97 protein-coding genes and 1 pseudogene (1 of these 98 running past the window's edge) are annotated in these 115,343 nt (G+C 36.4%); 64 read left to right on the top strand and 34 right to left on the bottom strand.

Annotated elements, in window-relative coordinates:
* The 15 genes from HHL23_RS06315 to rimP form a co-directional block, all read right to left on the bottom strand.
* Positions 1-485: the 5' portion of a GYDIA family GHMP kinase gene (locus HHL23_RS06315; RefSeq protein ID WP_169233966.1), read on the bottom strand. It extends 421 nt beyond the left edge of the window; 485 of the gene's 906 nt are visible here — the first part of the coding sequence; its start codon is at positions 483-485; the stop codon falls past the left edge of the window.
* 10 nt (positions 486-495) lie between these two features.
* Positions 496-1,371 (bottom strand): ACP S-malonyltransferase, encoded by an 876-nt coding sequence (gene fabD, locus HHL23_RS06310; RefSeq protein ID WP_169233965.1) that lies wholly within the window; start codon positions 1,369-1,371, stop codon positions 496-498.
* Positions 1,372-1,441: 70 nt separating this feature from the next.
* Complete coding sequence (locus HHL23_RS06305) at positions 1,442-3,382, bottom strand: amino acid ABC transporter substrate-binding protein (RefSeq protein WP_169233964.1); 1,941 nt, start codon at positions 3,380-3,382, stop codon at positions 1,442-1,444.
* Positions 3,383-3,420: 38 nt separating this feature from the next.
* Complete coding sequence (gene bshC, locus HHL23_RS06300; RefSeq protein ID WP_169233963.1) at positions 3,421-5,007, bottom strand: bacillithiol biosynthesis cysteine-adding enzyme BshC; 1,587 nt, start codon at positions 5,005-5,007, stop codon at positions 3,421-3,423.
* A gap of 12 nt (positions 5,008-5,019) precedes the next feature.
* Positions 5,020-6,957 carry a putative porin gene (locus HHL23_RS06295; RefSeq protein ID WP_169233962.1) on the bottom strand — a complete coding sequence of 646 codons (1,938 nt, stop codon included), beginning with the start codon at positions 6,955-6,957 and terminating at the stop codon, positions 5,020-5,022.
* A gap of 128 nt (positions 6,958-7,085) precedes the next feature.
* On the bottom strand, positions 7,086-7,760 hold the full coding sequence (locus tag HHL23_RS06290) for a hypothetical protein (protein ID WP_169233961.1): 675 nt from the start codon (positions 7,758-7,760) through the stop codon (positions 7,086-7,088).
* An 84-nt stretch (positions 7,761-7,844) separates the two neighbouring features.
* The gene (locus HHL23_RS06285; protein WP_169233960.1) at positions 7,845-9,245 is read right to left on the bottom strand and encodes a RagB/SusD family nutrient uptake outer membrane protein; all 1,401 of its coding nucleotides are present in this window, start codon (positions 9,243-9,245) and stop codon (positions 7,845-7,847) included.
* A gap of 12 nt (positions 9,246-9,257) precedes the next feature.
* Positions 9,258-12,140, bottom strand: a complete 2,883-nt coding sequence (locus tag HHL23_RS06280; protein WP_169233959.1) for a SusC/RagA family TonB-linked outer membrane protein — start codon at positions 12,138-12,140, stop codon at positions 9,258-9,260.
* A gap of 384 nt (positions 12,141-12,524) precedes the next feature.
* Positions 12,525-13,172, bottom strand: coding sequence for a hypothetical protein (locus tag HHL23_RS06275; protein WP_169233958.1), 648 nt, complete (start codon positions 13,170-13,172; stop codon positions 12,525-12,527).
* Positions 13,173-13,190: 18 nt separating this feature from the next.
* Positions 13,191-13,964, bottom strand: a complete 774-nt coding sequence (locus tag HHL23_RS06270; protein WP_169233957.1) for a hypothetical protein — start codon at positions 13,962-13,964, stop codon at positions 13,191-13,193.
* Between the two features lie 19 nt (positions 13,965-13,983).
* Positions 13,984-15,600, bottom strand: a complete 1,617-nt coding sequence (locus tag HHL23_RS06265; RefSeq protein WP_169233956.1) for a RagB/SusD family nutrient uptake outer membrane protein — start codon at positions 15,598-15,600, stop codon at positions 13,984-13,986.
* Positions 15,601-15,623: 23 nt separating this feature from the next.
* Positions 15,624-18,485 (bottom strand): SusC/RagA family TonB-linked outer membrane protein, encoded by a 2,862-nt coding sequence (locus HHL23_RS06260; protein WP_169233955.1) that lies wholly within the window; start codon positions 18,483-18,485, stop codon positions 15,624-15,626.
* Between the two features lie 597 nt (positions 18,486-19,082).
* Positions 19,083-22,049, bottom strand: coding sequence for a translation initiation factor IF-2 (gene infB, locus HHL23_RS06255; protein WP_169233954.1), 2,967 nt, complete (start codon positions 22,047-22,049; stop codon positions 19,083-19,085).
* A gap of 80 nt (positions 22,050-22,129) precedes the next feature.
* Positions 22,130-23,365, bottom strand: a complete 1,236-nt coding sequence (nusA, locus tag HHL23_RS06250; protein WP_169233953.1) for a transcription termination factor NusA — start codon at positions 23,363-23,365, stop codon at positions 22,130-22,132.
* A 15-nt stretch (positions 23,366-23,380) separates the two neighbouring features.
* Positions 23,381-23,848, bottom strand: coding sequence for a ribosome assembly cofactor RimP (gene rimP / locus HHL23_RS06245; RefSeq protein WP_169233952.1), 468 nt, complete (start codon positions 23,846-23,848; stop codon positions 23,381-23,383).
* A gap of 217 nt (positions 23,849-24,065) precedes the next feature.
* Between rimP and HHL23_RS06240 the strand changes: the two genes are divergently transcribed.
* The 29 genes from HHL23_RS06240 to HHL23_RS06100 all read left to right on the top strand — a co-directional run bounded on the left by HHL23_RS06240 (position 24,066) and on the right by HHL23_RS06100 (position 52,507).
* Positions 24,066-25,382, top strand: coding sequence for a UDP-glucose dehydrogenase family protein (locus tag HHL23_RS06240; RefSeq protein ID WP_169233951.1), 1,317 nt, complete (start codon positions 24,066-24,068; stop codon positions 25,380-25,382).
* Complete coding sequence (gene rfbB / locus HHL23_RS06235) at positions 25,383-26,462, top strand: dTDP-glucose 4,6-dehydratase (protein ID WP_169233950.1); 1,080 nt, start codon at positions 25,383-25,385, stop codon at positions 26,460-26,462.
* 7 nt (positions 26,463-26,469) lie between these two features.
* Positions 26,470-26,922 (top strand): hypothetical protein, encoded by a 453-nt coding sequence (locus HHL23_RS06230; protein WP_169233949.1) that lies wholly within the window; start codon positions 26,470-26,472, stop codon positions 26,920-26,922.
* A 3-nt stretch (positions 26,923-26,925) separates the two neighbouring features.
* Complete coding sequence (rfbA, locus tag HHL23_RS06225) at positions 26,926-27,789, top strand: glucose-1-phosphate thymidylyltransferase RfbA (protein WP_169233948.1); 864 nt, start codon at positions 26,926-26,928, stop codon at positions 27,787-27,789.
* A gap of 198 nt (positions 27,790-27,987) precedes the next feature.
* On the top strand, positions 27,988-28,404 hold the full coding sequence (locus HHL23_RS06220) for a sugar 3,4-ketoisomerase (protein WP_169233947.1): 417 nt from the start codon (positions 27,988-27,990) through the stop codon (positions 28,402-28,404).
* 6 nt (positions 28,405-28,410) lie between these two features.
* A complete protein-coding gene (locus tag HHL23_RS06215) occupies positions 28,411-28,938 on the top strand; it encodes a GNAT family N-acetyltransferase (RefSeq protein WP_169233946.1) in 528 nt (175 codons plus the stop codon).
* A 4-nt stretch (positions 28,939-28,942) separates the two neighbouring features.
* Complete coding sequence (locus HHL23_RS06210; protein ID WP_169233945.1) at positions 28,943-29,173, top strand: acyl carrier protein; 231 nt, start codon at positions 28,943-28,945, stop codon at positions 29,171-29,173.
* 128 nt (positions 29,174-29,301) lie between these two features.
* Positions 29,302-29,532 (top strand): acyl carrier protein, encoded by a 231-nt coding sequence (locus HHL23_RS06205; RefSeq protein WP_169233944.1) that lies wholly within the window; start codon positions 29,302-29,304, stop codon positions 29,530-29,532.
* Positions 29,533-29,542: 10 nt separating this feature from the next.
* On the top strand, positions 29,543-30,511 hold the full coding sequence (locus HHL23_RS06200; RefSeq protein WP_169233943.1) for a ketoacyl-ACP synthase III: 969 nt from the start codon (positions 29,543-29,545) through the stop codon (positions 30,509-30,511).
* A gap of 22 nt (positions 30,512-30,533) precedes the next feature.
* On the top strand, positions 30,534-31,634 hold the full coding sequence (locus tag HHL23_RS06195; protein ID WP_169233942.1) for a DegT/DnrJ/EryC1/StrS family aminotransferase: 1,101 nt from the start codon (positions 30,534-30,536) through the stop codon (positions 31,632-31,634).
* A 242-nt stretch (positions 31,635-31,876) separates the two neighbouring features.
* A complete protein-coding gene (locus HHL23_RS06190; protein WP_169233941.1) occupies positions 31,877-32,725 on the top strand; it encodes an ABC transporter permease in 849 nt (282 codons plus the stop codon).
* A gap of 23 nt (positions 32,726-32,748) precedes the next feature.
* Positions 32,749-34,023: an ABC transporter ATP-binding protein gene (locus HHL23_RS06185; protein WP_169233940.1), complete on the top strand. Its 1,275-nt coding sequence runs from the start codon at positions 32,749-32,751 to the stop codon at positions 34,021-34,023.
* 18 nt (positions 34,024-34,041) lie between these two features.
* On the top strand, positions 34,042-35,058 hold the full coding sequence (locus HHL23_RS06180; RefSeq protein ID WP_169233939.1) for an acyltransferase family protein: 1,017 nt from the start codon (positions 34,042-34,044) through the stop codon (positions 35,056-35,058).
* The gene (locus HHL23_RS06175) at positions 35,058-36,725 is read left to right on the top strand and encodes a glycosyltransferase family 2 protein (protein WP_169233938.1); all 1,668 of its coding nucleotides are present in this window, start codon (positions 35,058-35,060) and stop codon (positions 36,723-36,725) included. The genes HHL23_RS06180 and HHL23_RS06175 overlap by 1 nt, the downstream gene beginning before the upstream one ends.
* Before the next feature lie 12 nt (positions 36,726-36,737).
* A complete protein-coding gene (locus tag HHL23_RS06170) occupies positions 36,738-37,673 on the top strand; it encodes a glycosyltransferase (protein WP_169233937.1) in 936 nt (311 codons plus the stop codon).
* A gap of 7 nt (positions 37,674-37,680) precedes the next feature.
* Positions 37,681-38,613, top strand: a complete 933-nt coding sequence (locus HHL23_RS06165; RefSeq protein WP_169233936.1) for a glycosyltransferase family 2 protein — start codon at positions 37,681-37,683, stop codon at positions 38,611-38,613.
* Between the two features lie 18 nt (positions 38,614-38,631).
* The gene (locus tag HHL23_RS06160) at positions 38,632-39,300 is read left to right on the top strand and encodes an NAD-dependent epimerase/dehydratase family protein (RefSeq protein ID WP_169233935.1); all 669 of its coding nucleotides are present in this window, start codon (positions 38,632-38,634) and stop codon (positions 39,298-39,300) included.
* Positions 39,301-40,221 carry a glycosyltransferase family 2 protein gene (locus HHL23_RS06155; RefSeq protein WP_169233934.1) on the top strand — a complete coding sequence of 307 codons (921 nt, stop codon included), beginning with the start codon at positions 39,301-39,303 and terminating at the stop codon, positions 40,219-40,221. It begins immediately after the preceding gene.
* 86 nt (positions 40,222-40,307) lie between these two features.
* Entirely contained in the window at positions 40,308-41,225 is a 918-nt protein-coding gene (locus tag HHL23_RS06150) for a glycosyltransferase family 2 protein (RefSeq protein WP_169233933.1), read from the top strand.
* Positions 41,215-41,904, top strand: a complete 690-nt coding sequence (locus HHL23_RS06145) for a GNAT family N-acetyltransferase (protein WP_169233932.1) — start codon at positions 41,215-41,217, stop codon at positions 41,902-41,904. The genes HHL23_RS06150 and HHL23_RS06145 overlap by 11 nt, the downstream gene beginning before the upstream one ends.
* Complete coding sequence (rffA, locus tag HHL23_RS06140) at positions 41,891-43,015, top strand: dTDP-4-amino-4,6-dideoxygalactose transaminase (RefSeq protein ID WP_169233931.1); 1,125 nt, start codon at positions 41,891-41,893, stop codon at positions 43,013-43,015. The genes HHL23_RS06145 and rffA overlap by 14 nt, the downstream gene beginning before the upstream one ends.
* Before the next feature lie 33 nt (positions 43,016-43,048).
* Positions 43,049-43,834 (top strand): class I SAM-dependent methyltransferase, encoded by a 786-nt coding sequence (locus HHL23_RS06135; protein WP_169233930.1) that lies wholly within the window; start codon positions 43,049-43,051, stop codon positions 43,832-43,834.
* A 3-nt stretch (positions 43,835-43,837) separates the two neighbouring features.
* A complete protein-coding gene (locus tag HHL23_RS06130) occupies positions 43,838-45,433 on the top strand; it encodes a hypothetical protein (protein ID WP_169233929.1) in 1,596 nt (531 codons plus the stop codon).
* Complete coding sequence (gene asnB, locus HHL23_RS06125) at positions 45,421-47,217, top strand: asparagine synthase (glutamine-hydrolyzing) (RefSeq protein WP_169233928.1); 1,797 nt, start codon at positions 45,421-45,423, stop codon at positions 47,215-47,217. The genes HHL23_RS06130 and asnB overlap by 13 nt, the downstream gene beginning before the upstream one ends.
* Positions 47,217-48,155, top strand: coding sequence for a glycosyltransferase family 2 protein (locus tag HHL23_RS06120; protein WP_169233927.1), 939 nt, complete (start codon positions 47,217-47,219; stop codon positions 48,153-48,155). Before asnB ends, HHL23_RS06120 begins: the two co-directional genes overlap by 1 nt.
* Complete coding sequence (locus HHL23_RS06115) at positions 48,152-49,150, top strand: acyltransferase family protein (RefSeq protein WP_169233926.1); 999 nt, start codon at positions 48,152-48,154, stop codon at positions 49,148-49,150. Before HHL23_RS06120 ends, HHL23_RS06115 begins: the two co-directional genes overlap by 4 nt.
* A 57-nt stretch (positions 49,151-49,207) precedes the next feature.
* Positions 49,208-50,152 (top strand): glycosyltransferase family 2 protein, encoded by a 945-nt coding sequence (locus HHL23_RS06110; RefSeq protein ID WP_169233925.1) that lies wholly within the window; start codon positions 49,208-49,210, stop codon positions 50,150-50,152.
* Positions 50,153-50,240: 88 nt separating this feature from the next.
* Positions 50,241-51,182 carry a glycosyltransferase family 2 protein gene (locus HHL23_RS06105; protein WP_169233924.1) on the top strand — a complete coding sequence of 314 codons (942 nt, stop codon included), beginning with the start codon at positions 50,241-50,243 and terminating at the stop codon, positions 51,180-51,182.
* Complete coding sequence (locus HHL23_RS06100) at positions 51,179-52,507, top strand: hypothetical protein (protein WP_169233923.1); 1,329 nt, start codon at positions 51,179-51,181, stop codon at positions 52,505-52,507. Before HHL23_RS06105 ends, HHL23_RS06100 begins: the two co-directional genes overlap by 4 nt.
* 45 nt (positions 52,508-52,552) lie before the next feature.
* Here HHL23_RS06100 and HHL23_RS06095 read toward each other — a convergent pair whose 3' ends face one another.
* On the bottom strand, positions 52,553-53,581 hold the full coding sequence (locus HHL23_RS06095) for an acyltransferase family protein (RefSeq protein ID WP_169233922.1): 1,029 nt from the start codon (positions 53,579-53,581) through the stop codon (positions 52,553-52,555).
* A 47-nt stretch (positions 53,582-53,628) separates the two neighbouring features.
* The gene (locus HHL23_RS22805) at positions 53,629-54,399 is read right to left on the bottom strand and encodes a class I SAM-dependent methyltransferase (RefSeq protein ID WP_169233921.1); all 771 of its coding nucleotides are present in this window, start codon (positions 54,397-54,399) and stop codon (positions 53,629-53,631) included.
* Positions 54,400-54,505: 106 nt separating this feature from the next.
* Here HHL23_RS22805 and HHL23_RS06085 point away from each other — a divergent pair, with 106 nt between their 5' ends.
* From HHL23_RS06085 to HHL23_RS06070, 4 genes are read left to right on the top strand one after another with little or no spacing between them, the layout of a single operon-like run.
* Positions 54,506-55,048: an acyltransferase gene (locus HHL23_RS06085; RefSeq protein WP_169233920.1), complete on the top strand. Its 543-nt coding sequence runs from the start codon at positions 54,506-54,508 to the stop codon at positions 55,046-55,048.
* Between the two features lie 6 nt (positions 55,049-55,054).
* Positions 55,055-55,903 carry a glycosyltransferase family 2 protein gene (locus HHL23_RS06080; protein WP_169233919.1) on the top strand — a complete coding sequence of 283 codons (849 nt, stop codon included), beginning with the start codon at positions 55,055-55,057 and terminating at the stop codon, positions 55,901-55,903.
* A 14-nt stretch (positions 55,904-55,917) separates the two neighbouring features.
* Positions 55,918-56,793, top strand: a complete 876-nt coding sequence (locus HHL23_RS06075; RefSeq protein ID WP_169233918.1) for a glycosyltransferase family 2 protein — start codon at positions 55,918-55,920, stop codon at positions 56,791-56,793.
* 46 nt (positions 56,794-56,839) lie between these two features.
* Positions 56,840-57,985, top strand: a complete 1,146-nt coding sequence (locus tag HHL23_RS06070; protein WP_169233917.1) for a glycosyltransferase — start codon at positions 56,840-56,842, stop codon at positions 57,983-57,985.
* 122 nt (positions 57,986-58,107) lie between these two features.
* Here the strand turns inward: HHL23_RS06070 and HHL23_RS06065 are convergent, their stop codons facing one another.
* From HHL23_RS06065 to HHL23_RS06050, 4 genes are read right to left on the bottom strand one after another with little or no spacing between them, the layout of a single operon-like run.
* A complete protein-coding gene (locus HHL23_RS06065) occupies positions 58,108-58,692 on the bottom strand; it encodes an acyltransferase (RefSeq protein WP_169233916.1) in 585 nt (194 codons plus the stop codon).
* Between the two features lie 15 nt (positions 58,693-58,707).
* Positions 58,708-60,039, bottom strand: coding sequence for an ANL family adenylate-forming protein (locus tag HHL23_RS06060; RefSeq protein ID WP_169233915.1), 1,332 nt, complete (start codon positions 60,037-60,039; stop codon positions 58,708-58,710).
* Positions 60,036-60,731: an SDR family NAD(P)-dependent oxidoreductase gene (locus HHL23_RS06055; RefSeq protein WP_169233914.1), complete on the bottom strand. Its 696-nt coding sequence runs from the start codon at positions 60,729-60,731 to the stop codon at positions 60,036-60,038. The genes HHL23_RS06060 and HHL23_RS06055 overlap by 4 nt, the downstream gene beginning before the upstream one ends.
* Positions 60,721-61,014 carry a hypothetical protein gene (locus HHL23_RS06050; RefSeq protein ID WP_169233913.1) on the bottom strand — a complete coding sequence of 98 codons (294 nt, stop codon included), beginning with the start codon at positions 61,012-61,014 and terminating at the stop codon, positions 60,721-60,723. Before HHL23_RS06050 ends, HHL23_RS06055 begins: the two co-directional genes overlap by 11 nt.
* 144 nt (positions 61,015-61,158) lie before the next feature.
* On the opposite strand from HHL23_RS06050, the gene HHL23_RS06045 reads away from it, so the two are divergent.
* The 3 genes from HHL23_RS06045 to HHL23_RS06035 all read left to right on the top strand — a co-directional run bounded on the left by HHL23_RS06045 (position 61,159) and on the right by HHL23_RS06035 (position 64,104).
* Positions 61,159-62,301 (top strand): glycosyltransferase, encoded by a 1,143-nt coding sequence (locus HHL23_RS06045; RefSeq protein WP_169233912.1) that lies wholly within the window; start codon positions 61,159-61,161, stop codon positions 62,299-62,301.
* Between the two features lie 88 nt (positions 62,302-62,389).
* Positions 62,390-63,541: a glycosyltransferase gene (locus HHL23_RS06040; RefSeq protein WP_169233911.1), complete on the top strand. Its 1,152-nt coding sequence runs from the start codon at positions 62,390-62,392 to the stop codon at positions 63,539-63,541.
* 11 nt (positions 63,542-63,552) lie between these two features.
* Positions 63,553-64,104, top strand: a complete 552-nt coding sequence (locus HHL23_RS06035) for a serine O-acetyltransferase (protein ID WP_169233910.1) — start codon at positions 63,553-63,555, stop codon at positions 64,102-64,104.
* Between the two features lie 632 nt (positions 64,105-64,736).
* Here HHL23_RS06035 and HHL23_RS06030 read toward each other — a convergent pair.
* A complete protein-coding gene (locus HHL23_RS06030; protein WP_169233909.1) occupies positions 64,737-66,425 on the bottom strand; it encodes a helix-turn-helix domain-containing protein in 1,689 nt (562 codons plus the stop codon).
* A 689-nt stretch (positions 66,426-67,114) separates the two neighbouring features.
* Between HHL23_RS06030 and HHL23_RS06025 the strand changes: the two genes are divergently transcribed.
* The 5 genes from HHL23_RS06025 to HHL23_RS06005 all read left to right on the top strand — a co-directional run bounded on the left by HHL23_RS06025 (position 67,115) and on the right by HHL23_RS06005 (position 75,836).
* Positions 67,115-72,082 carry a T9SS type A sorting domain-containing protein gene (locus HHL23_RS06025; protein ID WP_169233908.1) on the top strand — a complete coding sequence of 1,656 codons (4,968 nt, stop codon included), beginning with the start codon at positions 67,115-67,117 and terminating at the stop codon, positions 72,080-72,082.
* Between the two features lie 348 nt (positions 72,083-72,430).
* Positions 72,431-73,099 (top strand): carbonic anhydrase, encoded by a 669-nt coding sequence (locus HHL23_RS06020; protein WP_169233907.1) that lies wholly within the window; start codon positions 72,431-72,433, stop codon positions 73,097-73,099.
* Between the two features lie 22 nt (positions 73,100-73,121).
* Positions 73,122-73,421, top strand: coding sequence for a hypothetical protein (locus tag HHL23_RS06015; RefSeq protein WP_076507244.1), 300 nt, complete (start codon positions 73,122-73,124; stop codon positions 73,419-73,421).
* Positions 73,422-73,565: 144 nt separating this feature from the next.
* Positions 73,566-75,158: a SulP family inorganic anion transporter gene (locus HHL23_RS06010; protein ID WP_169233906.1), complete on the top strand. Its 1,593-nt coding sequence runs from the start codon at positions 73,566-73,568 to the stop codon at positions 75,156-75,158.
* A 42-nt stretch (positions 75,159-75,200) separates the two neighbouring features.
* On the top strand, positions 75,201-75,836 hold the full coding sequence (locus tag HHL23_RS06005; protein ID WP_169233905.1) for a carbonic anhydrase: 636 nt from the start codon (positions 75,201-75,203) through the stop codon (positions 75,834-75,836).
* A gap of 278 nt (positions 75,837-76,114) precedes the next feature.
* Here the strand turns inward: HHL23_RS06005 and pth are convergent, their stop codons facing one another.
* The 8 genes from pth to mfd form a co-directional block, all read right to left on the bottom strand.
* Positions 76,115-76,678: an aminoacyl-tRNA hydrolase gene (gene pth / locus HHL23_RS06000; protein WP_169233904.1), complete on the bottom strand. Its 564-nt coding sequence runs from the start codon at positions 76,676-76,678 to the stop codon at positions 76,115-76,117.
* Positions 76,679-76,764: 86 nt separating this feature from the next.
* On the bottom strand, positions 76,765-77,631 hold the full coding sequence (locus HHL23_RS05995) for a hypothetical protein (protein ID WP_228464647.1): 867 nt from the start codon (positions 77,629-77,631) through the stop codon (positions 76,765-76,767).
* 164 nt (positions 77,632-77,795) lie between these two features.
* Positions 77,796-78,671, bottom strand: a complete 876-nt coding sequence (locus HHL23_RS05990; RefSeq protein ID WP_169233902.1) for a hypothetical protein — start codon at positions 78,669-78,671, stop codon at positions 77,796-77,798.
* 150 nt (positions 78,672-78,821) lie between these two features.
* A complete protein-coding gene (locus HHL23_RS05985; protein ID WP_169233901.1) occupies positions 78,822-79,565 on the bottom strand; it encodes a hypothetical protein in 744 nt (247 codons plus the stop codon).
* 3 nt (positions 79,566-79,568) lie between these two features.
* The gene (locus tag HHL23_RS05980; RefSeq protein ID WP_169233900.1) at positions 79,569-80,384 is read right to left on the bottom strand and encodes a hypothetical protein; all 816 of its coding nucleotides are present in this window, start codon (positions 80,382-80,384) and stop codon (positions 79,569-79,571) included.
* A 3-nt stretch (positions 80,385-80,387) separates the two neighbouring features.
* Positions 80,388-81,209 (bottom strand): hypothetical protein, encoded by an 822-nt coding sequence (locus HHL23_RS05975; protein WP_169233899.1) that lies wholly within the window; start codon positions 81,207-81,209, stop codon positions 80,388-80,390.
* Positions 81,210-81,298: 89 nt separating this feature from the next.
* On the bottom strand, positions 81,299-81,532 hold the full coding sequence (locus tag HHL23_RS05970) for a hypothetical protein (protein ID WP_169233898.1): 234 nt from the start codon (positions 81,530-81,532) through the stop codon (positions 81,299-81,301).
* A gap of 30 nt (positions 81,533-81,562) precedes the next feature.
* A complete protein-coding gene (gene mfd / locus HHL23_RS05965; protein WP_169234027.1) occupies positions 81,563-84,931 on the bottom strand; it encodes a transcription-repair coupling factor in 3,369 nt (1,122 codons plus the stop codon).
* Positions 84,932-85,185: 254 nt separating this feature from the next.
* Here mfd and HHL23_RS05960 point away from each other — a divergent pair, with 254 nt between their 5' ends.
* The 18 genes from HHL23_RS05960 to HHL23_RS05875 all read left to right on the top strand — a co-directional run bounded on the left by HHL23_RS05960 (position 85,186) and on the right by HHL23_RS05875 (position 109,869).
* Positions 85,186-85,578: a hypothetical protein gene (locus HHL23_RS05960; RefSeq protein ID WP_169233897.1), complete on the top strand. Its 393-nt coding sequence runs from the start codon at positions 85,186-85,188 to the stop codon at positions 85,576-85,578.
* Between the two features lie 182 nt (positions 85,579-85,760).
* Positions 85,761-86,006 carry a hypothetical protein gene (locus tag HHL23_RS05955; RefSeq protein WP_169233896.1) on the top strand — a complete coding sequence of 82 codons (246 nt, stop codon included), beginning with the start codon at positions 85,761-85,763 and terminating at the stop codon, positions 86,004-86,006.
* A gap of 129 nt (positions 86,007-86,135) precedes the next feature.
* Positions 86,136-87,635, top strand: coding sequence for a GH3 auxin-responsive promoter family protein (locus HHL23_RS05950; protein ID WP_169233895.1), 1,500 nt, complete (start codon positions 86,136-86,138; stop codon positions 87,633-87,635).
* A gap of 69 nt (positions 87,636-87,704) precedes the next feature.
* Positions 87,705-88,067 (top strand): hypothetical protein, encoded by a 363-nt coding sequence (locus HHL23_RS05945; RefSeq protein WP_169233894.1) that lies wholly within the window; start codon positions 87,705-87,707, stop codon positions 88,065-88,067.
* Positions 88,068-88,159: 92 nt separating this feature from the next.
* Positions 88,160-89,395, top strand: coding sequence for an MFS transporter (locus HHL23_RS05940; protein ID WP_169233893.1), 1,236 nt, complete (start codon positions 88,160-88,162; stop codon positions 89,393-89,395).
* A gap of 91 nt (positions 89,396-89,486) precedes the next feature.
* A complete protein-coding gene (locus HHL23_RS05935) occupies positions 89,487-91,625 on the top strand; it encodes a T9SS type B sorting domain-containing protein (RefSeq protein ID WP_169233892.1) in 2,139 nt (712 codons plus the stop codon).
* A 106-nt stretch (positions 91,626-91,731) separates the two neighbouring features.
* Positions 91,732-93,852, top strand: a complete 2,121-nt coding sequence (locus HHL23_RS05930; protein WP_169233891.1) for a T9SS type B sorting domain-containing protein — start codon at positions 91,732-91,734, stop codon at positions 93,850-93,852.
* A 276-nt stretch (positions 93,853-94,128) separates the two neighbouring features.
* The gene (gene dnaB / locus HHL23_RS05925) at positions 94,129-95,718 is read left to right on the top strand and encodes a replicative DNA helicase (RefSeq protein WP_169233890.1); all 1,590 of its coding nucleotides are present in this window, start codon (positions 94,129-94,131) and stop codon (positions 95,716-95,718) included.
* Between the two features lie 86 nt (positions 95,719-95,804).
* Entirely contained in the window at positions 95,805-96,281 is a 477-nt protein-coding gene (gene rnhA, locus HHL23_RS05920) for a ribonuclease HI (RefSeq protein ID WP_169233889.1), read from the top strand.
* A gap of 159 nt (positions 96,282-96,440) precedes the next feature.
* Positions 96,441-98,693 carry a T9SS type B sorting domain-containing protein gene (locus HHL23_RS05915; protein WP_169233888.1) on the top strand — a complete coding sequence of 751 codons (2,253 nt, stop codon included), beginning with the start codon at positions 96,441-96,443 and terminating at the stop codon, positions 98,691-98,693.
* Positions 98,694-98,931: 238 nt separating this feature from the next.
* Positions 98,932-101,193, top strand: coding sequence for a T9SS type B sorting domain-containing protein (locus tag HHL23_RS05910; protein ID WP_169233887.1), 2,262 nt, complete (start codon positions 98,932-98,934; stop codon positions 101,191-101,193).
* Positions 101,194-101,322: 129 nt separating this feature from the next.
* Positions 101,323-101,949, top strand: a complete 627-nt coding sequence (locus HHL23_RS05905) for an NAD(P)H-dependent oxidoreductase (protein WP_169233886.1) — start codon at positions 101,323-101,325, stop codon at positions 101,947-101,949.
* 30 nt (positions 101,950-101,979) lie between these two features.
* Positions 101,980-103,551: an L-aspartate oxidase gene (gene nadB, locus HHL23_RS05900; RefSeq protein WP_169233885.1), complete on the top strand. Its 1,572-nt coding sequence runs from the start codon at positions 101,980-101,982 to the stop codon at positions 103,549-103,551.
* 11 nt (positions 103,552-103,562) lie between these two features.
* Complete coding sequence (gene nadC / locus HHL23_RS05895) at positions 103,563-104,423, top strand: carboxylating nicotinate-nucleotide diphosphorylase (protein ID WP_169233884.1); 861 nt, start codon at positions 103,563-103,565, stop codon at positions 104,421-104,423.
* Between the two features lie 208 nt (positions 104,424-104,631).
* Positions 104,632-107,220 carry a TonB-dependent receptor gene (locus HHL23_RS05890; protein ID WP_169233883.1) on the top strand — a complete coding sequence of 863 codons (2,589 nt, stop codon included), beginning with the start codon at positions 104,632-104,634 and terminating at the stop codon, positions 107,218-107,220.
* Between the two features lie 94 nt (positions 107,221-107,314).
* Positions 107,315-107,746, top strand: coding sequence for a hypothetical protein (locus tag HHL23_RS05885; protein WP_169233882.1), 432 nt, complete (start codon positions 107,315-107,317; stop codon positions 107,744-107,746).
* Between the two features lie 75 nt (positions 107,747-107,821).
* Positions 107,822-108,814 carry an aspartate-semialdehyde dehydrogenase gene (locus HHL23_RS05880; RefSeq protein ID WP_169233881.1) on the top strand — a complete coding sequence of 331 codons (993 nt, stop codon included), beginning with the start codon at positions 107,822-107,824 and terminating at the stop codon, positions 108,812-108,814.
* 53 nt (positions 108,815-108,867) lie between these two features.
* A complete protein-coding gene (locus HHL23_RS05875; RefSeq protein ID WP_169233880.1) occupies positions 108,868-109,869 on the top strand; it encodes a cation diffusion facilitator family transporter in 1,002 nt (333 codons plus the stop codon).
* Positions 109,870-109,893: 24 nt separating this feature from the next.
* Here the strand turns inward: HHL23_RS05875 and HHL23_RS05870 are convergent, their stop codons facing one another.
* Both HHL23_RS05870 and xrtF read right to left on the bottom strand, forming a co-directional pair.
* Positions 109,894-110,322 carry an exosortase F system-associated membrane protein gene (locus HHL23_RS05870; protein ID WP_169233879.1) on the bottom strand — a complete coding sequence of 143 codons (429 nt, stop codon included), beginning with the start codon at positions 110,320-110,322 and terminating at the stop codon, positions 109,894-109,896.
* Positions 110,309-110,839 (bottom strand): exosortase family protein XrtF, encoded by a 531-nt coding sequence (gene xrtF, locus HHL23_RS05865; protein WP_169233878.1) that lies wholly within the window; start codon positions 110,837-110,839, stop codon positions 110,309-110,311. The genes HHL23_RS05870 and xrtF overlap by 14 nt, the downstream gene beginning before the upstream one ends.
* A 255-nt stretch (positions 110,840-111,094) precedes the next feature.
* Between xrtF and HHL23_RS05860 the strand changes: the two genes are divergently transcribed.
* The 5 genes from HHL23_RS05860 to HHL23_RS05840 all read left to right on the top strand — a co-directional run bounded on the left by HHL23_RS05860 (position 111,095) and on the right by HHL23_RS05840 (position 114,770).
* Entirely contained in the window at positions 111,095-112,114 is a 1,020-nt protein-coding gene (locus HHL23_RS05860; protein ID WP_169233877.1) for an aminoglycoside phosphotransferase family protein, read from the top strand.
* A 132-nt stretch (positions 112,115-112,246) separates the two neighbouring features.
* Positions 112,247-112,654, top strand: coding sequence for a RapZ C-terminal domain-containing protein (locus HHL23_RS05855; RefSeq protein ID WP_169233876.1), 408 nt, complete (start codon positions 112,247-112,249; stop codon positions 112,652-112,654).
* 111 nt (positions 112,655-112,765) lie between these two features.
* The gene (locus HHL23_RS05850; protein WP_169233875.1) at positions 112,766-113,479 is read left to right on the top strand and encodes a nucleotidyltransferase family protein; all 714 of its coding nucleotides are present in this window, start codon (positions 112,766-112,768) and stop codon (positions 113,477-113,479) included.
* 9 nt (positions 113,480-113,488) lie between these two features.
* Positions 113,489-114,241: an LOG family protein gene (locus HHL23_RS05845; RefSeq protein ID WP_083563964.1), complete on the top strand. Its 753-nt coding sequence runs from the start codon at positions 113,489-113,491 to the stop codon at positions 114,239-114,241.
* A 58-nt stretch (positions 114,242-114,299) separates the two neighbouring features.
* On the top strand, positions 114,300-114,770 hold the full coding sequence (locus tag HHL23_RS05840) for a DUF6702 family protein (protein WP_228464645.1): 471 nt from the start codon (positions 114,300-114,302) through the stop codon (positions 114,768-114,770).
* A gap of 99 nt (positions 114,771-114,869) precedes the next feature.
* Here the strand turns inward: HHL23_RS05840 and HHL23_RS05835 are convergent, their stop codons facing one another.
* Together HHL23_RS05835 and HHL23_RS05830 are read right to left on the bottom strand one after the other, a co-directional pair.
* A complete protein-coding gene (locus tag HHL23_RS05835) occupies positions 114,870-115,217 on the bottom strand; it encodes a hypothetical protein (RefSeq protein ID WP_169233873.1) in 348 nt (115 codons plus the stop codon).
* Positions 115,214-115,343, bottom strand: a pseudogene (locus HHL23_RS05830) (ISAs1-like element ISPto5 family transposase); the annotation flags it as partial. The gene HHL23_RS05835 and the pseudogene HHL23_RS05830, both read right to left, overlap by 4 nt.

The raw sequence follows: 115,343 nt of genomic DNA, 5'->3' as shown, positions 1-115,343 counted from the left end.
CGAAAAAGAATCGCAGATTTCTCTTTGGCAACGGCGATATCATAGCCACTCCCCCCCAAACTGATGCTGTTGAGGTGAAAAGGATCGACAGCTGCCCACTCCGCAAGATTGTTCATTAAGGTAGAACTGCTTCCGAGTCCGTAATCAGAAGGAAACTGAAGGTTGGTCTTCAGATGGTAGGTAAAATTATTTTTGAATTTAATTTGAGAAAGCTGCTGAACATTTTTTAAGGTTTTAAGAATAAATTCAGCGCCTGAAGGGATATTGGTCTCTAAGACCTGCCAGTTTTGATAGTCAATGACAGCCTCGAGCCAAAGTTTGTTCTGATGATAAGCTTTCCAAAAGATCAGGGATTTTTCATCATCATTTTCTTCAAAGAAAAACTCTTGTCCAAGCTTGGTAGGTACCGCCAGGACAAGAGCTCCGTCTATCGCGAAATATTCTGAAGTCAGCATAAGCTTTCCCGGTGAAAATATTCCGCTCATATTTTTTTAATTAGATTGCTGAAGCCACATCTACCGAACCGTCAATTTTCTTGATCAGTCCCTGAAGCGTTTTTCCAGGACCTACTTCTACAAAGTTGGATGCTCCGTCTTTGATCATGTTCTGAACAGACTGCGTCCACTTTACAGGACCTGTAAGCTGAGCGATCAGATTTTGTTTGATCTCTTCAGGATTGGTCACTGCTGTAGTGGTGATATTCTGGTATACAGGAATCGTTGCTTTTCTGAATTTTGTTTTTTCGATGGCTGCTGCCAATCTCTCTTGTGCCGGCTGCATCAATGGTGAATGGAACGCTCCGTTTACCGGAAGTAATAACGCTCTTTTAGCACCTGCCTCTTTAAGTTTTATACAAGCTTCTTCTACTGCAGAAGTTTCCCCTGAAATAACCAATTGACCGGGACAGTTGTAGTTAGCTGGCACTACAATACCGCTGATCTGTGTACAGATCTCTTCAACTTTAGCGTCTTCAAGACCTAAAATTGCGGCCATAGAGCTTGGATTGGCATCGCAGGCTTCCTGCATTGCTTTTGCTCTTTCAGAAACTAATTTCAGACCGTCGTCAAAAGATAAAACGCCATTGGCAACTAAAGCTGAAAATTCACCTAAAGAATGTCCTGCAACCATTTCTGCTCCAAGACCGTTAATTGCTTTTAGGGCTGCTACTGAATGTATAAAGATGGAAGGCTGGGTAACCTCTGTTTTCTTAAGGTCTTCATCTGTACCGTTGAACATCAACGTAAGAATATCGAAACCTAAAATTTCATTGGCAAATTCCATTAAGTCCTTAATGTCTTTTCTAGAATCGTACAATTCTTTTCCCATTCCTACGAACTGAGAACCCTGCCCAGGAAATACAAGTGCTTTCATGTAATGAATTAAATATTATGCAAATATAAAGATAATGTTAAAAATATTCCTTTAAAAAGGCATAAATCGGTTAAGGAACTAATCTAATCACGCGATATCCTGTGTTTACATACGCTCCGTTTGCTTTAGATTTTACAAACTCAAATTTTGTAGCAAGCTGAGTCTGAACTTTATTCATCTGCTTAAAGATCTCTCCTTTTTTATTTTCTCTCGTCAGCATGTCATTAACAACGTCAAAACCAACGATCGCATATTTTGGAGGGGTCTTGCAGTATTTACTTTTATAGGCCGCTAGGATCTCTTTTTCAAAATTTCCATCTGCATTGATCTTTCTGTCCATAAGGTATACAAGGCTCGCCTGGCTCAGGTCATCTACTTTTTTCTCAAAAACAGGAGAATAGTACATGCTGAAACCTTTAACCCCCTGCACTTCTTTCGACAGAGCGATGATTTTATTCGCAAATGCTTCTCCGGCAGCATCATTATCACTGGCTAATATAGCAATAACAGGAGCAGATTGTCCTGTCATCATATTCTTGTCCAGTTGTATTTCAGCAGGTGAGTTTACGATGATTATATTTGGATTTTTAACTGCTTTTTCCAGACCTCCTTTAATATAGTTGGCAATATCTTTTTTGCTGTCTGCTACTACATATATTTTCTGATCTGAGTATACCGCTCTTACTTCTTCTACGATTTTATCTGCGTAGGTCTGGTCATTGGTTTCAACAATGATCAGGTTGCTGTAATTGTACAGTTCCGGAGAGTTCGCAAATGGAGCTACCACAGGGATTTTCTGATTTTTTGTAAAATCAAGAACGTCAATTACGTTTGATTTGAAGAATGGGCCAATGATTAAATCTGTATTATCCGGATTGATCTGAGCCATTGAATTTTTAAATGAAGCTTCGTTTCCAGAATCTACAATTTTGACATCAAGCTTCTGTCCGCCTCTCGCGTTTCTTTCGATAGCAAGCTTAGCTCCGGTAAGGAAGTCTAATGCCATTCCTCTGTACTGAGTTTCGTTGGTACTGTATCCGAAAGGAAGCATTAAAACAACGCTCAGTGCATCACCATTTTTCTTCACATAAGCCGGATCCTGCTTTTTGATCTTCAGGACCATTCCGGTTTTCAGTCCGTTTGAAAGATCGGGATTCAAAGCGATTAATTCATCGATTGAAACTCCGAATTTATTAACAATGGAGAAGACTGTGTCTCCCTGCTGAACGGTATAGGTTACGTAATCATCAGCTGATATACCAGTATTTGCAGCAGCGGCAGATTTTTCGCTTCCTAAATCTATTTTTGTTTTCGGATTCACCGGCTCAGAAACTGAAGCGGCATCCGTTTTTATTTTTTTTATTTTGATGGTTTCACCTGGCTTCAGCCCTTTTTCTTCCAGTCCTGGATTTAAGGCATAAAGCTCCTGCTGGCTGATTCCAAATTGTTTTGTAATTCTGTAATAATTATCTTTTGCCTGGATCACATAAGATTCTCCTTCTGCTGTTACCGGCACCGATGTTTCAACATGAGTTTCCACCTGCTTAGGAGTTACAGCTACTACAGGAGTCGTCTGCTGCTCGCCCCCATATTTTTTAATGCTGTCCAGCGGCAAAGTGATTTCATCCCCTATTTTCATATGGGAATCAAGTTCAGGGTTCAGTTTTCTGAGATCTGCTTCAGAAATACGGTATTGTTTTGTAATTCCGTAAACGGTCTGTTTAGGCTGAAGAATAATTTTTCCGACCTGAGCATTTGATTTTGCTTTTTCAGCAACTGCAGGTTTGGAAACCGGAGCGGTATGTTTCTCAGCTTTCACCGTTACAACATCTCCTATTGCCAGCTTACCGTCTTTGAATTTTGGATTCAGCTTTAACAATTCATCTACAGTTATCCCGTATTTTTTTGCAATATTGTAAGGATTATCTCCTTTTACAACGGTGTGTGAGTTTTGGGCAGATACCCCCAAAACCATACATAAACTGGACAAAATAAAAAACCTCTTTATCATACTCGATAATTATAATTTACAAAAATACTTCTTTAAAATTAAATGGCAACAATTATTAATTTGGATTCTTGAACCACCATTTCTTCCCAACAATTTTCAAGCCATGAATAACCATAGTCTGAAAAGAACACACTAAAGTTATACACCCGTTCCTGCCAGGTTTTTGAAGGATGGACATCTAAAAACAGATTTTCCAACCTTTCGAGCAGCTCGCTCTGTTTTATTTTTTCTGCATGAAGCAAACGTTTTTTCATTCTCGTGAATGATTTCAGCTGTCTTACTTCTTCTGCTTTTACCATATTCCCGAAAGAACGTTCTGTGGTTTCTGCTATAGCTTTCAGTTCAGAGAAGCTTTTCTCCAAAAGTATTTCTTTTTCTTCAAGCAATGATAATACGCTGCTGTCTTTTAAAATTTTCTGGTTGGTAATGGCCGTGAAGCTTCCAAAGAAGTCTTCTATATTCAAATCAAGCTTTTCAATTTTCCCAACAGTTTTTTCTTTAATGAAAAGCATAGAATTCCTTGGGATCAAAACAGGAAAAGGGATCTGGACTGCTGTAAAATAATCTTTGAGTTCCAGCCAATACATAATTTCCGCGTTCCCTCCAATGTACGCCAAATTAGGAAGTACTTTTTCCTGATAAACGGGACGCATTAAGGCATTGGGACTGAATCTTTCGGGATAATTTTCCAGCTCCTGAAGGAGTTCTTCCTTGGTAAATCTCTTATGGGTATCTACTACATTATATTTTTCACCATCAAAGTCTATCCTGTCTCTGGTTTCGGAAAGATAGAAAAGATTGATCTCCCGCGGATTCACCTGGACTTTTCCATATTTCTCCGTCAGAAAATCTACTTTTTCTTTTGAGTTCTTCTGTAAACTGAAATTCAACAATTCGTCTTTGAAGATCTCTCTGACCTGTTCTTTAAGCTCTTTGGAATCACCATCCATGATCAATAGCCCGAATTCAGAGAAAAGGCGGTTCACTAAGATTTTAATAGCTTTCGTCAGCGTATTTCCTACTTTATAGGCTTCTTTCATCATCAGAATCAGTTCTGTCCCGAATACGGAATCTTTAAATTCTTTTTCAAATTCTGAAATAAAGAAAGTATCACTGACCTCGATTCTGCCTACAGGACCCCCTGACTTTTCATTGATCTCATAATAATTATTTTCAGTCTTAAAATGATTGATCTCTGCAAAATCATGATCCTCTGAAGCCATCCAGTACACGGGAACAAAATTAAAATCCGGAAAATTCTCCTTCAGATACGTGCAGGTTTTAATGGTCTGTAAAATTTTGTAGACAAAGAAAACAGGACCTGAGAAAAGATTCAGCTGATGTCCGGTGGTAATGGTAAATGTATTCGGCCGCTTCAGGTTTTCCAGATTTTCTTTCTGCTTTGATGAAAGCATAAGACCTGAAAGCTGCTTTTCCAATACATCAGATAAGATCTGTCTCTGATCTGATGTAAAAGCATTTTGTTTGAGATGGATCTGATCTTTAAAGTGATCTAAAGAAAAGGTGTTGTTTTCAAAGCCCTCAATTTTTTGGTTCAAAAAATCTTTTACCAATTGAGGAATGCTTTGTATATCGTTAAATGAAATTTTATTTATTGTTTTCAACTTGTTTAGCTTTTAGTTGAACAAATACCACACAATTCCTATGTTTAATCTAAAATCATACACCGGATAATGTGGAAATGCATAGGCTTTGTTGTTGGAGATAAAGGTTCCTATCTGCTGTCCTTCTACATAGAAGAACATTTTTTTCACCTTCATATTGATATAAAGATCGGCAATAGGCTGTCCTCCGATAGAGAAGGAATCTGCCCTGGGCAAAATATATTCGTTGAGAATCGGGAAGTAATCTCTGGATGCAAATTTTGAGAAATAGTAGATCTTTACACCCATTTGAACTTCTGCAGCGTTTTTAAAGGCCATGCTTTGGAAGAAGAAATTGGCTCTTCCGATGAAACTTGGCATTGGAAGAAGTTCTTTATTCGTGAGTGCATTCTGGAAGTGAAGTCTTGTATTAAGATGGAATTTTCCGAAACTGAACGTAGCATCTCCCCCGATCTGAGAAATATTCAGCGAGCTGCTGCTCTGTTGCGGTGCTCCGTCTGCATTGAAGTAGGTATAGTTATCGATTCTGAAATAATTGGCGAAAATTTCGGTCTTGAACCATTTTAGATTAACACTTCCTCCGATCTCCGTTACCGTTTGGTTTTTGGCATCTTCCAGATAATAATTGTATTTGTTATAAACAGAAGTATTTAAAAGGTAATTAAATGATGGATAAGCACTTTGGAAGTTTACTTTTGCATTAACGAAATAATCTTTTATAGGTTCGAACTTGACATTGTTTGTGGTTCTAAGATAGCTTCCGAACTGACTTCCATTTGAAAATTCAAGGAATGATTTTAACTGAAACTTGTCCCAAAGTTTTACCTGAAGATTTCCAACGGCTCCAATTCTGTTTTCTTTAAATTCACCGGGAAGAGCCACTCCGTTAACCGTAGCGATATCTCTCACACCAAATTTCAGCATCTGATAACGTACTCCCCCATCAAGCTTGAATTTCTCATTGTTAAAGACAAGACTTACTGTATTGCTGAAGTTATCAGAATATTTTTTTGTGGTAAGTGGGAAACCGTTCGTTAATTCTGAAACGTTATCATACCAGTAAGATTCCGCCCCACTCTGATTATAAAAATATTTATTCCCTTGATGAGATAGGGTATGTCTTATGCTAAAAGGAAACTTTTGTGAATTGAACGGTGTAAACTGATGGGTCAGATAATATCTTCTGTAAGAATACTGAGAACTCGATGAAGCCAGATTAACCTGGGCATTTTGCCTGTTTTTATAATTGCTGTCACCGTTCTGAAAAAGATCATCTTCTGTGATCCCTCCACTTTCCTGATTGTTTACATTCTGGTGAAGGTAGTGGGTAAAGAGTTCATAATTTCCACTCTTGGAAACATATTGCCCTGAAAATAGAGTATTGTTATTGGATGCCAATGAATTTCTGTAGAACCCCTGGGAACGCAGTCCCATATATTCAAGGGCGAAATTGAATCTTTTCCCGATATTCTGTGTATAGGTAGATTTCAGTGCAGCCCCATTCTTCATGGCTGTATGATAGATAAAAGTGGCCGTAGGAGTTTTTACGTCATAATACTTTACATCGTTTGCAGCAATGATCATATAGGCTTTGTTGGAAGGTAATAAAGAAAGATTCTGTTCGGGATTTACTTCGTAAACCAGTGGATTGAATCCTGCCCCTATATTTGCAACCTGGGCTTTTCCAAAGTTGTCTGTATTGTTATATTGCGAAAAAATATGAGTCTTCTCAAACGTCATCACGGTATCAAAAATCTTCTTTTCAGAAAACTGGGTCTGATACAGATAGTCATTGATAGTAGGTCTGAAAATTTTCAGGGAATCTTTTTTACCAGTATCTATAACAAGGGTATCTTCTTCTTTCTGTGTATTTTTAATGTCTGTTTTATTAACGACCTGAGCCTTCGAGACAAAACCGAAGAAGATGATTATAAAAAGGATGTACTTCATGCGTTTATTTATATTGTTCAAAAATGACAGGGAACCTAAAAGATTTCATTGTTCATTTTTGTACAGCAAAAATAAGAAATAAAAGGAAATAAAAAACCCTGCAAAAAGCAAGGGTTGATATATGGTGTTTACTTGTTTATAAATTCTACCAGTTTTGTCATATCTGGTTCTCTATTTAAATTGATTTTATTGGATTTCACAAAGCTTTCCAGTTCTTTTTTATCTATTGAAAAGAGTTCTGCTGCTTCTGATGTGTTTTTTGGAAATTTGGAGAATTTTTTGTCTCTGGAAATTAAATAAATGTCTTTTTCCTTCGCATAGTAATCATTAGCATCTTTTGAATATGCATTCGGGCTTTTTTCACCTTTTAATAGTTCCATTTTTTCTCTTTTGTAAAGGGAAAACTTAGGGTTATCCAGCAACAATACCAGATATCCTGATTTTGTTTTACCGTCGTAAGTATACGTCAGCGATTCATAAGTTTTGTTAAGCTCCGGAAACTGGATTTTAACATTATCCGCTTTATTGGCATAAAAAAGTTCTTCTCCTTTTTTAAATTCCATTTCATCTTCATAGGCATTGTAACGAAGATCCTGGACATCTTTGCTAAACCCTTTAATAATTACTTTATTGAACTTATCTCCGGTAGTATAAGGGCTACCATCTATGACATATTCTTTAGTTGTAGGCCTGTTTGCCCGCATAAAGATATTTTCTGTAGAGTATGATACATTTTCACTACCGGCCTGAGCCTCTACTACGGAAATTGTGAAACCAAATAAAATTAAAAGCACCTTTTTCATAGCAACATTTTTAACAAAAGTAACAAAATAAAAGCCACTTCTTTATGAAGTGGCTGATATATTTAATAATTATCTAATTAATTATTAGTTGTCATACCCTGGATTTGATTTAACCGGTGTTCCTGCTAAGTCAGTTTCCTGTCTTGGGATAGGGAATGCATTAAGATCAACATTAGTACTTGCTCCAGTTGGTCTAGGAACAGCCGTACCCCATCTTCTTAAGTCCCATTGTCTGATACCTTCTCCTAGAAGCTCTTTCATTCTCTCTAACTTCAGTTTTGTCATATCAACAGATACTGCCGCTGCCAAACCTCTATTTGTAAGGATCTGATTATAATAAGTAAGAGCTTTAGCTGGATCTCCACCATTTAATTCCGCTTCAACACCATTTAATAAAATCTCCTCATAACGAAGCATTTTAATGTTATCAGCACCTACTCCCTGTGTATATTTTCCAATACCATTAGCATTAGAACTAAATGATAGGAATCTTTGTCCTCCACTTAGTGTAATAAATGTTCTTCTTATATCATTTGCATCATAAGCGGCCTGAGTACTTGCATTTACAACAAGGTTTGCATAACCATTCGGGTTAAGTCTCTGTCTGTAAGATCCTGTAGATAAAGATGAATTGATTCCTACTGCTAATTCAAAAATAGAGTTAGGAGCAGCACCGTTCATCGTAAATCTAAAAGTTTCCTGTAATAAAGCAGCAGAGGCTACAGAATATTTATTGAAAATATCATTAGTAAGTGATCTTACTTTTGCATAATCTCCTTTATAAAGGTAGAATCTTGACATTAATCCTTTTACAGAATACACTGTCAATTCGGTTTTATTAGTACTAAGAGCATTTCCATTAGCAGTCATTAGTTCGATCGCCTTTGTAAAGTCGGCATCAATCTGCGCTTCTGTCTGTGCAATAGTCGCTCTAGGCATACGAGCTGTAGGATCATATTTCAAAGGTAAAACTATACCTAAAGACTCACCTCCAGAAATATACTTTTGTCCATATAATCTTAAACCATCAAAAAAACCAATCGCTCTCAATGCATAAGCCTGACCTTGAGCATATCTTGAATTTTTTCTATCAGTGTCTGTTCCTTGTATGGTAGCCATATCAGTATTGATAACAACATTTGCTTTAGCAACCAACTCGTAAATTCTATTATATGTATTTACTGCGTATGGATCATTAGAAAGCATTGTATAGTTCATAACGTTTTGATAATAACCCCCTGAAAGATTACTGATCATCTCATCTGATCTCACTTCTCCATATGCTAAAAAGTCTGCACCATAATATTCTGTGTTACGCATCGTTGCATAACCTCCCCTTACAAATGCCTGAACTTCATTGTCAGTTTTTAGAGGAGCCTGCTGTACATCCTGATAAAACTCTCTCTCTACAAAGTCCTCGGAACAAGATATGCTGGTAACAGCAACTCCGATTGACAACAATCCTATTTTTATTATTTTATTCATTTTTTCTTTTTTTTAGAAGCTAATATTAACACCAAATAGATAAGACTTTAATATTGGTAAACTTAAATTAGTATACCCTGAAATGTTAGTCTCTGGATCAAATTTCAATCTATCATCAAACCTGTGAGTCCAAGCATTATTAGCCATTACATAAACCTGTAAAGAATTAAGACCTGAGCCTTTTAAGAAATCACCTGTAAATGTGTAACCAAACCTTGCATTGCTCAATCTGATATAGTCTGCATCATACAAGAATCTTGTAGAAGCTCTGTTAGAAAGCTTGTTACCTCCAGCCATTGGCTTAGGATTAGATGCCCCTGTATTTTGAGGCGTCCAATAATCTCCCATAACGTCTCCGTATCCAGGATAATTTAAAGAATATTGTCCATCACTGTAGGTATAAGATGCCCAGTCATCATAGATCTTACCTCCAAATCCATAAGTAAACTGAAGATCTAAAGCAAAGCCTTTGTATGAAATACTAGTATTAGCTCCACCAAATACTTTAGCTAAGAATGACCCTTGTACAGCTTGTTGTGCTTTGTTATAATCATTGGTAGTTTCACCATCAACTCCATTAAGATACCATAATGGATCTCCGTTAGATGAATCTACACCGGCCCATTTTCTAAGGTAGAAAGTACGAGCTCCCTCTCCTACTCTAAGTGTTGTAGTTCCTGTGTTAACAGTCCCTCCGTATAACTCTGTAACCTCATTTTTAAGAGTAGACAAGTTGGCACCAATAGACCAATTCACTTGATTTCTATCTCCTTTAAAGATATCAGCATTTACATTGAATTCAAAACCTTGGTTAACAAGAGTTCCAACATTATCAAGCATTACACCGTATCTTATAGTTCCGTTATCATTAAGAATTCCACCTTGGGATGGAGATAATGGAACGTTATAAATAAGATCATTAGTTTTCTTATTATAGTATTCAGCTGTAACGGTGATTCTGTTTCTTAGGAACCCTAGATCTAATCCAACGTTGAATGGATTGACAGTTTCCCATGATAAGTTAGGATTATAGATGTTATAATATCTAGCTCCAGCATAATCATTGTAGTTGATATCATATGCATATAATGCATATGGGTTAGCTGTAACCTGGTTACCTAATTTACCGTAAGATGCTCTGAACTTTGCCATAGAAATAGAGTTCATATCTTTAACAAAATCCAATCTCGCTAAATCAAAACCAGCTCCAACAGACCAGAAATTTCCAGCCTTACTTCCAGGTGTAAATTGAGAAAGAACGTCTCTACGGTAAGAAGCATCTAATAAGATTAATTTGTCATAGTCATAATGTCCTGTCGCTGCATATCCATATCTTGATGTAACTGTTTGAGTTCCATCATAACCATAAGGAACTACAAAATTCCTTAAAGTTTCAAGCTCTGGTGTACCCACTGTAATACCTGTAGCCATTAAGAATCTTCTATTAGTCTTATAAGCTTCCTGAATTAATGATGCCCCAATATTATGTTTTCCAAATTTCTGAGAATAATCTAGGATATTTTGTACGTTAAAATTAAAATATCTGTTAGCTGAAGTTCTCTGATATCCCCCATATGTATAACCGTCACCATGTAAAGGATTCCAATAGGTGTCCTCTTCAACATTTACATATTCCGGAGAAAATACAAATCTATATGTTAAATTCTTTAAGATCTTATATTCAACATTAAGGTTAGCAAAAGCTCTAAATGTTCCAGCTTGGATATAGTTATTGTCTAACAAATATCCTGGATTAAATTGGTTATTACTTAATCTGCTATTTGCAGGATTTCCCAAATACCAAGAACCATCAGCATTTCTTGCCGGATCGGTTGGCCTGTTGAAATACTGTGCTAACATTGGATTAGAGAATGCACCTCCATCACTTAAAGTTCTTGTCTTACTATGTGAAATTTGGAAATCTGTACTAACTTTTAGTTTATCTGTTGCCTGATAACTTAATTTTGTTGTATAAGATAATCTTTTGAAGAAAGAGTTTCTAATGATACTATTCTGGTCAAACATATTAGCCGCTGCGTAATACGTAAATTTGTCATTACCACCTGACATACTGAAATCAGCATTCTGTTGGTACCCATCCTTTCTGACAATATCTAACCAGTTTGTATCATATGGAGAAGACATAATACTCATTACTTGTGCATTTGAAGAAGCTGAGATCAGTCCATTTAATGATCCACCCGCCATCTGCTCAATAGAATAATTTGAATTCAATGAATTATTATACATATCCCTTAGATAAGTTTTATACTCACCTGCGGAATAGTTTCTTGCCATATCAACAGCCTGCTGGTTAAAACCACTGTTAAATGATAAATTAAATCTTGGCTTTCCTTTCTTACCAGATTTAGTGGTAATTACAATTACCCCCGCACCTGCATCTGCACCATAAACAGCCGTAGAAACAGCGTCCTTCAATACAGTAATACTTTCAACATCATCAGGACTTAAGTTAGCAAGGATGTTTGTAAGTGAAGATGTTCCATTAGCAGTTCCTAAACTTCCGTTTGCAACTCTAACACCATCAACAATGTAAATTGGAGACGTTACTCCATTAATAGAAGATATACCTCTTACTCTTACATTGGCAAAACCTCCTGGCTGACCAGACGCGCTACCCGTCTGAACTCCCGTAACTCTACCTTGCAACATTTTATCAACAGAAGCAACAGGAAGGTCTTCAATAGACTTTGCAGTCATAGTACTTGCTGACCCTGTAATTTCCTGCACAGTCTTCTTCTGCCCGAATCCAACCATTACTACCTCTTCAATCTGCGTAGTAGATGCTGTGTCCTTTTTAGTTTTTTGCGCAAAAGCAACCTGCCCCAAAAAGAACAGTGCTCCAGCACTCAATACACGTAGTTTAACATTCATATTAACAAATTTTAATATATTTAATTGGCAAATATGTTAATAAATATTAATATGAACAAATCTCAAAAGTATAGAAGCGTCAGCATTCTTTGCTTATTGTTTTTAACTAATCTATGAACTCATACAAATTAAACAATAACACCCAGTTTTTATTTGTATAAATATTTTTTTTTCACACTTGTTATTTTTTTTAACTAATTATTACTAGTACAATAAATATTATTTAGAATAGTTATAAATTGCGTTTTTGTAAAAAAATACAATTCGTAACTAAATATTACTAAAAAAAGTAAAATGTTTACTTATATGATATTATAACGGTATTTCATACTTCACAATAAAAACAAAGAATACTGAAATATCCTTTGTTTTTATTGTGAAATGTTAGTTTACAATCAGCTCAAGCAGGGCATTATAATCCTCTGTTTTTTTCAATTTATTTTTCTTAAAAAAAATATCTAAATCACCTTCCTTAGAGGGAATAGCTTTTTTAAGATCTTCAGCTTTTACAGGAATCAGAGTGTTATTTTCAATATTATACACGAAATACTCTGGCTTTAAAGCTGTAAATTTCGCAGGTTGATTCTGCCCATAAGCATTCTCTGAAATCTTAGCTTCTGTAAATTTTATAGTTTCTTTTCTTACAATCATGTAGTTACCTTTCTCTGAAGAAGATTGAATATAGTATCTTCCATTTATCAAAATGACAACATACTTATTATTTATATTAAAATAATTCAATTTTTCTTTAGGGATTCTGAAGTATTTATCGCCATTTTTCAAAATAATATCATCATTATAAATATTATACCTTAAAAGATAAGTCCCATTTTCACCTTTTATGACAGATGGCAGAAACTGAGTCTCAAGAAATGGAGATCCCACAAATTCATTATCAGCCAACTCACCAACTCCAATTTTATTAACTGTCTGTGACATCAATCTATTATTATTAAGATTATGCAAAACAGTGCTCTGGGAAAAATAAAAGCCCATTAAAAACAGAGATAAAACAACACCTATCTTTTTCATAACATTATAATAATGATATTAATTACCAACAATATTATCGACTACAGCAGCGAAATTACCTGCAGTTACGAACGGCTGATAGCTTAAAACAACTTTCCTAGTACAGAAATTAACAGTTGAAGCTGTTGCAGCCACCTGCCTGATACTAACCATTCCGTATGTAGGATGCATATACCCTGTCTGTTGAGTCGGAATCGTGATAGCACCAGTAGATGGATCATATTTTAATTTAATATCATATCCATTTGCATAATAATCCTTTAACAACAAAGTATCAGTATCAGCTCCTGCAGCAATGACAGTATCATATGTTCCGCCAAAAAATGGCATTGTTGCTTTAAAATTACCCGCCAAGAAATACGACAGCGGACACTTAAGCGCCACAGTCATTGTATGCACCTGCGTAATAACACCATTCTGAATAGTTGGCGAGGTTAATCTGAATACCGCATTTTTACCTTCAGGACTGGCACCGGCCTCCAATAGTTTGATTGATATTTTCCCATCAAAATTACCAGATGGATTACTTGGTCCCATCAACTGAAAATCAATCCCTTCTTTTAATTGAGATGTCGGATCAACTACCAGACTCACTTCTGCACTCGGAACCTTTACAAGCGTACCATACTGTAATTCTACAATTTTTGAACCACTTCCCTGATCAACCAATTGCTGAGAACTGGCCGTGATAAAATTTAAGTAAGGATCATCCTCATAGTGAATTTCCTCATTAGAGCAGGAAAATGCTGTTGCAGAGAATAGTATTATAAATAAATAATTAAATGTTTTCATTTTCTAATTTTTAAAAAAATTAATACCCTGGGTTTTGTTGAATAGCCGGGTTCCCTTGAGTCTCAGCTCTAGGAATCGGTAAAGATTTCATACGGTAATCATCAATAGGAATTGTAACAGGAATTGATTTAAGATCATCTGTAGGATCCCTGTCAATAGCCACCCCAGCGATAGCTCCAAGTCTTTTTAAATCCAAATATCTGTGTCCCTCCAGGTAAAGATCTTTTCTTCTTTCAAGAAGAATATCTGCATAAGCAATCGGCTTACCTGAATAAATAGGCAGAGTAACCGGACCAACATAATTCCTTGCGTCTCTGACATTTTTAATATACCCCGCCGCAACACCATAATTACCCTCTTCAACTGCACATTCAGCCAGAATAAAATACATTTCAGACAATCTGAATACTGGAAGATCATTTCTTAACGGAGCCTGAGAACCTACTTTTTCTCTGTAAATATCCGTAGAGATAGGATCTGGCAAAAGTTTAGGTCTTCCGGGATATTTATCGATAACCAGAACATCTGCATCTCTATATGTAGAAATAGTAGCATATCCTGCATCAATTTTTGCAGTTGGATCAATATATGCATATCGTCTGATATCTCCATTTATCTGAGCTAACAAATTAAATGTTCTTCGTCCCATATCATACAAAATAGAACCGTTCAAAGTAGAGGTATTTGAAGCAAGCACACTACCAATATTCCCCCAAGCCCCCACTATAGGTCTGTTCAATGCAAAAATCATCTCGCCCTGATTGGTATTATTAAGCATCTTTGCATATGGATTTCTGGTTAGATAATCATTTAATGTTTTGTGTGCTGTATTATTTTGCGCCAAACTACCCGCACTGGAACCAGGAATAGCAGGATTAACCAAAGGAGCCAACACTAATCCAGAAGAGCTCAATACAGCCTGTGCAGCAGTTTTAGCCTGGGGATACATCCCTCTATATAGGTAGTATCTCGCTTTAAAAGCATTTAAAAAGTTAGCTCCAATTCGGTAATAATCACCATTATTAGCAGCTAAGTTTGTCTCAGCATAAGCTATATCAGTGTCAATAAAAGAGAAGATCGCCGAGTTATTAACTCTTAGCGTAGTCTCTGACTGACCAGGAACATGATCGATCAACATGACACCTAAAGCATTAGGATCCTTCATATTGGTAGAAAAATAAGATTCCAGCGTAAAATAAGAGAAAGCTCTGATCAATCGTGCCTGAGCCACTATATTCTTATACTTCGCCTGATCTGCAGCAGCTGGTGTTATTTTAGCTGCTCCTTCCAACAACCTGTTTACTCTGTTAATTGTTGTATAATTCCCCAGCCATATATTAGCTACTAATCCATTGGTAACATCTAAATAAAACTGATGTGCGCTTAATGCCAATTCACTATTCTGTGGACCTATACCTAATTCATCTGTCATCTGCCCGGAGAAAAACAAACCATTTGTTATATCCAACCCTGAATAAATAGTTCCATTAAGGTACTTATTCATGTCTTCGGTATTTACAAAAGTATTCTCCGCATTCAATTCTCCATCCTGAATAATATCCAAAGCATCATTACACGAAGATAATCCTACGGAAACAAATGCGGATAAAATTGCTATTTTAAATATATTTTTCATATTGAAATTAATTAGTAGTAAAATTAAAATTCTAAGTTAACCCCTAGCGAGTAGGTTCTCGGGTTAGGATAAATACTTAAAGGAAAAGTCCCCAGCCCTTCAGGATCATAGCCTCTCCATTTTGTCCATGTTGCAATGTTCTCACCCTGAACAAATACTCTAGCAGATTTAATCACTGAATTTGAATTAAAGAACTGTTTTGGAACATTATATCCTAATGTTACATTCTTAAGCCTTAAAAAAGATGCATCAAATAACATCCTATCAGTAATACCTGAAATTGGAGCATTTAAAGAAGGAATATCTGTTTCACGATTATCAGGCGTCCAAGCATTAAGTAGATCTGATGATACGTTGTACCCAGCCTTCATATAAGCAGGATTCAATGCCCAAGATAACTGATTATCTGATCTCCAGAATTTAGCCTGGAAAGAGAACAGTGCATCAAGGAAGAATCCCTTATACTCACTATTAAAACCAAAACCACCAGTATATTTAGGGAAATAGTTTTTACCTGTCTTTCTTCTATCTTTATCCAGAGCCTGCTCGGAAACAGCCCCGTTAGAATCCATATAAAGTTCATTTCCTGTATTAGGATTTACTCCCAGATAAGGCACCAGATTCCATTCATTAATAGTTCCACCTTCTTCCAACAATAATGAACCCGTAGTTACAGGAACCTGAAGTTTAGTAATTTTATTTTCATTATAGGAAGCATTTGCAAAAAAAGTAAGCTTGTAATCCTTGTTCATTAGGACATTATACCTTAATACAAGTTCTACCCCTTCATTTTTTAAACTACCATAATTCCCTCTATAATTATACTGTCCAGTAATTGCAGAAGACGGAATATTGTAATATAACATGTCTGTATTTTTTCTGTAAACATCCACATTCCCTTCGAGTCTGTTTTTAAGTAACTTAAAATCCAAACCTATATTACCCTGCTTGATTTCCTCCCATTGTACAATAGGATTAGGAATAGAATTCAAAAAATAACCGGGTGTATTTCCGTACCCATTTCCTACAACATTAATCTCTCTACTGATTCCTGTAGCTAATAACATTGGATTGGTATCATCCGCAGCAGCAATTACGTTGGCATTACCCTGCGTTCCGTAAGATGCTCTTAATTTCAGCATATCAAAGAACGATCCGTCCATAAATCCTTCTTTATCAATATTCCAACGACCACCCACAGACCAGAAAGTACCCCACTTATTACCTGGAGCAAATCTGTAGTTACCATCTCTTCTGATAGTCCCACTAAAGCCATATTTATCTTTATAATCATAATCTACCGTAGCAAAATATGAAAGCGCTCCGGCAGTAATTTTATTAGCTGACACCGCAGGCACATAAATATCTTTGTCCGGATCAAAAGGAATATATCCCGTACCCGCACCAATAGCAAAATTTTTAGGATCCAATCCGTTCTGAACCTGAGTACTGTTATAGAAGTGAACTTTATTATACTCCATATAAATACCTGCCCCAACAGTATGGTCGCCAAAAACTTTATTATAGTTAGCACTAGTTACGGTAGTAAAGTTCAATTCTCTGGAATTAACAATCGTTTCACTTCCACCATACTCAATTCCCGAGGTTGAAGCCACAACAATGGACAGATAACCCTTAGGGTTTCTTCCTGAAAAAGAATTACCAATTTTCAGATCTGCTCCAGTCCTGTTGTTTAAAGTAATATCATCCGTTAGTTTATAGGAAGTCGTTGCACTGGTAAAAATAGAAGTCTCATTAAACTTTCCAAATACAGATTGATCTCCCTTCATCACATCTTCCAAAACATATGCAAAATTTCCGTTTGCTGAAGATGCGGTACCTATAGCATTAAATAAATCCCTACCTGTTGAATACTGTCCAGATTTAATATAAGGCAATGCTATAAAAGATCCCAGCAACGGATTCTGAACGACATTTCCGTTCACTCCGGAATTATTTTCCTGATTCAACTGGCTTCTTTTGGAATATCCTAAACCAACAATGGCCGTATAGTTAAATCTTTTATCTTCGGACCTTCCGGTAATATTATTTCTAAATGTAAATCGTTGAAACTTTGTATTGGGCACCAACCCTCCCTGTTCCAAATACCCTAAAGAAGAATACACAGATGTATTTTCACCTCCAAAAGTAGCAGAAATGTTGTGTTGCTGTGTAACATCAGCTTTAAAGAAAACTTTCTCCCAATCCGTATTCACTTCATAGTCTGCAATTTGCTGATCAGTCAAGGTACTACCTAGCAGAGAGGTTCCACCATTCTTTTGAATTTTAAGCAGCTCATGGGAATCAGCGATATTATATTTGTTTTTAGGCATTATACTCACCCCTGTCATAGCAGAATAGCTTAATTTAAGCTTGGAATTAAATTTTCCACCTTTAGTTCTTACAAGTAATACTCCATTTGCTCCTCTATTTCCATAAATGGAAGTAGCGGCAGCATCCCTAAGAATAGAGATTGACTCTATATCTTCAGAATTTAAATTTCTGAACTGGTTAGTACCGGTAGGAACACCATCAATGATTACCAACGGTTCAGTATCTGCCGAAAGAGAAGAAATACCCCTAATAACAAGATCTATCTTTGCAGATCCCGGAGAACCGGAATTTGACGCAATCGTTACACCTGGCGCAGACCCTTGTAGTGAATTCAGGAAACTCACGTTTGGTCTGTTTTCCATAACTTCAGCACTGATCGTGGTATTCGCACTTACATCTTTAGGCTTTGTCAGGGTTCTATTATAACCAAGGATCACAACCTCTTCAATATCTTTTGCCTTAGTTGTGTCGATTTTAGTTTTTTGTGCATTATACACTCCGTTTATGAAAAACAGAACGCCAACACTCAATACACGTATTTTAACATTCATATTAACAAATTTTAATATTCATCCAGCAAATATGTTAATAAATACTAATATTTACAAATAAAATGCACAAACAACTAATAAAACAGATACAAATGCAACAATTATCCCAAAACAATGAATAATTATTAAATAATTATTCAAGTAATAATCAATCAATAAAATAAATAAAATAAAAATTAAACACTTATTTTACATTTAATTTAATTACCAAAACAATAATTTAGAATAATTCTAAATTTAACACAATACATAAAAATACTATTTTATAAAAATTTGATTTACACACATTTACGATTTCAAACATAATACAAACCATAGATTTAATGGCTAATTCGAACTACTATAATACTTATTCAAAACCTAATCATATCTAATATTTAAAACCATACTTTCATTTATAATCAACATAATAATACTTTATGTTATTTTCAATTTCCAAGATTATTAAAATTCGTACTAATACATTAACATATCTTCCTGCTATACTTTTTAATATTCATACAATCGTATCCCCATCAATTATTAACACAAATAACAATCAAACACAAAAAAGCCACTTTATAAAAAGTGGCTTTCATATTTATATTAAAAAAACTATTATTTCAGTTTTTTCTTAACGGCTACTTGTTCGTAGACTTCAAGAATATCTCCGGTCTCAATATCGTTGTACCCTTTCAGGTTCAGACCACATTCGTAACCTTTGGTTACTTCTCTTACGTCGTCTTTAAAACGCTTCAAGCTTTCCAGTTCTCCGTCAAATTTAACGATACCGTCTCTAAGTACTCTTACTTTCGAGCTTCTCGTTACTTTTCCTGAAAGAACCATACATCCTGCAATGGTACCCACTTTAGAGATTTTGAATACTTCTCTGATCTCAACATTACCCATCACCTGTTCTTTGATCTCAGGAGAAAGCATGCCTTCCATAGCTTCTTTAACCTCATCAATCGCAGCATAAATTACTGAATATGTTCTGATCTCGATCTCTTCTTTATCCGCTAATTCTTTAGCATTAGCACCCGCTCTTACGTTAAATCCGATGATAATCGCATCAGAAGCTGTAGCTAAGTTAACATCAGATTCGGTAATCTGTCCAACTCCTTTATGTAGGATATTCACATTGATCTCTGCTGTAGATAATCTCTGTAACTGATCAGATAATGCTTCTACGGAACCATCTACGTCACCTTTCAGGATAATATTCAATTCCTTGAACTCACCTAATGCGATTCTTCTTCCAAGTTCTTCAAGCGTAGTATGCTTTTTAGTTCTTATTGAAAGTTCTCTCTGTAGTTGTTCTCTCTTATTAGCAATGGTTTTAGCTTCACTTTCGTCTGCATATACCTTAAACTTATCACCAGCTGTCGGTGCTCCATCTAAACCTAAGATGGTAACAGGAATTGACGGCCCAGCTTCTTTAAGGTTTCTACCTCTTTCATCAAGCATTGCTTTTACTTTACCGTGGTTTTTACCAGCGACTACGTAATCACCAACCTTTAAGGTACCGGCCTGTACTAACATTGTAGCAACATATCCTCTCCCTTTATCTAATGAAGCTTCAATAACAACACCTTGAGCTGCTCTATCCGGATTAGCTTTCAGATCAAGCATTTCTGCCTGAAGTAATACTTTCTCCAATAGAACGTCCATATTGTTACCAAACTTCGCGGAAATTTCCTGTGCCTGAACATTTCCTCCCCATTCTTCCACTAAGATGTTCATTCCAGAAAGCTGCTGACGGATATTATCAGGATTAGCGCTTGGTCTATCCACTTTGTTCAATGCAATGATCATTGGTACTCCTGCTGCCTGTGCGTGAGAAATTGCTTCTCTCGTTTGTGGCATCACATCATCATCAGCTGCAATTACAATAATTGCAATATCGGTGATCTGAGCACCTCTGGCTCTCATCGCGGTAAACGCTTCGTGACCCGGTGTATCTAAGAATGTAATTCTTTGCCCGTTTTCTAATTTTACGTTGTATGCTCCAATGTGCTGTGTAATACCTCCTGATTCACCAGCAATAACATTTGTTTTTCTGATGTAGTCAAGTAGAGATGTTTTACCGTGGTCAACGTGCCCCATTACCGTTACAATTGGTGCTCTAGAGGAAAGATCCTCTTCAGTATCCATATCTTCTTCAGATTCTACTTCTTCCAGATCAGCATCTGAGAACTCAATTTTAAATCCAAATTCATCGGCAACCAATAATAAGGTATCTGCTTCAAGTCTTTGGTTCATGGTTACCATTACCCCTAGTGAGAAACAAGCAGAAATAACTTCTGTAGGAGAAACATTCATTAAACTAGCCAGTTCACCTACTGTGATGAATTCAGTTACCTTTAATGTTCTGTCCTGAGCGTCAATTTCTTGCTGACGTTCGTCCTGTTCTCTACGGTATGTTCTCTTGTCTTTTCTGTGTTTTGCAGATTTAGACTTACCTCCTTTGTTGGTAAGTTTTTCAAGGGTTTCCTTGATCTGGTTTTTAACCTGCTCATCAGTAAGCTCAACAGGCATCGTTCTTTGACCAGGTCTGTTGTTAGTATTGTTTCCGCCTGGACCTTTTTTGAATCCTCCTCCTTGACCCGGCGGACGATTTCCCTGGTTGTTTCCAAAACGGTTACCTCCTGGACCTCCCTGTCCTGGTGGACGGTTTCCTCCCGGACCTCCTGGACCTGGTGGACGGTTACCTCCTGGGCCTCCCTGACCTTGCGGACGGTTTTGACCTCCTTGGTTATTGTTATTGTTTCCAGAGTTTTGATTATTCCCTTGGCCCGGTTGGTTTGGACCGCCTGGTTTTTCAATTCTCTTTCTTTTCTTTTTAGCGCCTGAACCAGGTTTTGGTGCAAATTGCGTTAAGTCTATCTTTTCCCCTACGATCTTAGGACCGTCAAGTTTCTGATAAACAGTTTCAATTTTCTGAGATTCAGGCTCAGCTGGTTTTTGAGGCTCTGCCTTCGTTTCAGCAACAGGTTCTGGCTGTTTTGGAGTTTCTTTCACAGGTTCTGCCGGTTTTTCCTCTTCTTTTTTCTCCTCCATTTTGGGTTTATCTTTTTTTACAGGTCTATTTCTAGATTCTATTTGGGACAGATCTATTTTGTCCAGAACTTTGAATTCCTGTTTTTCAGGAGTTGCTTTAACTTCCGGTTCAGCCACAACTTCTTCTTTCTTCTCTTCAACCGGTGCAGCTACGGGTACAGGCGCTTGTACTGGTGCTGCAGGCGCAGGTGCTTCTTCAACTTCAGGTCCTTTAGATTCAAGATCTATTTTACCTAAAATCTTAGTTTCTGGTTTATTTGCTTTAGCTCTTATTACTTCAGGGGTTTTCTTTTCTTCAATTTCCAGTTTTTCTTCCGGAACTTTCGTGATTACCACCTCATGGGAAGCTTTTCGTTGTTCACCGTCTTTGGCAAACTCAGCCTCCAATGCAGAATATGCCGCTTCTTCTAATTGAGCGTTAGGATTGTTTTCAACTTCGAAATCTTTTGACTGTAAAAACTCTACCAATCTAGACATCGAAATGTTGAATTCCTTAACCGCTTTATTTAATCTTATTTTTGGCATCTATATTATTTACTATTTTTTTTAATTCTTAAAATTAAAGTATTTCTTTTTTACTGTTTTATTAAAATTTATTAAAAATCTTAATCTTCAAATTCTTCTTTTAGAATACGCTTTACATCTTCGATAGTTTCCTCTTCAAGATCTACCATATTTAAAAGACTTTCAGTATCCTTATCTAATACTGATTTCGCAGTAGTAAGACCTACTTTCTTAAATTCATCCAAAATCCACTGCTCGATATCGTCATTAAATTCTCTCAAATCAACATCGTCATCCTCGCTAGCTTCTCTAAATACATCAATTTCATATCCTGTCAACCAAGAAGCCAGTCTGATATTCTGCCCTTGTTTTCCAATTACTTTAGAAATCTCTTCAACCGGCGTATAAACTAAAGCATAGTTTGAATCCTCGTTGATATCAATTTTGTTGATGGTAACATTTCCTAAAGCTCTCTTTACCAAAATTTCAGGGTTTTTAGACCACTGAATAACATCGATGTTTTCATTTCTCAACTCTCTTACCACACCATGAATTCTTGATCCTTTCACCCCCACACAGGCGCCTACAGGATCTATTCTGTCATCGTAAGCATCTACTGCGATCTTCGCCTTCTCACCAGGAATTCTCACTACTTTTTTAAGCATAATGGTTCCGTCCTGGATCTCAGGAATTTCCAGCTCTAATAATTTCTCTAGGAATTTAGGTGCAGTTCTGGAAATAATAATTTGCGGTTTTGAACCTTTAAAATCTACTGTTTCAACAATAGCTCTGATATTTTCACCCTTTTTAAAGAAGTCGGACGGGATCTGGTTTTCTTTTGGCAAAATGAATTCGTTCTCCTCATCATCCAATAAGATCACATGTTTGTGACGGATGTGGTGAATTTCTCCAATAACAATTTCCCCGATTTTATCTCTGAACTGCTCATAAAGCATTGCATTATTATGCTCCTGAAGTTTTGTCGCCAGGATCTGCTTTAAAGTAAGGATATTTCTTCTTCCCAATTGGGCAACAGGAATTTCCATCGTAAAATCTTCACCTACTTCAAAAGTAGGGTCAATCTTTTTAGCTTCAGAAAGTTCAATTTCCAGATCATCATCTTCGGACATCTCGTCCTCTACAATCGTTTTATTTAAAAATATCTGAAAATCTCCTTTATCAGGATTCACAATTACATCAAAATGATCATCTGAATCAAATCTTTTTCTCAAAAGAGTCTTCAGTGAATCTTCAATAATCGCCATAAGATCAATCTTACTGATCCCCTTTTCGTCTTTAAAATCACCAAAGGATTCAATCAACGCTATATTATCCATCTATTCTTTTTTCTTTTAAAATTTAATTACTACTAACGCCTTTTTTATCTCAGAGTAAGGAATTTCTTTTTCCTCCTCCACATCCACTTTCCCTTTTCCGATATCTTTCGGTTTTCGGTAGCGTAAAATAAGTGTGATCTTTTCATCATCCACTTTAGCCAACTCGCCTTCAATCTTGGAAGAATCATTCAGCATTACTTCAATCTCTCTTCCGAAATTTTTCTTGAACTGTCTGGGAGCCGATAGTGGCTCGCTCAATCCTGCAGACATTACCTGAAGGCTGAAGTCATGCTCTTCACGATCCATATTAAACTCTATAGCGCGGCTTGCATCTAGGCAGTCCTGAAGAGTCACCCCATTATCACCGTCTAAGATTGCCGTAATATCATCTCCTGCAGAAATCTTTAGATCAACAAGAAACAAATCCTCTCTAGTCTCAAGGAATTCGTTTAATAATTCTTCAATTCTTTTTCTAAACTCCATACATTAATTATCTTGATTTACCAGTACGAAAAAAGGCTTTCTTCCGAAGCCTTTTCATTTTTTCCTGTAAATCCTCTGCAAATATACGCATTTTTTCTAAAAAAGCAAAATCTAGTTAGTTATCAACTAAATACATTAAAATTTTCATTAAGGCAAATTAAAGAAGCATGTGAAAGTATTTTTATTATTTTTGTGCTAAAATTTAAAAACATACATTTTGAATATAACAATTGTAGGAACAGGTTATGTAGGGCTGGTTACAGGTACTACCCTGGCAGAACTTGGCAATTCAGTATACTGTGTTGATATTGATGAAAAGAAAGTAGAAGGTTTGAAAAACGGCATTGTTCCCATCTATGAGCCAAACCTTGAAGAAATGTTTTTAAGAAACATTCAATCTGAAAGATTATTTTTCACAACCAACCTTAAGGAGGCTTTGGACAAAAGCGAAGTCATTTATCTCGCATTGCCGACACCCCCGGGTGAGGACGGCTCTGCAGATCTTTCGTATGTCATTCAGGTAGCCAATAACATTGGAGAAATGATGACCGAATATAAGGTCATCGTTAATAAAAGCACCGTTCCGGTAGGAACCGCAGACAGAGTGAGAGAAGTGATTGCTGCCAAAACTAATATTCCTTTTGATGTAGTTTCAAACCCTGAATTCTTAAGAGAAGGTTTTGCCGTGGAAGATTCTATGAATCCTTCAAGAGTTGTGGTGGGCGCAAGCTCTGAAAAAGCCAAAAATATCATGGCTCAAATTTACCAGCCATTTACTAATACAGGAATTCCGATCATCTTTATGGATGAGAAATCATCGGAACTTACAAAATACGCTGCCAATTCGTTCTTAGCTGTAAAGATCACGTTCATGAACGAGATCGCCAATTACTGCGAAAAAGTAGGAGCAGACGTTGATAAAGTAAGACTGGGAATGGGAAGTGATGACAGAATTGGCCACAGATTTCTTTTCCCGGGAATTGGATACGGCGGAAGCTGTTTTCCTAAAGATGTTAAAGCCCTTATTAAATCCGGAATACAGGAAGATTTCAATTTCCAGATTCTTGAAGCCACAGAAAGAGTCAATACGACTCAGAAAGTAATTCTGGTTTCAGAAATTGAGAAATATTTCGGAGGAAACATCAGAGGAAAGAAAATCGCGATGTGGGGACTGGCATTTAAAGCCAACACAGATGACATCCGTGAAGCATCTTCTTTGGACAATATTGCTCTTTTATTAGAAAAGGGCGTAGAAATTGCTGCGTATGATGCGGTAGCAGAAAGTAATGTACAGAAACTTCTTGGAGACAAAATACAGTACGCGAAAGGAATGTATGATGCACTCGAAGATGCAGATGCTTTATTTATCGCTACAGAATGGCCTGAATTTAAAAATCCTAATTTTGAACTTATGGCCAAGAAAATGAAAAACAAAGTCATTTTTGACGGAAGAAATATGTATCCATTGGAAATCCCTCAACAAAACGGATTCCATTATAAAAGTATAGGAAGAAAGACCATAGAAAATAAATAGATGAAAAATATAATTATTACCGGAGGAGCAGGATTTATAGGCTCCCATGTCGTTAGAGAATTCGTGAAAAATAATCCGAATACTACAATCATTAATCTAGATGCCCTTACTTATGCAGGAAATTTAGAAAACCTGAAGGATATTGAAAATGAACCTAATTATGTTTTCGAAAAAGCCGACATTACAAAACCTGAAGAACTAAGAAAGGTTTTTGAAAAATACAATCCGGATGCAGTTGTCCATCTGGCAGCAGAAAGTCACGTGGACAGAAGTATTACAGATCCAATGGCTTTCATCAATACGAATGTAAACGGAACAGCCAATCTCCTTAATTTATGTAAGGAATTCTGGACAATGAATCCTGATCACACACATGGAAGATTTCCGGACGAAAAAAGAAAAAATCTATTTTACCACGTTTCTACAGACGAAGTTTACGGAAGTCTTGGTGAAACCGGATTCTTTTTAGAAACCACTGCTTACGACCCACAGTCTCCGTATTCCGCATCAAAAGCAGCTTCTGACCATTTGGTAAGAGCATACGGAAATACGTACGGAATGCCATTCATTGTATCTAACTGCTCAAACAACTATGGCCCGAATCACTTTCCTGAAAAGCTGATCCCTCTTTGTATCTCAAATATTATTAACGAAAGACCATTGCCTATTTATGGTGACGGAAAGTATACGAGAGACTGGCTATACGTTATAGATCATGCCAGAGCTATTCATCAGATATTCAATGAAGCAAAAACCGGAGAAACATACAATATCGGAGGTTTCAACGAATGGCAGAATATTGATCTTGTCAAAGAACTGATCAAGCAAATGGATGCGAAACTTGGAAAACCGGAAGGCTATTCTGAAAAACTGATCACATTCGTGAAAGACAGACCCGGACATGACAAACGTTATGCTATCGATGCAGACAAACTTAACAAAAATTTAGGATGGAAGCCGTCTGTAACTTTTGAAGAAGGTTTAGGAAAAACCATTGACTGGTACCTGGAAAACAAGGAATGGCTGGAGAATGTAACCAGCGGTGACTACCAGAAATATTACGAAAATCAATATAATTAAGATGATCATGAAGCACTTTCTTCTGTTGCTTTCTATAGTATTCTTTTCTCTGGCAGGAGCTCAGACACTTCCTCCGCCTCCGGCGGCGGCTAATCTGGCTCAAAAAAGCCTCATCGATGAATTTATAGAAGTTTCCCATTATGAAGAAGCGCTCAAGAATTACGTCAAAGGGTATATTGAACTTAAGATGTTCGACTACAACGTAGACCCACCTAAGGAATTGCTTACCAAAGAACAGGCCCGCTCTATTATCAGAAACTTTGATTTTGATGGTTTTAAAACTTCATTATACAGTTCTTTTTCTTTTATTTCAGAAGAACATTTGAAAGAACTAGTTCGGTTTCACAAAAATATAGGGGGCAAGTTATCACAAAACAATTCTATACTTTTAATGAATCCCACCATTGATCTAAATATCAGAAACCAGATCGATCACGCAATACAAAACATAAAAAAATAACCGATGAAAGGAATCATATTGGCCGGAGGATCCGGAACAAGACTTTACCCTCTTACAATCGCCGTAAGCAAGCAACTGATGCCTGTTTATGACAAACCGATGATCTACTACCCTCTTTCAACGCTGCTTTTGGCAGGGATCAAAGATATACTGATCATCACAACGCCTCATGACCAGCCAGGGTTTATCAAACTTTTGGGTGATGGATCTCAGATCGGATGTAACATAGAGTATGTGGTACAGCCAAGCCCGGACGGACTGGCACAGGCTTTTATTCTGGGGGATACATTTATTGGAAATGATCCTGTTGCATTAGTATTGGGAGACAATATCTTCTACGGCTCTGAAATGGGCACATTGCTGAAAAACAAAACCAATCCGGATGGTGGTGTAGTTTTCGCTTACCATGTTTCTGATCCGGAAAGATATGGTGTTGTAGAATTTGATGATGATTTTAAAGCTGTTTCCATTGAAGAGAAGCCATTAAATCCAAAATCAAACTATGCAGTTCCCGGCTTATATTTTTACGATAATGAAGTGGTAGAAATTGCTAAAAACATTCAGCCTTCTGCAAGAGGAGAACTTGAAATTACTGATGTCAACAATGTTTATTTAAGTAAAGGAAAACTAGAAGTAGGTGTTCTGGACAGAGGTACCGCCTGGCTTGACACAGGAACTTTTGACTCTCTGAATGATGCTTCTGAATTTGTAAGCGTTATTGAAAAAAGACAGGGGTTCAAAATCGGGTGTATAGAAGAGATTGCCTTCAGAAATAAATTCATCAACGAAGAAAAATTACTTGAAACCGCTGAAAAATACGGTAAAAGCGGTTACGGTGAATATCTTAAGCAACTCGTTAGAAAATAATATTATAGTTATATTATTATAAATCTCAACAACTATTGGCTTTATAGCCAGTAGTTTTTTTTAGTCTAGCCCCTTCTAACACTTTCTTCTAGTCCGAGGTAGATTTTTATGTATAGCTATATAATAATAACAGGCTTCTTTCCGATAGTAATTTTATAATTAACTTTGGGAACTTTAAAGAACTATTTAGAAACATTAATGGAATACAATAAACCACAAATCATTACATTCGACAAAATAGGATCATCACAACTGGGCTACATTACCATAGCGGAAACCGAGAAGAATGTTCCTTTTGAGATACAACGTGTCTACTGGACTTATTATACACCTCATGATGTAACGAGAGGCGGACATGCCCATAAAGCACTGCAGCAAATGATATTTGCTGTTTCCGGAACCATTATTTTTAATACGGAAGATAAGGATGGCAACAAGGAGACTTTTACTTTAGATCATCCTACCAAAGGGCTGTATATTCCCAAACTGGTATGGAGAGATATTCAGTTTTCACATAATGCTGTACTGTTGTGTCTGGCTTCGGAAATCTATGACGAGGAAGACTACTTCAGAGATTATGAAAGTTTTAAAGAGGTAGCACAAAAAAATAAATAACAGAAGATGGTAATTGAATATAAAGGAATTAAATTAAGATTTGTTGAGACTGATGACGCTGCATTTATAGTATCCATCAGGAATAATGAAAAAAAATCAAGGTTTATTTCAAAAACTTCTCCGGATGTCAATGCTCAGAAAGAATGGATCTTAAGCTATAAAGAACGGGAGCAACAGAAAAAGGAGTTTTATTTCATTGCATTTGATGAAAACAATGAAGAATATGCAACATACAGGGTTTATAAAATAGATTCCGGATTGCCTGAAATAGGAAGCTGGGTCTCCAAACCTGAGTATTCAAACATTAAGAATTCCATCAAAGTAGATATTGCGGTGAAAAATTACGTTCTGAATGAATTAGGATTTGACACGCTTCAGTTTGAGGTAAGAAAGCAGAACACTTCTGTGAACAGTTATCATAAACTTTTCCAGCCCGAGCTGATCAGAAGCGACGATGAAAATAATTATTACCTGTTAAAAAAGGACACTTTTAATACAATACTCCCAAATATTCTCAAAAAATTCAAAATATAAAACTATGTCAATAAACGAATTTATTAAAAATTTCCAGTCGCAACTGGAAAATACAGATACAGTAGTAGAACCTGAAACAGCTTACAATAAAGAAAGTTACTGGGATTCTCTTACTGCAATGGTGATAAAAGTAATGATCGAAGATGAATATGGCGTTGATATGGAGCCTGAAAAGATCACTTCGTTCAAAGACATCAACGAGCTTTATGCTTTTGTTGCTGAGAAAAAACAATAATTAATTTAAACCTAAGACACTCATCATTAAAAACTATTTCAGCTCAAACTGATCAGATAACCATTATTATATTAAAAAACTTTAATCATCTATTTTTAAAATATTTTAAAAATTTAAAGTATAATCATATGTCAGTTAATGAATTTATCAGAAATTTCCAGTTGGAGTTAGAAAACCCGGATACCCCAATAGGTCTGGAAACAGAATACAATAAAGAAAGTTATTGGGATTCTCTTACAGCCATGGCAGTAAATGTAATGATTGAGGACAATTACGGCCTTGATATTGACCCTGAACAGATTACATCGTTCAAAAATATCAATGAGCTTTACTCCTTCATTATTGAGAATAAAAAATAAACAGTAAATAATGGCTTTTATACAACATATTTCAACCTATATTCCGGAGAAAACAATTTCCAATGAGGAGATTTCAAAAAAATTTCCGGACTGGGACAGTGATAAAATCCTCGATAAGATAGGGATCAGAAACAGAAATATTACCGGCGATGATGAGTTTACTTCAGATATTGCAGTGAAAGCTCTTAATAAGCTGATTGATGAACACAAAATCGATAAATCTTCCATAGATTATCTGATCGTATGTACGCAAAGTCCTGATTACTTCCTTCCTGCAACAGCCTGTATCGTGCAGGCTCAAGCTGGTTTAAATACCAGTTGTGGGGCTATAGATATCAATCAGGGATGCTCGGGATATATTTACGGGTTATCTCTTGCCAATGCTCTTATTGATGCTAAAATGATGAACAATGTAGTTTTGATAACGGCAGAAACCTATTCAAAACACATTCATGAGGATGACAAGGGAAATATAAGTCTTTTCGGAGATGCCGCAACGGCAACACTCATTTCCAATGACGGAGATTTTGAAATTTTAAAATTTTCTGTAGGAACAGATGGAGAAGGTGCCAAAAATCTAATCGTTAAAAACGGTGCGGTAAGAAACAAAAAAACAGAAGACGCAGAAGACAAAGACAATTATCTTCACATGAACGGTCCGAAAATTTTTGATTTCACCTCAAAAGCAATTCCAGGTCTGGTACAGGAAAATTTAAAGATCAATGGATTTGAAAAAAGTGACATTGATACCTTTATCTTCCATCAGGCCAATACCTTTATGCTTGATTTTTTAAGAAAAAGAATTAATATTCCGCAGGAGAATTTCGTTATAGACATGCTGGATTATGGTAATACCGTATCATCTACGATTCCCATTGCGTTTAAAAATTCACTCACAACAAGAGATTTAAAAAACATCATGCTGGTAGGTTTTGGAGTTGGCTATTCATGGGGAGCAGTTTGCTTAAGAAAAAAATAAATCAGCGTTAAAATAAAGTATTATGATAAAATTTCTTGATCTTCAAAAGGTCAATTTACAACATCAGGAAGAAATTGAAAACAAACTTTTAAGTGTTTTCAGAAGCGGTTGGTACCTTTTAGGAAGCGAAGTCAAAAGCTTTGAAACCAATCTGGCATCATATATTGGTTCAAAATATGCTTTAGGGGTAGCGAACGGCCTTGATGCCCTACGCTTGATTTTTCGTGCTTATATAGAATTAGGGGTCATGAAAGCAGGAGATGAAGTTCTTGTACCTGCCAATACCTATATTGCTTCAGTTCTTGCTTTATCTGATAACGGACTGGTTCCGGTATTTGTAGAGCCCGATGCCAATACCTATAATATTGACATTTCAAAAATTGAAGAAAAAATAAGTCCAAAAACGAAAGCTATTCTTGTTGTTCACCTTCAGGGAAGAATTGTTTTTTCTGAAGAGCTTAAAAATATTGCCCAAAAGCATCAGTTAAAGATCGTAGAAGATAATGCCCAGGCTATTGGAGCAGAATGGAGCGGTATAAAATCGGGTAACCTTGGTGACGCAGCCGGTTTCAGTTTCTATCCTGGCAAAAATTTAGGGGCTTTAGGCGATGCAGGAGCGGTAACCACCAATGACAAAGAACTGTTTGACACCATCCGGGCAATAGCCAATTATGGTTCAAACCAAAAATATGTAAACATTTACAAAGGCTTAAATTCCAGACTGGATGAAATTCAGGCTGCCGTTTTAGATGTGAAGCTTAAATACATCGGTCACGAGAATGGGACCAGAAGGAAAATTGCTAAAAGATTGATCTCTGAAATCAATAATCCCAAGATCCTCCTTCCTGAAAATCCGGCTGATGAAAATGAACATGTATGGCATGTTTTTGTGGTAAGAACAGAAAAAAGGGATGAGTTCCAGGCCTATTTAACGGAAAAAGGAATCCAGACTATCATCCACTATCCTATTCCACCTCATAAGCAGGAAGCCTATAAAGAATATAGTGACCTTTCATTTCCTATTACGGAAAAAATGCATGATGAAGTACTGAGTCTTCCTATTTCTTCTGTTTTAGAAGAAGAAGAAATTCAGGCGATCATTAAAGCAGTCAACGAGTTTTAGCTAGGGTTCAGACCCTCATTTAATTAAAGAAAACTACGGCGATTATCTAAACGATCTGTTAATAAATAAAAATAATTATTATAAATTTAAAGGGCTATTAGCTTTATAGCTAATAGTTCTTTGTTTATAATAACAAATTTTAATACATTAGTTGTTACTTTCCGTTTTATGTAAACAATTATTCACTAATCAGGAAAGTTGAATAAGAATTAAATATTTTAAATTTGCAAAAACCTACACAAATGAATGAACCACAGCAGAAGTGGACAGAAACGATTGATGCTAACCATACTTTATTTGATTTAAAATTAAAAGAGGTATGGAACTATAAAGACTTGGTTTATATGTTTGTAAAAAGAGACTTTATATCAAGCTTTAAACAAACTATTTTAGGTCCTATCTGGTTTTTTATCAATCCTATTTTAACAACTATTGTATATCTTGTTGTATTTAGTAAAATTGCTAAATTACCTACAGATGGCGCACCCCCCATTTTATTTTATCTTGCAGGCGTTACGCTTTGGAATTATTTTTCAGGCTCATTGTTGGGAACCTCCTATACATTCTCAGGAAATGCCTCAATTTTTGGTAAAGTTTATTTTCCGAGACTTGTAACTCCACTTTCAGTTGTAATTTCCAATTTGATGCGTTTCGGAGTTCAGCTTCTTCTTTTTATTATTGGTTGGGGCTACTACTTATATAAAGGAGAAGTTCATCCTAACATCTGGATTCTGGCTACTCCTTTTCTCATATTTCTTATGGCTCTGTTTGCCTTAGGAGCAGGGATGATATTTTCCTCTCTTACTACAAAATATAAAGATTTAAGCATGTTGCTTGGGTTTGGGGTAAGCTTATATATGTATGCTACACCGGTTATTTTTCCGGCATCCTCACTTCCGGGAATTTTTAAAAAACTATCTTATTACAATCCCTTAACCGGTATTTTCGAATGTTTCAAATATGCATGGTTAGGTGTTGGAGATTTTTCTCCTATAATGTTAGGGATTAGTACGATCATTATTCTTATTCTTTTGGCCATAGGAGTAGTCGTCTTCAATAGGGTTGAAAAAACCTTTATGGATACTGTATAAGTTATTAAAATAAAATTTAAAATATGCTAGCTTTAAAGGCAGAAAATATATCAAAACAATACCGCTTGGGACAAGTCGGAACAGGAACTCTTTCTCACGATTTAAATAGATTGTGGTATACCATTCGAGGAAAAGAAGATCCATATCTCAAAATTGGCGAAGCTAATGACAGAACAACTAAAGGAACTTCTGAATATGTATGGTCTCTTCGTGATATTGATTTTGAAATCACACAGGGAGATGCCGTAGGAATCATTGGAAAAAACGGAGCAGGAAAATCTACTTTATTAAAATTATTAAGTAAAGTAACAAAGCCTACTACCGGAAAAATTTATACCAAAGGTAGAATTGCATCATTATTAGAAGTAGGAACAGGTTTTCATCCAGAAATGACAGGAAGAGAAAATGTATATCTAAATGGTGCTATTTTGGGAATGACCCGAAAGGAAATCACAAGAAAATTCGATGAAATTGTGGCTTTCTCAGGGGTTGAAAGGTATATTGATACGCCTGTAAAAAGATATTCATCGGGAATGTATGTCCGTCTTGCGTTTGCCGTAGCAGCCCATTTAGAATCCGAAATCCTTATTGTGGATGAAGTATTGGCTGTTGGTGATGCTGATTTCCAGAAAAAATGCTTGGGAAAGATGGGTGATGTTACAAAGGGAGAAGGAAGAACCGTATTATTTGTAAGTCATAATATGGCTGCCGTAAGAAGACTTTGTCAAAAAGGGATACTTTTAAAGCAAGGAAGTATCGTTTGTCAGGATAATATGGAAAATGTTTTAAACCGATATGATCTGGAGTTCAGAAGTGGTGAGAAAAATTTTGAAATTAATTACCCATCGGCAATTGATGCTAAAATGCAAATAAATAGAGTAAAACTGGCAAAACCAAACGACCACCACATACTTTTTACTGACGATGATCTAATATTTGAATTTGATGTCACTACTAGAACTCCTGTGGAGGATGCTTATATTACCATTGACATCAAAGATCAGCATGATGAATTAATCTATTGGACTTCCGATTATACTAGCCAAAGGTATATTAAAAGTGAGAAAGGAGAATGGAAATTACAGTGTAAATTACCAAAGGGGATGCTTACACAAGGTTATTATGTTGCAACTTTTGCCATTTATTCTCCATTGAGTAATCAGGTTATTCATTATATGCCTAATTTTTTCATCAATTTTGAATTAGAAGAAAATGAAAACTCATACCTGCAACAGTTCGGAATCATACGACCTGGTAAAATAGGATTGCAAAGTGATTGGAATGCTGAAAAGAAATAATCTTAATGTGATAATTTTATGAAATTCGGTTTTATAAATTCAGCCAGAGGGATTGCCATATTAATGGTAATTTCAGTACATATTTCACAAATATATCATTTCAAATCTGATACAATGAAACTGTTTTTCGATTACGGACAAATGGGTGTACAATTGTTTTTTATTGCTTCTGCATTTACTCTTTGCATTTCCCATGATAGTAGAAAAACTGAAAACCATGCAACTACAAATTTTTATATAAGACGTTTTTTTAGAATATTTCCAATCTATTACTTAGGAATAATATTGTATTATTTTTTAAATTCTTATTTTAAAGATAGCAATAGTTATACTCCAAAAAATATATTAGCAAATATCGTATTCCTACATGGACTTATTCCTTCTGCAAACAATTCAATTGTTCCGGGAGGGTGGTCTATAGGTACTGAAATGTTATTTTATACAGTTTTCCCGTTTTTACATAAGTTCCTATTTTCTGGTTACTTAATGATAAAATCGATTTTTATTATATTTATATGTTATTTTTTATTTCTTTTTTTTAAAATTAATATCACAAATAATTCTTTTTTATATTTTAATATTCTTGTTCAGCTTCCTGTTTTTATAATTGGGATTCTTTATTATAATTATAATAAAAAGATAAGTTTATTAAATGCCATTTTCATTTTTATAGCCTTTACAGTTATATCTTTTTATTTCTGGAAAATCAAATCATTTATCTTTGTTCCTCTTCTTTCAGGAATATCATTTTGTGGACTTATTAAGATTTTAGAAAAAACATTTATAAATAATATTATTTTTCAAAAAATAGGGATGGTATCATACTCAATATATATTATTCATTTTATTCTGGCTTTCTATTTATTAGATCCTACAGAAAAATCACAAAATATGCTTTTGTATTTGATTTTAACAATCGTTACCTGTTATCCTGTAGCATTAATTCTTGAAAGATATTTGGAAAAACCATTTATAAATCTGGGTAATAAAATAATAAAACACAGAGATAAAACACTGATTAAAGACACTTTATAATGATTTCTATCGTTACAGCATATTATAACCGTAAAGAACTTTTCAAAAGAACACTGGAAAGTATTAAACTTCAAAATTACCAGGGAAATTTTGAAGTAATCGCTGTGGATGACGGAAGTAAAGAGGAAGAACGGTTAGAAGATTTAACGCTGAAATATCCTTTTCTAAAAGTAATCCGACTTGATCCTGATAAAAAATGGTATCAAAACTCATGTATACCTTTCAATATTGGTTTTAATGCAGCAAAAGGTGATCAAATAATCCTTCAAAATCCTGAATGTTTTCATTTGGGAAATATTCTAGAATACACAGATAAAAATCTTAAAGATAATATTTATCTCAGCTTTGCTTGCTTTTCTCTTGATAAAGAAGTAACAGACAACCTGAATGAAATCATTAAAGCTCCTGAAAGAATTAAACAAAACATTCAGGAGAATGACCACATTGTAACAAAAGATGGCGACGCAGGATGGTATAATCATTCTACTCACAGACCGGAAGCGTATCACTTTTGTACTGCCATTACCAAAAAAGATTTGGATAGTTTAGGTGGCTTTAGCGAATTGCTCTCATTGGGAATTGCTTTTGATGATAATGATTTCGTTTGGAGGGTAAAAAGAAAAGGAATGAAAATTACCTTTGTTGATTCTGAAATTATCCTTCATCAAAACCATTACAGTCCGAACTCTACATCTTATCAAAACAGAGTGAATAAGGAACTTTTATTTGAAAAGAATAGAAAAATATTCAATAATATTATCCAGAAAAATGGTTATCAGGCTAATCGTTTTTTAAAAAATGTACCTTTTAATATGAAAGCTTGCATTATACCAATGCTCATTTTCATTTTAAAATTAAAAAACTACTTAAAAGAAAACACAAAAGGAATCAGAAAATATGTAAGTTTTATCAAAAGCTTGATGAACAATCCTGTTCTTAGATCCCAATATTTTGAACCTAAGAAAATTCCGATTATTATAATTAACTACAACCAGTTGTTTTATTTAAAACAGCAGATAGATTTTTATCTCAAAAGAGGTTTTAAAAACATTGTAGTGATAGATAATCAATCTACCTATCCCCCTTTATTAGAATATTATAAAGAAATAAAAGACAAAATCACAATCGAGTATCAGGAAGAAAATGCAGGACATTTAGTGTTTTTTAAAAGCCCTGTTTTACAAAAAAAATATTCAAAGGGATATTATATTGTTACAGATGCGGATATCATCCCTAATGATCAACTGCCTGAGAAATTTATGAGAATTCTTATTAATAAGCTATTTAAATATTCAGGTAGAATTACAAAAATAGGATTTGCTCTTCGGCTGGATGATATTCCTGAAAGTTATCCATTGAAAAAAAATGTTCTTAACTGGGAATCCCAGTTTTGGCAGAAAGAAGTCGAAAAAGACATGTTTTTTGCTGATATTGACACTACTTTTGCGCTTTATACTCCTAATTATATCCCTGATACGAGTAAAAGAATATTCATGAATGCCATTCGGATGGCCGCTGATTTCACATGTACACATGGCGGATGGTATCTGGATATAAATAATCTTAGTGATGAGCAAAGGTTTTACATCAATACTTCTTCCAACTCAAATTCATGGAAAGTGGATGAAAAAGGCAAATTGGACGGTAATTATAAAAACATCTATTAATTATATTAAACAATGAAAGTATCGGTTGCTTTATGTACCTATAATGGTGAAAAATACTTATCTCAACAGCTGGATTCTATTCTTACTCAGACTACGGCTCCGGATGAGATTGTTGTTTGTGATGATATGTCAACAGATTCAACTATTGAGATTCTTTCAGCTTATCAACAAAATTATCCACATATTTTTAAAGTCTTTAGAAACGAAACGAATTTAGGATTCATTAAAAATTTCGAAAAAGCAATTATCTTAACTACTCATGAAATTATTGTCATAAGTGATCAAGATGATATTTGGGAAAAAGATAAAATAGAGGAAACTATACGTTTTTTTGAAGCTAATGTTCAATTTGACGGAGTATTTCATGATTTAAAACTGATGGATGAAGAAAATACTCAACCATCATACCTCAACTGGAAAAATATTTCGCATGAAACTGTTAATAAAGAAATTTCAGAAGGTGAGCTTTTTACAGCATTAGTAAATAAAGGAAGTTTCATTCTGGGGTGTGCATTGGCAATAAAAAGAGAAGCCCTAGCAAAATATAACCTTAAGGATTTCCCGGTAGCCCACGATTATTTCATTGTTCAAAAACTGAGCATGAAAAACGCACTTGGGTTTATTCCTAAATCACTGTCTTCATACAGGCTGCATTCTAACCAAGTATATGGTTTAAGGTCTGCAGCCGAAAAAAAAGATACTGAACAACTTCCAAAAAGCAAACAATATTTTAAAGATTATGTACATCCGTATTTAAATGCTTTAAAAAGAGCTAAAGAAATGTCACCAAAAGAAGATCATAATAAAACAGAGCTTTATTCAAAGTTTATTACTCATAGAAATGCCTATCTCAACACAATGGGGTTTATAGACAAAAAGATCTATATTGCAAAATGTGTTCGATACAACTATTTGGATCTAAAAATAGCTGATATATTTACAATCTGATAACGTTATGGACATAAGCATTTGTATCACTACATATAAACACGAAAAATATATTGAGGAATGCCTCAATAGCATTTTCGCGCAGGAATTCGGCGGTGATTACGAAATTATTATATGCAACGACAATTCTCCGGATAATACAGAAGCAGTGATCAATAAAATGATTAATCACCATCCTCAAGGAAATAGAATTAAGTATTTTAAAAATATTCCGAATTTAGGATATGTAAAAAACACACTATTCTCCTTTTCGAAAGCATCTGGAAAATATATTGCGATCTTAGACGGTGATGACCTTTGGATAGATTCTTCTAAACTCCAGAAACAATTTAATTTTTTAGAAAAACACCCCAATTTTTCAGCTACGGGAACCGATTCTAAAGTTGTGTATGAAGACACTCCTGCTCCCAGTCACAGTTTTTCAGACCATCCGGGAGATGAATTATCAAAAGATGATTTGACAGATTTAAAAATATGTCAGACTTCTACTTTCTTTTTCAGAAAAGATATTTTAAAGGAAGATTTTCCTACCGATATTATCTCTGCAGACAGATGTCTCTATTTATTGGCCGGGTGCTATGGCAAAATCAAAATATTGCCTGAGCAGATGAGTACTTACCGACAATTCAGTGGTAGTATTTCAAAAAATGTAACGTCTGATGTCATGAAAAAAGACTTTGCAATTATTCCTTTTGTAAAAAAATATAATCCGGATTACAGCTCTTTCAAACTAAAAACTTATTTTTATTTTACATTGATGTCTTACTCTAATGTAATCTCTAAATTTGATTTTTTTAAGGCAAGTACAGGGTATTTTTTTTATAATGTTTTATCCAAATTTTCTCTTAGTCCGGTTAAATTATATTTAGCCATAAAGTGGAGCAGACATACCATTAAACAGAAATACGACATTAAAAAACAAAACAGCAGTTTTGTATAAGTTTTAAAACAAAAATAAATGATTATAGGAACTGGACTTATCGCAAATTCTTTAAAAGACATCAATTCGGAAAATAATTTATTTTTCGCATCCGGTGTTTCTAATTCCCTTGAAACCAGAAGTTCAGAATTCGAAAGAGAATTTTCTCTGCTAAAAAACACTTTAGAAAATAATAAAAGTGCCAAACTGATTTATTTTTCCACGCTTAGTGTGAATGATCAGTCAAAGCAGGAAAGCCATTATGTTTTACATAAATTAAAAATTGAAGATTATATAAAAAATAATTCTGAAAGCTACCTCATCCTAAGAATCGGTAATATTGTCGGTAACGGAGGAAATCCAAATACGTTGTTTAATTATCTGAAAAATCAGATTATGAACAATCATAAGTTTGTCATTCACAGTAAAGCCAGAAGATTGTTATTAGACATTGATGATATTGGACGTTTCCTAGTCTCAAACTGCATGAATATAAAAAATGAAACAATTAATTTCGCTTATCCTTATTATTACAATTTAAAGGAAATTACAGAAGCAATTGAAAACAAATTGCAAAAGGATGCTCAGTACGAAAAGTCTGAAGAAGGAGACTTTTACAAGGTAAATTTTGACGATACTACCAACACGTTTTTTGCAGGAGTAAAACCCGAGGAATATTTGAAGATTTTAACTGATAAATATATTTAAATGCCTAAAATTTATTTTATAATTGTCACTTATAACGCCATGAAATGGGCTGAAAGATGTTTTACAAGTTTAAGACAATCCTCAGTTCCTGTTAACTGTATTGTCATTGATAATTGCTCTACGGATGGTACACAAGAATATATAAAAACCCATTTTCCGGAGGTAGATTTTATTCAGTCTCAAGAAAATTTAGGTTTCGGAAAAGCCAATAACCTCGGCATAGAAAAAGCCTACAAAGAAGGAGCCGATTTCTTTTATCTGATGAATCAGGATGCTTGGCTGTATGAAGAAAGTCTTGAAAAATTACTGGAAGTATACCATTCTCATCCCAATACAGCTGAAATTGGGATTATGAGTCCTGTGCATATAGACGGGACAGAAAAGAAACTTGACATATTTTTAGACAAATACATTGCCTACAACTGTGAGAAAACAAGGCTGATCTCTGATCTCTATTTTCAGTCGCTGAAACCTTATTATGAACTTGATTTTGTTAATGCCGCCCATTGGCTGCTTCCCAAAAAAACAATAGAAAAAGTAGGTGGTTTCAATCCTTACTTTTTTCATTATGGTGAAGATAATGAATACGTAAACCGGGTTCACTTCCACAAAATGAAAATTATTCTTGCTCCCGCCAGCAAAGTGGTACACGACGGCAAACAGTCTCTGAATAAGATAGATTACACCAAATACAAGGATTTGAGTATAGAAACAAAGATTTTAGACCCTAATCATCATGATTCTTTGCAGCGGGAAAAAAAAGCATTGCTTCAAAGCATTGTAAAAAATTCTTTAATAGGGAATCTTGACAAGGCTAAAATACATTTTAAAAGTTATAAAAGTATAAGCAAAAACACACCTGACCTCTTGAAAATTAAAGAAAAAATATTAAAAGAAAGAAACTGTTTCCTTAATCTATAAGTAAAAAAAGGATTATTTTTATAATTCAAAGAAACTAAATTGATTATTTATATATTTGAAAAAAAATTTATTATTCCCCACAATTCATGATTAGTATCGTTAGTCCGGTTTATCGTGCAGAAAAAATACTTCCCATTTTAGTTTCCGAAATTAATAAAGTCTCTGAAAAGATGGGTGTGGACTATGAAATCATTCTTGTTGATGACAGAAGTCCGGACAATTCGTGGGAAGTCATGAAAAGTCTCGCTGAAAAAAATAAACATCTTAAAATTTACAGATTAAGCCGAAACTTTGGTCAGCACCCTGCTATCATGGCTGGCTTAAGCAAAGCCAAAGGTGAATGGATAGTCGTAATGGACTGCGATTTGCAGGATCAGCCCAAAGAAATCGAGAAACTGTATCATAAGGCTCTTGAAGGCTATGATACAGTTCTAGCAAGGAGAGAAATCAGAATAGATTCTTTCTTTAAAAGATGGAGCTCTAAAATGTTTTACAAGGTTTTTAATTATCTTGCCGGAATTGAAATCAATAATGAGGTCGCTAATTTTGGAATATACCACAGAAAGGTTATTCAGTCTGTCTTAAATATTAATGACAATATCAAATTTTTTCCATTGTTCGCCAACTGGGTGGGATTTAACTCAACAAATGTTTCCGTAGAACATAGTTCCAGAGAAGACGGAAAATCTTCATACAGTCTTTCAAGGCTCATTTCACTTGCTTTCAATGTGATTATATCTTTTTCAGATAAGCCTTTGAAAATTTTTGTAGGCTTTGGTGCTGCCATTTCCTTTTTATCTGTTTTAGTTGCCGCTTTTTTTGTAATCCGTTATTTTGAAGGAAAGATCACTGAACCTGGGTTCAGTTCACTCATATTATCCATTTGGTTTCTATCCGGCGTGGTCATCAGCTGTATTGGTATCGTAGGCATTTACCTCGGAAAGACTTTTAACCAAACAAAAAACAGGCCTGTCTTTATAATTGATGAAGCTTATGAAAATTAATTTTTTACAGTGGGACAGCGATTTTTTCAGAAAAAAAATTGGAGATATCACTATTGATAAAGAAGAGAATATTAACTCTGAAGATTATGACCTGGTTGTCGTAAAACAACCTTCAGCGTTTGATTTCAGTTTAAAAGGATATCAATTGTCTTTTACAGAGACAAAGGTTAATTTTATAAAAACATTAAACCCGCTCCATCATACGGATTTCGGGGTGATAAAAGATACCGATACCTATGAAAAAGAAGCAGATTATTTCAAGAGCCTAGCTTACGAAAGCGGGAAAAAAAGCAGATTTTTACTTGATGAAAAATTTGGCGAAGAAAAATTCAGAGAGCTCTATAATATGTGGGTGATCAATAGTCTCAACAAAAAATTTGCTTTAAAAACCTTTTATATTGAAGAAGACGGAAAAGCAATAGGCTTTGTAACCCTTCAAAAATATGATCGTCTTGGGAAAATTGGATTAATTGCCGCACATCCCAATTTTCAGGGGCAGGGATTCGGTAAAAAATTATTAAATAAAGTGGAAGACTTTTGCGTTAAAAATGGAATAACGCATCTGGAAATTCCTACTCAAAAAGAAAATATCCAGGCCTGTTCTTTTTATAAGAAGCAAGGCTATACCATAAAAGATGAATTAATTATAAAACACTATTGGAAAAATGATTCCCTTTAACAAACCTTATCTTACCGGAAAAGAAACAAAATATATAGAAGAAGCTGTAGCCACCGGAAAAATTTCAGGGAACGGTATATTTACACAAAAATGCCATACATTCTTTGAAGAAAAGTACGGCTTCAAAAAGGTTTTGCTCACTACTTCCTGTACAGATGCTCTGGAGATGTGTGCTATTCTGGCGGACATCCAGTCAGGAGACGAAATTATCGTTCCGAGTTATACTTTTGTATCATCAGCGCTGGCTTTTGTAAGACAGAACGCAAACATTATTTTCGCAGACTCCTATCCTGACAATCCTAATATTGATACTGATAAAATTGAAAATTTAATCACGGATAAAACCAAAGCGATCGTTGTAGTTCATTACGCAGGAATTGCCTGTGATATGGAAAAAATCCTTGAAATCGCTGAAAAGCACAATCTTATCGTCATTGAAGATGCTGCTCAGGCAATTGACAGTTATTATACCTTCAGAGACGGAACAAAAAAAGCATTGGGCAGTATCGGTCATCTGGGAGCATTCTCGTTTCATGAAACCAAAAATATTATTTCAGGAGAGGGCGGAATGTTGACAATTAATGATGAACGATTTATTAACAGAGCAGAAATTATTTGGGAAAAAGGAACCAACCGCTCCATGTTTTTCCGCGGTGAAATTAATAAGTATGGATGGGTAGATACGGGATCATCCTTCCTTCCGAGTGAAATTATCTCCGCTTTTCTTTGGGCACAACTTGAAAATATAGATGATATACAGGAAAAAAGACGGGCAATTTGGAACCGCTATTATGAAGGACTAAAGGATAACAAAAACTTCTCACTGCCGGTCATTCCCGAATTCGCAACCAATAATGCGCACATGTTTTACATTGTTTGCAAAGATTTGAGTTCCAGAACAGAGCTTATTAAAAAACTGAAAGAAAATAATATTCTGGCAGTATTTCACTACCTTTCTTTACACAAAAGTGAGTTCTATACTCAAAAACATAATAGCAGAGAACTTCCCAACTCTGATCATTTTGAAGAATGCCTTTTAAGGTTGCCATTCTATTTTGAACTGGCAGAAACCGAGCAGGAAAAAATAATCAATATCATTAATGAACAGTAAATAATTTCATAGTGCGAAAGCATTAACACAACGATGAAAAACATAGACAAAGAAAAATTTAAAGACGAATACCAAGTAAGAAACGGGAAATATATCTTCATTCCGGTTCAGGAAGAAGTGGTAACAGATTTTCTTGATAAAATAAAATATAAAATAAAGAAGTTTAATAAAATATACAGTGCCCTCATTGAGATCATCAGCCCTGTTTATCCTCAGCCTTTTTTTGATGCAAAACGCATAATCCGAAACGAGATCAGAGGAAAAAATGTAGTCGCGCTGAACCTCGGCAGCGGAAATTCAGATTTCGGAGATGATCTTCTGAATGTAGACCTTCTTCCTTACCAAAATGTGGATATCATCTGTGATATTGAAAATATTCCGTTTAAGGATAATTCGGTAGACTACATCATCAATATTGCAGTTTTGGAACACGTCCCGAATCCTCAAAAGGTAATTGCAGAAATTCACAGGGTTTTAAAACCTGGAGGGAAAATTTACAGTTTCATTCCGTTTATGCAACCTTTTCATGCATCACCCTATGACTTCCAGAGATTTACTTTTGAAGGGATGAAGCACCAATTCAGAGCATTTGACATTTTAAAACTGAAGCCTATCGGTCCTACATCGGGAATGCTTTGGGTAGTTCAGGAATGGTTTGCACTGGTATTTTCTTTCGGAATCAAACCTCTTCACACCGTACTTTACTTACTTTTTATGGTTCTTACCTTTCCTATAAAATTTTTGGATGTGATATTTCAGTTCTATCCAATGAGTAAAAACGTTGCATCAGGATTCAGCATTTTGGCTCAAAAAAAATAATTCATGGAAAGATCTCAATACAACTATGAAAATATCTTAAGCTGGATTTTTGTTATAGGTTCATTGTTTATGGGCTATATTGTTTATTCAAATCTGGATAAAGGTTTCATTTTTAACGATGAAGCATTCTATCTCTTTTACTACAAAGATCATGATAGTTTACCTACCATAGACTCTACTAATTTTTACAGAATTTTCAAATTCCTTTTTACAGAAAACATCTATCATTTCAGAATAATTACCTATGCGTTACTGAATATTTCTACGTTCTTTGTTTACCTCTTTGCTGGTAAATACTACAAGCTTAAAGTCAATGCCTTTTTAATTGGTTTCCTGGGAATTACAGTAAATTTTGTAAGCTGGGGAGTCTGCAATATTGTTATGCACCAATATATCAGCAATACCATCCTGATTAATCTTGCTTTAGCATTTATATTCATTTATCTTATTTACAATAAATCCTTGTCTTTAATAATCTCTGGATTCTGTCTTGGAATGTTATTGTTTAATGGCATCCCACATACCATTGTTATTATTCCCATAGCAGGCTTTTTATTTTTTAATTTCTGGAAGAAAGACAGAAAAATAATTTTCTACATCATTGCCGGAGGAATAATGGGAATTATCTTTTACTTTACTTTTATTGAAGACTTTTCAAAATTCATTTCTCAGTTTGAATGGATAAAATATTACAAACAATTCCACATCAAGCAGCATCCTAAGAGATTTTTTATATTTTGGATTTTAAAAGTTGCAGGGTTTATATTTCTTCCATCATTACTTCTGATTGGCTATTTATATAAATTTTCAAAGAATAAAATACAACACACCAACCATATCCTGATAGTTTTGGGTGTGATTTTTGTGATCTCCTATCTGTTTCATCCATCTATTTATATCAATTATGTGCTTCTAGCGCTTTTGATTTACAGATATTTTCTCGAAGATATCTGTATTGAAAAGAAAACCATGCTTATTGTTTTATCACTTATTCCTTTTGGACTTTCTTTTGGATCGGGGGCTTATTTTGAGGTACGGGGAACTTTATACAATCTTTACTACTACCTTGCATTGTCGATTATTATTTTATCAGTGTATAGGGTAAGGATATATGCAGCTCTTGTTGTTCTTTTTATCTACCAATATTTAGTTTTCCAAAATTTATTGAAAGAAAAAGGCTGGAAAGATTTTATTTTCACAGAACAAACTGAAAAAGTAAAAATAAACGGCTACGATTTATACTTAGATAAAGGAAGGACAAAAGATATTGAGGATCTTCGTCCCTATTTGCAAAATCAGCCTAATGTCATCTACTCCAGCAATCACTTGATAGGATACTTGTATATTTTAAACGCTTCCCCGCCTATATATTACTATTTTGCACTCAAAGATTATGTAAGATTTATTATAAAAAAAGTGGGCAAGACTCCAGATGATTTCATCTACATAGAAAGCAATGACTATCCTTTCCTATCAAGAGAAATTGTACCTTTACAATTCGTGGATCATCCGGAAAAATACAAAGTAGTAAAAACCGGAAGATTTACATTATACCTTCCCTCAAATTATCAAAAAAATAAAAACACATGTGTGGAATAGCCGGAATTATTGGTAATAATGCTAGAAATTATCAGGAAGAAATCCAGAAAATGACGGATTCTATGATCCACCGTGGCCCGGATTCTTCGCACTATGAATTTTATGACCATGCAGCTTTAGGCCACCGCAGACTCTCTATTATAGACCTGTCTGATAACGGAAAACAGCCCATGTTCTCCAATACAAAAAACGAATGTATTGTTCTTAACGGCGAGATCTATGGATACCTGGACATTAAAAAGAACTATGCAGAATATCCCTACCACGGAGGTTCAGATACAGAAGTTATTCTGGCTATGTACCAGAGAAAACAGGAAAACCTCATCCATGACCTTCCGGGAATGTTTGCTTTTGCCATCTGGGACAATCAGAAGGAACAGCTATTCTGCGCCAGAGACCGTTTTGGAGAAAAACCTTTTTTCTATGCAATAGGAAGTAACAATGAGTTTATTTTCGCTTCAGAAATCAAGGCTATTCTGGCCTCCGGATTGATCCAGCCACAGGTCAACACAGATGCCCTCTCCCATTATCTTCAATATGGATATGTGAGTACTTACCAGAGTATTTACAGTAATATTTTCACTTTGCCTCCTGCTCATCAGCTGATCTGGAAAGAGGGAAAAATTACAGTCTCTAGATACTATAGCCTTCCGGCAAAAGACAGGGCAATAAGTCTGTCCGATGCCAAAGAGGAATTCTTTTATCTTTTAAAAAATGCTGTAAAAAAACAGCTCATTGCAGATGTAGAGGTAGGAAGCTTCCTAAGTGGCGGACTAGATTCTTCATCCATCGTTGCGATGGTGAATGAGTTTCTGCCCAAACAGACAACGATCAGTTTTGGGTATGATCATAAAGACAGCGAACTTAAATTTGCCAAAGAAATTGCAGATCGATATAACACCAATCACCGTGAAGTTCATGAACAGAAAGGAGATGTTGCAGAATCACTGCTGAAAATATCTCCATTTTTAGATGAGCCTTTTGCAGACACTTCTTATCTTCCCCATTACGAGATCTGCAGAAATGCGAGGAAAAGTCTTACAGTCGCACTTTCCGGAGATGTAGGTGATGAGTTGTTCGGCGGATATCATTTTTATACTGTTGAAAATAAATTAAAAAATCACTTCAGTTATAAAAATATAATTGCCCAGTTTGGGTTAAAACTATATCAAAAAGCAAGGCAAACCTCTTTTGTTACCCAGCAAAATTTGAAGTTTTCATCAATTTTAGACTTCCACCAGAATTTTGTGAGGAATGATTTTAATACAACAGAACGGGAAAGACTGGGACTGGTATCAGATTATAAACAGGGCTACAGCTTTACGCCTAACCCCGACTCATTGAACGATATCATGAGAGTGGATCTTGAGCACTATGTTCCCGGAAATATGATGGTAAAATCCGACAGAATGGCTATGGCCAATTCTTTGGAAGTAAGAACACCCTTTCTGGATCTTGATTTTGCCGAATTTTGTATTCAGCTGCCGGAACAATTGAAACTAACTCATGACAACGATAAGATCATTTTGCGTGAAGCCATGGGTTCATATTGGACAGAAACCATCAGAAAACGTCATAAACAAGGCTTTGGAATGAGCGTAAAAAGCTGGTTTGCAGAAGATAACCTGATGAAACTTTCTGATGACCTGTTAAAAAACCGTGATCAGAAAATCTTCAACTACATCGATTTTGATGCAGCCCAGAAATTTCAGACTAAAGACAATAAGCACTGGAACCTGCTACAGCTCGCTCTTTGGGCTCATAATAACCAATCTGTACTATAATGCTTAATATATCCGTCATCATACCGGTGTATAACGCTTCAGAATTTTTAGAAAAATCTGTAGCCTCTGCCATGCAGTTTGAAGAAGTAAAAGAAATCATTTTAGCTGAAGACCAATCTACCGACAATTCACTCGAGATTTGCCGGAAATTAGCCAGTCAGCATTCTAAGATAAAACTATTCCAGCATCCTGATCAAGGAAATCACGGAGCAGCTGCAACAAGAAATCTGGGTATTGAAAAATCATCCGGTACTTTCATCGCATTTCTTGATGCCGATGATTATTATCTCCCCAATAGGTTTGATGCGGAAAAAAAAGCTTTTAACGATCAACAGATCGATGGGGTTTTTGGCGCCGTAGGAATTGAATATTTAACCGAAAAAGGTAAACAGGAGTTTCAGTCTAAGTTTAATGATGTTTCGCTTACCACGGTTAATTATCCTGCCGAAGGAAAAGAAGTTTTCAAAGGTCTTTTAGGTTTAACCTCTAAAAACTTCGGCACTTTTTTTCATTTGAATGCACTTACTGTCAGAAAATCGGCTCTTCAGAAAAATCACTTAAAATTTAATGAGGTTTTGCGCGTTCATCAGGACTCTGATTTTATTATTAAACTAGCATATCATTGCTATTTAAAATCTGGAATTATAGACAAGGCAACCGGAGTCAGAGGTATTCATGATGACAATAGAATTACCAAAATCATAAAATATTCTCCCCAATATAACGAAAGACAGTTTCTCTTTTGGAACTCTTTGTATGAATGGTCTAAAAAAAACATTTCAGATCCGGATGCAAAGCAGCATATCTCTCTGCAGAAAAAAGCTTTTGAACTTTCTGTAAAAAAAGGATTTTCCAAAATGACAACTCTTTTTGGGGCCATTCTTAAAGATCCTAAGATTCTGAAAACAAAATATAGATTTACTTACACCCATTTATGAAACTCAATAACCTACAGATATTAAGAGGTATATCTGCATTGCTGGTCTGCTGCTTCCATTTCTCAGAATATATTAATTTTGAGAATCTGCGCCTTGGTGATATTTTGTTTAAAAGAGGAAGCATTGGGGTCAGTATTTTTTTTGTAATCAGCGGGTTTATCATGGCTTTTACAACTTTAAAAAAGGATTTCAGTATCAATACTTCGAAGGAAATTACTTTATTTTATAAGCGAAGAATCATTAGAATTGTACCCCTTTATTTTCTGCTATCCGGAGCATGGATGGTTATTGGAGGTACTCTCATGGTATATTTTCAGGATGAAGGCTTCAAAAGACTTATTCATTCTATCTTTTTTCTTCCACAAAAAAACACGTTCCCTGTATTGTATCTGGGATGGTCTCTTAATTATGAGATGTTTTTTTACCTGATCTTCGGGATGTCCCTTCTCTTCAAAAAAGGAAGATATATTTTTATCGCAGCATTTTTTATTTTGACTTATATAGCCGGGCTTTTATATCCACCGGAAAGTGCCTATCTGGAGATGGTTTGCAGTCCCCTGAATTTATATTTTGTGACCGGGATTGTATTTGCCATTTTGCTGGATAAGGTTTCTGTAAGTAAAAATTGGGCTATGCTACTGTGTACTGTTGGAATTGTATCGTTTTCAGCAGTATTATTCGGTCTTATTACGGTAACCAACAATTTATTACTATTGCTGATTGTTTCTTTATTTGTTTTATCTTTCTTGTTATTTGATTATAAGTTTCATTTCAAAGGAAACCGTTTTCTTATCTTTTTAGGTGACATTTCCTATTCCTTGTATCTTTCACATCCTTTTGTAGAACTCTTTTTCAGAAGATTTAAAGTAGATGGGTACCTCAATATTCCTTATTTCATGTTAAAAATTATCATTGTTATTGGCGTTGCTGCTTTTTTCTATTATTTTGTAGAGAAAAAAATAACTGAATATTTAAAACTTAGATTAAAAGCATAGAATAAAAAATTACACTATAAAAAATAAAAGTTTATTTTAACTGTTCCAAAGATGAAGATGAAAATATCAGTAATCATTCCTGTTTACAATGCAGAGAAATTTGTTTCGCAGGCCATAGAATCCGCTCTTCAGTTTGATGAAGTTTATGAGGTCATCCTGATTGAGGACAAATCTCCGGATAATGCTCTGCAAGTATGTCAGCTGTTTTCCGAAAAGCACGAAAGAGTAAAACTTTATCAGCATCCGGACAAGGGCAACCATGGTGCCAGTTCCAGCAGAAATTTAGGTATAGAAAAATCAACCGGTGATTTTTTAGCATTTTTAGATGCTGATGATTACTTTCTTCCGAACCGGTTTGAGGCAGAAAAGGAGCTTTTCAAGAATCCTGAAGTAGAAGGAGTTTATGGAGCTCTTGGTGTTCATTATTATTCTGAAAAAGGAAAGGAACAGTATTACCATCTCTTTGAGGACGGGCTAACCACTGTGTATAAAAAACACCCTCCTAAAGATGTTTTTTTCGGACAAATGCATATGTTGGGATCGTTTGGTCTCTTTACCATTGATGCTTTAACGATCCGCAAATCGTCTTTAATTAAAAAAATGAATATACTGTTTAAGGATCACTTAATACTTCATGAAGACACCGAATTTCTGTTCCGCCTGTCTTACTATCTTGATCTGTACCCGGGAAGCATTGACAAAGCTGTTGCCGTACGAGGCGTACATGAGCACAACAGAATAACCAAAGTGGATACCCATGAAGTGGATCCGGCGATCTCCAGAAGCCTGCTATGGAAAGAGGTCTACAGCTGGGCTCAACAAGAAGATACGATTCCGGATGATGCTAAGACCCACATCAAAAGAATGCTCCGCAGTTATGAAATCGCTAAGGCTCCCCCATTAAAAAAATGGGGAATGGTGATAAAATATCTCATCACCGACTACAGGAGTATCAGATCGGGTCTTTATAATATTAATTTTAAATACTCATTAATTTCTTAACATAATAAACTTTTTTTATTACAAGGCTGTTAAAATCCTTAAATTACACACTTCATTACCTTTATCATTTAAAATGTTAACAAAAACAATGAAAATATCAGTCATTATCCCCGTTTATAATGCTGAAAAATTTATTTCTCAGGCCGTAGAATCGGCACTTCAGTTTGATGAAGTACACGAAGTTATTCTGATAGAGGACCAATCCCCAGACAACGCTCTGCAGATATGCCTGCAGCTTGCCGAAAAATACGACAGGGTACATCTTTATCAACATGCAGACAGAGGCAATCACGGAGCGGGTCCCAGCAGAAATTTGGGAATAGAAAAGTCTACCGGAGATTTTATTGCTTTTCTGGATGCAGACGACTATTTCCTTCCCAACCGCTTTGACGCTGAAAAAGAACTTTTCGAAAAACAGGAGGTAGAGGGGGTCTATGGTGCTCTGGGCGTTCATTACTACTCTGAAAAAGCAAAAGAACAATATTATCCGCTATTTGGAGACCATCTCACTACCGTATACAAAAGACATAGCCCTAAAGATGTTTTTCCCGGACAGATTTATATGCTGGGGAGTTTTGGCCTTTTCAGCATTGATGCACTGACCATCCGTAGAGAGCCTCTTCTAAGGAAAATGGATATTCTATTCAGAACCAATTTAAGGCTTCATCAGGATACTGAATTTCTTTGCCGTCTTTCTTTCTATCTTGATCTCTATCCCGGCATTTTGGACCAAGCTGTGGCAATGAGAGGGGTACATGAAAATAACCGAATTACTCAGGTAGGTTCTAAAAAAATAAAACCTTCAAGTACCAGGATTCTTCTTTGGAAAGAAATTGACAGCTGGGCTACCGATGAGAAAAAAATACCGGAAAATGTAAAACGACATATCAAAAGGATGCACAGAAGCTTTCAGATTGCTAATGCTCCTACACTGAAAAAATGGGCTATGATCCTGAAATATCTGGTAACAGATTACAAGAGTATAGCTTCCGGACTTTATAATATTAATTTCAGAGATTCTCTGCTATGATGACTTTCAGTCCGGCTAACAGCAAAATAACACCTTTTGATTATACCATTTTCTTTGGAACTATAATTTATTTTATATTAAAGGTGATGTATTCCTCCGGGGAGCTTACCCCGGATGGTATTACTTATTTGCAGCAGGTTCAGGATTTTTGGCACTACAAGGCGAATTTCCCTTTGGGATATCCTTTAGCTATCAAGTTACTGAGTTTTTTCACCGGAAGCTTTTTTGTGGCATCCAAACTGGTCAACATATTGGCTTATATAGGGATCGTTCTTTTTTCATACCGAAAGAATTTTTTTTTATCACAGACTATTCTAGTTTTTTCATTCTATCCATTTCTTAATTTATATCCCATAAGCTTATCGGAGCCTTTGTATTATTTTTTCAATTATCTGATTATTTATTATGTATACAATTATACACGTGAGGGATTTATTACAAAGCATACCATTTATCTTTCTACCCTATTCTTTTTGCTGATTTCTGTTCGTTTTTCGGGTATTTTTGTTCTTATTTCTGTATTGGTATATCTTGCTTACCTTTCATTTAAGAAATTTCACTCTGTAAGATCTTTTATCATTCTTTCTACCTCTCTATCCGCTGGAGCTCTAGCCTACTTATTGATCAATTATATGTACTGTGGCTTTGCTCTCGGACAAAGGGATCATCTTCATATCAGCCCAGCTCCGCTTGTTGATTTTATTTCAAAAATATCTGTATCCATATTAAAAGACTTCAGTTTTCTTAATGTAATTATACACAAAGGAATTCTACACAGGATATCTGTGCTCAATATCTTTGTAGGAATAGCTCTTGTCTCTTTTTGCGCTTATATTTTTATTAAAAAAAGAAAAAATATAGACTACTTCAACTTTTATCTTATCATTTCATTAATAATCGTACTATCAGGTATCCTGTACAGCTATTACACTACAAAAATAGATGATACTATCCGCATTAAAAGTAACGCATACCTGTATCTGATTCTTTTCATTGCCTTGAATATTTCAAAAAAGAATATAGTCTATGCTCAAACTTTTGCAGCTTTAATTTTATCTATCAACAGCTTTTCAGTCATTAAATATTATGGAGAAATTACAAACTACGAGGTAAAGTTCAGCAAACTGATCCAGGGCTGTAAAGACAGGAAAGTAGATATTCTCTATAAAAAAATCCAGAACAGTAATGAAAAAAATCATTCTGCAGTACTTCGTTTCAAAGCTTTTTTAATTGATAAGGAATACATTATTGTAGAATCCAACGGGGGCCAACAAAATGGTTCAGCCTGCCAGGTTTTGACTTCAGAAATTATCAATCAAAAATAACAGATTTTCAAACGTACCGTATCTACTTTACGACCAAGGGAAATCTTATCTGATATTTAGTTTTTTAAGATAATCTCTGAGTGGTTTTTCAATAAATTGGTAGAACAGCATGGAAGTGAGGATAAGAACAGCCAGATAGACCCAGAATATACTGTTGATGTCAAGTTTATACTTTTGCCACTTCAGAACCTCCCTCAGGATATAAAGAATGGGAATATGGGTAATATAAACGGCATAACTGGCTTCGCCTAAATATTCCAGGGGTTTTAATGAGAACAATTTGGTCACGAACCCGTTATTTCGGGAAATTAAAATAATAAGCGGAATAAAAAGAAGCGCCATCAGCCCGTTGTGATAAAAAAGAGGAACAAAGATCAGCGAAAGCATGGTCGCTGCAAAAATCAAAATCACCGGAATATCGTAATTTTTCTGTTTAAAATTCTTCACAAAAAACAATCCGGCAAGATTCCCTACCAAAAATTCGCTTACATGCATCAGTGGGAAATAATACAGAAACTCGTGACTTTCTGTGTGCGGACCTTTATAGGATGGTGAAGCTTCATAAAGATAAGAGAATACCTGCGTAATCACCCATAGGACAATGCCTGCTACCCAAATACTTTTATTCTTTTTAGAGTAAAAATAATTGTGCAACAAGGGAAAAATAAGATAAAACAGAAACTCCACAGAGATAGACCATCCCGGAAAATTTAAGATCATGGCTTTACCCGGAATCCAGCTCTGCAGCCCAAACAGGTACAGAAAGACCTTATCGATACTGAAATTTGAATATCTCGTCACCAGAAAAAGCAAGAGCCCTACCACATACAGCGGATAGATCCTTGCCAATCTGTTCTTATAATATTCAAAGTACACGATCTTTTCTTTCTTATGATAAGCCACGATCATAATAAAACCCGAAAGGATGAAAAAATAACTCACCCCCACATTAGCTTTTAAAAATATGTTTGAAATATAATCAGTCTTATAGACAAACATATCTTTATTAAAGTGAGAAATGACGATGGCTATAGCTGCAAGAAATCGGGTAAAGGTAATCTGGCTTATCTTCATTCATGAAAACTGTTCAACAGCCTTATATAGTTTTAGTTACAGATAAACTACTTGACAAAAACACCGATGTATTTTCCTTCATACTCTACTACCGTGGTTTCTATGTCATTTTTTTCACAGAAATCCTGGTAAGCAGAATTGTCGCCTATATCATCACTGATAAAAACGCCTCCCTTTTTCAAATGTTTGTATAGCTCATCATATGCCCACATTCTTCCGTTATAACTCTTATCCGAATCATAATGAAGAACATCAAAAACTGCATTGTCAGCAAAAATTTTTGGCAACGATTCTTTATCAGCAAAGCGGAATAGTTTCCAGCTTTTTTTAAGGTTTTCCGGTACCACGTAACCTACGTACTGATCACCATCCTGTGCCAGATAAGGCATATCTGAACTGTAAAGCACACCATCTCTTTTCCTCAAAGAAAGAAGCGAAGCCAGTGATGACCATCCATATGCCACCCCTGTTTCTACGACATGCTTTGCACCGGCAAATTCACATGCATAGTACAGCAATTCCAAAGCTCCGGGACCGCCCATTTTCACAGGACATGCTTTTTCCTTTTGTGCTGCTGTATGTAAAACATCTGCATAATCGCTACGGAAAGCATCTATTTCAACAGCAAACAGCTTTGAAACAGCTTCTTTTTGAGAGACCGCTCTTCCGGCCGCCCAGGAATTTGTTTTTTCCTTGCCTTTGAAAGCATTACCTCTATTGACTGTATTTTTGATAATTTTCCGGCCAAGCTCCGGATAAAGATCGGGTCTTTTAAGATACCCGATAAAAGTTTTGAGAACCCTTGTTATTTCACTCACTGTGTTATATTTAATATCGCAAAAATAAATATTTTTTTCTCATTTATCTAAAAACAGATTATATTTGTGAGACTCAAATGAAAATGAAAAAAATAAAAGCCCCGATATGTTCTATAATCTTTTCGAAAAATTCTACAGAAGACAGCAGCTTTCTACCCTAAAAAGAAACCCTAAAGTGTTTTTTAATCATATCAGAATGGGCGTAGGCAACCGTTTTGTTGTAGATAAAGATATAAAAAAATTAAGTATCGGAAAGGCTGTAGAATTAAGAAACTATACCTGTATTCTGGTCGTGAAAGATGCCAGCTTAGAGATCGGTGATCATTTTTTCATGAACAACTTCTGCTCGATCAACTGTCTTGAACATATCTCAATCGGGAATAACACTTTATTTGGGGAAAATGTCAAACTTTATGATCATAACCATACTTATGACACTTCTCCTGCCTTCAAGCTTCATCCGTCAAAATTTACAAAAGCTCCTATCAAAATAGGCAATAACTGCTGGTTGGGAAGCAATGTGACGGTACTGAAAGGTGTCACAATTGGAGACAACTGCATCATTGGTGCAGGTTGTACCATATATAAAGATATTCCTGCCAATACACAAGTAATTAATAAACAGGACTTAACATTCAATTCTCTTTAAATTCAGATGACATTTTCCATACTTATAGCCCACTATAACAATGCTGCCCTGTTCAGAGACTGCTACAGATCACTACTTTCGCAGACCTACAAAAATTGGGAAGCTGTGATTCTTGATGATGCCTCGTCTGAAGAAGAAAAAGAACAGATCAAAGCCATCATTGCAGAAGACAAACGCTTTAAATTTTTCGAAAATGAAAAAAACTGTGGCGTTGGTATTACCAAAAGTAAGCTCATTGAACTTGCTACGGGTGATATTTGCGGTTTTGTAGATCCGGATGATGCTATTCTTCCTGGCGCTATTGAAAAAGCGGTCAGTGTATTTACCCTAAAACAGAATGTGGTGTTGACTTATTCAAGATTCATGAGCTGTGATAAAAATCTAAAACCTATCATGCCTTTTAAATCTGCCAAGCAGGTTCAGAATAAAGACCCCTATTTTTTTAATTATCCCATTCAGATCGCTCATTTTGTAACGTTCAGAAAGGATATTTATGAACAGACGGAGAAGATGAATCCTGATCTGAAAATCGCAGAAGACCAGGATCTGTATTTAAAAATGTATGAAAAAGGGAATGTTTACTTCATTAACGAAACCAATTATCTTTACAGGACACACATGGGAGGAATATCCCAGAATGAGAATAAATCCAAATCCTATGAATACTTTGCGCAGGTGATTTTTAATGCCATGAAAAGAAGAAACATCAAAAGCATTAATGGAATGAAAGTTCCGGAAATTTATGGTGGACAACACGAAATTTTCAATCTTTTAACATACCAAAGCTCACTTGGATACAAGATAAAAAGGAAGATTTTTATTACCTTACAGAGAGTTTTAATGCAAAAAATATAATTTTTTTAAGCAAAATGAAGTTTTCTATTTTAATAGCCCACTATAATAATGCGTCTTTTTTCACAGACTGTTTTGAAAGTATCCTTAAACAGACTTTCACAAACTGGGAAGTAATCATTGTAGATGATTTTTCAACAGCGTCGGAAAAAAAGGCTCTGAAAGAATTAATTTTAAATGACAAACGGTTTTTCCTTTATGAAAATGAAACAAACAGAGGTGTAGGATACACCAAGAAAAAATGTATGGAATATGCAACGGGGGACATCTGTGGCTTTGTAGACCCCGATGACGCGTTAACATCCGATGCGCTGGAAGAAAGTATAAAGCTTTATAACAATAAAAATACCGTAGCCACTTATTCACAGTTTTATATCAGTGACAAAAATCTGATCATTGATAAAATATTTCCAAATTCTAAAAAAATAAAAAACGGGGAAAAAAAATTTTTCAATATGCAATTTGAAGTTGCCCATTTTTTCACTTTCAGAAAAGAAACGTATGAAAGAACTGAAAAAATAGACGAAACTCTAACGTCATCTGTGGATCAGGATTTGTACCTTAAATTATATGAAAAAGGGAATTTAGCTTTCATCCCAAAAAAACTTTATTTATACAGAATTCATGACGGTGGAGTTTCCCAAAACAAAACAAAAAAAGAAAAATTATATAAAAACTGGCATCTTGTATTATACAACACTCTTAAAAGGAGGAATATTCAAAAACTTTACAATAAGGATATAGATCATATCGAAAGCCTTCCCAATTTTATCTTCGAAAAAGAAAGTACCTTAATTTCAAAATTAATAAGAAAAATATTTAATTTTTTTTTGGGAGGGAAATATTTACTCTTTTGTCTGAAGGAAAATAATACTGAAATGCTCTTCTGTTAAAAATAAGAGTATTATTAAGATCTATAAAATCAAATTTAATTCACACATGAAAACATCTAAAACTAAAGTATTATTCAGATTACGGTCTATGGAAACTGGTGGTGTACAAAAGGTTTTATGTGACATTATGAAAAACATTCCTGCAGATCGGTTTGAAGTTACCCTACTCCTCAATTTAAGGCAGGGTGAAATGCTTCCATTAATCCCTAAAAACGTTAAGGTTTTTCATTTGGCTGAAGGAAAAGAACAGTTTTCAAATAACCCATTGATGCACAAATTACAACTGGCTTCAAGAAGAGTCAGATTGGAAATTTATCACAGGTTTCCTCAACTCATCCAAAAACTGATACAGTTTCAGCCGGATGTGGAAATAGCTTTTACATCTTCAGAATTTGAGGCGTTACTGAAAAGTCCTTTTAAAAAATCAAAAAAAATAGGATGGTTCCATGCAGATATAAGGGATGCCGCAGCCACTGAGGCGGATAAGCTTACTATTATAAGACAGCTTAAGCAGATGGATACTGCGGTTTTTGTCTCGCAACAAACCAGAAACATCATAAAAGAAGTGTATCATGAAGAGATCCCGAAAGGGCTTGTCATTTATAATCCGTTTGAACACGAGGTCATTAAGGAAAAGGCTCGCGAATTTGAGGTAGATTTTAAGACAGATCTGCCTGTTTTTATTTCATTAGGAAGGCTTATTCCAAGAAAAGGAAACAAAATTTTAGTTGAAGCCCATAAAATACTAATCAACAAAGGTTTACATCATAAAATCTGGCTTTTTGGAAATGGACAGGATAAAGAGGAATTGTTGAATTTAATCAAAGAGTACAGCATTGAGGATTCTTTTATCATTAAAGATCCGGTGATCAATCCTTACCCTTATTTAAACAAGGCTGATTTTTATGTACTGCCTTCCAAATCGGAAGCCTACCCTTTGGTGATCGGAGAAGCATTGATTTTAGAGAAGCCGGTTGTAGCAACCAACGCCGGCGGAGTAAAAGAAATGATGGATGATGGCATCAACGGAACGATTGTAGAATATGATGCAACGAAACTGGCTGAGGGTATGGAAAGATTTTTAACGGATAAGGAGTGGGTAGAAACCATCAAACTCAACAATAAAACAGCTTCCCAAAGATTTAATAATCAAAAGATATACAATCAGATTATTGAGGTGTTAAAAAAATAAAAGTGATCAGCTGATCACTAAAAATAAAAGGTGGCTTCGAGAACCGCAGCCACCTTTTATTTATGTAGGAGATTAAATTTCCCCAAAAAGATTAGATATAATGATTCCTGTGGAATGCATTTTTATGATTCAGATCTTTTCTTATAGGCTTTTGCCTTTTTAAATTCATAGGGCAGATTCTTTTTCAGCCATTGATTAAGCTCTGTTCTGTTTTGCTCCAACTCACGGGGATACATGGTATTCAGATCGAGTACAGATTCTGCATATTGTTCCACAGAACAAATAAATCTCGCCGGATTACCTGTAAAAACAGTATTATCAGGGATTGAATGGGTAAGAACAGATCCTGCACCCAGGATACAGTTGTCTCCCATTTCCACATCCTGCTGAATCACACAGTTGGAACCAATGGTACAGTTCTTCCCTATTTTTATTCTGCCGAAAATTCTGACATCTTCGAAGCCTTCAAGACGTCTCAGGGTCATTGTTGTTCCGCCATGATTCACAAAACGTGTACCTCCTGCAATCTGTGTCTTATCTCCTATTTCAATAAGAAATGGTTCTGAACCAAAATAAACTCTTTCAAAAACCTTAACACCTTCCCCGAGTTTCAACCCCTGAAGCACACATACTTTGGTGTAGATCTTCATGTAAAGTCTTTCCCAAAAAGTAAAGCAGAAAAGCATTAAGCGATAAAAAATATACATATGTTTTTTTTATAATTAAATTTCTTTCTTAAATCTGGCCGTAACGTCCAATGAATGGGTAATAATAAGTTTACTCGGCACCTTATATCTATCCAGTTCCTCACGGCACTTTTGTAAAATGAGTTTTTTCATTTCTTTTTCGTCATTCCCCTCGGTAATCACAACTTTGGCGCAAACCATCTGACCTGTAATGGCATTGTCTTTGGCAAAAACTGTGGTATCGATCACTTCCGGAATGAGATTGATGACATCTTCCACTTCTTTTGGAAGCACCTTTAAACCGCCTACGTTAATGACTTTATTAATCCTTCCCACTATTTTTAGGTAACCGTCTTCATCCACCTCAACAAGGTCTCCTGTGGCAAACCATCCTTCTTTTGTAAACTGGCTGCTTTCCTGGTTCACATAGCCTGAAACCTGATTTTTCGACAGCAAATACAACTGTTCGTCAACTACTTTGAACTGATAATTAGGATCAACGATCTTAAAGAAAAGGCTTGTAGATGATTTGCTTTCTGTCTTTAAAATTCCGGTTTCACTGGTTCCGAAGGTCTGTAGAAATTTAGTGGAAGGTATTTTATTTTTCAGTTTATCCAGTAAATGCTGAGGCATTCTTTCGGTACCATAAGTAATCATTTTAAGGCTTGAAAGGTCATATTTATCAAAATCTTCCGTCATGAGCATCAGATTCAGAAAGGTAGGACTTGTAGGCAGTACCTGAATTTTTTTATCCTGAATCAGCTGCATGATATATTCAGGGTTCCTGTTGGCAGGAATAGTAATCTGCGAGCCATTGTTCAGGCATCCAAGCAATGTATTAATTCCTCCGATATGATCAAAAAGCAGGAAAAGAATAAAATTCAGATTCTTTTGCTTCTTCGGCTCTTTAAATTCTGAGATAATTTCACTGAAATTATGCACCATTACTTTCGGAGCTCCTGTAGTTCCACTCGAAAACAGCACCAATCCTGATTGATTCTTATCCAGAATCTCATCATATTGTTCAACCCTGTCAAATACTTCATTAACGGAGGTAACTACCGTCTTTTTATTTTCAAAACTAATGATTTTCGTCACTTTTGCCGCCTTCTGTTTATTTTGAATCTCTGTATCCGTTGTGGGAACAATGGGAACGATAATGCAGGGAAACTGTGAAAGCGCCAGAAGCATAGAAATACTTTCAAAGCTGTAATCTGACTGGACAGAAACGACGTCATTGGGAATGATACTGTTTTTCAGTTCATCAGTAACCTTTGAAATCTGGTCTCCCAGTTCGGGATAGGTATAGGTATTATTTTCTTCTATAATACTTAATCCGGAATAATGGTGTAATTGGTTTAGATTCATAATCCTCCTAAGTATATAATCTGTCCTGTAATAAAGTTGCTTTTGGGTGATATAAAAAAGTCTATCACGTTTTCCACATCTTCAAATTCTCCTAAACGGTGAATCGTCTGCTGGTCCAGAAGCTGCTGAAGCTTATCTTTTGGAATCACTTTTATCAGATCTGTATAAATTGGTGTAGGCCCTATAGCATTTACCGTAATCTGAAAATCGGCAAGTTCTTTAGCCAAAATCTTCGTCATTTTTTCTACGGCGGCTTTAGAGGAAGCGTAAATCATTTCTCCCTCCAGATTCAGGGGAACAGCTACTGTGGAGAAGTTGACAATTCTTCCTCCTTTATTTCTCATGACTTTTGCACATTCTTTGGCAAAGAAAAAGCTACCGAAAAAATTAGTTTCAAAAACTTTTTTCACGGTAGAGCCGGGTGTCAGCAGGGAATGATTCATAGAAGCGATACCTGCGTTATTGATAAGGACATCTATTCCGTCAAACTTCTTTTTTGCTTCTCTTACTACGCTGTTCACACTTTTTTCATCGGTAACATCACAGATAAAATGGTGGTAATTGTCGTGAGAAAGGTCGCTTTCGCTTCTGCTGCATCCCAATACATTGTACCCTTTTTCCAAATAATAGTGGGTCAGATGAAGGCCAATTCCTTTACGGTTTCCGGTAATGAAAATTGTTTTATTCTTCATCGTCCAGCTCTAGGATAAACTTGGTTAGCTCTTCAACATTGGAGAACGGGCTTGTACTTCTGGACATTGCTCTTTCGCTGGAAAGACTGAATACTCTATCATATTTTTCCTCCAACACTTCTTCAAGATCCACTAAAAAATTAACCAGACCTATAGAATCAAATATTCCACTTCTTCCGATCAGTCTTTGGGTAACCGTTACTTCTTCCGTCTCGATTCCGTTATTGTCTACGAATTCTTTAATAGTTTCAATTACAAGGTCCTGTACTTCTTTTTTTTCCATTTGAATTTTTAATTTTTACAAATTTAATAATTATTCTTTTCCTTTCAATTGTAAGTTCTTTTCTTTTTAGATCTAGACGTAATTTCTTTTTTTTACTTTTGTAAAAATCTCTCCCCTTAAGAGATTCCAATTCAAAAAAAACAAATGAACAAAAAGATCCTGTTTATATACTACCAGAATATAAAGGCCAATGGTATTTCAAAAGTTCTCGCCAACTTAACTTCAGAATTAGCAGACAGCGGATATGATGTTGAAATTCTATTCTTAATGGCTCCCCATAAAGATTTTTATCATATTAACCCAAAAGTAAAGAAGCATTACATTGATTCGTTTGCCCATCCATCCAGTAAAGGAGGGAAATACATTCTAGAAAAATTTAAATTTGTTCCCAAAGTATACAATATTTATTCCTACTTCTATGATCTGGGATCTTACAAGGTCTTAAAAAAATGGATACAAGAGAATCATCAGAATTATGAAACGATTGTTTCCTGTTGGTATAAACTTTCTTCCATGCTTTCTTTAGACAAGGAAGTTAGCAAAAAAACCATTGCCTGGGAACATATGAGCTATAAATCCGGAGGTTTGTTTTGGAACAAAGGCTTAAGACGTTACTATAAAAATTTAAGAACCATTGTAAGTACCAATATTCCCGGTGAGAAACATTATAAGGAACTTAATAAAAATTCCCTCACCATTTATAATCTCATGGACAATGAGATTGACAATCAAAAGTATATTGAACCGGACCAAAAGAAGAATATCATTTCTGTGGTTGCAAGGCTTGATCCTGAAAAGAATATCAGTGAGTTCATTGATATTATTTCTCAAGTTAATTTGCCTAAAGATTGGAAAGTCGTGATTATAGGCAGTGGCAGAGAAGAAAAACGTATCCAGCAGGAAGTTATTGATAAAAACCTAACTTCTAAAATTGAACTTTTAGGAAGCAGGAGCATGGAAGAAGTCTATCAGCTTCTTATTTCCTCAAAAATCAACTGCCTCACCTCTACTGTTGAAGCATTACCTACCATATTGATACAGGCTATGTTCTTTTCCAATGCCCTGGTTGCCTATGACTGTAATTACGGTCCTTCCGATATTATTAATGAAGGTAATGGGTTTCTCATTCCTGTCCATGATAAAAATAAATTTATACAGGAGCTTCAAACGCTAACGAATAATAAGGGAGCATTAGATGCACTGATGAAATCTTCTTATGAAGAATCGCGCAAGTGGAAGAAGGAAAAAATAGCACAGGAATGGAAAAAAATACTTCAGAAAAATTAAAACTATTCAATTAAATGGTTTATAATACCTGTTGGTACTTATAATTTTCTGAAATTTATAAAATAATATCGTGATTGATAAAAAGTGTATGTCACAAAAAAAGAAAATACTTATCCGGATTGGCTCTCTCCGACATGGTGGTGCAGAAAAAGTTCTTATCAACTTTCTCAAAAACCTTCCTGAAGACAAATATGAAGTCGATCTGCTGATCAACCTCTACACAGGAATGTATATTAAGGAAGTACCATCATGGGTCAATCTCCATTATCTTATCAAAGGGGAAATGATCACGACCAACAGACCGCATGAAATTCCGGTGAAAGCATTCAGAGTGCTTTATCAGAAAATGTTTCTGTGGTGCCCTTCCCTTCTTTATAAGTTTGTTCTCAAAAATAAAAAATACGACGTAGAAATAGCAGCTATTCACGGGATGTACAGAGAACTACTTTCCAGCCCTCAGAAGGATTCAAAAAAAATCATCTGGATACAGAATGACATTTTTAATCTGAAAGAATATACTCCGGATGTGATCAGGCAGCTTTTCAGGTTCGACCGAATTCTGGTTATTTCCAATAAACTGAAAGAAGAAATGCAGAAGGTGGCCCGGAATGACCAGGAAAAGCAGGCGGTTATCAAAATTTTCAATCCGATTGACAAAACTGACACTTTAAATAAAGCGAATACGGCAATTGATGACTATCCTTTTTCCAACCAGCTTCCCACTTTTATAACCATTGGAACGGTTTATCCGCAGAAAGGCTATGACCGACTTCTGGATGTCCATAAAAAGCTTATAGACGAGGGATTGAAGCATCAGATCATCATTATTGGCGACGGTTTTGATTACGAAAACATTCAGACGAAACTTAATCAGTTAGGTCTTCAGGAAACGGTAAAGATGTTGGGCTTCAGAAGCAATCCATATCCTTATCTGAAAAAAGCTGATTTTTATGTGATGTCTTCCAGGCATGAAGGCTTCCCTACCATTATTGCAGAAGCATTAATTTTGAATAAGCCGGTTGTATCCACAGATGTTTCCGGGATAAAAGACCTTCTTCAGGAAGGAAAATTAGGCGTTATCACCCCCAATTCAGAGGACGGGATCTATGGGGGAATGAAAAAATTCCTTACAGATATGGAACTTGCTGGCCGCTACGAAAAAGAAATTACCTCCGCTGATCTGCCTTTTGTCCTGCAGAAATCTGTAGCGAAACTTCAGGAAATTATTGACGAATTATAAATATTTAAAGAATGGGTTATACAGTTATACAAAAAGATTTTTACCGGGAAAGCGGAAAATGGCTCTCTTTATTTGAGATCTGCAAAAAGTGTATCAATCCAAACCTGCATTTTATTTATATTTTGAGAAAAGCTCAACAGTATAACAAAAAGCCTGTTATAGGAATATTCTGGAAATGGGTTCTCAGACATTATCAAATAAAATACGGCTACCAGATTTATCCTGAAACTGAAATTGGAGAAGGTTTTTATTTGGGACACTGGGGAAGCTTGGTCATCAATCCCAAAGCAAAAATTGGAAAAAACTGTAACCTTGCCCAAGGGGTGACTATTGGCCAGCAAAACCGTGGTAAACTTCAGGGTGTTCCTACAATCGGTGATGAAGTCTGGATAGGAGCCAATGCGGTCATCGTAGGCGGAATTACGGTTGGAAACAATGTTTTAATTGCCCCCAATTCGTATGTGAATTTTGATATTCCTTCCCATTCTGTAGTCGTTGGGAATCCCGGCACAATTTACCCAACAGAAAGAGCCACAGAAGCTTATATCAATAATAAAATATAATAAAACATTGCTATCAATTTATAAATTGATAGCATTTTTCTTTAAAAAATAATTTCTCTATTATGGAGAAATTATTTTGTCGATTTTTGTTAAAGAAATTTTTGAAAATGAAGCTCTGTCTTAAATTTTTAATCTTTCAAAAAAACAAACACATAAAAAAACTCACTTTCTAAGCATGCCCCAATTTTCTATATTGCCTCATTTTTTATTATTCCTGAAAACCTATACCTTCACGAATCTGATTTAAATCAAAATATAATCTTACATAAAAAACAGTAAATAACCTGAGTCGGGTTAAACGAAATCTTCAATAGTGTCAAATTAATAGCTGTTTTTAACATGAAAATTCTGATTCAAATAATTCTCAACCAAGAGTAACCGTCAGAAGGGTTATTCGTTTTCTAATTTTTTTCTTGACAATACTTCTCACGTCACGTCCCATCAGCCTGGCCACAAAAGGACAATAGGATTTCATTCTATTTCCCTCTAATTACCCTACCCCATATCTGCCACGACTCCCTTGATAAATACCGATTAGCTCTTCTATCATTTTTGGAACCATGAAGATGATGATTCCTCAATATTAATATGTATCAGAAGTGTAATAAAAATGAAATTGAAGTTTAAAAATTCTATGAAAACTTGCTCGACCGGATATTATTAATTTCTTCTCTTCTCATTTTCAAAAAATCCTGAGGGCGTATGCCATTTTGCTCATAGAAGATATTGGAAAAACTTTGTCTATTACTAAACCCGCAAGCTTCTGCAATATCCTCAATAGAATATTTCGCCCAATCCTTATCATTACATATCTTTTCTGTAGCGTACCCGATCCTTAGTTTATTAATATAGGTATTGAAGTTACTTTCTTTAAATTCGTTGATATATTGTGAAAGATAAGAAGTATTGGTTTCAAAATTTGCAGCAAGCTTTCCTGCGGTTAAACCTTTTTCAAGAAATCCATTACATTTCTCAAATTCGGAGAAATTCTGCTTCAATTTTTTGAGTAGTTTTGAATCCATTTTGGAAGTTCTTTCTTTGACGGCTTTCTCTTTAGGAAGATCAAAATTGTTGATTTTAATGAGCAGCTCTTCGTATTTTCTCTGTACTTCTTTTTTGCTTTTCGATCGGTAATATAAAGCATATCCCAAAATCAAAATTAATACACCACTTACTATAAGGAGATATTTTCCATAAGAATTCTTATGCTCCAAATTGGCTTTTGCCTCCAATAATGCTTTCTCATCATAATCTTTATGCATTCGTGTAGACAGATATTTGAAATCATTTGAAATTAATTTATCTGCTTTTAAGAGTTGTCTAGTGTAGTGTAATTCCTGTTTCGGGTCATTATATTTTTTGTAATAGTTAATAAGTTCCTCAAAATTTTTCCGCAATTCCGGAAGGATAAAATGATGCTTGTTGAAAATAGAATCCACTTTCTTGTAATTCTCCAAAGCCAGTTGTTCCTCACCCAGTTTTTGCAAGCATTGCCCTTTGTAAAAATAAATTACTGAAATCCAGGTAAAATCATTTATTTTAATTAATTCCGGAAGAGCAAGATCAAAACTTCTGATCGCATTATCATATTTTTTCTGATGGAAATCCGAGATACCTTTTGCTTTTTCAAAATAGCTTTTTTCCAGATAGAAAGATTTGTCTTTTGGTATTTTATTCAGACCTTCATTTATTAATTTTTGGACTTCCTTATCTTTTCTAAAAGACTGATGACAGATAATTATCTGATGTAGCGTATTAAGATAACCTTTCTGATTATTATAGATGAGATTGGGGTGGATATTCGCTCTTGTATTGGGTTCAAAATAATCTAAGCATTGTTGGAAAATTGCCAAGGCTTCCGGATAATATCCCAAATAGCTTTTTACAACCCCTATATGATACAGATTTTCATATTTCAAATATTGGTCATTAGCATTTTTCGTGTATTCATATCCTTTTAGATATTCATCCAAAGCAGGCTGAAATTTTCTGTAATTAAAATAGTAGATTACTCCTTTATTCATATAAGAGTTACCGATAAAATCTTCATTTTTTGATAGTTTTGCAGCTGCAATTGAGCTATCGGCATATATCAGTTTTTTGTCAGGTGAGAATAATATAGCATCCTTATAAATTTGATAGAGCTCGGCATAGTTTTTTTCTTTTTTGGCAGTAGATATTGCCAGATTGACAAAGACAAACGCTCTGGTGTCGTTTTCATCATATTCCCAATATTTATTTCGCAATTTCGAATAGAAATCTTGTGCTTGCAAAACTGTGGTTAGGAAAAATAAGAAAAATCCTATTTTTTTTTGGATCATTTGCGTGTTTTTATAAAAAGTAATCAGCCAAAAATAAAGAAAAAAACGGTCATTGAATTAGATAGTTTGAAATTAATGACATTATTTTCAAGAACAATAATAGCATAACAATCAATTATTTACCAGCAGTCTTTGTAAAGATTTATAAATTTTTACATCAGTATTTATAAATCTACCCTGCAACTTCTTGGATGCATTGCTTCACCATCTTACCTTAGCAGTATAAAAATTCAAAATTTATGGATACAAAATTTTGCTAGAATACTCATCAATGAACACTTGAATAATAACTTAAAACAAAAAATGAAGAAAAAAAAATTATTGTCAACTACCATAATTAGCTTTTGTCAACAACTTCCTATTGAGACAATAAATGATGAATTAAAAAACCATTGCTAAGTAGAATATCAAGATATTGAAGTGTAAGTAATTTATGAGGAACATTTGGGGGAGTCTTACTGCATATTGCTTCTTCCCGACAAAACTGTCCCTCGACTTGAAAAAAATAAATGATGGTCGACTACTTTTACGCTTTACTTAACCTCAACTCAGGTAATATTTTATTTATTGCGAATTCTATTCTTCAATAATAGGTAGGATTGGAATTCATCGTCTATAATATAGGTTTCCCTGTATCTTACAAAAATCAAACATCCTATTTCGAAAAAACACTTTTAATTTTTATACGTATGAAAAAAAAATCGACTTTAAAGATTTTTGCTGCAGCCTTTTGTATTGCATCATCTCATGCTTATTCGGGAACAATTCTCGTCCCCAAGCCTAATGAGACAAGTATTGGGCCTAATCATAAAGCACCTGTACCACCTAGTGTTTATGATCTGGATCCTCTTATCGTCATTTCACAAAATGTGAATGAAAAGGGATTGGTTGTCATGAGCGGCCAGTTTTCCAAACCTTTTACCGACAGTAATATTCTCCTCTCAATCAAGTATCAAAATACTCAGGGAGAATGGATTACAGTGTGGTGCAAAACGTTATACTCTTATAATCAGTATAACGAAACTTTAAAGGCTACTTTTGAGTTGCCTGCGTCTGTAAACACCACATACAATTTAAAGGTTGAATTAAGCTCAGATTCCAGCACAGCTGATTTCAGCAGTGTGTATTGGGGTAAAACCGTAAGCCATTACAAGCTCTCGGATTATTCACCTGCAAATTGCGATTTGGACGAAAATGAGTACACCATTCTTTTAACACCAAAAAAAGAAGGAACTCTTATCACAGATGCGAATGGAAAAGTAACAGGGGTAAAAGACAGGGTGACCTCGGTATACTGGTGGAATAAGCTGGGAAATGTGATTATGAACAACAAAAAAAACAATGTTGTTTTTTCTCCTAAAAACCCGGCGACTTTGTTTGACAGCAATGGAATCAAATCCATTAAAATGCTGAATCAAGGCGCAGTAAGTGATACTTTAGGATCTACACCTGAGTTTATTTATGATGTAGTTGCAGGGCATCCCAGTCCTTATCTGCATAGTTATAATGATCCTGTATATATGTTTGCAGGAAAATTTTCCATCAATGGTTTGTTGCTGAAATTCAGCCAATTGCCGGGAGATTTATACGCTCCGGGTTATCATGACTTTAGAAATCCAAATCAACTGCAAAGTAGATATTTCAACACCTACAATACCATCTACGAAAAGCTGGCAGATTTCATTACAGATCAGGAGCCGGTTGTAGTAGTCTCCAGCCAGGTAACAGGTTTCCGGGTTTATAAAAGTGACGGACAGTTTATCAGTATAAAATCTGCAACAGGACATAGTAATTACGGAGCGTTATTTTTTGGATATGGCAACGATCAGGCAGGAGCAAGAAGAGGTCCGGGATCTGAAAATCTAATCATTTCAAACACTCCTGAAATGACACTTTACGGAATGGGTGCTCTAAGAAATGATGCTACAACTTCCTCTCAATCTGTAAGATCTCTATCAGACATCGAGTCTGAGATTGCTAAGTTCATCAATTATGTAGGTGTGTTTGGCAACGTTAAATTGAGTACTACCGATTGTGCAAATACCTGTTATCTGCTAAATGCCGGAGCTGTTCCTGACAACACTGCAGTAGACTGGACCAAGGCTCCAAACAGTTATGTTTTTACCGGAAAGGATAAAAATGGAAGCCAGGTTGATGGTTTTTATATTCCTGTAAAAAAAGCTTACGAAATGTGGGCGAAAGGTGGAGATTTCATGAAAGATGACACTGGCAATTATACTAAAATTCCAGACGGCACTGCTAAAGCAGGACTGTATTGGGAAGATGAACCGGGACTCATAAAATCTGTTACTTTGGAAGGCACGGGAGAAAATGCAAAAATCAAAGTACTGATTAATAAAGTAAAAGAAGGTAATGCCGCCATATCATACAAAGTAAATGACCAAATTTACTGGACATGGCACGTATGGGCAACTGACGATCCTGCTATTAATGGGAGTACCTATCATCACGGCTTTGAAAAAGATAAAGAAGGAAATGTAGTTGCAGACTGGAAATGGATGGATAGAAATTTAGGAGCAACCAATGCCAATTTCGTTGGAAACGACTGGCACAAATCTGCGGGACTACAATACCAATGGGGAAGAAAAGATCCTTTTCCTTCATTTAGTCTTAAAGATTTAAGTCTCTATTCAATAAGCGGTGAAGTAAATTTATCACTAACTGATCCCAATTTTCAATCTAAATTTGTAAGAATAAGAGGAAATAAATATTCTGCTCAGCTTAATACAGGTACGGATACACCAAATGGTAATATAAGATTTTCTATAAAAAATCCGATCAACTTTATTGCTTCTCCTGTATATGTTGCTAAAAATGACCAACCTTTATTAAATGATGGTGAAGATTATTTAAGACAAAAACAAAATGGTTCATGGCAGGGAGTAGGGATAACCACTTGGTTCTCTAAACAAAAATACAAAAAATTCATCCCTCCTTACCGCGAAAATATAATCGCATGGGATCTATGGGGAGATACACGTCAGGGTAATTATTCAGATCTTGATGATCCTCTAGCTGGAGAAACGAGTGCGAGATATGCATTGAAATCACCGTATGATCCATGTCCTTGTAATTGGAGGGTTCCTTCAAATTATTTTTCTGGAGGAAAAAATTCAGGTACTCCAATGCCTAATGAAAGCAGATACAGCCCTTGGGGAAAACATACTGGAAATGTAAATGATCCTGAGTTTAGACCAGATGTTTTAAATACTGATTATCCTGGAATAAAAGTTTATCCTCAGTTTGGATTTGATTTTTCGGGAGTTTCCGGAATGAATTTAGGCAAGTTTCCTATTAATGGAAGTTATGAAGGATATCCTAATACAGCAACACCCACAAAATATGGAACAGGGTGGATAACTCCGGTAATCAATTATCAAGACCAAAGTGCAGATGGTAGCTTATTAACCTCTACAGTTATTACCGCATCTGAAACTATTCCTGAAATAGGAACCTATTTACCAACATTCGGTGTAGCCAGCTTGGTGTTAATTTCTGACCCCTTCAATAAAACGGGTCATACTACAGTAGGTTGGCATAATTTTTCAGGCACTGCTTATGGTGGTAGCGGTGGCATCCGTTGTATATATGATCCCAACAATTCTTTTATGCCAAAAGCATTTGAAACTGAATTTGTTGCTTCAGCTACTGAAACGTATTCTACTGAAACTTTAAAATCATGGACTAAACTGCCAAACAGCTATGTAGAATATACCAATCCTGCTTTGGTAACTCCTAATCCGAATGGTAATAATATAGATACCAATAAAGACAATGACAGGATTATTGAAATACCTTTAAGAAAAGCTTATGCAATGCACAAACTACATTTAAGCACAGATTTTTCTTTCCCAGCAGAAAGCACAAAATCGTCGTCTGTAGTTTGGACTAGTAATACAAATCTGATCCAAAAAATGGAAATTATAAATGGATCTATAGATGGTGCTATTTTAAAAGTTACTTTAAATCAAAATCAAACAGGTAATGCTGTTGTTGCCTTCCATGTAGGTTCAGGAACCTGGACAGCCAATAAACATAATGACCCTGTTGTATGGAGCTGGCACATTTGGGCTCCAAGGTCTGTCATCGAAACCTATACTTTTGATCCGGAAAATGCCGCTAATGGAGGAGTTATAGACGCCAATGACCAGTTTGTAGATCCAATGACCAGTGCGGGTGTTCCTATGAAAACCACCTTTATGGATAGGGATTTAGGAGCCAGATTACCTTTTATTAATGAGCATTTTTATGCATCTGGAAATATGGCAACCGATAAACCTTTAGGTACTTGGAATAATAACAATCCCGCAGCTTTTGCAAGATTAGATCAAATGCATGATAGCGGTGGTCTTCATTTCCAATGGGGGAGAAAAGATCCTTTACCTGTATTCTACAATCCGGGAATTTTCTATAATTATTATCAACAAAGTACCGGTACAAGACCCTTCAATAATTATTTTGTATATAGGCAAAATAATCCGACAAACCCAACAACGGGTGTTATTCCATATACAGCTAATATGCAAGAACCTGAATATTTAACCAATTTTACTCAAACTTATTCAACTGCGGCTGCCAATATTTCGGCATCTGATTCTAAGGCAGATAAATTGAAAAAGGTTTTAAAATATTCTGTAAACAATCCGCTTAGTTATTTATATCAAACAGATACAGCAAAAATAGACTGGGTGTCTGATGAAAACGGGAATATGCCTGAAAGATGGGGACATGCTACAGAGAAATCTCCTTACGACCCTTGCCCTGCAGGCTGGAGAATAGTAGACCTTGAAAGCGTTTCTACCGGAGTTATTCTTGGCAATCTTATTTCTAAGGGAAATACTCCATGGTTTTATAATGCCAAATTTACGAATTCATATGGAATGGATCCTGGTAATATTAATGCTATGGTAAGTAATGAACCGTATGATATAAACAAAATGAAATATTTAGGTAGGTTTGTATATGGAAATCTTGCAGGTACCGGTTCATTCAGATATGGATTTGTATTAAATAAACCTGAGTATAATATAGGCGTATTTCCAAATAATGGCATCAGAGGATTTAACGGTGGAAAAACTTTGGATGCTACGAAAGGGGGGACTAATCCTACATTTATGAAATCTGGGATTTGGACTGCTGCTAATCAAGGAGGAGGAGGCTCTTCTTTAGGGATGTTGTTTAATGCTGATGTGTCACCAAGTACACAAAGTGAATCCAGTCTATACTTCCTTACACCCACTTTCGGTTTCCGTCCGCAGGCAGCAATGTCTTGCCGTTGTGCAGAAATTAAGTACGATGCCTATGGAAACGAAATCGGAAGATACGAGCCTTTTGCCATTCCCGTTCCTCAGAATGCTTTAGCTAAAGCAACCAACATTCTTGCAAAAACTGTAATCGAGGAAAAAGTAGCTCAAAACAAGCTTGAGTTCTTCCCGAATCCAGTGAAGAGTCTGTTGTATATCAAAGGAAACGACAAAGCAAAAGATTACTATTACCAGATTTATAATATTTCCGGTCAATTGGTAAAGTCAGGGAAGTTTGAAAATGAACAGACTGATCTTTCTTCTTTACTGTCAGGCGTTTACTTAGTAAGAATCAACAATTCTGAAACGATAGTGAAGATTATTAAACAATAAAATAATAACCTTTTATAAAGATGAACCGCCTCAATGTAGATTGAGGCGGTTTTTTCATGCTTTAAGAATATTTTAATCTCCAATTTTAATTTTATCATTTATAGTTTGTAATTTTATCTTAGCTTTTTGAGTTTGGGTTATTAATTTTTCAGGCAAAGTCATTCGAAAACTGCATGTATCAGTCGCTTTAAACATGATTTTAAGCATATTTTAATATTAAATATTGTTAAAACTGATTGGCTTTTCGGCAAAAATTATATTTTTGCATGATTATTGATTTAATCTATTGAATTCGAAAATAATTTAAACGAAATAAATAATTATAAACCTTTTTAAATTTTTAAAATTATGTCACAATCGTACGAAGTTATTTTCGAAAACAACAAGAAATGGGTAGAGTCTAAAATCCAGCAGGACCCAACGTTCTTTGAAGAATTAGCTAAAACTCAAAATCCAGAATTCCTGTATATCGGATGTTCTGACAGTAGAGTAACAGCAGAAGAATTGATGGGCACAAAACCAGGTGAAGTTTTTGTAACAAGAAACATCGCCAATGTGATAAATACTTTAGACATGAGTTCAACAGCGGTGATACAATATGCCGTAGAGCACTTAAAAGTAAATCACATAATTGTTTGTGGACATTACAACTGCGGTGGTGTAAAAGCAGCGATGACCCCTCAAGACCTGGGATTATTAAACCCTTGGTTAAGAAACATCCGCGACGTTTACAGATTGCATCAGACTGAATTAGATTCTATCGAAGATGAAGGAAAGCGTTATGACAAACTTGTAGAACTTAATGTTCAGGAGCAGTGCATCAACGTGATCAAAATGGCTTGCGTACAGGAAAGATACATCATTGATGAGTATCCTATTGTGCATGGCTGGGTATTTGACCTTAGAACAGGTAAGATCATTGATTTGGAGATCGATTTCGAGAAAATCCTGAAAGACATCCAAAAAATCTATAACCTTACAAGTTCTGACTGGGTAATGAGCAGAAAAACAGACTAGTTTTTCTAAAAATAAATGTAAGATGAAATTCTGGAGTATTATTGTATTAACCTTTTTCCTAAACTTCACAGCACTGCCTGGCATTGCTGCGGTTGCTGGCTGGGATCTGGTTAGAACCAATGTTATACTCAATGAAGAGGAGCCTCATTCTCACCCATCATCTTTTATTGTTTACGAAAAGACCCTTCCGAAACCTTTGGACGTATTCGATTACGTGAAGTTTTCCGAACCTGATCTTCAGGGCGTGTCTTTTGAGTTGATAGATGATTCCTTTCATCTGTCCCCCCTACTTACCATATTTTCTCCGCCTCCGGAAGCTTAGTTTTTAAGTATAGTTAGATTTTTTTAATAGTATTCATATCAAAAACTGATATCGGATACGTGTGCTTTTAAACTTAAATTTCCAATCTTTTATAATTGATTATCTGAGTATAGATCAATCAGTTATAGTATTTTTCAAAACATTATGAAAAAAACATCATTCATAGGAGGAATCAAGGAGAATTTCCCCTCAGGACTCGTTGTATTCTTAGTAGCGCTTCCATTATGTCTCGGAATCGCTTTAGCATCTGGAGCACCGCCTTTATCAGGGGTAATCTCCGGAATTGTGGGAGGATTAGTTGTAGGATTTCTCAGTAATTCAAATATATCAGTATCAGGACCTGCAGCCGGTCTTACCGCTATTGTTTTAACAGCTATCACAGATTTGGGAGCTTTTGAGCTTTTCCTTTGTGCAGGAATCATTGCTGGCCTTATCCAGTTAATTTTAGGATTCATCAGAGCCGGAAGTATTTCCAATTATTTCCCGAATAATGTCATCGAGGGAATGCTTGCTGCCATCGGTATCATTATTATTTTAAAACAAATTCCTCATGCCATGGGATTCGATAAAGATTATGAAGGGCATGAATCTATATTTGATAACGGTCTTAATTTCGGATATTTTACAGAATTATTCGGAGCTGTACATATCGGAGCTATTGTAGTAACCCTATTTTCGGTAGGTATTCTTATTGCATGGGATAAAATTCCGGCTTTAAAAAGAATGAAAATGCTGCCGGGAGCATTGGTAGCAGTAGCAGCAGGAATACTTCTTAACGAATTATTTAAACTGTCCGGAAGCTCTTTGGCGATCGGTACACAACATCTGGTCTCACTACCTGTTCCTAAGTCTTTGGATGATTTCAAAAATCTTGTTACGATGCCTGATTTTAACGGATTCACCAATCCTAAGGTTTGGGTGGTAGGGGCAACCATTGCCATTGTAGCTTCTATTGAAACGTTGCTTTGTATTGAAGCTTCGGACAGATTGGATAAACAGAGAAGAATTACCGATACCAATCTTGAGCTTAAAGCACAGGGGATCGGAAATCTGATCAGTTCATTTATCGGAGGACTGCCAATGACATCTGTAGTCGTAAGAAGTTCTGCCAATGCTAATGCAGGGGCCACTTCAAAAATGTCTGCGATGATTCACGGTGTATTGCTACTGGTATGTGTACTTACCATTCCGTTTATATTAAACCTTATACCGCTTGCTACCCTTGCTGCAGTATTGATCCTTGTTGGATACAAACTGGCAAAACCTGCCACGTTTAAGCATTTCTGGCATTTGGGTAAATTCCAGTTCATTCCTTTCGTAGCCACAGTGGTAGCCGTAGTCGCAACCGATCTTCTTAAAGGGGTAGGTATCGGTCTGGCTATTTCCGTCTTCTACATTCTTCAGGGGAATATGAAGCGTGCTTATTATCTAAGTCGTGAAAAACTTAATGATGCAGACGAAATCACCATTAAGCTTGCCGAGGAAGTTTCTTTCTTAAATAAGGCAGCCATCAAAAAGACCTTGAAAAATGTGAAGTCTAATTCTACTGTGACCATTGATGCAAGAGGAACTTCATATATTGCCACAGATGTACTCGAGATGATCCAGGACTTCGCCAATATAAGAGCAAAAGAAGAAGACATTAATGTGGAACTTTTAGGCTTCAAAACTTCATACAAAGATTATGAAACAGATGAAGATTCTCACATCCTGATCACACACAGAAGAGCAATGTAATCTCATTACACTAATTTTTTAATTTTAAAAAGAACAAATCATATGAAAGCACATACATACGAAACCCAATCTACCATTACTCCTGAAAAAGCATTAGACTTTTTAAAAGACGGAAACCAGAGATTTGTCAATAATCTAAAGGCAAACAGAGATCTTTTAGGACAAGTGAATGCAACACGGGAAGGACAATGGCCTTTTGCAGTAATTTTAAGCTGTATAGATAGCCGTACTTCCGCAGAACTTATCTTTGATCAGGGATTGGGAGACGTTTTCAGTATTAGAATTGCCGGTAATTTTATCAATCAAGATATTTTAGGTTCAATGGAATTTGGCTGTAACGTTGCGGGTTCCAAACTTGTTGTCGTTTTAGGACACACTAAATGTGGTGCATTAAAGGGAGGCCTGGACGCAGCACAAATTCAGGAAATGGGAATGGATAATCTAAACCATTTGATTAATCATTTCGACCCAATCATCAATGAAATCATCGAAGAAGGTGAAGAACGTTCATCAAAAAACGGTTCGCTTTTGGAAAGATTGAATCAGCAAAACGTGAAAAGTGCAATCGAAGACATCCGTACACAAAGTTCAACCCTTAAGAACCTTGAAGATGAAGGTAAAATTAAAATAGTTGGGGCTAACTATGATGTTGAAACCGGAGTTGTCACTTGGTTGTAAGTCATAAAAATTCGCACATTTCTATTAAACATATATAAAAAAGTCAGATTGGAAATTGATTTTTAAAGCATAAACAAATGCCACCGAAATTTCGGTGGCATTTTATATTTTTAATAGATGAAAAACGTACTGGTTAAGCTTTCTAAAGACACGGGAAATTATTTAGGATGCTATCTAAATCCCGAACAAGGCAAACCAGACAGATCTTACCTCTATATACTTTCCCATTCTTCCCTGTAGTATACAACCGGGGGTTTTTATTGTATTCTGAATCTTAATTACTTTCCGTTAAATGCGGACATCGTATTGCTGATCCCGGCAAAAACAAAAGACAAGCTGGCTTTAGCAAACTTTTCAATTCGTTCACCTAGCTTTTCATTTTCTTCTTCATTCCAGGTTCCCAGTACATAATCTACCTGGCGACCTTCGGAAAAGTCGGCAGAGATCCCAAAGCGGAGTCTTACATAATTCTGGGTCTGCAGCATTTCATTGATGCTTTTCAGGCCGTTGTGGCCGGCATCAGAGCCTTTCATTTTCATTCTCAATGTCCCGAACGGAAGTACAAGATCATCTGTAATGATCAGTACATTCTCCAATGGAATATTTTCTTTCTGCATCCAGAACCTGACGGCATTTCCGGAAAGATTCATATAAGTATCAGGCTTCAGGACGAAAACTTTTCTTCCTTTGTATTTCCCTTCTGCCATCCATCCGAAATTGGTTGTATTAAATGGAGCTTCCAATGTTTCGGCTATTTTTTCAGCTACTTTGAATCCTATATTGTGACGTGTATTTTCGTATTCCGGGCCTTTATTTCCTAGGCCTACTATTAAATATTTCATTTAGAAATTTTTTGCAAAATTAAGAGATAAAAAATAAAAAAGCCCAACCTTTATAAGATTGGGCCTGTATATTTTAAAGTTTCTTTTTAGAAAGGCTTATAAATGTAATTCACACCAAATCCTTTTGTCATGTACGTTTGTGGATCGTAGCTATAGTTAGTTGTTCTGCTAACAGGAGATGGAATAGGTGGTATAAGATCTGTTACAGACAATTTCTTAGGATTGTTCGGAGATAAGATATGACTCTCTCTGTCGTTAATCTCAGTAGATAAAAGTCTTGAGATTTTATATACCGTAGGAAGCAGTGTAAATGGACTGATCTCTGTGTCATAGTTTACGAAATCATAAGCTAATCTGGTAGTAGGTCTTCCGAATGCTCCGCCAGCCATAGGTCCGTAATTTCTTACGACTCTGGATACATTATCTCCTAAATAAGCATATCCTGTTTTAGAATAGCTGATAAACGCAAACGGTGTTCCTGAAACATCTGGACCATTCTTCATAATGATAGAATCCAGTTTAGCGGTAGAACCATTATATATTAGATCGTAAAGCGTTTTTGTTTTTCTTAAAAGCGTCTGAGGCCCCGGATTCGTTGCAGGCGGCACCGGTGGAGGTCTTCTGAAAACAGAACGGTTTTCAGAAATTGTTACTAACTTATCGTTGGGTCCGTAAGTAAATAACTGGCTGTAAGAAACACTATCCTTATCCAGCTTACCATTCCCATCCAGATCCAAAAATCCGTTAAATGAAATCTGGCTTACTTTGTTACCACTGTAAGCGATATCTGTAATTGAAGCACTGTCTGTGATTACTTTCGTTACCAAAAGCCCACTGTAGTGATATTCTGCTAATGTATCTTTGTTGGTGATTTCTCTGTATAATGCTCTTGGACCGTTTAGGCCTCCCGTGTCATTCAGATCCAATAATGGATCCCCGTCTTCGTCTAGCATGTCTTTGCAGGAATGTATTGAAGAGAACCCCGCTATTAATAAAATAAAGTAGAAAAGATGTTTCATTTCTAGGTAATTGTTTATTTTTTGACAAATATAACTTTTTTTTGAATAAAAGTTATGTTTTTATTTATATTCCGATAAAACCGATAATCAATTGAGTTTTATAAAGTTCTGTAAACATATTTAAGCGCCTGATCCTTATCTGAAACAGGATAATTAAATGCATCATACACATACGTCATAGGTGTATTTACTCCAGGTGCAGGACTTGGCGGCATTACATAGACTGATGTAGGATTATTCGGAGATATTCTGTAGAAGTTCTCAGGACGGATCAGACTCCAAGCTGTGAAAAAGGATTTTGGAAGCGTCGAGAACGGATTGACTTTAGAGTCATAGTTCTGATAGCTGTAAACAGTCATCTTAGCCGTAGCCATATTAGGATCTCCTGTTCCTGTAAGTGTTCCCTTGGCACATTCTGCCTTGAAAATATTGTCTCCATTATAAGTAAAAGTGCTTTCAGTAAATAAGCTGTATGCGGTATTGCCGGACACTTTTCTTTTTTCCATGATTTTCACAAGCTTCTTACCGGTAGCATCATAGGTAAAGGAATAATCACTTACAAACGAATCTAGCGGAGCAGCGGCCGTAGCAGTACATGTTGCGCTGTACACATTCCCCTTGCTGTCCTCACTTACGCTAAAATCATAGGCCGTACTTCCAGTTAAACTTCCGATAAATTTTATTTTACCAATTTTATTATTGACATACGTTACGGTACCTGTATAATAATTATTGGTGCCTGCATCTCTCAACATCCCTTTCTGAAAAACACTTCCGTTAACTGTGTATTCTTCCTGAACGGTACTGTTTAATGTGATCTTTTCCAGTACTCTAGCCGGAGGAGGAGTTGTATTTCCATTATTTCCGCCATTATTGGCACTGGGTTCAAATTGATCTGAAGAAGAATTGTCACATGAAACCAGAAGTCCGAAAAACACTCCGGTAATGACTTTAAAAAGATAGTTTTTTCCCATGAAAAATATTTTAGTGAGTTTACAAATATAATTCATTTTTTTGATGAAAACATTCACTTATTCAACAAATCGATGACAATCTTTATCTTTTCACAAAAAAAACCTAAAAACATAATGCTTTTAGGTCTGTAATTATGATGGATTGTCATATTAATAAGGTTGAAGTACAGATGTTGTCAAAACAGACTGAGACATCTCGTTATTCAGAAAGTCCGTATTCACGGCTCTTCCTATTCCCAAAGTCCCTGAATTCAGGTTTCTCTTGGTACATGCCACAGCTACATTATAATTGTTCTTAGGAGTAAGATCCGCAAGTGTCGCATTAAGGTTAAAGATTTTATAGCTTCCTTCCGAACCTATTAAAACATCAGTTCTCACTGCTCTCAGTGTATTATCTACAAAGATTCCACATGCAAAACCTGAAGAAGAATTCCCATTTCCTGTTTTCTGAGCTGTCGTCTGAAAAGTAAAAACAACTTTATTTACAGCATTGGTAATGGAAAAAGTATCCACCGTTCCGGGAAGAACCGTCCATCCAGTGGTAATGGCCGTACCTTCCGTATAGGGAGTTGTAACTCCATTAGGAGAAGAAAAGGATGCGCCTGTTTGATCGGCAACTGTATTCAATGAAAAAACAGACATACTACCCTGCCCATCAGCAATTTTTATACTCTTCCAGTCATTCACATTCATCTCCGAATTGTTATGAAGAATAGTTCCGGCTGATCCGGCTGATCCTCTCAACAGATTCGTTCCTCCGGTTCTGATTTCTCTTCTTACGTTGATATCCCCGTTTACATCCAGCATATTAACGGGATTGGGAGTATTCACACCTACCTGTGCGTTGGCCAACATAGCAAATAGCAAAGATTTTATAATAATAATTTTTTTCATGGATTAGTTTATAATGGGATTAAATGCCTGAGGAATCTCATATACATCAACTTTCAGAGAAGATTGAGCAATAAAGTTGTTAATGTTTGTATCTGCATTGATCCCTACAGCCAGTACAACATCGGTTCCCGTTCTGTAAGACCCCAGTCTTGAACAGGCAACACTTACCGTATGCTGTCCTTTAGAAAGATTGGTTACCACACCGATCTGATTATGGGTAATGAATGTACTGCTTGCACTACTCGCCTTAAGGTTTCTCTGTCTGAGATTAACCAGCTTGTCATCCACAAAAATACCACATGCGTAATCTATAGAAATATCCGTTGTTCCGTTCGCAGGTAGGTTAGCCTGTACCACGGTCTCAAATTGAAAATAGGTTTTACTCTGTGTACTGAAGACACTGATGGGTTGCGACAGACCCGCAATTTTCTTAAATCCGGGAAGACTGGAAATATCTGCTCCTTTAGAAAAAGCTGTACTTTTGGCTGCAATACTTGACTGTTCGGTACTGGTAAATTTCACTCCGGTTCTGTCTGAAAAGGAGTTATTGAATATTAAATAAAATTTGTTCGGTTCATATTCAGGAATACGCAGGGACTTCCAGATTGGAGGATAACCTTCTCCCTGAGAGACAAGGATCTGGTCATTATTTCCTTGAGAAAGTGTATGGTCTGTAACATTCAAAACAACGATCTTATTTCTTAAATTAATATCACCGTTGACGTCCAGTTTTGCTTTCGGTGAATTCGTATTGATTCCCACCTGGGCAGAAAGAGACAGTCCTGCTACAAAAAACAGGATTGATATAATATTTTTCATCAATTAATTGCTTTTATAAGTTACATATTCAATAACATCGATCTTCATGATAGATTCCAGTGTAAATGCATTGGAAATCGTATTGGTGTCCGAGACATTACGCCCTACTGCAAACTGCGAGGTTACATTTGATGTATTGATTTTTCGGCACGCCACCTCAAGCTTATGTCCACCAATAGGAACATTTTGCTCTGTATAATTAAGCGTGAAAATATAATCCTGAATACCAGACTTCTCGGTATTATTGTTTGAAACCACCTTATCCGGACGTACCGCTACCAATTTTCCGTTTCGGAAAACGCCGCAGGTAAAGGTAATAGACTGGGAAACAGCTGCATCCGGAGCCTTCATTTCTATACCTGTCTGAAACTGGTAAGTAAGCCGGTTTTTTCCGTTTTTGATGATAAAATTATTTTCAAGTCCGGTTATTTTCGACCATTTCCCTTTCGAAGTATCGGTGATATCATCTCCAACATTGTTCTTATAAACATTATCTGCAGCCACACCATTAGAAAGATCCGTAATACCTGCCTGATCTGACGACAGATATGAATTGATCAGTTTGTATTGCCCTTCCTCCATAAAGGAAACATTCAATGATTTCCAGACAGGAGGCAAACCTTCTCCCTGTGAAACCAAAACCTGGCCGTTCAATCCGGCACTTCCAATCTGGGCAGATGTGCCGCCTACTCTAAGTTCTTTTCTTAATGTGGTTTTCCCGCTGACATCGAGATTAGATTTGGGAGAAGTAGTCCCAATTCCCACTTGCGCGTTGACAGAAAGCGAAAAAAAGCCCGCTGCGCAACAGTAAATAATTCTTTTCATAATATGGGCTGCAAAGATATGAATTTAAATCACAAAAAATCCTTTACAACCCGTTAATCATGTAGAAATAAAGCAATTACGTTATAGAATTAATTGTATGAAAAAGTAGAATTATTACTACAAAGCTTTCCTTTTTTATGCATCTCCAAAGAAGAACACCCTTCAAAACCAATCACAGCAATAGATACAGCATTTTCTTTTCTCATTAAATAGTGATTTCCAAGCCCTTTTAAGCTTAATTCCCAGTATTCTATTGGTCCACAATACTGATAATAATCATGAAAAAAAAGACCCAAAAAGTAAACTTTCCGGGTCTTTTCCATTGTTTTGATTAAAAAACAAAGCTATCTATTTTAATGATGTCCAATAATGGTCTTCAACAGCATATTTACCTCATCTACATTTTTCACTTTTTCTTTTCTCATCATCAGAAGGTTTCCTTCTTTACCCACCTTCTCTTTAAGCTGGGCTTCCGCAGGATTTTGTGTTAAATAACTGATGATATGTTTGAATCTGTCGGTCTGATAAAATTTATCCTGAGGATTAGCAGGGAAATAGCCTAAAAACACGCCATTCTTCATGACAATCTTCTCAAATCCTATGTCTGCAGCAAGCCATTTCAGGGCAACGCTCTTTAATAAATTAACAGCTTCTTTTGGGAGATCACCAAAACGGTCAATCAGCTCCAGTTCAAACTGATAAAGGTCTTTTTCATTGTTGATCTCAGCAATTTTCTGATACAGAAGCAGTCTTTCTTCCGTATTGGAGATATAAAAATCAGGCAGCATCAGCTCCAGATCAGTATCAATATTGACATCTTTTACCGACTTGAAAAGCTTCTGTCTGTCCTCTTCATTATCAAATAAGTTCTCAAACTCTGCATCATCTTTCAATTCCTCTAAAGCTTCCTGCATTAGTTTCTGATACGTTTCAAAGCCCATTTCATTAATGAATCCACTCTGTTCCGCCCCCAGAAGATCTCCGGCACCACGGATCTCCAGATCTTTCATAGCAATCTGAAAACCACTTCCAAGATCCGAAAACTGCTCAATAGCTTCCAATCGTTTTCTGGCATCGGAAGTCATCATATCATAAGGAGGTATAATCAGGAAACAGAATGCTTTTCTGTTGCTTCGCCCGACTCTTCCTCTCATCTGATGGAGATCTGCCATCCCGAACCTATGAGCATCATTAATAAAGATGGTATTCGCATTAGGAACATCTACCCCACTTTCAACGATAGTGGTCGCAACAAGTACATCGTACTTTCCTTCCATAAAATCAAGCACATTCTTTTCGAGCTGCTTACCTTCCATCTGGCCATGTCCTGTAATCACTCTTGCATCGGGAACCAGTCTCTGGATAAGCCCCGCAATATCTTTAAGATTCTCCACCCTGTTATTGATAAAATAAACCTGCCCGTCCCGCTGAAGTTCATAAGAAACAGCATCCCTGAGAATTTCTTCACTGAATCCTATCAACTGCGTATCAACAGGCTGTCTGTTCGGTGGTGGCGTCTTGATCACCGACAGGTCTCTTGCCGCCATCAGCGAGAACTGTAGTGTCCTCGGGATTGGGGTAGCAGTTAATGTAAGTGTATCTACATTACTTTTCAGTGTTTTCAGTTTATCCTTTACTGAAACTCCGAATTTATGTTCTTCATCGATGATCAGCAGTCCTAAATCTTTAAACTTAACAGAACTGCTCACCAGCTGGTGTGTCCCAATAATAATATCTACTTTTCCACTTTTAAGACCATCTAAAGCCTCTGCCTTCTGCTTAGCCGTTCTGAATCTATTGACGTAAGAAACATTCACCGGAAAATCTTTCAGCCTTTCTCTGAAACTTCTGAAATGCTGGAAAGCCAGAATTGTTGTAGGAACCAGCACTGCAACTTGCTTTCCATCTGTAGCAGCCTTAAATGCTGCACGGATGGCCACTTCGGTTTTACCGAAACCTACATCTCCGCAGACCAGCCTGTCCATCACAGTATCTGCTTCCATATCTCTCTTTACATCGATGGTTGCTTTTTCCTGATCCGGAGTATCTTCATAAATAAAACTGGCTTCCAGTTCATTCTGCAGATAAGAATCCGGAGTAAAAGAAAACCCTCTTGCTGTCTTTCTTTCGGCATACAGCCTTATAAGGTCAAAAGCAATCTGTTTTACTTTTGCTTTTGTTTTCTGTTTCAATGATTTCCACGCCGGGGAACCTAATTTGCTAAGCACAACTTCTTTGCCGTCCGGTCCGTTGAATTTCGAAATTTTATGAAGGGAGTGGATACTTACATATAATAAGTCTCCGTTTTTATAGGTAAGTTTAAAACATTCCTGAATCTTCCCGTCATTATTCACTTTCACCAGTCCCATGAATTTCCCGATTCCATGATCGATATGGGCAATATAATCTCCGATTTTAAGGGACATCAGATCTTTCAGGGTAAGCTGCTCAGATTTTGCAAAAGTATTTTTCGCCTTGTATCTCTGGTATCGGTCGAAAATCTGGTGATCTGTATATACTAAAAGCTTATGCCCGTTATCCACAAAACCTTCATGCAGTTCCGATTTGAAGCTTTTAAAAGGAAGTTCATGTTCCAGTTCTTCAAATATAGACTCTAATCTTTCTCTCTGCTTTTCGGTTGAAAAAGAGATCCAGGTATCAAAACCTTCATTCTGTTTTTCTTCCAGGTCCTCAATCAACAATTCAAAATTCTTATGAAAAGAAGGTTGGGGAATCTGCTCTACTTTTACTTCAGTGACCTCCTTGAGTCCGTCAATAGGAGTACCTGCAAAATCAATGGTTTTAAATTTTTTAAAATCAAATAGAAACTCCTGGTCAGAAATAAAAAGTTCCTGTGGCTTCCTGTGTGCAATATCTTTACTTAAAGTCTCATATTTTTCCAGTGATTTTTCATAAAAAGTTTTGATTCTCTGCATTCCTACAGAACCATTCCTTGAAATAATAAAACTTTCGGCAGCTAGTAATTGCAATAGCGAAACCTTGGTTGCAGTTACTGAAAAATTCATATTGGAAACCAGTTGGAAATCTTTTACTTTATCTATTGAAAGCTGGGTTTCAATGTCAAAAGTCTTGATGCTTTCCACTTCATTGCCGAAGAATGTAATCCGGTAAGGTTTTTCGTAGGAATAGGAAAATACATCCACAATTCCTCCTCTGACAGAAAATTCTCCCGGTTCAGAAACAAAATCCGTCTGCTGAAAGTTATAATGGGTCAATAGCTCATCCACAAAATCAAAATCCAGCTGATCCCCAACTTTTATATGATGAGAGATCGCTTTAAAGTCTTCCTTTTTTAAAACTTTTTCAGACAAAGCTCCCGCATAGGCTACAATAACTTTTGGAGATCTTCCGGAATTAATCTTATTTAAAACCTCCGTTCTCAGAACAAGATTGGCATTCTGTGTTTTCTCTACCTGATAAGGCTCAAGGTGTGTTGCCGGAAAATACAGAACTTTATCTTTTCCAATAAGATCTTCCATTTCCGTATTGGCATATAAAGCATCTTCTTTATCATCTACCAGATAAAGGACGGTTTTTTTCCGGGTCAAAAAAAGTTCGGCAACAAAAATAGAGACCGAAGAACCGGCACTTCCCTTTACGGAAATATGCTGGCTGTTTTCTAACTGGGTAAAGATTTCTTTTCCAAATTCTTTCTGAAGAAGGTCGGGAAGAAACTTTTCGTGAATGGGTTTTAGCTGCATAAATAGTAATGGCATAAACGACAAAAGCGATTTCGGGAGTGATCCGAAACCGTTTATGCAAGACAAAGGTAAGGATATTTTTTTCTTTGGATGAAAATGAAGTATCTTCTAAAAATTAACTAAAATCTCATAATACATACCCAAATCTTAATTTTTTACAATTTTATCTAATTAAAAGTTAAAAAAAAGCCTATTTTATTGCATGGCATAGTGTTTGGAAATTTCATCTTATCGAAATTTAAATAAATAATGTTATGAAAAAAGTAATTAGAATCTTAGGCGTATTGATGCTGGTAGTTGTTGCCACATTATCTTTTGCATCATGTAGTAATGATGATGATCCGGTAAACAATGATTTCTTCGCAGGAACCTACAAAGGGAAGATCTCTTATAATGATGGATCTACGAACAACAGTACAGATAACGGAAGTGTATTTGTAACAAAGATTGCCAGCGGTACGAAATACAATTTCGCATTCTCGAACGGTATTCCTGATCTTAATGGAGTTGAATTTCAGCAGTCGGGAGATCACACACTAGTAATGGTGGGTTCCAGTGCTACCTCTTATATAAGAATTGACAATAATGAATTGAAAATCTTATACATGAAGGATGGTAAAACCTGGACCGCCAACTGTACACGTTAGAATCAACTATTCCTATTTATATCAAGCCTGTTTTCGTCATGAAAGCAGGCTTTTTTTATTTTCAACCCTCCAGTTTAAGTTTTTTTTAAGCAGTAATAAACTTTAGTTAAGGTTGTAAATCTCAGTTTTTCAGCCCGCTTTTTGTATATCTTTACTCAAGAAAAAATAAACAATACACGCTCATGAAAAAATTATTAACAGCGATGTCTCTAGCTTTAGGACTAGGCTTTGCAACCGCACAACAGACTGCACCGGCAACGACTTCAGCCCCTCACGCAACAACAAAAACGGCAAAAGCTCCGGCCGCTAAAACTGCCCAACCGGCAGCCAAGATGAAAAAGGACGGAACGCCTGATAAAAGGTATAAAGAAAACAAAAACCTTAAAAAAGACGGCACTCCGGACAAGAGGTACAAAGCCAACAAGTAAACTTTAACATATAGTTGTTATTTTCATAATCAAATTTCGAAGAACCGGTGAATCTCATTCGCCGGTTTTTTTGTGGCATATCTGAATGAAAATGATTCCATATTCTCTACTTATTTATAAATTTGAGGCATGTTAAATTTCTTCAAGAAAAATGCGGCACTGATCTGGGCAAAAAAACATGTTCAGAAAACCGGGGAATTCAAAAAAAATTCAGAGAAAAATCAGGAAGCTCTTTTGCTATCTCTTATAAAGACGGCTCAGAAAACGCTGTTCGGAAGGGAACATGATTTTGAGAACATTCATTCTATTAAGGAATTCCAGGAAAAAGTTCCTGTTGCCGACTATGAAGATTTAAAGCCCTACATCGAAAGGGTAAAAAAAGGACAGGCCAATATTCTGTGGACGGATACTCCGGAATATTTCGCAAAAACTTCGGGAACAACTTCAGGATCGAAATACATTCCTATTTCCAAGGAAGGAATGCCGTTTCAGATTGCGGGTGCACAGAGCGCACTATTCCATTATATTGCTCAGAAAAACAATGCAGACTTCGTGAATGGAAAAATGATCTTTCTGCAGGGAAGCCCTGAGATGGAAGAAGTTTTCGGCATAAAAACGGGAAGACTTTCCGGTATTGTCGCCCACCACATCCCAACCTATCTTCAGAAAAACCGCCTTCCAAGCTGGAATACGAATATCATGGAAGACTGGGAGGCCAAAGTAGATAAGATCATTGAAGAAACGGAACATGAAAATATGACCCTGATTTCAGGCATTCCGCCATGGCTTATCATGTATTTTGAGAAGCTTACCGAAAAACATGGTAAAAAGATCAAACACCTTTTCCCCAATCTCCAGCTTCTTGTAACGGGAGGCGTTAATTATGAACCATACCGGGATAAAATGGAAGATCTTCTTGGTGGAAAAGTAGATATTATTCAGACATTTCCGGCATCTGAAGGTTTTTTCGCTTTTCAAGATGACTATACCAAAGAGGGACTGCTCCTGTTAACCAACCATGGCATTTTTTACGAATTCATTCCTTTGGAAGAATATGGCAAGCCCGGAGCACAAAGATTAACTTTAAAAGATATAGAACTCAATAAAGATTATGCATTGATCCTTACTACAAATTCAGGTTTGTGGGCTTATTCCATAGGGGATGTTGTACGATTTATTGATAAAAATCCGTACAGAATTCTGGTAAGCGGAAGGACAAAACATTTCACTTCTGCTTTTGGAGAACACGTCATTGCATTTGAAGTCGAGGAAGCAATGAAAGCCACGCTAGAAAAATATCCTGCACAGATCATAGAATTCCATCTTGCCCCGCAAGTGAATCCTGCTGAAGGACTTCCCTATCATGAATGGCTGGTAGAGTTTGAAAAAGAACCTGAAAATCCCGAGTTATTCAGAAACGAACTGGACAACCAGCTTCAGAAGAGAAATACCTATTATGAAGATCTTATTACAGGAAATATTCTTCAGCCCCTTCATATAACGACTCTGAAAAAGAACGCGTTCCATGAGTATGCAAAATCGCAGGGTAAACTGGGAGGGCAAAATAAAACGCCAAGACTTGCGAATGACAGAAAAATTGCAGATCTATTAGAAATTTACAAACTTTAAAGATATTTTTTCAATTCCAAAAACATATATTCGAAAAAAATTATAAATTTGAAAAAATAAAAAATAATAATGAGAGCATCTGTACTTTTAAAATCATCTTTAGTAACTTCTTTATTTGTGATTTCATCCTGCGCTACCACAAAGTACAGCGATGATGTTTCAAAAAACAATTATTCTAATCTTCAAGCTGGAAAAACTTATGTTGTTACCATGAAAGATGGTTCACCAAAACAGAAAATACTGTTCCGTAACATTGATGGTGATCAACTTATCGGAACTGCCGGTAAGAAGGACAGTACAGAAGTGATCATTCCAAAAGCCAATGTTGCTGCGGTAAAAGACAGATCCAAAGCAAGAGTGACAGCAGGTGCTACCGTAATTGGGGCAGCGGGCGTTGCGGCTATTGTGATCAGCTCTCTGAGAGCAGACTAAATAGATTTTATCTTTCAGAACCTATTTGATTTATCATTTAAAAATCGACATACAAAACAGCCTTAAATAAATATTTAGGGCTATTTTTGTGCATGATTTCCTTTACACCGTTAAAAACATTGCAAAATGTTGAATTCAGAAATCTTCTTACGGGAAGGTTTTTTATTGTTTTAGCCTTCAGAATGCTTGCTACTTTATTGGGATGGTGGGTATATCAATTAACAAAAGATCCTTTTTCAATAGGCCTCATCGGACTTTCAGAGGTTATTCCTGCCGTAAGCTGTGCTTTATATGCCGGACACGTCATTGATATGAATGAAAAGAAGCGACTTCTGCTGATTTGTAATTATGCCTATGTTTTTTTGATTAGCCTGCTGCTGATTCCTGCGTTTTTCAATGTAGAAATGCACTTCAACGGACACGAAATCACCTACTTTATATACGGAGTTATATTTTTCACAGGAATAGCCAGGGCTTTTATCGGGCCTATTGCTCCCTCCATGATTCCTAAAATTGTAAAGAAAGAAAACCTCCCAAATGCCGTAACCCTGAACCAGGCTACATTTCTGATATCTTCTGTATGTGGACATGCCGCCGGAGGACTTCTTATCGGTTATTTTGGGGTAAAATACACATTGATTGTCATTATTTCATTAATATTTATTGCTTCATTATTCTTCTGGCAGCTGAAGGAACAGCATTCGGAATATAAAAAGGAAGAAGTGAATGTTGTGGAGAGTATGCGTGAAGGTATTTCCTATATCTTTAAGACAAAAGAAATTTTAGGGGCATTATGTCTTGATATGTTTGCTGTTCTTTTTGGAGGGGCCGTAGCCATGATTCCGGTATTTGCCACTGACATTTTAGATGCAGGAGCGGAAGGTTTCGGACTTCTGAATGCGGCATCCGATATAGGTTCTATGTGTATCATCACCCTTTTAGCAGTGGTTCCGTTAAGAAAGAATCAAGGGAAAATCCTACTGGTTGTTGTTGCCGGATTCGGGCTCTGCATCATTGGTTTCGGCCTGTCCAAGCTATACTGGCTTTCGTTTATATTTCTTGTCATGAGCGGAATGCTTGATGGAATCTCTGTTGTCATCAGAGGAACTATTGTACAGCTGAAAACTCCGGATCACATCAGAGGCCGTGTATTGAGTGTGAATTCTATATTTATTATGTCCAGCAATGAAATGGGACAGTTTGAAAGTGGTTTAATGGCAAAGTTACTAGGCGTAGTACGCTCTGTAGTGTTTGGGGGAACTATGACGGTCTTGGTTGCACTCCTAGTGACAAGCACCAATCCCAAGCTGAGAAAAATGAATTATTAGGCAATAATATGCTGATTCTATTAAATATATCACAAAATCTTTAAATTAACTTTAATAATTTTTTATATTTGTCTTTTTTAAATCCCCCTTTATGAAAAAAGCATTACTCGTTTTTCTAATCATCTGCTCACGCATCTTATATGCCCAGTCAGATTGTATTAGTGCAATATCTATCTGCGGAAACTCAGATATTTCTTATACCCCTTCCGGACCAGGAAATATCCTGGAAGGTATTGGTGCAAATTCCTGTCTGAGTGATACTGAAAATGAACACTTTTCGGTGTGGTACTCTTTTACGGCAGCGACTTCCGGAACACTGGCATTTGTTATTAACCCGGTTATTGATACCGATGACTATGACTTTGCAGTCTATGGACCTACTACCAATGGCTGTACTTCTTTGAATAATAGTAATATTTTTGTAACGCCTGTAAGATGTAATTTCAATGGTACAGGTGCATCTCAGGGAAATACAGGATTACTCTTAACAATACCGCCACCACCACCGCCAAATACGAATGGAAGTGCAGGAAACCAGTCAGAATGGAGTCCTCATATGGTAGTGCAAGCTGGTGAGACTTATTATCTTGTTGTAGATAACTATAGAAGTTCTCCAGACGGATTCTCACTAACCTGGACAGGTACTGCAAGTTTAAGTTCTGCATTCAACGATCCAGCACTTGCTCCGTTTCCATTTATTACTCCGGGACTTCCGGCAGCTAACCCTAATGATCCGAACGAGGTAACGGTTTGTTCTCTTGCCACACCATTCAACTTTACTTCATTGAGCACAGCAATTATCAATGGAAACAGCCCTAATTTTAAAGTAACTTACCATAAAAATACCAATGATGCCATTACAGGAGGAAATCCTGTGACTTCAGAGGTCGTAAACCTTGCACTGGTTTACTATTACAGAATTGTGTATCAGGATCCTGTGAACCCCACCAATCCTATGAATGGTTGTTTTATTACAGGAAAATTCAAATTCAGAGATGGCGGCTTTACTTTAACAAACGCAACGCTTACGAGTTGTAGCAATAATAACTCCGGGACAGCCATGTTTGATCTTACCACCGCTACTATAGGAGCCGGGCCTAACCACGTGTTGAAGTATTATCCTACAATGTTCGACCTCAACGCAGGAACGAACGAAATCACAAGCCCTGCGATCTACCAGTTTGTATCGGCAGAAGGAAAAATATTCGTAAAAGCAACGAATGAATTCGGATGTACAGCAAATGCGGAAATCACTCTGAAGTTTCACCCACTGGTAACAGTAACTGACGCTTCTTTAAGAACATGTTTCCTTGAAACCAATCATTCCCTGGGAACATTCAATTTAAGTAACGCTCCCGTAACAACACAACTTGGAGCAACTAAAAAATACTATCCATCTTTAACAGATGCAGTAAACGGAACCAATGAAATTTTAAGCTTCCTGGCTTATACAGCTCCAACCGGAGTCATCTACGTAAAAGTAATCAATGCACAGGGCTGTTACAATATCGCCAAGGTAACACTTACCGTTCTTTCTCCTGTTTACTCGAATGTTCTACAGGATAAAATCATCTGTATAGAGGACAAAACAACTCTGGATGCCGGCCCTGGATTCAATGGGTATGAATGGAGCACTGGAGCAACTACACAAGTTATCAACAATGTATCTGTAGGAACCTACTGGGTTAAATTGAAGACAGGCGACTGTATCTCATTACAGACGGTAAAAGTATATGCTTCTGAGCAGCCTGTCGTTTCAAGCATTGATATTTCAAACACTACAATCACGGTGAATGTAATTGCAGGAGCTCCTGAGTACAAATATTCTATGGATAATATCAACTGGCAGGATTCCAATGTATTTACCAATGTTTCAAGAGGAGACCACAAGATCTATGTAAAAGATGCGTATGACTGTGAACCTATTGATATAACAGTGGTAGTACCTAATCTTATCAATGTTATTACTCCAAATGGGGATGGTGTAAATGACGTCATAGACTATTCAGCGTTATCCGGTAAAAATGGTCTTATATTCAGTATCTTTGATAGATATGGGACTAAGATCCACCAGGCCGATAAATCTAACGGATATAAGTGGGACGGAACCGTAGCCGGTAAAAAGATTCCTACAGGAACATACTGGTATTCTGTAACGTGGAATGAAAATGATAAAAAGAATACACCATTCAAATTCTCAGGATGGGTAATGGTAAAAAACAGAGAATAATTTCTTGTTAAAAATATAAAACCGCTCTACGGGGCGGTTTTTTTTTCAACATAAAAGCTGATAACTTTATTTTACTCAAATCTTGTTTCACAAAATCATTTTAAACATGAAAAAAACATTACTTCTTTTAATTTTATTTATAACACAGGTGTTTTATGCACAGTCCGATTGTGTCTCCGCAATCCCTCTTTGCGGAAATTCGGACATCTTCTATACGCCTACGGGACATGGAAATATTGAAGAGGAGCTGTCTGAAAATGGATGCCTGAGCAGCGATGAAAATTACTCAGTATGGTATACTTTTACGGTGGCAACATCAGGTACCCTGGCATTTACTATTGACCCTAACGTTAATACTGATGATTATGACTTCGCTGTGTATGGCCCTACAACCAATGGCTGTACCTCTTTAAATAGCGGCAACACCTTTGTAACACCGATAAGATGTAATTACCACGGCACAGGTACTTCACAGGGGAATACGGGGCTTTCTTTAACGATACCGCCGCCTCCACCGCCAAATACCAACGGAAGTGCAGGAAACCAAAGCGAATGGAGCCCGCATATGGTAGTACAGGCCGGTGAGACCTATTATCTTATTGTAGACAACTTCAGAAGTTCACCAAATGGATTCTCACTAATCTGGACAGGTACCGCAAGTTTAAGCTCTGCGTTCAATGATCCTGTTCTGGCACCTAATCCTTTTATCCCACCTGGAATTCCAAATGCTGATGCTACACAACCAAGCGACATTATGGTATGCGGGCTTCCGTCACAGTTTAATTTCAATACACTTACTGCCGGTATCATCAATGGAAACAATCCTAACTTCCAGGTTACGTACCATGACAATACGAACGATGTTGTTACAGGAGAAGATCCTCTTAACATTGCAACAGTAAATGGAACAACCACGTATTACTACAGAATCCGATATCTGGATCCAGACAACCCGGACAATGCTGTCAACAAGTGTTTCATAAGCGGTAAGTTTAAATTTGTAGATGCAAGCATCACAGCAAAAAATGCAACTATTTTCGCATGTAATAATAATGGTGAAGGTACAGGAAAATTTGATCTGACAACAGCAGATGTATTTACGGGCGGCACCAAAAAATATTACCCTACCCTTGCTGATTTAAATGCTGACACGAATGAGATCACGAATCCAACCAACTATATTTCAGCTCAAAAAATAGTATACGCAAAAGTAATTTCTGCATTTGGATGTACTGCTATAGGAAATATTACATTATCATTCCACCCGGTAGTTACACTAAGAGATGCCCTGATGGAAGAGTGCTATATTGAAAACGACATCGTGCAGGCTAAATTTGATCTGACACTAGCCGATGTAGGAGCTATTGCAGGGCAGACTAAAAAATTCTATAAGACATTAAATGACGCAACAGCTGAAACTAACCCAATTGCTACACCTAATGCTTATCTTACTACAAACACCGAAGTCTATGTAAGGGTTACAAACGCTAATCAGTGTTATGATATCGCTAAGATTACATTAAAAGTTCTTCCTCCTGTAAAATCTGCAGTATTGAAAGACAAAACGATCTGCGCTGAAGCAAAAACAACATTGGATGCAGGACCTGGATTTGATGGATATGAATGGAGCACAGGTGCTACTACACAATCCATCAGCAATGCAGGAATAGGTATTTACTGGGTAAAACTGAAAACAGGAAAATGCTTTACGCTTCAGACTGTAACCATTTTTGCTTCGACGCAACCGGTAATATCCAGTGTAGAAATCACCAACAATACGATTACAGTAAATGCTTCAGGTGGAACATCTCCTTATATGTACTCAACAGATGGAGTGACATGGCAGGCAACTAATTCGTTCAGCGGACTTCCTAGAGGAGAGAATAAAATATTCTTAAAGGATTCTTTCAACTGTACTCCTATCCAGATCACAGTTACCGTTCCGAATCTGGTCAATGCAATCACTCCGAACGGCGATAAAGTGAATGACGAGATCGATTACTCTGCTCTGTCTTACAAGAAAAACCTTGTGTTTATAGTATATGACAGATATGGAAACAAGCTTTATGAAGCGAACAAAATGAGAGATTACAAATGGGACGGAACAGCTTCCGGTAAGAAAATCCCTACAGGTACTTACTGGTACTCTATCTCATGGAACGAAAACGATAAGAACAGTACTGAAACGAAATATTCAGGATGGATACTGGTAAAGAATAAAGAATAAATCTACTCTTATATCAAACAAAAAAAAGGCTGTCATTTGCGACAGTCTTTTTTTGTGTGCCTTATTTTCATTTAACTCAAAAAATCATATTGGGTCATGTAAATAGTCAAAAAAATATTAATCATTTTCATCTGAATGAATATTACTTATTGAAAATTTTCTATTTTTGATCCCCAAATTTTTATCAACATCTTTTTGGTTCTGTTCATTATGCATCAGGAGGATTGCTGATAACTTGTTAGTTATTATTTTTTTTAAATAAACTATCTTTGCATCATGGCGCAGAAAGAAACATTATCATCCCTAACGCATGGAAACTTTGCAAGAGAGCTATCTATTGCGGATGGAAAAATGCCTCCCAATGCTGTAGATTTTGAAAGACTGGTTATAGGAACTTTTTTGATTGACAAAAAGGGACTTGACCACTCTATTGACCTTCTTACTCCGGAAGTATTTTATGACCCAAGACATCAGGTCATTTTCTCCACGATCTTAAAGCTTTACGAAGCTAACCATCCGGTAGACCTTATGACGATTATTCAGGAGTTAAAAAAAGAAGATAAATTAAGTCAGGCCGGTGGAGATCATTATCTCATTGATCTTACCATGGGCGTGAGTTCATCTGCCCATATTGAATACCACGTACGTGTTATCCTAGAAAAATATATCTTAAGAAGCCTGATCAATGTTTCTGCCAATGTCATTGATTCTTCCTATAAAGAATCTACGGATGTTTTCGAACTTTTAGACAAGGCGGAACAGTCGTTCTTTGAGATCACCAACGGAACGATCAAAAAAGGATTCGACACTGCCAATTCATTGGTAAAACAGGCTATTGAAACGATTAAATCTCTGAAAGATAAAGAGGGCCTTTCGGGAGTTCCCTCAGGATTTAGAGATATTGATAAAGAAACAGGAGGCTGGCAAAATTCCGACCTCATCATTATCGCAGCTCGTCCGGCGATGGGTAAAACAGCGTTCCTTCTGTCTATGGCAAGAAATATTGCCGTAGACCACAAAATTCCTATGGTGCTTTTCTCTCTCGAGATGGCATCGGTACAGCTAATCACTAGGATGATTGCTTCTGAAACGAAAATTTCTTCTGAGAAACTGAGAAAAGGAACTTTGGATGACGAAGAATGGCAGAGACTTTTCTCCAATGTATCGGAACTGGAAAACGCACCCCTTTTTATTGACGAAACGCCTTCTCTTTCGATATTCGACTTTCGTGCAAAATGCCGAAGACTGGTTATGCAGCACGGAGTAAGACTAATCATGGTCGATTATCTCCAGCTGATGACCGCAGGAAGTGGAGGAAAAGGAGTTGGAAACCGTGAACAGGAAATCTCCATGATTTCGCGTTCATTAAAAGCTATTGCAAAAGAACTTAATGTACCGGTTATTGCTCTTTCACAGCTGTCCAGAAGTGTGGAAGCCCGCCCGGGAAAAAGACCTCAGCTTTCTGACCTTAGGGAATCCGGAGCGATTGAGCAGGATGCGGATATTGTATCCTTTATTTTCAGACCGGAATACTATAAAATTGCAGTATGGGATAATGACGAAGAAGGTGCAGAAACGCCAACGGAAAACCAGGCCGAGCTGATCATTGCAAAACACAGGAATGGTGCCACAGCCGATGTGAGATTATCATTCTTAAAACATTTCGCAAGGTTTGGTGATATTGAAGCAGCTTTTGATGGCGGATTAGGAGGTCATCCTTCCCATTTCGGATCTAACGAACCCAGTGGTTTCGATAAAATCAAGACGACTATTCAGCCGGGTGCAGCATTTGATCTGCCGGACAGCTCAAAGCTTTCAGGATCTTCAATGAATGATTTCGATGACGATGATGATTTCCCTTTCTAGAATTTACAGCATTTTAAATTAAATAACAGTTTAGTTTTCCTTAAATTTATTTTAGATGGACTACTAATTTATATATCCCTACACTTTTGAGAATAGAAATATATACCGACGGTGCATGCAGCGGAAATCCCGGAAAAGGAGGTTATGGAATTCTCATGCGTGTTCCCGAAAAGAACTATCAGAAAACATTTTCCAAAGGTTTCAGAAAAACCACCAACAACAGGATGGAACTTCTGGCTGTTATTTCCGCCATGGAAAAACTAAAGTCTTCGGAGAACGATATTCACATTTATACAGACAGCAAATACGTCGCTGATGCAGTGAACCAAAACTGGATCGCAGGATGGATCAAGAGAGGATGGAAAAATGTAAAAAATCCTGACCTTTGGAAAAGATTCATTGAGATGTATAATAAGCACACCCCGAAAATGCATTGGATAAAAGGCCATGCAGGACATTTTGAAAATGAGCTTTGCGACAAACTCGCTGTAGCTGCCGCAGCCTCCACCGATCTGGAGATCGACGCCTATTTTGAAGGCCTGGAGAACAACTCTCTTTTTTAATGAATCTAAATTCATATTCACAATATTAAACATTCACCTGCTTATTATGTTATTTATTGAAAAATAACTATCATTTTCAGTAAAATTAACATTAAACACACATTAATTAATTGGGATTTAATATATTTACAGTATCTAATTAAAAGTAATCCCAATTCAATGAATAAACTTTTACTGTCTTATATTTCTCTTCTTCTGCTCTTTCTGTCAGGAGGACTACTTTCCCAAACGTATGAACTCACCGGAAATCCGGTCAACACCACAGGATGGACAATGGTTTCCCCTACACAGGTAAGCGGTGATTTTGTTCAGCTCACTCCGGACGCCAATGATAAATCAGGATCTATAAGACTGAACGATCCCATCAACTTAAAATACTGTGATAAGTGGAGAGTGGAGTTTGATTTCAGAATGGATTCTAACCAAACTTCAAATGGGGACGGAATTGCATTTTGGTACTTAGCCAATCCACCAGTGGCAAGTGTACTGGGTTCCGGTCTCGGAGTTTCCCAAAATGCCGTTGGCTTTATTGCGGGATTTGATACCTATAACAATACAACTACAGCTACAATGAGTAAGGTACATGTAGCTTACGGACAGGTTGTCAATACCACAGACACCAACAATGTAGAGTTCTTCAACACTGCCGGAAGTTCTTTTCACTCACCAGATCTAAACACAACAATCCCTTTTCAGGGAACCACCTATAAACACGTTGAAGTAACCGCTCAGGTAGACCCTGCCATTCCAGCCAACTGGATTGTAAAAATAACAATTGATGGCACACTAATTTGTAATCAATCTTTTGCTCCTGCGGGAACTGCAGCTGCTATGACAGTGGGGTACTTCGGATTTTCTGCTTCCACAGGTGGAGCAAGATCAAGACATTCTATTAAAAACGTAAAAATCTATACCGATAAAGTTCCTATTTTACAAACTACGGCTACACAGTCTTTTTGTCCAAACCCTACAACCGGATTCGGATCTGTAAACTTAACGTCTTTTAATTCTCAATTTGTAAACAATCCCTCCAACTATACATTCACCTATTTACAGGGCTCAACTCCCATTGCAAATCCTACGAACTACCAATTCAATGCGAACACTACAGTTACCGTGGTTGTAAAGGACAATGCAGGAATATTATGTGATAACCCGGATGGAAAGATCCTATTGGTTCTCGCCCCTCTTACCCTTACTGATAAAACTTTAACAGTATGTAATAATAATAAAGCAGGAATCGGATTATTCAACCTCAACTCGGCAGATGTAGCAGTCGGACTTACTGTGGTCAAAAAATATTACAAAACACTGAATGACCTGAATGCCGGAACAAATGAAATTCAAAATCCAGGGACTTACACTTCTGCAGCAGGGATTGTTTACGTAAAAGTAACGACACCGCTGGGATGTACCGGTACCGCAAAAATTACACTGGCATTTTACCCGGACACCCCGGTCAAAGAGGCTACACTACGTTCATGCTTCCTGCAGAATAATATCACCAGTGCAGTATTTGACCTGACTTCCGCTGACGTAACAACATTGACAAGCGGTTTTACTAAAAAATATTACACCTCCGTAGCCAACGCCTTAGCCGGAACCAACGAGATCGCAAATCCGACTCAGTATATGTCTGTAAGTACTGCAGTATATGTAAAAGTAACAGATGCTACCGGATGTTTTGCTGTGGCAAAAGTTAATCTTGTTGTATTGCCACCTGTAACATCTACCGTTTTAAAAGACAAAACAATCTGTATTGACGGAAGAACTGATCTGGATGCAGGACCTGGCTTTAACAGTTATGAATGGAGCACCGGAGCAACAACTCCATCTATCCAGGGAGTTGGCGTAGGTCTTTATTGGGTAAGATTAAAAACAGGAGACTGTATTGCTACACAGATTGTAAAGGTTATTGCTTCCGCCAACCCTGTTGTTACAAGCATCGACATCAACAATACAACTATAACCGTCAATGTATCAGGAGGAACACCACCTTATAAGTATTCTTTAAACGGGATCGACTGGCAAGATTCAAATATTTTTGCGGGACTTCACAGAGGCGAAGCTAAAATTTTCGTGAAAGACTTTTACAACTGTACACCCGTTGAAGTACAGATCACCGTTCCGAACCTGATCAACGCCATCACACCAAACGGGGACAACGTCAATGACTTTATTGATTATTCTGCACTCGCCTACAAGAAAAACCTGGTTTTTATAGTGTATGACAGATATGGCAATAAACTTTACGAAGCCGGCAAAACAAGAAATTTCAAATGGGACGGAACAGCCTTCGGTAAAAAGATTCTTACAGGAACTTACTGGTACACTATCTCATGGAACGAGAATGACAAAAACAACACAGAGACCAAATACTCAGGCTGGATTTTAGTCAAAAACAGGGAATAAACTTCTATTATTAAAAAATCACTCTTTTTCCGGAGTGATTTTTTAATACCGCTAAGGATATGGGTTTATTTTTTTCACCCCAAATAACAAAAAAACAATATTGTTTTAATTATTCTATCAATTAATTAAAATTAACCTGAAATTGACAATTTAAACCAAACAATTGACAATTATTCATTATATAATGCCACACAAAGTAAATACATTTATACCAATAACCTCAAACTAATCGCTTCACATGAAAAGAAAACTACTCATTTATTATTTAACCATTTTATTAGGTTTTTCAGGACAAGTATTTTCCCAAACGTACCAGCTCGCAGGAAATCCTGTCAATACTACAGGCTGGGACCTTGTTTCGAATGCAGCCGTTGACACAGACTTCATACGTCTTACTACAGACAATACCAGCTTATATGGAGCTATAAAGCTAGCCACTCCTATCACATTAAGTTATTGTGATAAATGGAAAGTGGAATTTGACTTTAGAATCGATGGAAATGGCACCACTCAATTTGGAAGAGGAGACGGTTTCACATTCTGGTACCTGGTCAATCCCCCTACAGGATTTGTATCTGGTGGAGGGCTTGGAATCCCAGGGAATGCATCAGGACTCATGGTAGGATTTGATATCTTCAACAATACCACAGAAGGTCAGATGAGCAAAATACATTTGCTTTACGGAACCAATGACACAGCCGGAAATAATATTGAATACAACAATACTGCGGGTAGCACATTCCATTCTCCTGATCTAATCGCCACGCAGCCCTTTGTAGGACCAGTCTATAAACATGTAGAAGTAAACGGAGAAACAGACCTTACCAATCCTACAAACTGGATTATTAAAATTAAACTGGATGGTGTCCTTATTGTTGACCAGTCGTTTGCCCCCTCAGGAGGAGCAATAGGAATGTCACAAGGATATTTCGGTTTTTCGGCAGCTACCGGAGGCGCGAGTGCGAGACATTCGATCAAGAATGTGAAAGTTTTTGTAGATAAAGTTCCTATCCTGAACGCAACCGTTACTCCGTTTGTATGTACAAATCCTGCAACCGGAACCGGAACAGTGGATCTAACTTCTTTCAATTCACAGTTTGTCAATAATCCCGGAAACTATGTATTCACTTACTATGTATCAGGAAGCTCAACACCGATTACCAACCCTACCAACTTCCCGTATTCAGGGAACACAACCATTAAAGTCGTCATCAAAGATCCAAGCTCAACGCTCTGCGACAATGGAGACGGAGTCATACAGCTCAACCCTACACCATTTGCTGCAACGGATGCTACACTTACAGGATGTAACAACAATAATGCAGGCACTGCCACATTTGACCTTACGACAGCAGCATTAACAACAGTTCCGGGATGCACTATGCAATTCTACAATACGATGTATGACCTGAATGCAGGGATCAACCAAATTCCAAACCCTACAGCTTATGCATCACCAGCTGCCGTATTATTTGCAAAAGTAACCACTCCTCAGGGATGCGTAAGCACCGCAAAAGTGACCCTGAATCTTAACCCGGTTGTAGTCGTTACTGATGCTTCGTTAAGATCTTGTTTCCTTGAAACTAACCCTTCATTGGGAACATTCAATCTAATCAATGCTCCAGTAACAACATTAACAGGAGCAACGAAAAAATACTATCCGTCTCTGGCAGACGCTCAAAACGGAACCAATGAAATTTTAAATTTCTTGACCTATACGGCACCATCCGGAGTCATTTATATCAAGGTATTCAATGCACAGGGATGTTATTCTATTGCTAAAGTAACACTGACCGTTTTGGCACCGGTTCTGTCCAGCGTATTAAAAGACAAGATCATCTGTATTGAAGACAAAACCACATTGGATGCAGGACCTGGGTTCACTTCATATCTATGGAGCACCGGGGCAACGACACAGTCTATTACCAATGTAGGCGTAGGAAGCTACTGGGTAAAACTGAAAACCGGAGACTGTACTGTACTTCAGACAGTAAAAGTATATGCTTCTGAGCAGCCCGTAGTTACCCATATTGACATCTCAGGAAATACAGTGACTGTTTTTGCCAATGGAGGAACTCCTCCTTACCAATATTCAATGGACAATATACACTGGCAGGATTCTAATGTATTCCCCAATGTTGCCAGAGGGGAAACTAAGATCTTCGTAAAGGACAACTATGATTGTGAACCTATTGAGATCAATATTACTGTTCCGAATCTGATCAATGTAATTACTCCGAACGGAGACGGTGTGAATGACGCCATCGATTATTCAGCACTTTCCAATAAGAAAAACCTGGAAATCGGAATCTTCGACAGATATGGCTACAAGCTTTTCCAGGCTGATAAATCAAACAGATACATCTGGGACGGAACTACCAACGGAAGCAAGAAAGTCCCTACCGGAAACTACTGGTATTCTATCACATGGAATGAGAACAACAGCAAGAATACTCCAATCAAATTCTCAGGTTGGATTATGGTAAAAAACAGAGAATAAATTTAAATTGATTATTTTTAAATACCCTGGGATCGCTCCAAATTTGGAGTGATCCTTTTTTTGTTCTTATCAAGGTATATATTTCATTTTAAAGCTACTTTATTCGTATTCAATTCTTAAATTTGTCCTATGAATTATTTGGAAGCTTTGAGCAGAAGATATTCTGTGAAAAAATTTAATCATGAGATCATTCCTCAAGACACCCTGCACAATATTCTTGAGTCAGGAAAGCTGTCTGCAAGCTCGCTTGGACTTCAACCGTACAAAGTACTGGTGGTTGAAAGTGAGGAAATGAAACAGAAATTGATTCCGGCTTTCTATAATCCTTCACAAATTTCGACATGCTCGCACCTCATCGTCATCATTTCAAAGAAAATGATTGAGGAAAGCTATATTCACGGCTATTTTAATCATATTTCTGAGGTAAGGGAAACTCCTGTGGAAAAACTTGACCTGTTCAGAAAAAGCATTAACCAACATATCACCCAGAAAACACAGGATGAAATTTTCAACTGGGCAGAAAAGCAGTCTTATATAGTACTGGCCAATCTGATGTACGCCGCTGCTATTGAAAATATAGATTCGTGCCCTATGGAAGGCTTCCGGCAGGACCTTATAGAAGAGATCCTCAACATCAATCCAGAGACAGAAAAAGTAACCGTGACCCTCGCTTTAGGCTACCGTTCTGAAGAAGATCATTTCCAGCACATGAAAAAAGTAAGAAAACCAAACGAAAAATTGTTTAAATTTATTTAATATTTAAACGATCGTACCTAAAGCAAGCATATGATAAAAGCGGATGTATTAGTAATTGGTTCCGGCATCTCGGGACTTTCCTATGCCATTAAAGTTTCTGAACAGTTCCCTGATGCGAAGATCATCATCGTCACAAAATCTGATGAAGACGAAAGCAATACCAAATATGCACAGGGCGGATTGGCCGTGGTCACCGACTTTAAAAATGATAATTTCGAAAAACATATCGAAGATACGATGCGTGCCGGAGACGGAGAAAACAAACGCCATGTCGTAGAAATGGTCGTAAAGGAAGCCCCGGCAAGATTCAACGAAATTGTAGAATGGGGTGCGAATTTCGACATGAAAAATGGCGAATTTGCTTTAGGAAGAGAAGGCGGCCACACAGAAAACAGGATTGTTCATCATAAAGATATTACAGGATTTGAGATCGAAAGAGCTTTATTGGAAACAGCTAACAGCAGCCCCAATATCGAGATTCTTGATCACCATTATGTCATTGACATCATTACCCAGCATCATGTTCCGGGAAAAGAGGTGAGCCAAGGCGACATCAACTGTTATGGAGCCTATATCCTTGATGAAAAATCAAAAAAGATTAAAAAGATCACTTCAAAAATAACATTGGCAGCTACCGGAGGGGCAGGACACGTTTATAAGAACACCACCAATCCTACCATTGCTACCGGAGACGGAATCGCTTTCGTAGCACGGGCAAAAGGTAAGGTTTCCAATATGCAGTACTATCAGTTTCATCCGACCGCATTGTACAGTAAGATCAACGGGATGCTTTTCCTTATTTCTGAAGCAGTAAGAGGAGATGGCGCCAAATTAAGAACCAAAAAGGGTGAAAAATTCATGCATAAATATGATGAGCGTGAAGAATTAGCCTCCAGGGATATTGTGGCCAGAGCTATCGATAACGAAATGAAAATTTCCGGAGACGAATATGCCGGCCTCGACTGCCGCGAGATGGATCACGAAAGATTCCTGGAACATTTCCCGAATATTTATAAAAAGTGCAGAGAAGAAGGAATTGATCCTTTTACCCAGCTGATCCCTATAGTACCTGCATGCCATTATCTGATGGGCGGTATTGAAGTAGACCGTGACGGACAGTCTTCTATCAGAAATCTTTTTGCTGTAGGAGAATGTACCAACTCAGGACTTCATGGCGCTAACAGACTCGCTTCCAATTCTTTACTTGAAGGATTGGTTTTTGGTCATAATGCCGCTATAAAGACCATTTCTCTGCTCAAGGAAAACAATTTCAATTTTGAAGACTTGAAAGCTGTTCCGGAATGGAATGAAGAAGGAATGAAGATCATGGATGAAATGGTTATCGTAAGCTACCTCAGAAAACAATTACAGGAAATGATGAGTGATCTGGTAGGTATAGTAAGAAGTAACAAACGTTTGAATATGGCTCTTCAAAAACATCAGGAGATCGCAGCAGCCGTTGATGAAATTTACCACTACTCTATTCTTTCACCACAATTATCTGAATTAAGAAATCTAACAACCGTTGCTCATCTTATCATTACCCAGTCTATGGAAATGACGGAAAATAAAGGAGCATTTTATAATAAAGATTTAGCCTAAAAGCATTAATAATGAAAAGACCAAGCTACGCTACAGATAAAACATTAAAAACGTTTATCAAAAACGCCTTAGAAGAAGATATCCAGGATGGCGACCACTCTACCCTTTCTACTATTCCAAAAGATTTGGAGCAGAGTGCTAAACTTCTGGTAAAGCAAGACTGTATTTTGGCAGGTGTTGAGCTGGCAGAAATTATTTTTAAGACTTTCGACAAGGATTTAAAAGTGGAGATCTTCATTAAAGACGGAGAGGCAGCTAAAGTTGGAGATATCGCTTTAATTGTAACCGGAAGTGCAAGATCTATTCTTTCTACAGAAAGGCTTGTCCTGAACTGTATGCAGAGAATGAGCGGAATTTCTACTCTTACGCACGACTGGGATTCCCGATTGGTAGGAACCAAAACAAAGCTTTTAGACACCAGAAAAACAACACCGAATTTCAGAGTATGTGAAAAATGGGCCGTCGCGATAGGCGGCGGAACTAACCACAGATATGGCCTATATGACATGATCATGCTGAAAGACAACCACATTGACTATAACGGAAGTATTACCAATGCTGTAAAAATGGCCAAAGACTACGTTAAAAAGAATAAGAAAAAATTAAAGATTGAGGTTGAAACAAGAAATATGGAAGAAGTAAAAGAAGCCATTAAAGCAAAAGTAGACAGAATCATGCTTGACAATATGAATGTAAATATGATGAAGCAGGCTGTAGAAATGATCAACGGTTCATGTGAGTCTGAAGCTTCAGGTGGAATTACCCGTGATATGTTAAAAGAAATTGCATCAACCGGCGTAACGTATATCTCTGCGGGAGCCCTTACCCACTCGGCTGAAAATATTGATTTGAGTCTCAAAGCCGTGAAATAGCGTTATATTTTTAATAAAAACAGCCCCTGTTTATTAAAAACTCAATAATATGATTTTTTTCATATTAAAATTCAATTTTTATATACCATGCTGATTATCAATAATATATCATTATTAAGATTGAGTAAAAATTAACATACAGTTAATATTAGTTAAATTTTATTTTGCGAATTTTGCAGAAAATTAAATCTAACTATTACTAACGATTATGAAATTAATCAACAAATCGATACTGACTGTAGCTATTACCCTGTCTACAGCTAGTGTTTATTACGCTCAACAAGTTCAGGATACTGTATCAAAGTCCAAAGACATTGACGAGGTAATCTTAAGAGGTGTTACTGATATCGCTAAAGATAGAAAAACACCAGTAGCTGCATCTACCATCAAAGCAGCACAGCTTGTCGAAAGATTAGGAAATCAGGAATTACCTGAGATTTTGAACACTACTCCATCTGTTTACGCTACAAAATCCGGAGGTGGTTTTGGTGATGGAGGTCTTACAATCAGAGGTTTCGAATCTAGAAACATCGCTGTAATGGTTAACGGTATGCCTGTAAATGATATGGAAGGCGGAGCTGTTTATTTTTCAAACTGGACTGGATTAGCTGATGTAACAAGTACATTACAGGTTCAAAGAGGTCTTGGTTCTTCTAAGTTAGCAATTGCATCTGTAGGAGGGACAGTAAACTTCCTTACACGTTCAGCTGATATGAAAAAGGGAGGAGCTATAAGATTAGGAGTTGGTAACGACGGTTATTTAAAGTCATCTTTTGCTTACAATACAGGAAAATCTGATAACGGTGTTTCTGCATCATTCTTAATGAGCAGACAAGCAGGAAGTACTTATATTGAAAATACAGATTATGAATCTTATGCATACTTTTTAGCATTAGGTTATGAAATAAATAAAAAACATAACTTACAGTTCACGATAACGTCTGCTCCTCAGTGGCACGATCAAAGAACTTTTGCTCCTACGATTCAAAATTATATTAATTATAACCCTGATCATGACGGAGATCCTTACAGAAAGTATAACTCTGATTTCGGATATTATACCGATGCTTCTGGAAAAAGAGTCCCTTTAGCTAACAGATCCAACTATTATGCAAAGCCTGTAATGATGTTAAACTGGGATTGGACAATGAACGAAAAGTCTAAATTAAGTACAGTTTTATATATGTCAAACGGTAGAGGTGGTGGAACTGGCGAACTTGGTAGAGTTGGCAATAAATCAATCACTGATGCAAGTTTCCTTGACACTGAAGGTCATTTCAATTATGATAAAATTTTCGCAGCTAATGCAGCCGTGAATTTAAATACAGCAGGTGCAGGAAGTACTCTTGTTCGTAGATCAAATATCAATTCTCACAACTGGTACGGTATCTTGGCTAACTTCCAACACAAAATCAATGACAACTGGAACTTCTCTGTAGGTACAGATGATAGATATTACTACGGGTACCATTATCAGGTCCTTACTGATTTATATGGCGCTGCAGGATATAAAGACAATGCAAACAAAAACATTACAACTCCAAGAATCGTAAATGCTCTTTATGATTATAAAAAACTTTCATGGAACCCATTCGGAGGAAAACTAGCTCCAGCTGAAGACCAGGTAGGATACAGCAATGATGGAGAAGTTCTTTGGTACAGTGGATTTGCTCAGGTAGAATATACTAAAGATAAATTATCTGCATTCTTACAAGGTTCCGTGTCTAATCAGGGTTATCAAAGAATTGATAATTATGTAGTTGACGGAAGTACATTAAAAGGGCAAACAGTAAACACCAAGACAGGATTCAAAAACCTTTTTGGATATAACGTTAAAGGGGGAGCCAACTATAACATCGATGAGAATCACAATGTTTTTGCCAATTTAGGTTATTATAGCAAACAACCTTTCCTTAATACAGTTTACCCAAGTAATCAACAACTTGTAAACCCAACCTTAACTAACGAAAAAATTTCTTCTGCAGAAGTTGGATATGGATTCAGATCTGCAAAATTCAACGCTAATGTTAACGTATACAGAACTCAGTGGAAAGACAGATGGTTAAGAAAAACCAGCCAAACGTTTACACTACCTGATAATACAACAACTACAGGTTATGCAGAAATAAACGGTATTACAGAGATCCACCAGGGTATAGAATTCGACGGAGTTTACAAACCTTTCAGTTTCTTAGAAGTTCAGGGAATGTTCTCTTGGGGAGACTATTACTATAAAGGAAATGCTTCTGTAGCTGCATTTGATGACAACAACAATCCACTTACTTTAGCAGGTTCTGGAGGGAACGAATTATATCTTGACAAAGTGAAAGTTGGAGGATCAAGTAACAACAGTATTCCTCAGATGACTGCATCATTGGGACTTACTGTAAAGCCTGTAAAGGATCTTAACATTTTTGGAACTTGGAGATATGTTGGTAAACTATATTCAACTGTTGATGTAGGATCATTCACTAATATTGCAGCACAAGACAGAGGAGTATTACAGCTACCTGATTTCAACTTATTTGATGTAGGATTCTCTTACAAAATCAGATTGAAAGATCAAGCTCAATACTTCACTATCGGAGCTAACGTTTATAACTTATTTGATAAGATTTACATCTCGGACTCTGCTACAAGCATATTTGGAACTGATAAAATTACAGCTACAAACGATCCTGACAAAGGAAAGACATATGAAGAAGCTGGAAGAATGTACAACGGAGTTGCAACTGGTAACCGTGCTTATTTCGGATTTGGAACCACATGGGCAGCAACATTGTCATTCAACTTCTAATAAGATCATCATATTAGATTTTATAAATATCTATCCCGGCTTTTCGCCGGGATTTTTGTTATATTTGTGACTAGAAAAAAAAGAAAGAAAGATTATGGATTTTTACACTATTTTAAAGAAAGCTCACGGAGGATTTGGTTACTTAGAACTCCTTTTAGTAACATTATTTGTTATTGCACTTTTAGTAACTATGTTTGGCTTCAGTGGTAAAGTGAACAAATTTTTAAAGAAGACGACTCTCTTTACGATGATTTTCTTCCATGTTCAGTTTTTAATAGGGATCATCATGTTGGTGATTAATTTCACAAAAGGATTGGATATGGGATCAGTAATGAAAAACGCTGACTTAAGATTCCAGTATGTAGAACATCCATTTTCTATGTTGGTCGCTGCCGTATTGATGACGATCATCAATAAAAAAGTAAAGTCTAATGACACTATTTCTTTAGGAATCGTTATCATGGGTCTTATCGCGGTAGGTTTATTTGCATTCGCGTTCCCTTGGATGAGAGTCTTTGGGGCTTAAAAAATAAAATAATAAGTGATCAATCATGAGTTGATAACTTTGTAATAGTTTAACCTTAAATTTTTAATTAAATCAATGAAAGTAGCTGTAGTCGGTTCAACAGGAATGGTTGGACAAGTTATGCTTAAAGTTTTGGAGGAAAGAAACTTCCCTGTAACAGAATTAATTCCGGTAGCATCCGAAAGGTCTGTAGGTAAGAAGGTGAAGTATAAACAGGAAGAATTTACCATTGTAAGCATGAAAGACGCTATAGCTGCCAAACCGGATATTGCTATTTTTTCTGCCGGAGGAGATACTTCTCTTGAATTTGCCCCTCTTTTTGCAGAAGCAGGCACCACCGTGATTGATAATTCTTCGGCATGGAGAATGGATCCTACCAAAAAACTGGTTGTTCCGGAGATCAATGCCCATGTTTTAACTAAAGAAGATAAGATCATTGCCAATCCGAACTGCTCTACCATTCAGTTAGTAATGGTTTTGGGGCCATTGAATAAAAAATATGACCTGAAAAGAGTGGTCGTTTCTACGTACCAGTCTGTAACAGGAACAGGAAAAGCTGCCGTGGATCAGCTCAATGCTGAAATAAGCGGAGATAACAGCGTTGCCAAAGTATATCCTTATCAGATCTTCAAAAATGCACTTCCTCACTGTGATGTATTCAGTGATGATGATTATACTAAAGAAGAGATCAAATTAATGAAAGAACCTAAGAAAATTTTAGGGGATGATACATTCAATCTTACCGCAACTGCAGTAAGAGTTCCCGTTCAGGGAGGGCACTCAGAAAGTGTGAATATTGAATTTGAAAATGAGTTTGACCTTGATGAAGTAAGAAGGATCTTATCTGAAACACCAGGTGTAGTGGTTATGGACAATGTGAAAAACAACGAATATCCAATGCCGCTGTACTCCGAAGGTAAAGACGACGTTTTTGTCGGCAGAATAAGACGGGATCTCTCACAGCCCAAAACGCTGAACCTCTGGATCGTAGCAGATAACCTGCGAAAAGGAGCAGCAACGAACGCTGTACAGATTGCAGAATACTTAGCAGCCAACAACTTAGTTTAAACTAACAAAATAAAAAAGAGTCTCAAAATTGAGATTCTTTTTTTTATCAAACTATGGAAAATAAAAAACCCATCAGTCGCAAAGACAAAATAGGATTCCAAAAGCTTATTGCCGTTTTCGGAGTCATCTTATTCATAGGAAAAATCATCGCGTGGAAGCTTACCAATTCCGATGCGGTATTCTCCGATGCCATGGAAAGTGTCGTTAATGTCATCAGTGCATTTATGGGATTGTACTCCCTTCATCTTGCTTCAAAACCTAAAGACGAAGACCACCCTTACGGCCACGGAAAAGTGGAATTTGTAACATCCGGTATTGAAGGAGCTTTAATAGCCATTGCGGGCATCATGATCATCTATGAAGGCATCAACAGCCTTGTCGTAGGAAAAACACTGGCCAAGCTTGATCTGGGAATATGGATCATTGCGGCAACCGCGATTATCAATTATCTTTTAGGATATATCTCCATTAAAAAAGGCCAAGCTGAAAACTCCCTGGTTCTGGTTTCATCCGGAAAACATCTTCAGTCCGATACCATCACAACATTAGGGGTAGTGATCAGTTTGGTGGTCGTATACTTTACAAAAATCTATTGGCTGGATTCTGTTGTAGCCCTTATTTTTGGGTTCTATATTATCTATGTTGGGTATAAGATTGTTAGAAAATCTTTAAGTGGAATTATGGATGAGCAGGATCCGGACCTTCTTAATCAAATCATCAAAGTGCTGGAAGAAAACAGAAGAATAGAATGGATAGACGTTCACAATATAAAAATCCAGCAGTTTGGAGCCAATCTCCATATTGACGCCCATATTACCTTACCTTGGTACTACAGCCTTCGTGAAGCGCACAATGAAATGGAAAAAATGATTATTCTTTTAGCTAAAAACACGAAAAGAAGCGTAGAATTCAACTTCCATATGGACGATTGCAAAACAGTTTCATGCCCCGTCTGCCAGATCAAAGACTGCCCTGTCCGTGAAAAAGACTTTGTTAAAAGAGTACAGTGGACCCCTGAAAATGTAACAAGCGTAGATAAACATACCATAGACTAACCAATAGATCAATCAACAGTTCGGTTATTTGCCTGTTTGCTTTCTATAATAAAACATCGGAACAATTAGAAGTAGAGCCAGCGGCTGGATCACAAACCTTCTCATATAAAAGGAAAAAAGATAGCCCACATCAAACCGGTCATAGATACAGTAAAGGTAGATGGGGAAAGTAATCACAAAGATAATCGTGATCAGTAATGCTCCCTGTGCCGTCCACTGTTTGTTTTTAAAAAGACATTGAATGATCAGGCACGAAAATAAAAGATTAAGAATAAATCTGAAAAAATGTCCAATAATTAATTTCCCCCATTCAAACTGGGGGAATTCAATATTTTTATTGGCTTCGTGAAAATACCCCAAAAAAGGATCATAGAAAATTTTGTCCTCAAGCACACGTATACTTATAAGACCGCAGATTCCTGCTATGACCAGAAGCCAGTTAAGAATTTTCATTTTTTAAAGCAAAAAATTTGATCCATACCAACCAAAGAACCACTACGCTTCCATAAATAACTGCCGGAAAAATAAAATCATGGAATATTTTTCCGTAATCCTTATAATCCGACATCACAATATTCAGCCCCACAATTCGGAGAAGATTCATAATATATAGCATAACAAGGCCTGCAATGGCAAAAACAAAAGTTTTAGAGCCTTTATAGAATGCAAATACAAATGCTACGAACAGGATCATAACGGAAATGGCATTGCAGCCTTCCACCATTCTTGTCACATAGTTTTTCTTTACATAAAACCAGATCTGTTCATTTTTTACATCATCATAGAGCAACGTAGGAAATCCCGAAACCTTTTGAATGGAGGCAACCTGATCAGCAATTATTCTTGAAAAGGGATCCAGCCCTCCCGCTTTACTGGCATTCAAATAAAACTGATACCCAAAAAGCAGCACCAGATAGATGACGATGAACCTCAGCAAAATGCTTAAAACTGGTTTAAAATCCTTTAACATAATGCAAAGATAAAAATTAGACTGAAATTTAGGCTAAGAAATATTTGATTTCAGATTTCAGACACCAGATATTAGATTTTAGATTTAAAATTATACAGTATAAAAATTTATTTTGCATCAACTTTCAACCAGTACCCAGCAATCTCCAACTTCTAAACCCATACCACCCTCTTATCTCTAAAACTCTAATACCCTCAAACCTTCCCGCCCCAAAACTCGAAACTCCCATTAAATTAGTATATTTGTTTCCATATTATGACTTCCGAAAACACAAAATATTTTTTTGAAAAGTATCTGGGTAAACCATCTTCCGAGTTCGTTACGCTGGCTCAAAGCGGTTCTGCGAGGATAAATTTCCTGGCTCAATCAGGTACCCAAAAATACATTGTCACCCGCAATGAAAATATCCCGGAAAACGAAAGTTTCATCTATTATTCTGAAATCTTCTCTAAACTGGGGCTCAACACCCCTACTATTTTTGCCATTTCAGATGACAGGAAAATCTATGTCCAGGAATTCCTTGGTGAGCAGACCCTTTCCGACATCATTACAAAAGAAGGACTTTCTCCCCACGTAAAAACATTGGTAAAACAAACCCTGGAAAAACTTTTTCAGCTTCAGATCAGCACTCAGGGAAAAATTGATTTCTCAAAAACTTTTGAATATGAAAGGTATGATGAACTTCCCGTGATCCACGATCTGTATTATTTTAAAAACTTTGTAGCAGACGTTCTCGAACTGGAATACCGTAAATCTACACTGCTAAAAGAATTTAAACAGATTGCTACCCATATTGAAAGTCTGGGTCCAAAAGGAATCATGATCCGTGATTTTCAGGCCAGAAATATGATGGTCAATGCAGAAAGTAAAGTTTCGTTTATCGACTACCAGTCTGCTATGGAAGGTCCCCTGATGTATGACGTGATCTCTTTTCTATTTCAGGCTAAAGCTAATTTTCCAGAAGATTTCAAAAATGAAATGCTCGACTATTACATCGGACAGTTTGAAAATGAAGAAGTTAAAATTCAACTAGAAAATTCGGTAAAACCAATCCAAATGATGAGATTCCTACAGGTATTGGGAGCTTATGGTTTTAGAGGATTGATACAGAGGAAACATCATTTTATGTCAAGCCTAGAAAAAGGCATCCAAAATATTACACAGTTTGCAGCATCCTGGGAACAGATGAAAGATTACCCTGAGCTGAAAAAAGTAATTGAGCAGCTGACTTCGGAAGAAGTAAAATTAAAAATTAATACAATTTTAAACAGCTAACTCCAGATTCCATTTGGAGCCTGTAGTACATAAAAAAGATAGTATTAGAAATGTCAGCCTGAGCGAAGTCGAAGGCTTTCATATTAATAAAAAAATAAAAAAACCTTAATGGTTCAAATAAAATAAAGAAGAATGCTACACATCGACATACACAGTTTTTCGTACAAAAAAGGAGGAATTCCTAAGGACAATTCAGGAAACGGCGGAGGTTTTACCTTCGACTGCAGAGGAATTTTAAATCCCGGAAGAATTGAAGAATATAAAATCCAGACAGGAAATGACATCGGAGTTCAGGAATATCTTGAAACAAAAACAGAAATGCCTAAGTTCCTGGAACTGGTAAAATCTATCATCTCTATCAATATAGACAACTATCTGGAAAGAGGTTTTGAAGACCTTCAGATCAGTTTTGGATGTACAGGAGGACAACACAGGTCTGTATATTCTGCCATCAAGATCGCTGAATTCATCAGGGAAAAATATCCCGAAGGCATAGAAATAAGCCTTCACCACGACGAGCAGCACCAACTGAATTCATAAATGATCATTGATAAGAGATAAATGATTACCCTATTTAAACATCAGTTATCACCTATCATTTGCGCGTTTTTGATCATTCATCCATTATCATTCATCCATTATAAATAGAAAATGAAAGCTTTAATTTTCGCTGCCGGGAAAGGCACAAGGCTAAAACCTTTTACGGATCATCATCCAAAAGCACTGGCCAAAGTAAATGGCGTGCCTCTTTTGGAAAGAAATATCAATTATCTTAAAAACTTTGGAATAAAAGATTTTGTGATCAATATCCATCATTTTGGAAATCAGATTGTTGAATTTTTGAATAAAAATAGTAATTTCGGATGCAACATTGAAATCTCCGATGAAACCAATGAACTGCTGGAAACCGGTGGCGGCTTGATTTTTGCAAGAAGATTCCTCGATCACGGGGAAGATTTTCTGATCATGAACGCTGATATTTTAACAGAGATCAATATCAATGCTTTCGTTGAATACCACAAAAAGATAAAAGATTTTGCTACTTTAGCGGTTTCCGATAGAGATAGTTCAAGAAAATTGCTTTTTAACGACGATATGGTTTTGAGAGGCTGGCTTAATGTACAGTCGGGGGAACAGAGGCTTGCAGAATTTAATAAAGGCTTTAAGGCTCTTGCTTTCAGTGGCGTTCACTGTATCAACCCTGCTATCTTTGAAAAAATAAAGAGAACCGGCAAATTTTCTGTTATGGAGGAATATCTGGACCTGATGCAGACAGAACATATCCACGGATTTGTACATGACAGCATCCTGATAGATGTAGGAAGACCAGAATCCGTAATAGAAGCCGAAAAACATTTTAAATAATTTTTTGCAATGGAAATGGATGGAACAAGGGATGAAAGTTTAGTAAATCCGGCACTTGATATTAACGAAACAAAACTTCACAATAGTCTCAGACAGAAAACCTGGGACGAAACCATTACCAAGGACAGCTGGATGGTTTTCAAAGTTATGGCTGAATTTGTAGATGGCTACGAAAAGCTGGCTAAAATCGGCCCATGTGTGTCTATATTCGGCTCTGCAAGGCTAAAACCTGAAAGCAAATATTACGAAATGGCCGTGGAAATTGCTGAAAAGATCACTAAACTGGGCTTCGGAATCATTACCGGAGGCGGGCCAGGGATCATGGAAGCAGGAAACAAGGGTGCTTTTAATGCCCAGGGAAGATCCATCGGACTTAATATTGATTTGCCGTTTGAACAGCATTTTAATCCGTATATTAATAAATCTTATTCTATGAACTTCGATTACTTTTTTGTAAGAAAAGTAATGTTTGTAAAATATTCTCAGGGTTTCGTCGTTATGCCGGGAGGTTTCGGTACATTAGACGAGCTTACAGAAGCAATGACCCTGATCCAGACCAATAAAATCGGTAAATTTCCGATCGTTCTTGTAGGAAGTGAATTCTGGGGAGGATTGCTGGATTGGTTCAAGGCAACTCTGCTCAAAGAAGGGATGATTGCTGAAGATGATCTGGATTTATACAGAGTGGTAGACACGGCTGATGAGGCGGTAGCACACATCAAAGCATTTTACGATAAGTATTCTGTGAATGTAAATTTTTAATTGGCATATTATTTGTGACCTATAATTAGCAAGTATGATTGTAAATCTATTAATTAAGATGAAAAAAATTTTATATATATCAGGAATTTTAACATTTTTTGTGTTAATGAGTTTTATGTATGTAGACTTTTTCTCTTCAATGACAAAAGTGGATTATATAGATGGAAGTAAAACATTGAAGTTTACCACAAAAATGAATACTGAACATATTTCTGATGCTATTAAAATCAATCCTAATACAGCAGGATTTGAAGCAGAGGTTAAAAAATATGTAAACAATAATTTTGATGTGTATATCAATGGTTCTCCGAAAACTATAACATTCACCGGAAGTCAGGTAAGCGGAGAAACGGTATGGGTATATTTTGAAACCGGCGGCGTGCCGGACATTAGTACCATGAAGGTTAAAAATACGATCCTTTTAAGTGCTTTTCCTAAGCAACTCAATATTGTCAGTGTTTCTTACAAAGGAAGCCAGAAAGTAATGAATTTCCAGCGAGGAAAAGAAGTGAATGAGGTCTCTTTCTAATCAGAATAATTTAAAAAATATAAACCACTGCAGATGCAGTGGTTTTTTATTGTATTATGTTCCTTTAAAGCTCTTCATAAGCTCTCTTTAGCTCATATTCTATATCACTTTTATCATACTTAAAAGAATATTGATCAAAGACCAGGTTTCGTCATACATGGTGTATTTCGGATAGATTCTGTGGTGGATAAGAGAATCTGTGATATCATATTTTTCGAGTAAAATAACTCCGTTTTCAATGTTTATAGAGTCAAAAGCCACCAGATATTTTCTGCCTTTCGTAAATTCATCGTCTGCTTTCGACTCTATAATATGACCTCCGTCATACATAAATTTAAAATCATTTCCACTCCGTCCTCTTTCTGTATAATAAGCTGAGGTAACAATTCCCACAGCATATTTGGTATTCTTGAGCATATCCTGATTAGGCCAGGGCAAACGCATCATAAATTAATTAATTTTTCAAGATACCTGTTATCCCATCCTGCTTTTAGGCGCTTTCCTCTAACACCGACTTTGAGCGTTTTCTCATTTTTCAAAAGATTGAGAGCTATTTTAGTAAGTACTGAAAAA

This window comes from Chryseobacterium antibioticum, assembly GCF_012927325.1.
Classification (GTDB): Bacteria; Bacteroidota; Bacteroidia; order Flavobacteriales; family Weeksellaceae; genus Chryseobacterium; species Chryseobacterium antibioticum.
Note: the sequence above shows the minus strand (reverse complement) of the source record. Positions and strands in the feature narration are given on the sequence as shown.

What these genes read in the sequence shown, in the direction of transcription:
- fabD (WP_169233965.1), bottom strand. Translation starts at nt 1,371, where the DNA reads ATGAAAGCACTTGTATTTCCTGGGCAGGGTTCTCAGTTCGTAGGAATG.
- HHL23_RS06305 (WP_169233964.1), bottom strand. Translation starts at nt 3,382, where the DNA reads ATGATAAAGAGGTTTTTTATTTTGTCCAGTTTATGTATGGTTTTGGGG.
- HHL23_RS06295 (WP_169233962.1), bottom strand. Translation starts at nt 6,957, where the DNA reads ATGAAGTACATCCTTTTTATAATCATCTTCTTCGGTTTTGTCTCGAAG.
- HHL23_RS06290 (WP_169233961.1), bottom strand. Translation starts at nt 7,760, where the DNA reads ATGAAAAAGGTGCTTTTAATTTTATTTGGTTTCACAATTTCCGTAGTA.
- HHL23_RS06285 (WP_169233960.1), bottom strand. Translation starts at nt 9,245, where the DNA reads ATGAATAAAATAATAAAAATAGGATTGTTGTCAATCGGAGTTGCTGTT.
- HHL23_RS06280 (WP_169233959.1), bottom strand. Translation starts at nt 12,140, where the DNA reads ATGAATGTTAAACTACGTGTATTGAGTGCTGGAGCACTGTTCTTTTTG.
- HHL23_RS06275 (WP_169233958.1), bottom strand. Translation starts at nt 13,172, where the DNA reads ATGAAAAAGATAGGTGTTGTTTTATCTCTGTTTTTAATGGGCTTTTAT.
- HHL23_RS06270 (WP_169233957.1), bottom strand. Translation starts at nt 13,964, where the DNA reads ATGAAAACATTTAATTATTTATTTATAATACTATTCTCTGCAACAGCA.
- HHL23_RS06265 (WP_169233956.1), bottom strand. Translation starts at nt 15,600, where the DNA reads ATGAAAAATATATTTAAAATAGCAATTTTATCCGCATTTGTTTCCGTA.
- HHL23_RS06260 (WP_169233955.1), bottom strand. Translation starts at nt 18,485, where the DNA reads ATGAATGTTAAAATACGTGTATTGAGTGTTGGCGTTCTGTTTTTCATA.
- infB (WP_169233954.1), bottom strand. Translation starts at nt 22,049, where the DNA reads ATGCCAAAAATAAGATTAAATAAAGCGGTTAAGGAATTCAACATTTCG.
- nusA (WP_169233953.1), bottom strand. Translation starts at nt 23,365, where the DNA reads ATGGATAATATAGCGTTGATTGAATCCTTTGGTGATTTTAAAGACGAA.
- rimP (WP_169233952.1), bottom strand. Translation starts at nt 23,848, where the DNA reads ATGGAGTTTAGAAAAAGAATTGAAGAATTATTAAACGAATTCCTTGAG.
- rfbB (WP_169233950.1), top strand. Translation starts at nt 25,383, where the DNA reads ATGAAAAATATAATTATTACCGGAGGAGCAGGATTTATAGGCTCCCAT.
- HHL23_RS06230 (WP_169233949.1), top strand. Translation starts at nt 26,470, where the DNA reads ATGAAGCACTTTCTTCTGTTGCTTTCTATAGTATTCTTTTCTCTGGCA.
- rfbA (WP_169233948.1), top strand. Translation starts at nt 26,926, where the DNA reads ATGAAAGGAATCATATTGGCCGGAGGATCCGGAACAAGACTTTACCCT.
- HHL23_RS06220 (WP_169233947.1), top strand. Translation starts at nt 27,988, where the DNA reads ATGGAATACAATAAACCACAAATCATTACATTCGACAAAATAGGATCA.
- HHL23_RS06215 (WP_169233946.1), top strand. Translation starts at nt 28,411, where the DNA reads ATGGTAATTGAATATAAAGGAATTAAATTAAGATTTGTTGAGACTGAT.
- HHL23_RS06210 (WP_169233945.1), top strand. Translation starts at nt 28,943, where the DNA reads ATGTCAATAAACGAATTTATTAAAAATTTCCAGTCGCAACTGGAAAAT.
- HHL23_RS06205 (WP_169233944.1), top strand. Translation starts at nt 29,302, where the DNA reads ATGTCAGTTAATGAATTTATCAGAAATTTCCAGTTGGAGTTAGAAAAC.
- HHL23_RS06200 (WP_169233943.1), top strand. Translation starts at nt 29,543, where the DNA reads ATGGCTTTTATACAACATATTTCAACCTATATTCCGGAGAAAACAATT.
- HHL23_RS06195 (WP_169233942.1), top strand. Translation starts at nt 30,534, where the DNA reads ATGATAAAATTTCTTGATCTTCAAAAGGTCAATTTACAACATCAGGAA.
- HHL23_RS06190 (WP_169233941.1), top strand. Translation starts at nt 31,877, where the DNA reads ATGAATGAACCACAGCAGAAGTGGACAGAAACGATTGATGCTAACCAT.
- HHL23_RS06185 (WP_169233940.1), top strand. Translation starts at nt 32,749, where the DNA reads ATGCTAGCTTTAAAGGCAGAAAATATATCAAAACAATACCGCTTGGGA.
- HHL23_RS06180 (WP_169233939.1), top strand. Translation starts at nt 34,042, where the DNA reads ATGAAATTCGGTTTTATAAATTCAGCCAGAGGGATTGCCATATTAATG.
- HHL23_RS06175 (WP_169233938.1), top strand. Translation starts at nt 35,058, where the DNA reads ATGATTTCTATCGTTACAGCATATTATAACCGTAAAGAACTTTTCAAA.
- HHL23_RS06170 (WP_169233937.1), top strand. Translation starts at nt 36,738, where the DNA reads ATGAAAGTATCGGTTGCTTTATGTACCTATAATGGTGAAAAATACTTA.
- HHL23_RS06165 (WP_169233936.1), top strand. Translation starts at nt 37,681, where the DNA reads ATGGACATAAGCATTTGTATCACTACATATAAACACGAAAAATATATT.
- HHL23_RS06160 (WP_169233935.1), top strand. Translation starts at nt 38,632, where the DNA reads ATGATTATAGGAACTGGACTTATCGCAAATTCTTTAAAAGACATCAAT.
- HHL23_RS06155 (WP_169233934.1), top strand. Translation starts at nt 39,301, where the DNA reads ATGCCTAAAATTTATTTTATAATTGTCACTTATAACGCCATGAAATGG.
- HHL23_RS06150 (WP_169233933.1), top strand. Translation starts at nt 40,308, where the DNA reads ATGATTAGTATCGTTAGTCCGGTTTATCGTGCAGAAAAAATACTTCCC.
- HHL23_RS06145 (WP_169233932.1), top strand. Translation starts at nt 41,215, where the DNA reads ATGAAAATTAATTTTTTACAGTGGGACAGCGATTTTTTCAGAAAAAAA.
- rffA (WP_169233931.1), top strand. Translation starts at nt 41,891, where the DNA reads ATGATTCCCTTTAACAAACCTTATCTTACCGGAAAAGAAACAAAATAT.
- HHL23_RS06135 (WP_169233930.1), top strand. Translation starts at nt 43,049, where the DNA reads ATGAAAAACATAGACAAAGAAAAATTTAAAGACGAATACCAAGTAAGA.
- HHL23_RS06130 (WP_169233929.1), top strand. Translation starts at nt 43,838, where the DNA reads ATGGAAAGATCTCAATACAACTATGAAAATATCTTAAGCTGGATTTTT.
- asnB (WP_169233928.1), top strand. Translation starts at nt 45,421, where the DNA reads ATGTGTGGAATAGCCGGAATTATTGGTAATAATGCTAGAAATTATCAG.
- HHL23_RS06120 (WP_169233927.1), top strand. Translation starts at nt 47,217, where the DNA reads ATGCTTAATATATCCGTCATCATACCGGTGTATAACGCTTCAGAATTT.
- HHL23_RS06115 (WP_169233926.1), top strand. Translation starts at nt 48,152, where the DNA reads ATGAAACTCAATAACCTACAGATATTAAGAGGTATATCTGCATTGCTG.
- HHL23_RS06110 (WP_169233925.1), top strand. Translation starts at nt 49,208, where the DNA reads ATGAAAATATCAGTAATCATTCCTGTTTACAATGCAGAGAAATTTGTT.
- HHL23_RS06105 (WP_169233924.1), top strand. Translation starts at nt 50,241, where the DNA reads ATGAAAATATCAGTCATTATCCCCGTTTATAATGCTGAAAAATTTATT.
- HHL23_RS06100 (WP_169233923.1), top strand. Translation starts at nt 51,179, where the DNA reads ATGATGACTTTCAGTCCGGCTAACAGCAAAATAACACCTTTTGATTAT.
- HHL23_RS06095 (WP_169233922.1), bottom strand. Translation starts at nt 53,581, where the DNA reads ATGAAGATAAGCCAGATTACCTTTACCCGATTTCTTGCAGCTATAGCC.
- HHL23_RS06085 (WP_169233920.1), top strand. Translation starts at nt 54,506, where the DNA reads ATGTTCTATAATCTTTTCGAAAAATTCTACAGAAGACAGCAGCTTTCT.
- HHL23_RS06080 (WP_169233919.1), top strand. Translation starts at nt 55,055, where the DNA reads ATGACATTTTCCATACTTATAGCCCACTATAACAATGCTGCCCTGTTC.
- HHL23_RS06075 (WP_169233918.1), top strand. Translation starts at nt 55,918, where the DNA reads ATGAAGTTTTCTATTTTAATAGCCCACTATAATAATGCGTCTTTTTTC.
- HHL23_RS06070 (WP_169233917.1), top strand. Translation starts at nt 56,840, where the DNA reads ATGAAAACATCTAAAACTAAAGTATTATTCAGATTACGGTCTATGGAA.
- HHL23_RS06065 (WP_169233916.1), bottom strand. Translation starts at nt 58,692, where the DNA reads ATGTATATTTTTTATCGCTTAATGCTTTTCTGCTTTACTTTTTGGGAA.
- HHL23_RS06060 (WP_169233915.1), bottom strand. Translation starts at nt 60,039, where the DNA reads ATGAATCTAAACCAATTACACCATTATTCCGGATTAAGTATTATAGAA.
- HHL23_RS06055 (WP_169233914.1), bottom strand. Translation starts at nt 60,731, where the DNA reads ATGAAGAATAAAACAATTTTCATTACCGGAAACCGTAAAGGAATTGGC.
- HHL23_RS06050 (WP_169233913.1), bottom strand. Translation starts at nt 61,014, where the DNA reads ATGGAAAAAAAAGAAGTACAGGACCTTGTAATTGAAACTATTAAAGAA.
- HHL23_RS06045 (WP_169233912.1), top strand. Translation starts at nt 61,159, where the DNA reads ATGAACAAAAAGATCCTGTTTATATACTACCAGAATATAAAGGCCAAT.
- HHL23_RS06040 (WP_169233911.1), top strand. Translation starts at nt 62,390, where the DNA reads ATGTCACAAAAAAAGAAAATACTTATCCGGATTGGCTCTCTCCGACAT.
- HHL23_RS06035 (WP_169233910.1), top strand. Translation starts at nt 63,553, where the DNA reads ATGGGTTATACAGTTATACAAAAAGATTTTTACCGGGAAAGCGGAAAA.
- HHL23_RS06030 (WP_169233909.1), bottom strand. Translation starts at nt 66,425, where the DNA reads ATGATCCAAAAAAAAATAGGATTTTTCTTATTTTTCCTAACCACAGTT.
- HHL23_RS06025 (WP_169233908.1), top strand. Translation starts at nt 67,115, where the DNA reads ATGAAAAAAAAATCGACTTTAAAGATTTTTGCTGCAGCCTTTTGTATT.
- HHL23_RS06020 (WP_169233907.1), top strand. Translation starts at nt 72,431, where the DNA reads ATGTCACAATCGTACGAAGTTATTTTCGAAAACAACAAGAAATGGGTA.
- HHL23_RS06015 (WP_076507244.1), top strand. Translation starts at nt 73,122, where the DNA reads ATGAAATTCTGGAGTATTATTGTATTAACCTTTTTCCTAAACTTCACA.
- HHL23_RS06010 (WP_169233906.1), top strand. Translation starts at nt 73,566, where the DNA reads ATGAAAAAAACATCATTCATAGGAGGAATCAAGGAGAATTTCCCCTCA.
- HHL23_RS06005 (WP_169233905.1), top strand. Translation starts at nt 75,201, where the DNA reads ATGAAAGCACATACATACGAAACCCAATCTACCATTACTCCTGAAAAA.
- pth (WP_169233904.1), bottom strand. Translation starts at nt 76,678, where the DNA reads ATGAAATATTTAATAGTAGGCCTAGGAAATAAAGGCCCGGAATACGAA.
- HHL23_RS05995 (WP_228464647.1), bottom strand. Translation starts at nt 77,631, where the DNA reads ATGCTAGACGAAGACGGGGATCCATTATTGGATCTGAATGACACGGGA.
- HHL23_RS05990 (WP_169233902.1), bottom strand. Translation starts at nt 78,671, where the DNA reads ATGGGAAAAAACTATCTTTTTAAAGTCATTACCGGAGTGTTTTTCGGA.
- HHL23_RS05985 (WP_169233901.1), bottom strand. Translation starts at nt 79,565, where the DNA reads ATGAAAAAAATTATTATTATAAAATCTTTGCTATTTGCTATGTTGGCC.
- HHL23_RS05980 (WP_169233900.1), bottom strand. Translation starts at nt 80,384, where the DNA reads ATGAAAAATATTATATCAATCCTGTTTTTTGTAGCAGGACTGTCTCTT.
- HHL23_RS05975 (WP_169233899.1), bottom strand. Translation starts at nt 81,209, where the DNA reads ATGAAAAGAATTATTTACTGTTGCGCAGCGGGCTTTTTTTCGCTTTCT.
- HHL23_RS05970 (WP_169233898.1), bottom strand. Translation starts at nt 81,532, where the DNA reads ATGGAAAAGACCCGGAAAGTTTACTTTTTGGGTCTTTTTTTTCATGAT.
- mfd (WP_169234027.1), bottom strand. Translation starts at nt 84,931, where the DNA reads ATGCAGCTAAAACCCATTCACGAAAAGTTTCTTCCCGACCTTCTTCAG.
- HHL23_RS05960 (WP_169233897.1), top strand. Translation starts at nt 85,186, where the DNA reads ATGAAAAAAGTAATTAGAATCTTAGGCGTATTGATGCTGGTAGTTGTT.
- HHL23_RS05955 (WP_169233896.1), top strand. Translation starts at nt 85,761, where the DNA reads ATGAAAAAATTATTAACAGCGATGTCTCTAGCTTTAGGACTAGGCTTT.
- HHL23_RS05950 (WP_169233895.1), top strand. Translation starts at nt 86,136, where the DNA reads ATGTTAAATTTCTTCAAGAAAAATGCGGCACTGATCTGGGCAAAAAAA.
- HHL23_RS05945 (WP_169233894.1), top strand. Translation starts at nt 87,705, where the DNA reads ATGAGAGCATCTGTACTTTTAAAATCATCTTTAGTAACTTCTTTATTT.
- HHL23_RS05940 (WP_169233893.1), top strand. Translation starts at nt 88,160, where the DNA reads ATGATTTCCTTTACACCGTTAAAAACATTGCAAAATGTTGAATTCAGA.
- HHL23_RS05935 (WP_169233892.1), top strand. Translation starts at nt 89,487, where the DNA reads ATGAAAAAAGCATTACTCGTTTTTCTAATCATCTGCTCACGCATCTTA.
- HHL23_RS05930 (WP_169233891.1), top strand. Translation starts at nt 91,732, where the DNA reads ATGAAAAAAACATTACTTCTTTTAATTTTATTTATAACACAGGTGTTT.
- dnaB (WP_169233890.1), top strand. Translation starts at nt 94,129, where the DNA reads ATGGCGCAGAAAGAAACATTATCATCCCTAACGCATGGAAACTTTGCA.
- HHL23_RS05915 (WP_169233888.1), top strand. Translation starts at nt 96,441, where the DNA reads ATGAATAAACTTTTACTGTCTTATATTTCTCTTCTTCTGCTCTTTCTG.
- HHL23_RS05910 (WP_169233887.1), top strand. Translation starts at nt 98,932, where the DNA reads ATGAAAAGAAAACTACTCATTTATTATTTAACCATTTTATTAGGTTTT.
- HHL23_RS05905 (WP_169233886.1), top strand. Translation starts at nt 101,323, where the DNA reads ATGAATTATTTGGAAGCTTTGAGCAGAAGATATTCTGTGAAAAAATTT.
- nadB (WP_169233885.1), top strand. Translation starts at nt 101,980, where the DNA reads ATGATAAAAGCGGATGTATTAGTAATTGGTTCCGGCATCTCGGGACTT.
- nadC (WP_169233884.1), top strand. Translation starts at nt 103,563, where the DNA reads ATGAAAAGACCAAGCTACGCTACAGATAAAACATTAAAAACGTTTATC.
- HHL23_RS05890 (WP_169233883.1), top strand. Translation starts at nt 104,632, where the DNA reads ATGAAATTAATCAACAAATCGATACTGACTGTAGCTATTACCCTGTCT.
- HHL23_RS05885 (WP_169233882.1), top strand. Translation starts at nt 107,315, where the DNA reads ATGGATTTTTACACTATTTTAAAGAAAGCTCACGGAGGATTTGGTTAC.
- HHL23_RS05880 (WP_169233881.1), top strand. Translation starts at nt 107,822, where the DNA reads ATGAAAGTAGCTGTAGTCGGTTCAACAGGAATGGTTGGACAAGTTATG.
- HHL23_RS05875 (WP_169233880.1), top strand. Translation starts at nt 108,868, where the DNA reads ATGGAAAATAAAAAACCCATCAGTCGCAAAGACAAAATAGGATTCCAA.
- HHL23_RS05870 (WP_169233879.1), bottom strand. Translation starts at nt 110,322, where the DNA reads ATGAAAATTCTTAACTGGCTTCTGGTCATAGCAGGAATCTGCGGTCTT.
- xrtF (WP_169233878.1), bottom strand. Translation starts at nt 110,839, where the DNA reads ATGTTAAAGGATTTTAAACCAGTTTTAAGCATTTTGCTGAGGTTCATC.
- HHL23_RS05860 (WP_169233877.1), top strand. Translation starts at nt 111,095, where the DNA reads ATGACTTCCGAAAACACAAAATATTTTTTTGAAAAGTATCTGGGTAAA.
- HHL23_RS05855 (WP_169233876.1), top strand. Translation starts at nt 112,247, where the DNA reads ATGCTACACATCGACATACACAGTTTTTCGTACAAAAAAGGAGGAATT.
- HHL23_RS05850 (WP_169233875.1), top strand. Translation starts at nt 112,766, where the DNA reads ATGAAAGCTTTAATTTTCGCTGCCGGGAAAGGCACAAGGCTAAAACCT.
- HHL23_RS05845 (WP_083563964.1), top strand. Translation starts at nt 113,489, where the DNA reads ATGGAAATGGATGGAACAAGGGATGAAAGTTTAGTAAATCCGGCACTT.
- HHL23_RS05840 (WP_228464645.1), top strand. Translation starts at nt 114,300, where the DNA reads ATGAAAAAAATTTTATATATATCAGGAATTTTAACATTTTTTGTGTTA.
- HHL23_RS05835 (WP_169233873.1), bottom strand. Translation starts at nt 115,217, where the DNA reads ATGATGCGTTTGCCCTGGCCTAATCAGGATATGCTCAAGAATACCAAA.